Below are 113,496 nucleotides of genomic sequence, written 5' to 3'. Positions count from 1 at the left end.
CCAAGCCTGTAGCGGACTTTCACCGCCGAGTTATCGCCCATGCCGGGCGCACATGCAAAAAAATAAGAGCACCCCGCGGGGCGCTCTTATTTTTGAATTTATCTTACTTACTATTATCGATGATATACATTAATTGTACCAAGCTGCCTTCTACTTTATAGGCAATTACAAACGTGTAGTATCCCTTCTCTTCATTCGTTAAATCAAAGGTGAATTTCTCAGGGGACTTCGACCATTCACTACCATCAAGCACTGTCTCTTGGGACGTTTTATTGTTTCGAATTACTGCTGTAACAGGGATTACTTTATTACCATCTATCCCTGTAACGAGATTATCGACTTTAACAACAGGTCCATTTAATTGGGCTACCTCCATGTATTGAGGATCCAGAGTAAAGTTACTCAGTTTCACCAAGCCGCCAATCGGAGAAAAATCGGTGACTTCATTTCCACTGATATTAAGGGTCTCCAGATTTATAGCATACTCTAATCCTTCAAGAGAACGAACTCGCTCTCTCCCCTTAGGCAAACAGATTAATGAAGTAAGATTATACATATCACCTAGTGTTACTTCCCCGGTAACACCTAACGTTTTCTTAATGGTGTCACTTAAATAACTGTCTTTTACCGTTATGATTTGAGTAAGATCTATCTGATTCAAACCTTTTTTTGCGCTATTTAAAGCTTTTATTGCTGCATCGACTTCATTTTGAGTTACTCCTTGATTAGCGAGGACCTCTTCTGCTTTTGCTAAGCTCGTTGTGAACACCTCGATACTTTCTGAAGTGTATCCTTCTAAAATAACCGCTTTTGCTTCCTCGATTGCTTGTTCAAGCTCATATGTAAACAAGCGATTGGCATTAGCAAAATGCAGCTTCGTATCTCCCCATGTTGCGTGGTCAGATCCATTTCCATTCCCACCATCGGTAACGACTAACTTAAGTTCTTTTGCTCCATTAATGTCCACTTGGGCGAATTTCTGCGGATCTCTTGAATTCATCAGTCCGCTGTCAAATTTCTTCTCTCCATCTACAAACACTTCGAAACTGATGGAACCTACAGAACCATACATCTGACGATCCACCCCAACGAAAGAGGTGAAGTAATCAAAATTCTTATCCGTTAGATCATACACAATAGTGGAATTAGAGTGTGCACCGATCCCTCTTGTGTAGGAAACTTCGCTGCTATTCTCATTCGTCAATCGTAAAGCCTTCGCACTAATAGAGATGTCTTTCAGCGGTGCTGTATAACTATTCTGCGTTGAACTCCAGTCGTAATCGGTTAAATACGTATAATCTTCCATATCCACAACAGCTATGGTTCTTGTCTTTGTGGCCGTATTTCCATCACGATCGGTTACCGTATAAGTAATAGGGTATTCTCCCGCTCTATTAAAATTAACTTGATCTTCACCCGCCACGATGACCTCGGAAGTTAAATCACCATCTTCTGCATCAACAGCCGAATAATAAGTACGAATCATAATTTCTTGACCTACTGTAGTAGATACGGATTTAGGTATGAAAAGCTCAGGTGCACTTGAAGCCGTGGTAAATTTAGCACCAGCCCATACGGTATGATCTTGTGTGTTACCATCACCGGCATCTGTTGTTACAAGTTTCACTTTTTTCGCTCCTGCAACCGGTACTTTTATGAATTCATGCTCAGTGCTTGCTTTCATTACTTCGCTGGAAAATTTCTTCTCACCATCTACATACACCTCAAATATAGCTGATGCCCTTGTTCTATCGGCTGCGTAATCAACGCCGATATAACTTTCAAAGAAGTCATATCCGTTACCCTCAATATTGTATATCACCTCAGAGTTAGCATGTACTCCGATGCCTTTTGCGTATGTCACCGTAAGCCCTTGTCTGAGAAGCGTAATTACATTGCCGCCTGGCGCTGTATCTTTTTTGAACTGACCATAACCTACTCTAGTCGATTCTGCAGTCAGATCAGAAGCATACTCCAAGTTACTCGTTACGATAACATTCGCTGTTTTCGTCACAGTCATTCCTTCGCTCTGAACTTCGTACACCACTTTATAGCTTCCTTTTTTCGTAACATCCACATCGCTTGATGTAACAACGACTTCCCTTGTAATCTCTTTTCCTTGATAATCTGTTGCTTTTACATAATCTACTAGATCAAACGTTTGGTTTAATTTCAGGGTTATCTGCTCTTCTACTGATAATTTAGGCTGAAATGCTTTACATTGGGTCGGGTTTAATGGGTTCAACTTTTTATCATATGCAATGATCTTATAGGTATAATTAATGCTTGTATCTACATTTGTATCCATGAACTGACTCTTACTTGTGAAACCAACGAGGATATCATCTCTATAAATTTCATAACCTAAGATATCGTTCTGATATTCTTTATCTATACTAATGTTCAATGTGTTCGTCTTTGCTGAGGCATTTCCAGCAATATTAACCTCTACTAAATCCGATACATCTTTATTTTCAATTCCTGTTCCTTCATATGTAAGGACCGAATTGTTTAAGTACCAAAGTTTCTTCGGCTCTGGATACTTAGCTGTCTTTACTCTCGTCTCCTCTGTAACCGTGAAACCATGTCTAGCAAAATAACTGCTTAAGTCATAGCCCAATAGCTCAGAAGAAAATTCCACATAATATTGTTGTTTTGAAATATCACCATTGGTAAGGGAAACCTTCCGTTCACGATACATTTTGGATAGATCTCCCCAGTATCCTGGATGTGCAAGCTCTAACTGCCAGTAAGCACCTAAGCGCGCAAACAATCCTTGTGAAGCCATCGTCACTTTATTCTCTTTAATTACATAGTTATAGATCGTTTCAAAAGGAATACGGTCATCAATCGCATTGCTGTTATTCATGCTGTGAGCTTCAACTGACATCAACATGGATACCATGTTGTTCGTAACTTCCCCGTACTCCCGTTCTCCGATCGCAAGACGGTGCCCGATCTCATGGTTAAGTCCCCATCCTGGAGCAACCTTTCTAAAATCAGCTAACATCGTAGCAACCGTATTATTTTGAATTCCCGTATGATCACCGGCTGCGTACATGGCACCATAAGGCTGCATCAGACGGATATTTTCCCGAATCAATCTAGGATCGTTCACCTCACTGGTTCCATCTAGACCATAATTTTCAAAAATCTGATTCATCCATACGTCATAGCCAGTTATTGTATCCACTGGGTTGTTGCCTTTAGTAATAAACTGGTGATAAGCCTCAGAAGCCGTTCCTGTGAAAATGATATGATTGCTGACCATCTCCACAACATCGACTACTTGGCGATCAGCCACATTAGGATATGCTGCTGCATCCTCATCCATTTTCTTTTTATAGGCGATCAGCTCTTGTTTAAACTGTTCGGGATCTGTATCCGAAGTCATCATTGGAATTTTCTCTACCCCCTCAAAACGAAGCACTGGAGCTTTCCCTTGCTCTTCTGATGTATAGGGATTAACAATATAAATGGTTCCGCCCTTAGTAACACTACGGGAATAGGACCCTGTCGCAATTTCGGGTACGGTAATTGTATTTTCCCCTGGCTTAAGCTGAATATTTTTTGCAAAGCTCGACCATGATCCTTCTTGTTGTGTGAAGACTAAGGAAGGGATTTTGTCAGCAGACTCTACCTCTAAATAAACATGAATGAGATCACCAGGTTTAGCTGTAAATCCGGTTGGCTGGTTGTTCGTACCTAAATTCATTCGTAAGTTTTGCTGTGCATGCTTTCTCATATCGCCTCGCTGTTCGGCCTTTAATAGCGTCTCTTGCAAATCTATTTCACCGCTGACCAGCTTTTTAGCTAAATCAATCTGATCTTTATAAGCAGCATATAACGGATGTCCTTTTGCCTCTTGCTCCAGGGTAATCAATTTGTCGATTTGATTATACTCTGGCATCACCGCACTCATCGTTCCATCTGTGAAAAGAGTATTCATAGCATCTCTAACCTTATCTTCTCTATAAAAAGAAAATTCAGCTGCGCTTGCCCAGTTTTGATTTGCCTTTTTGAATACAAACTTAATTCTCTTAAACGTTGTTGGGGCAAATTGAATTTCTACGATGTTCCCTGTGGAACCTATGTATTCTCCTGTAGATACTAATGTAAAATTACTTCCTTCATCTGTAGCCGATCCATATATCTCAAATTCTTGTGCAAACCCTTTACCTTTAGCGCTGTCCTGTCTAGCTGCATACACAATTCGATCTAATGTAGTGATTTCATTTAACCGAAAAACAACCTCATTCGTAAATGTTGTACTATTTGGCTTTCCTGTTTCCCATTGGGTACTCAGATCCCCATCAATTGCTTTACTAATCTGAGAATTAGGGTAATTGCCGCCATTACTTGCGATAGTTGCTATGTTTGCATTTTCCATTTTATAAATACGATTGTATGTAGGTAATACCTCTTGCCCATATAAATCAAAGGGAACTACTGCTGCTTTACTTGCCGAACCAACCTCACTCTGTGCCGCGATTTTTGCTAGTTTAGAATTTTGCACTTCACTTGCCATAACATAACTCGTCTCACTTAACACGCTGAGCAGCATTGCCGCTGATGCAGCGATTACTATCATTTTCTTCATACTCTCTACCTCCTGATGTGATGTGCAGTACTTCTCCAACCCTTACAACTTGCACAAAAAAAGCTACTCTTAAAGAGCAACTTATACGCATCTAAAAAAGCATAAGAAATAAACTCTGCATTCTTATACATTCTTATATCAAAAAGCGAAACACACTCTTTGGCAGCTGGCTGACAATAGTTTATATAAAACCGTAGTCCCTATAGCTTTGCGTCCCTATGTTTCCAAAGGTTTGCCTATTAAGTTTTGGTGGTTCAAAAGACAATATTTACTGTCCTGTTTTATTATCGGAACGTCCCTTATCATTTACAGATAGGTAATTATCATTAAATTTTTTTGAAATATGCAAAGGGTTTGTACTTTATCCCGGTAACTTTTCATTCTTATGGACTATGACGATCAAAAGTTTATATGACTCTAGTTCTGTTTCTTATGCAAGACTGACATTTGCGTGAAATTAGAGAGAAATCAAACAATAGAGTATACTGGATAAGTACAGGTTAGATTAGAGACAAGAATTCTATATGTATGTGAACTGAAATATAGTGCAGAAGAGGTTGAGAATGAGTCAGAAGCAATTTACAGATTATCCTTTAGGTGAAGAAATTATAAGAGCACTTCATAGCTTAGGTTATGAAACGCCAACAGAAGTTCAATCGGAAGTCATTCCTGTTGTACTTCAAAATAAAGATTTGGTAGCCAAATCACAAACAGGCAGCGGTAAAACTGCATCATACGGTATTCCCCTTTGCGAGCAAGTAGAATGGAACGAAAATAAGCCGCAGGCTCTCATTCTGACGCCAACTCGGGAACTTGCCCTCCAGGTAACAGAAGATATCACGAACATTGGCCGCTTCAAACGGATCAAAGCTACCCCGCTTTATGGGAAACATCCGTTTCATATCCAAAAGGCTGAGTTAAAACAACGGACTCACATGGTCGTCGGTACACCTGGACGCGTACTTGATCATATTGAACGAGGAACACTTGCGCTAGAAAGAATCGCTTATCTCGTCATTGATGAAGCCGATGAAATGCTGAACATGGGCTTTATTGAACAAGTTCAATCGATCATTCAGGCACTGCCCAAGGATCGAGTTACGATGTTATTCTCCGCTACTTTTCCAGAAGATGTAGCCAAGCTGTCCCGTAAGTATATGAATAGTCCAACTGAGATTGAAATTAAAGCAACCGGGATCACAACAGCAACGATTGAACATACGCTTATTCAGGTACAAGAGGGAGACAAACTCGCTGTGCTGGAAGATGTACTTATAACTGAAAACCCAGACAGTTGTATTATTTTCTGCCGTACTCAAGAGCATGTCGATTCCTTGTTCAGAGAACTTGCAGAGCTCGAATATCCATGCGATCGGATTCACGGCGGTATGGAACAAGAAGAACGATTTGAAGTGATGAACGCTTTTAGAAGAGGACAATTCCGTTACCTGATTGCTACTGATGTAGCAGCTAGAGGGATTGATATTACAAATATTACACATGTTATTAACTACGACATCCCACTGGAAAAAGAGAGTTATGTTCACCGTACAGGGCGTACGGGACGTGCAGGCAAGACAGGAAAAGCGATTACCTTCGTTACTCCTAGAGACGGCAGTCGATTAGCGGATATTGAGGCCTATATTGGGTTTGAGATCCCTAAGATGAAAGCCCCTTCCGAAGAGGCCGTTGACCTGCGCAGAGAAGAATTTGAACGAAAATTACATGTTCGTACCGAACTTAAGAAGAATAAGCGTGAACTGTTAAACGAACAGATCATGAAGCTCAACTTCAATGGCGGCAAGAAGAAAAAATTCAGAGCGGTAGACTTCGTGGGAACCATTGCAAAACTGGATGGAATCACTGCAGACGATATTGGTATTATTACCATTCATGATCATGTAACGGATGTGGAAATTCTAAATGGCAAAGGACCGCAGGTGCTTGAGATGATGAAGGATACAACCATAAAAGGAAAGCAATTGAAAGTCCGTAAAGGAAACAAATAGAGCCTGAGCCATGTAAAAAAGACGAGAGAAAACGCGCAGCTGTATGCGTTCCTTTCGTCTTTTTCTATTTCTTATTCATTTCAAAAGTCTCTGAGGTTGATGCGGGTATCGTTAATAGAAAGGTAGTTCCCTTCCCCTTCTCACTATGTACCTCAATAGTACCCTTCACCTTATTCAGGGTACTGTAAACCATCAGCATTCCAAGACCGGTTCCTTCTTCTTTCGTCGAATAACTAGGCTCATACAGACGCGTGATTTCTTCATTGGTCATGCCAATTCCCGTATCTTCAATTCGGACAATAATATTCTGCTTCTTCTCCAAAATGTCGATGAAAAGTGTTCCGCCGCCCTTTTCTGTCATGGCTTCGATCCCGTTTTTATATAGATTAATAAGACACTGCGTGATTTGATTCCGGTCATAATAGGCCTTTAACGTGTTATTAAATGTGAGTCTCACATCCACCTTATGTAACAAGGCATATGGCATAATAATTTCGTGGGTGTAATCTACCTCTTCTCTCATATTGGAATAAACCATATTTTCCGATTGTGGTTTAGCAAAAGAGAGATGGTCACTTACAATCTTCTCTGCCCGTTTCAGTTCCAGCAAAGATAGATTAACATATCTTTTTTCTTGCTCTGTCATGGTTTTGGATTTCGCTAATAATTGCAAGAACCCACTGGTCACCGTAAGCGGATTTCTTATTTCATGAGACACGCTAGCCGCCAGCTCACTGACGACATTTAATTTCTCCGAGTAAAGGATTCGGTCACGTCCCTTAATATTCGTAATTATTTTCTCGATAAGAATCATAATGATCAGCATTACTACAATATGTGTTCCGAGTGCATCTACAACAAGCATCCAGAACTGATGATCTAAATCCTTAATAACCCAAGCTAAAGAGATAAGATAGCATCCCATAGTCAAGAAAGAGAAGATAGGTGCAGCTATAATACGGCCTTTAGATTCTAATCTCGTAAACCTCTTACTGTACAACGGAACCAGAATCAGCACACCCGTTGAGAAAAGGAAAGAATGAAGTGTACCTTCTCCCCCCACATAAAACCGAAAAATATTCAGCAAGATATATAAAGGCAAAACATGCCTGTACCCTCCGAATAAAGCAACAATAATAAAAGGAATATATCGCAGATCAAAAATAAACCCAGCTTCTAAGCGAATCGGCATGATCATACAAAGGCACATGGTTACTGCCGAGAAAACCACAAAAACGTAACGAATGTTACAAAAAGGTCTATTTTCAAAAAAGATCAAAAATACGAGGACTGGAAAGAGTAAAAACAAGAAATTAAGCAGCAAGATTTGGAACAAGCGTTACCTCCACTTCTAACTTTTACTACAAAAGAGAGCAGTTGTAATATTTTTGGATTAATTTAGCACATGCACTAATTTATTATTATAAGTAAATTTGAGCTTGCTGACTATAAAATGCACGCTATTTCCTCCATCCAATTTTATACAATTGGAAAAAGCATCCGCGAGGATGCTTCTACTTTAAGATCTTTATAGGAGATTTCGGATATAAGCGGATAACTCTTCAGCGGCTTTTTCATGGGCCGTTGCCCCTGGGTGGCTTCGAGCACCCATTGTTTGTCCTGTCATATTTGGCAGTTGGAATACAGAGACGTTCTGATCTCCTGTTTTCTGCTTAAATGCATCAACCGCTCGGTATATGGCTGGCATCATGGGTATCCCTAACATTCCGTAAGCCCATACGATTTTCGCCTGCTTGTTATACTTTCTTATCTTCATGAGAAAACGAACCAGCGCATTCTCAAAGGATTGTATATCTTCCTCGTGATAGGAACCATCCTCATGTAATCGTTGTTTATAGGTTTCCCCCGTTACTTCATCCTTCCATTCAGGGGAATAGAATGCTCCTCCATCATTTGTCCCGAGATTTACTACTACCACATCCGGTTGCCATGATTCAAAATCATTTTCCTCAAAGGCACCCAAAGCTTCATTTTTCTTTCCCGTGAGAATGCCGCATACTTTCTCATAATAATCGGGCATATTTGCACGCGGATTGTTATCCCAACTTGTAAGGATACCCCATCCACTTTGAGAGAGAATCCGGTAATCCGCTTGTAACTTACTTGCAGTCATCGTGCTGTAATTGTGAATTGCACTGCACCACATCGGGATCCAATCCTCTTCCGTTCTCGCACCAATGGCTCCTTCTCCCGTTGTAATGCTGTCCCCGATGAATTCAATTTTGTAAGGTCTCTCTTCCACAGGCAGAAAATCCCCATCCGTCTTTACGGCATGAATCTGTAGTAAGTTGCCAGGGTCTCCGCTCATTGCCTGCATGTCTTTTACTATGCGCACATTTTTTATAACCTCTTTATTCATCCCTCTAAATACACAAATAAAGCTTCTTCCCGCTATTATCATTTGCCTGCTTACAGGAACCGAGTTGATTAGAATACTAACCCAAGGCTCATATGTATCATAATCCACCTCTATTTCCACCCATAATTCTGATCCTCTGACATTGAATTCAACTGCACTTCCTGTCCAGAATAATGTGAGCGGAGAAAGTCGTCCTGTCGTTCTTCCGTGAACTTTCAAATGTTCAATCTCAGATAAGGGATGCAACTCTAGTTTAGCTAACGTCTCCATGTATATATCCTCCTAAACATTCCTCTTCCTCCTACTACATTTCGCCAGATGTAAAATATACCCTTTTAAATAGCAAAAGACAGATCCAAAAGGACCTGTCTTATAAAAAATCTATTGTTCAAACCCTTGTAATAAGGCTAAAGCTTCTTCGTGATTGGGTTCAAGTTCTAACAGTTTTCTGAGATAATGAAGTGCTTCTTCAATCTTCTCTAACTCAAAGCAACATATCGCCAAACAATAGAAGACGGTAGATACGATCTCTTCCTCATCTTCGCAAAGCTCAATTGATATTTCTAAGTAACGTTTAGACTCTTCATACATCTCCATCTCAAACAATACTAAGCCTGCATCCAGTGCTAAGTCATAGCGCTGTTCCATCACATAGTACGATGACCACATGATTTCTATACCCCTTTTAATATCCAGCAGCTCTTCGTCTCTTGCCTCCGGCAATAGACTGCTAATCTGCTTTGCACTCTGAATGAAGAATTCTGCATCGTATCCGCCGAGACGCCAGAAGCTTAGAATCTGCTGCATCCCCATGCTGTCTATTCTTTGATCGACCCATTCTTTCATACTATAAAATTCATCGGGACCAAACCGCTCAATAAACCGGCGATAAGCTAGTCTTGTATTTGAATATCCCTGTGGCTGATCCAGCTTAAGAATACAGCCGACATTTATATTACGATAGTGGTGCGGAGAGAATAATGCCTCGGCTCCTCTCTGTTCAAAAACTTGCTGAAGTGCATGATAATTAGCTGTTAATGAAAAACTTCCGTGCATAATCAGCTCCGGCGGCTCTGAGAATCTCCAGTAGTCGAGTAAATGCTCTCCTTTATCTGCTGTAATTAATACAAAACCTTCCTGTGACAACTGATTCAAACGTTCTAAACAAGTGAGTCCTGCTGCAGGAAATAAAATATGTGATTCTTCTAATTCTTCTTGATAAACAGCAATGACATCACGATAAGGATATGCCTCCTGCTCATACTCAGGTGCTCTCCTATGTTCATAACGCAAAGATATTTGGTCTAATACTTCTGACGGTTTTAATGTATCCATATGTTCAGGATATTCCACAAAAACATCTGCCTCATATACGTTTCCATCCTGGATATAAAGGAGTTCCTGAGGAATTCCACAGAAGAAGTAGTTAGCCACAACCAGTAAAGGTTGCTTTACATCTCCTTTACTAATGGTGATGCCCTCCATCACTAGGTTCAGTTCCGTGTCCTGAACGGCATCAAATTTTGCAAAATCAAGCACACCATCCGCTGTAAAAGGTTGCAGTGCGGGATGCTCTTTCCAAGCCAGTACATTACTCATAGCAAGATCCGTCATTACATAGCGGAAAGGCGGCAGTGATATCCCCGCATAGTCCCTGAGTTTATACAACTCGAGAAGTACATGGTAAGCAAGACGTCCTGCTCCAGCTCCCAGCTCTACGATTGTAACTGGCTCTGTGGTATGTCCTTGAGTGGCCCGATCTTGGAGAAAGCCAAATATCATCTCTGCATAAGCTGCAGCAATCATGGGATTACTCGTTATATATTGAGGCACCTGATCATTATTCCATGCCTTCATTCCCTTTTCTTCATAATAAGCTCGTGATAAGTCCCATATGGGTGCTTCGCTAAAGCGGTAACGTTGTTTTTTGTTCTCTATCATTTTCATTGTATCCTGCTCTCTACCCGTTATTTATTGCTTTGTATCCTCTATCTTTCTGCTCACTCTATCATACTCTTTTTTTCCTTCTGTCACGAATTCTACAGCAAAACAGGATACATTCCCATCTACATGCGGGTTACATATCCTGTTTCTTTCGATCGATTCATATGATGATTCTTGGTATTTACTGTCAGGTCCCGCAATAGGTTCGGTACGGTACAGCTGATTGCGGTGGAAGTGCAGCAAATTCAGCTTGTTCAGCTGTATAGGCATAAGGGTCTTTAAGCACATCTAGCAGCTGCTCCATAACGCTGTAGTCTGCTTGATCTACTGCTGCCTCTAACGCAGCTTCTACCCGGTGGTTACGAGGAATCACGGCAGGGTTACTGCGGCTCATCAGCTCATAGGCCTCAGCCTTTGTTTCTGGTTGTGTGTCTAGTCTTGCCTGCCACTGCCCAAACCAAGAAGTGAATTCATCACTTCCGTACATTGCCACCTCTTCAGGCTTTTGCAAAGTTAGAGAACGGAATGTGTTTGTGTAATCTGCATCTTGCTTGTACATCATGGTAAGCAGATCTTCGATCAGGGTTTCATCCTCCTGCTCTTCCGTATATAGCCCTAGTTTTGCTCTCATTCCCGCCAGCCAGTGCTGACGATATAACTTAGGAAATTCAGCTAGTACGTCCTGGGCTAGACTCACACCCTGCTCCGTGTCCTCATGCAGCAAAGGTAGTAAGGCTTCTGCTAATCTTGTGAGATTCCATCCCGCTATACTTGGTTGATTTCCATAGGCATACCGCCCCTCCCGATCAATGGAACTAAATACGGTTGCCGTGTCATAATCATCGAGGAATGCACAAGGACCATAATCAATGGTCTCTCCGCTGATCGTCATATTATCGGTATTCATCACCCCATGAATAAAGCCGACTAGCTGCCATTTACTTATAAGAAGGGCCTGTCTTCGAATTACTTCCTGAAGCAGATGGAGGTACGGGTTCTCTGCATCTGCCGAATCTGGAAAATGCCTTTGTAAAGCGAAGTCAGCTAGGGATTTCAAATCCTCTTTCGTGCCCCAACTCGCAGCGTACTGAAATGTTCCTACACGCAGATGGCTTGCTGCTACTCTGGTTAGAATAGCGCCCGGCAGATAGGTTTCACGAATAATCAGCTCACCTGTCTTCACCACGGCCAGACTACGGGTTGTCGGAATTCCAAGACCATGCATTGCTTCACTAATGATATACTCACGCAGCATAGGTCCAAGGGATGCCCGGCCGTCTCCCTGTCTTGAATACGGCGTTCTGCCTGATCCCTTCAGCTGGATATCAAATCTCTCACCCGAAGGTGTAACCTGTTCCCCGATAAGCACAGCTCGTCCATCCCCAAGCATGTTGAAATACCCAAACTGATGACCTGCATAAGCTTGAGCAAGCGGATAAGCTCCTTCTGGGATTTCGTTACCTGCAAGCACGCTTGCACCTTGATCACTATTTAGCACCTGTTCATGTAGTCCAAGGGTCTTCGCTAGTTCATCATTAAATACAACCAAATGTGGTGAACGTACCGGTTCAGGCTCTTGGCGGGTATAGAATAGATCAGGCAGACGAGAGTAGCTGTTGTCATAATTCCAGCCTGCATCTGAGCTTTCCTTTTTATTCATGAGTTCATCTCCCTCTTTTGGCCTGTAGAACACTTCTTGTTTTGTAGTATACCCTTTTCATCCTTTCTTTGCTTACCGCTCAAATAATGATAATAAGAGATGGAGAAAGTGTATAAACAAATTGCCGAGGAGGTGCAAATAGGTGTGTAAACTAGGAGATTGCTGATAAATGCCGATAAATAAAGAAGGTTTTACATATTATCTTTAGTACGAGTGGTTATAAAAAAAGTTGCCGATCCTTCCGATATAGTAAATAAATCACAAATGTGATTACAGAAAAATTTTAAGGGAAGCGCTGTCATCTTATTGTTTTCTGAATTAAGTCTTAGGGGATTGTAAAATACAAGAAAATACAAAGGTTTACAGTTTATTACTGAGGGATATATGAGGTTCTAGCTTTTCTTACTCTTCACTATTTAGCTTCTGGTATAGACTAATTAATTGATCCCGTTCTTGCTCTGTTAACTTTTCGAATAGATTCATACGCAGTTTCTCACCTGCTTGGGTTGCTCTATTCAAAACATCTACACCATCTTCTGTAATTTCCAAATAGATCACACGGCGATCGCTTTCATGCGTCAACCGATTAGCAAACTTCCTCTTTACTAATTTATCTGATAAATAACTGAGCGTGGGAGGAGTAAGTCCGAGTGTTTTTGCAATGTCCGATGGCCGGCTTTTTCCATTCATTTTCAAATGTCCGAGCACAATAATCTGCGAAATACCGAGGTCTTCGTGAAATGTTTTATTCCACTCAATAATTAATTGATTCGTAACCTTATCCATACTATGTATAAGTTCAAAAAAGGGTTGTCTTTCCATAGAATCCTCCTCGGTTATACATGACAGCTCTTAAATAAAGAGGTAAGAGCTGTCACGCTGGTTACTATATATTATTGAGCAGAGAACCCGCCGTCAATTACAATTTCAGAACCTGTAATATAGGAAGAATCATCAGAAGCCAAGAACAGTGCAGCTTGAGCAATATCGCTAGGTTGACCCAAACGTTGCAACGGAGTTGCTTGTACCAAACGATCTAACAAATCTTTTGAAGTACTCAAATTTTTTGTCATTGGTGTTTCAATGATTCCTGGGAACAAAGCGTTTACGCGAATACCTTGACGTCCGAAAGTCGTAGCTGCTGCTTTAGATAAAGCACGTACTGAACCTTTCGATGCAGAGTAATGGTTAAATCCTTGACCGATGATTGCGGTGTAAGAAGAAATATTAATGATCGAACCTTTCTTTTGAGCAGCCATGTAAGGAGTTACATGTTTCATACCTGCAAATGGTCCAAATCCATTAATGGAAAGCATTTTTTGCCAATCTTCTTCCGTGATTTCTGCGAAAGGTTTCTCAGAAGAGATACCTGCATTGTTAACAAGGATATCGATTTTGCCAAAGCGATCGTTTACTTCCTTAGCTAGTTCTTTCCAACTTTCATCAGAAGCAACGTTTAATTTCAATCCGTATACATTTTCTTTTTGGCTTGCTTTTTCTAGTGCTGCCTCATTGATATCTGCCGCAATGACGATAGCACCTTCTTGTACGAATAGATCCACCATGGACTCTCCAATACCGGAAGCCCCACCCGTAATAATCGCTACTTTATTATCTAATTTACCCATTTTAAAAGCCTCCCATAACCTAAATATTTATCTTTATATTCAATATTTAGACGTCTAAATATTAACTATCTAAACTTTAACAGAGAATTTAGAAGAAAGCAATGGGAAATGTAAGGGGATACAACGAAGAATATCACTATAATTAATTAAACTTGTTTATTAATTTTTAATATTTTGCTATAATTCATCCAGACATTAAAATCAAAATTAATAATTTTCTCTCATATAATCGCAGGGATATGGCCTGCAAGTTTCTACCGAACCCCTTAAAGGTTTCGACTATGAGCAGTGATATGTATTGGTGTTTTATACTCTTATGTTTTTATGATAAGAGTCTGATTTTGTGCAGAAACCCAGGAACTATTATCTACTCGCGGAAGAGTATGGTAGTTTCTGGGTTTCTTTGTTTCATTAAACAAATAAGGATAATACCAGGCGTTCATTTCCCCCTTTTATTTTTAGAGAAAAATATTTTAATGTTACACATCATAGATCATCAGAAGGAGCAAAACCAAAATGTATTTATTGATAAACCTTGTTGGAATTTTAGTCTTATTAGGGCTAAGCTATCTTTTGTCATTCAATAAAAGGGAAATCGCGTTGAAACCTATCATCATCTTGTTTGTTCTGCAATTAGCTACAACCTGGTTTATGTTATCAACCGATATTGGCGGACAAGTGATCACCTGGATTTCCGACTTTTTCTTATGGTTAATTGATAGTTCCATGTCTGGGGTGAATTTTGTGTTCGGAGATTTTGCTCCTCTTGACGGCTCTGCCTATACGTTCTTTATGAATGTACTCATGCCAATTATCTTTGTTGTTGTATTTTTTGATATCCTCACTCATTTTGGTATTTTGCCAGCTCTGATTAACGGGGTCGGTTGGGCATTCTCTAAAATAGCAAAAACGCCGCGTTTCGAAAGTTTCTATTCGATTCAAGTTATGTTTCTAGGGAATAATGAGGCATTAGCCGTAACCCGTACTCAGCTCAATAAAATGAGCGACAAACGGCTGCTAACCGTTGCCATGATAAGTATGTCCTGTGTTAGTGCACCGATGCTGAGTTCCTACTTGCAGTTGCTAGACGCTAAATATGTACTGACAGCTATTCCGCTTAATGCCATTGGAGCACTTATCATCACTTCTATCATTAATCCGTATCGTGTTACGGAAGAAGAGGATATTGTTTATACTCCGTCCAAATCGGAAAAGGGTAACTTCTTTGATATGATCTCAAAAAGTATGATGACTGGCGGTAAAATGGCATTAATTATCGCAGTTATGCTGATTGGTTTTGTCTCCCTGATTACTGCAATCAACACGATTTTAGGATTATTTCATGATCAGTTTACGCTTCAGAATATCTTTGGTGTTGTCTTCTCTCCCATCAGCTTCTTAATGGGCGTAGACTTCTCACAAATTTTCACCGTCGGTCAGTTAATGGGTGAGAAAATTGTTCTGAATGAATTTGTTGCCATGACAAGTCTAAGTGAAATTATGTCAGGCTTAACTCCACATACAGAAGCTGTTATTTCTACGTTCCTTGTATCATTCTGTAACTTTACAACGATTGGTATTATCCTTGGCAGTATGCAGGCCTTGTTCGGTGATGTAAGAGCAAAATTTATATCCAAATATACATGGCTGCTGTTAGCAAGCGGTATACTCGTATCCAGTTTAACGGCAATGGTTGTAGGACTGTTTGTTTGGTAAAATGAAAGTAGAACAGATCTTATAGGAGGTTTACAGCGATGCAAAGACAAGACGCACAATATTATGTATCCAAGCTAGGTCTTGAGCCACATCCCGAGGGCGGATATTATAAAAGAACATTCAAATCTCAGGAACAGACCTCAGATCAAGAACTGAGTGTAAATTTTGAAGGAACTAGAAAACTATATACCAGTATCTACTTTCTTCTCGGTTCCAATGATATCTCTCATTTCCATCGTTTGAAATCAGATGAGCTATGGTACTATCATGCAGGAAGTCCGCTTACGATTCATGTCATTGATGAGAATGGTGAATATAAAGTACACAAATTAGGAATCAATTTGGAACAAGGCGAAGTTCCCCAAGTTCTCGTTCCTAAAAACTCGATCTTTGGTTCGTCTGTGATGGACGAAGATACCTTCTCCCTCGTCGGATGCATGGTTTCACCTGGATTTGAATTCCGAGATTTTGAAATGTTTACACAAGATGAGCTCTTGGCTACATATCCTGAGCATAAAGAAGTCATCATGAAGTTAGCTTATGAGGTACTCCCAGAGTAGGCATTCTTTATCGTTGTCTCATAATAAACACCTTGAGTTATAAGATGGGCACCGTGCCGATCGTATAGCAAAAGGTTTTTTTTTTGCTTAACCCGCTACCAAATAAGACCTTACTATATAACAACAGGCATCGTTCTCTGCTTCTTAGCGAGAACGATGCCTGTGCGTTATTTAATCAAAGATTGTAATTCACCATTGTTTAGACCGAGTGTCCGTGCAGTGGAAGTATGAATTTGACGGATGAGATCAGGGTTCTTCATTAAAGACATTCCGTAGGAAGGAATCATTTCTTTTAATTTCGGTTTCCAATTGTCCAAATGCTCAGGGAAACATTTCTCAATCACTTCAAGCATAACAGGAACAGCGGTCGAGGCCCCTGGAGAAGCACCCAGTAAAGCAGCAATTGAGCCATCCGAGGCACTTACCACTTCAGTACCAAATTGCAGGGTTCCTTTACCTCCGGCCTTGGTATCTTTAATAACTTGGACGCGCTGTCCCGATACAAGCAAATCCCAATCTTCGCTTTTGGCATCCGGAATGAATTCTCGCAGCTCTTCCATCCGTTTTTCTTTGGATAACATTACTTGTTGAATGAGGTATTTTGTTAAAGACATATTTTTAGCTCCCGCTGCGAGCATCGTGAGTACATTGTTGGGTTTTACAGAACCGATCAAATCGAACATCGATCCGGTTTTTAAAAATTTTGGTGAGAAGCCGGCAAAAGGTCCAAAAAGTAATGATTTTTTATTATCAATAAATCTTGTATCTAGATGTGGAACTGACATAGGCGGTGCTCCTACTTTTGCTTTGCCATACACTTTAGCATGATGTTTTGCAATAACTTCTGGGTTATTACATACCATGAATAGTCCACTGATTGGAAAGCCGCCAATATGTTTACCTTCAGGGATTCCTGACTTTTGTAGTAACGGAAGACTGCCGCCTCCGCCACCAACAAAAACAAATTTAGCTGTATGACGCTCGACCTGACCGCTGCCATTTCGTACTTTTAATTCCCACGATCCGTTACTGTTTCGTTTTATATCTTCGACACTATGTTTATATTTGATATCCACGTTTTTGTTCTTTAAGTGGCCAAATAACATCCGCGTTAAGGCTCCAAAGTTTACATCCGTACCTGCTTCCATCTTAGTGGCAGCAATAGGCTCATTTGTTTTGCGATCTTTCATAATAAGCGGGATCCATTCCTCTAGTTTCTTCGGATCACTGGAAAATTCCATGCCTTGAAACAGGGGATTGCCGATCATGGTATCATAACGTTTTTTCAAAAATGCTACATCTTTTTCGCCATGTACTAGACTAATATGGGGTAATGGCATAATAAAATCATGCGGATTACGAATCAGATTACTTTTTACTAGATAAGACCAAAACTGCATAGATACTTGAAACTGTTCATTCACATTTACTGCTTTATTGATATCGATTGAGCCGTCTGCTTTTTCAGTTGTGTAGTTAAGCTCACAGAGTGCGGCATGACCCGTTCCTGCATTGTTCCACTCATTAGAGCTTTCCTCACCTGCACTTGCTAATTTTTCAAATACTTTAATGTTCCAGTTCGGTACTAATTCTTTTAGCAATGTCCCTAAAGTCGCACTCATGATTCCAGCACCAATTAAGATTACGTCTGTTTCGGTTTGTCTGTTGCTCATAATTACCGTCCTTATACGCTAGTATTTGAAGAAAAGATGTATGCGCTATCACGCAAGTTATAAATAACCTTTTCGCATACCTTTTCTAGATGAATTGAACCTATACCTAGCATATCACTATTTTATCTACTTTTAAATAATAGAAAACTGTGTAAATTTTGCTGTTTGTTAGGATTATAATTCCATTATGGATATAAAAACACGGCACAGTGGATGTCATCCCTGTACCGCATCTTTACGTACCACGAAGGTAAATGTTCTCCCTCTATTCTTTTACTTCTTTATCATATCCTGAGTCGAATGATGACTCCCTGTCGCTTCTTCAATATCTTGCGAGGCCCAGTGATCCAGTGACACGTCAGACCACGATGAGACAGTGATGCCGGCTAGCGGACCTCTGTTCAGTACTCTATTGATTAGGGTTACCGCCTCTGCTCGGCTGAGATATTGATTCGGCCCAAAACTTCCATCCGGCATTCCTTTCATATAACCTGCCTTTTGCACCAAGGCTATATTTTGTTCTGACCAATGACCTTTGGTATCCATGAATGGTGAAGAAGAATCTCCACTCAAATCCATCCAGCGCACCACAACTGCCGCCATCTCTGCTCTAGTAAGCATCTTATTCGGCTCAAAGGTTCCGTTTCTATATCCTGTCATTAAACCTGCTGAAGTGACCTCATGTATCTCTTTTGCTGCCCAGCCGAGATCATCCGTATAATTTATCGCTTGAGCAGTTACCTCTTGTCCTGCATGAAGCCTCCAAAGAACAGTGGCCATTTCCGCTCTAGTCATCGCTTGATCAGGTTTAAAAGTACCATCCGGATATCCTTTCATATACGGTTGATGGACATTTGGCTGTGAGTCTGCAGGCGGCCCAGGATTCTCAGGCGTTGGAGCTGGACTCTCAGGAGTCTCTGGCTGAGACTGCCCTCCTCCAGGACTCTCCGGCGCTGTCCCTGTACCCGAATCAGGAAGGGATTCCACCCCTTTTACATAGCCCAGATAAAAATCATCAATGGTTCCCCAAGCACCGCCGCCTGCTTTGATATTTGCTCCGATCGTAATAGTTCCATCAGTATCAAGAATGTTCTGAATCTCTGGATTTCTCCACTGCGCCCATCCATCTACTTCTGTAGCCACCTTCACTTCTTTACCGCCGGATACAGCAAAAAGATTCATGTCGGAACTAGACGCATCGCCCCCTTGGATAAACATAGAGAGATGATAATAGCCGTCCTTCAGTCCCGAAATCGTCTGCTCTACTCTAAAGTCCACTGCTTCTGCGGAGTAGAAATGCAGAGAATAGCTTCCTGTTTTTGCATCTGTCACTTTGTCCTGATAATTGGTATGCGGCTCTCTTCCTTCTCCATAAGTGATCTTCCACATACTCCGGTTATCACTCTCAAAGCTTCCATTACTGACGTGATTCTCTTTCTTAATTTCAAGAATAGCCTTTACTGTTCTTCCACCTTCAGCCGTTCCACTAATCACATAACTGCCTGGACCTTTGCTCTCAGCTTGTTCCAGTTCACTTTGATTCCACACAACCGATAACGATCTTGTACTTCCATCATTGTAAGTAACATTTACAACAGTCGGCAAAGTGATTTTCTCTCCTGCTACCGCCGTCACAGCTACATCCTTAATTTCATCAATAGCAACGGGAGCGACAGCGCCTGTATTAACATATTTAAACACATTCAGTGAAGGGAGCGGGTGTCCACTAAAATCAAATAGAGCTTGATTATCAACGGCACTTCCCCCGTACCATTTTCCTGCGTCATCAGGATCATATTCTTTGGAATAGCTGGATGCCCAGCCCGATCCATGCTCTTCCCATTTAACTTTATTCTGCTCCAAGCTTTCTCTCGGACCTATGGGAAGCCATGCAGGTTCCCAGTAGAAAACACCGATTCCTGCCTCACCGACATCGGCCACGGCTTGAATGACGTCTCTAACTGAATTGGCCTGACCTTGTGGAGTAATGGGATAGTTTAATGTTTGACCCGAGCCCGGGGCCGTATTTCCATGTCCGTCACCATCTTCTTTTGTATATGCATAAGAAGTTTCTGCTACCATTACTTTTTTTCCATAGGTATCGGCAACTTGTTTTAACACCGAAGTTAGATTACTCAGTGTGCCGTGCCAGAATGGATAATAGGAACTTGCAAATACGTCATAGTCTACCTCATTTTGCTTCAATTCTTGTGCATAGGAATCATACCGGCCGGCCGTCTCTGGATTCGTAAAATGCAGAGCAACTAGAATATTCTTATCAATCTCTCGAACAGCACGGCTTCCTTCATTAAACAACTCGCTCATCTTTGTCCAATCGGATTCTCCGACAAATTGCCCATTGGTTTCATTCCCGATCTGCACCATGCCAATTTCGATGCCTTCATCGATCATTTCTTGCAAGCTTTCTTTTGTATATTCATACAATTCCGTCTTCTTATCTTCAAAGCTTAGGTTTCCCCATGCCTTAGGCGTATGCTGTTTGGCAGGATCGGCCCAAAAGTCAGAGTAATGGAAGTCCACCAGCAGCTTCATTCCATTTGCTTTAGCTCTTTTACCGATTTCTATCGCGGTTTGCAGATCATTATTACCGCCGCCGTAACCTTTTCCAGCTGAATCAAAAGGATTGTTCCATACACGTACCCGAATATAGTTAACTCCTGCTTCTTTTAACGTTGTAAATATGTCCTGTACCTCGTCGTTCTCACCATAGAACTTTACTCCGCTTTTTTCTAAAGAAATGATGCTGGAGATATCGACACCCTTAATAAAGTCAGGCGAGAGTCCTTCCACCTTTTTCACAAAAATATTTGTATCTACCGGCCGGGTTGTATCGGTACTTACTTGCTTCAGTTCAAAACGATCGATATATCCCCATGCACCTGGAGCCCCGCTTATATTGGCCCCGAAGATAAAATCAGAAGCATCTTGTTCTAAGACGAAATTCAGACTGGCTGTTCCCCAAGTATTATAGCCAGTGGTAGAAACCGCTGTCGTCTTGTCATTTCCTGCAAATAGTTCAACGCTTCCCGCCTCCTTATCAGCCCCGCCCATGGACTTCACTGACAGCTCATAAGTTCCAGCTGGAAGGGACTTAATTGACTGTTTTAACGTGATAAGTTGGGTATTAGTAGCCTTTGTATTATCAATCCAATATTTATATGCATATTTTCCTTCATACGGCTTAGGGTCATCCCCATCAACTTGGGTATACCACTGAATATCCACTTGATCCCATACTTCCGTTTCCACCGTCCATGACTTGTCCGTCCAAAAATCGGATTCAAATCCCCCGTTTTTGATATATGTACTGTTTACATCTTCTGCCTCCGCTGTCCCCATGTGGAACGAAAACGAGCTTAATACCAAGAGCAATACCATGAATAGAGATATCTGTTTTTCTTTTCTTCTCATGTTTAGACCACCCTTCAACCCTTTTTTTCATTAAAAAAGCGTCTTTCTCTTTTTTGTAAGCACTTACATTTAAATATACAAGAGAACATAGGGCAGGTAACGTATGTAAATGAAACATTTTGTAACCTTATGCAAGCATTCGTCTCACTTGGAGTACTCCTGGGTAGACAACAAAAAGCCGTCCCCTTTTTAAAGAGAACGACCCTTCGTAATGAATATATAAGTTCATTTCAATCCAGAGTCTTCGATATTACGATACGCACGGTTGTCCCATTATGATCTGAATGGATGTTTACTCCATACTCGGGGCCGTAATACAACTGAATACGCTCATCTACGTTTTTGATTCCGACACCGCCAAGTTTTGTCGAGTGATTGGCTCGATTCTGTAGCAGTGCATCTTTATCAAATCCATCTCCATTATCGCGAACTGTAAAAATAACATACTCTCCATCCGTTTCCGCACCAACCTCGATTACACCTTGACGATCCAGTCCCCGTATTCCATGATACAGTGCATTTTCAACGATCGGCTGTAAGATAATCTTAGGCATTTGTACTTTTAATAAGGATGGATCACAATCAATGGTATACACAAGTCCATCGCCGTAACGTTCTTTTTGAATAAATAGATACTGCCTTACATGATCGAGTTCATTCTCTACGGTAGTCAGCTCATTTCCTCCACTTAACGATAAACGGAAAAATTGTGCTAATGCTTTCGTCATTTCAATCACTTTCTCACTATCATTAAACTCAGCCATCCACACAATAGTATCAAGCGTATTATAGAGAAAATGGGGATTAATCTGACTATGCAGTGTGCTGATTTCCAAGCGCCGTAAATCCTTTTCTTTGTCCGTAATCTCCTGCATTAATTTTCTGATCTCCATCATCATCCCGTTAAAGTGCCGAGAAAGGCTTTGCGCTTCATAACATCCCCTGCTATCAACCTTTATCTCTGTAAGTCCTTTTTCAATATCTTGCATGGCTCGCTCTAATTTACGAAAAGGTGTCGTAATCCTTCCTGTAAAAAGAACCACACTGACGGTTGCAATGACAAGGAATCCAAAGCCGAAGAGGACGAAAATGTTAAATAGTTTGTTTTTAATTGCTGTCAGTTCATCTTGGGAGGATACACCGGCAAATATCCAGTCTGCATTCCGTAAAGAATACAAATGTGTAAAAGTCCGCCCCACCTGATCATATGCTGCTGGATCTAAAGCAATTTCATACAGTTCCTGCTGTTTGATTTCATTTTGAAAATAAGCAGGATCTTCATGATATACGACCTCATGGTTGGCATTTAAAATAAAGGAAAAACCCGTATGGCCTAAATCTAAATTCTCCAGATAATCTTCAATCACTTTATACTGGACATCAATGAGAAGGACCCCGATATTTCTGCCCTGTTCATTTTTAATTTCACGGCTGAGCGAGATCACCCAGTTATCTTTATCCATACTAAAATCCTGCATGCGTGCCGAAGTGAGAACAGGAACGTCCCCATTATCAATGGCAGATACATACCACGCTTCTTTCATCATATTGCTCGACATGCTCATCGATAAACCCGATTCATTCGAGATAATTTGCCCGTCCTTACTGACCATAACAATCGACTCAATGAACGGGTCGGTAGCTATGGAGGTATCAATTATGCTAAGAATCTTTTCTTTGTCTGCTTGCTGCCGATCTGTACTTGAAAAATAATCGACAAGCTGCGGATTCTCCGCAAGTAACCGCGAGAGAGCTTTTAGCCGGTCAATATACAAATCAATGTACATTCCGCTTTGCTCCACTGCATTCTCCGTATTCGTTGTTGCTTCTTTCTGCACAATGGAGGCAATACTAAAGTATAAAATAATGCCGATAAACAGCAGGGTCAGCACACTTGCAACAATATAGTGGAGGGCGATTTGAACACGCAGTTTCTTAAAAACATAGAAGCGCGACATCCTCATTCCCGTGCCTTTTCTCGGAACTGGTTAGGGGATAGCATAAACTTTCGTTTGAATGAGGCACTTAGATAGTTCGGATCTTCAAAACCAACCGCATCCGCAATTTCATACACCCGCATATGTGTGCTAAGCAGCAGAATCTTGGCACGTTCTAGGCGCATGTTTACCATGTACTCTTGAAAGGTTTGACCATACAAACGTTTAAAAAGACTGCTGAGGTAGGATGTGCTGAGAGCGAGCTGTTTTGCTAGATACGTTAAGGAAAAATCCTTATTCGCAATATTGTCCTCAATCTCTTTTTGTATTTTCACTTTATAACCCGTATCGTCTACTGTATCCGTATTCTTCTTCAAATCTTGTACAAGTCGCGATACCTCTATGTAATTATCCGCTTGTTGTCTTTTTTCAATGAGTTTCTTTAGCATTTGCTCAATATCTTTTTTAGAAACGGGCTTTAATACATAATCATCCACACCTGCTTTTAAAGCAGAAACAGCATAATCAAAATAATCATATCCTGTCACAAGGGCAATTTTTACGTCTGGTTTAAGACTCTTCACAGCAATGGCAAAATCAAGCCCATTCATTCTCGGCATATTAATATCCGCTAAAATAAAATCGGGTTCGTGTTGTTTGAAAATTTCTAACGCAGCTTCCCCGTTTGAGGCTTCAAATACCTCAGAGATGGACAATGCTTCAAAATCAACAAAGGAACGAATTCCTCGAATGATGATGGGTTCATCATCAACTAGAAGTAGTTTATACATTGTCTCCTCCTTCTTAAGGCACGGACCACTGGTCCATCACAAAGAAGATGGCTTTTTCACCATCTCCCTTGTTTACCTTATATATATTGTACAATACTGTATCTATTTTGTAAGATGTTCCAGATATCCATAACCGGCCGCTTCCATATCTGCTTGCGGGATAAAAGTAATAGAGGCACTGTTAATACAATAACGCAGGCCCCCGCGGTCCTTTGGTCCATCTTCAAATACATGACCTAAATGACTGTTCCCGGTGCGGCTTCTTACTTCGGTGCGAATCATGTTATAACTAGTGTCTTCATATTCAAGCACCACTGCTTGATCGATTGGTTTCGTAAAGCTCGGCCATCCGCACATCGAATCATACTTATCTGCAGATGAGAATAAAGGCTCGCCTGTTACTACATCCACGTAAATTCCTGGTTCGTAATTATCCCAATATTCATTGGAGAATGCTCGTTCTGTGCCTTTCCCTTGCGTAACTTCATACTGTTCATCCGTGAGTTTTGCTTTAATCTCTTCCTCACTTGGCTTTGGATAGAGAGCCGGGTCGATCAGAGAAGGAATCTCCTGATTTTCTAATGAATCAAACTCAACATGGCAATATCCGTCTGGATTCTTCTCTAGATAGTCTTGGTGATATTCTTCTGCGAGTGTATATCCGGTCAGCTTCTCAACTTCCGTAACAATGGAATCATCATAACGTTCTTGTTCTGCTGCCATGACTTTATCTATCACTTTTCTATCTTCCTCATTTATATAATAAATACCTGTACGGTATTGCTCTCCGCGATCGTTCCCCTGCTGATTTAGAATGGTTGGGTCGATGATTTTAAAATAATAAGTTAACAGCTTCTCTAAATCAACGCGCTCTGGATCATACGTCACATGAACGGTTTCCGCATATCCTGTATTACCACGAACCACCTGCTCATAAGTGGGATTCTCCGTATGACCATTTGCATAACCAGATGTCACATCATAAACCCCGTACACACGGGCCATATAAGCTTCGACACCCCAGAAGCAGCCGCCAGCCAGCCAAATCTCCTCTAGATTATTCTCATCAAAAGCTAAATTTACATTTGGATTCTCGGGGTACTTTGACTCTGCCTTCAGAGATAAACCCGATCCGCTCGTTGCTTTTACTGTTCCGCATCCTGCGATTACAATAACCAGTCCCAAGAGCAGAAACCATCCCATCTTCTTCATTCGTCTTCACAGCCTTTCCTTTACTTTATTGATGCGAATTTTTCGGTGATTTGTTCGTTACCCGCATGACCAGGCAGGGTTTGAATGAGTTTTCCATCCGAATCAATGTACGCAGACGTTGGATATCCACGAACCCCGAATTCATCGGCTACTTTACCGCCTTCATCAAGCAACACCGTTGTATTCGCTGCTTCTTCCACACCACTAAACCATTTTTTAAAAGCTTCTGTTTCTTTTTCATTTTTATAGCCTGGAGAAACAATCGTTAAAACAACAAAATCTTCATCGCTTTTCGCAAGCGCGTCTACCTCTTCAAGACCTGCTAAGCAGATCGAACACCAGGATGCCCAGAACTTCAAATACACTTTTTTTCCTGCATAGTCGGATAAGCTATGAGCTTTACCGTCAGTGTCAGTTAAAGTGAAATTGGTTGCATCTGCACTTGTAGTCTCACCTGCTTCTGTTGCCTTCGTTCCGGATGAACAAGCAGCAAGCAAAGAGATCATGGTTACGGCCAGCAGAATAAGTATCATCTTTTTCATTGTTTTCACTCCTCTTACTGTGGGATCAGTGTAGTAAACCAGTTTAAATTATTGGTCATAAGGAACAGCCCCATAATAATAATGATGACACCACCAGCAATCTTCATTTTGTTCATATGTTTATTTAATTTTTTTGCCTTACGCAGCAAAACATCGGAAAATAAAGCTAGAATTAAAAAGGGAATAAGTAAGCCAAGTGCATAGATGAACATAAGAAATGCTCCGTATAATGCCTGACCTTCATTTGCAGATAAACCTAGTACAGCTCCTAAGATGGGTCCAATACATGGGGTCCAGCCAATACTAAACGTAAAACCGAGTAGATAAGTACCAACAAGATCCCGTTTTTCACTTCGATTAATCTGTACTTTCTTTTCACGATTTAGAATAGAAACCTGAAACAAACCAACTTGATGTAATCCAAGCAATACCACAAAAGCACCACAGATAACGATAAACCAGCTTGTATTCAGTACAGCGCCTAAGAAGCCCGCTCCAAAGCCGAGTATAATAAAACTTGTCGATAAGCCGGCTACAAAAATAAACGTTTTCAGCAACAAATGAAGGTTAAGCTTTCCCTTTGACAGCGAGCCCCTGCTATTTGTTGTTTGTCCCTGTTCATTCGTAGATAAAATGGAGATATACACAGGAAGTAACGGTAATATACACGGAGAGAAAAAGGACAATAAACCTGCAATGAAGACTGAGCTTAATACCAGCTGTTCAATAGCCAACAGGAACACCTCCTTTATACTTGCTTCATTCATATTACAAGGATTTTCCTGTTTATGACATAGAATGAGATGTTGTAAATCTTGAAAATGATCCTGTATATGTCCCTAAAAAATGAAAAACGCCAGATACGGAGAGACCGTATTCTGACGCTTATTCTTTATACTTTGAATTTTCCTACTAGTTCTTGCAAGTCCTCCGCCATCGTAGACAGTGAAGCAGCAGATGCTGTTATTTCTTCCATGGAAGCTAACTGTTCTTCCGTAGATGCAGCAAGATTCTGTGATTCAGCAGCAACGGTCTTGGAGCCATCTGATATAAGTCCTATGGAATGAACAACCTGCTCTGTACTTACTGATATTTGCTGAGAAGCCGCTGAGATTTCCTGAACTTGATTAGAAACCTCTTCTATATTTTGCTTAATCACCTCAAATAAATCGCCCGTCTTATGAACAACCCCAATTCCATCGCTGACTTCCTTCACGCCTGCTTCTGTTGTTTCCACTACATGATGCGTTCGCTCTTTAATCGTGGTTACGAGCTCGGTTATTTGTCCTGCCGACTGTGATGATTGTTCCGCTAGCTTTCTTACTTCATCAGCAACCACTGCAAAACCTCGTCCATGTTCCCCCGCCCTAGCCGCTTCAATCGCTGCGTTTAAAGCTAACAGATTCGTCTGTGCAGCAATTTCTGATATCACTTCAACGATCAATTCTATTTTTTCTGATTGTTCTTCCATGTCCGTCACCGCATTCACTAAATTGTTCATAGTAAGCTCAATTGACTCCATCTGTGATACGGTCAATTGTATGGACTGGTTACCTTCAATAGCCTTGCTTGCAGTATCCATAGTGAGCGAGGAGGTCATTTGTGCGTTAGAAGCAATTTGCTGAACCCCAGATGACATTTCATGGATTGCCTGGAGACTCTCATCTACACTTCTCGATTGCATTTGTGCATTGCTCGATACTTCTTGGATCGTTATTGTAATTGATTCGGATGCTTGACTGGACTGCTCTGAACTTGCCGTTAACTCTTCAGACGAGGAGGCTACATGCTCTGAACTAGTACTGATTTGGCGTACTAAATCCTGTAGATTATCCCTCATCTGATGGAAGGAGTTCGCCAACATTCTAATCTCATCTTTACTTTTTACTTTGGCATCTTGTACTGTCAGATTTCCGAGCGCGATTTGCTCAGCAACAGAAGTGATCGCCACCACCGGTCTCGATATCGAACGTGAACAGAGGTAACCAATGAGTACAGCTAGAAAAAATGTGAAAGCACTAAGATAAAAGACAGTTGAGACAGCACCCTTAACAAGTGCTGAACTCTCCCTACTTGCCTCATCCATGGAAGTTAATTGATAGGATACCAGATCATCTACAATGGGATCGAGATTCACTCCTAATGGAAATACTTCCTTTGTAAAGTACTCCATAGTTTGATCTGAAAGCCCTTTATCTTTAATCATCTGAGTTAATTGATCATATTTTTGTTTGAACTCACTATTTCCTTTTTGAAGTTTCTGCAATCCTTCTTTATACTCAGGGATATAAGATATACTTTGCGTATCTGCAATTACCCTGGTTGTTGTATCATACTCCTCTGCTAATTTATCTAAAAACTCAGGATCCTTAGTCAACATATAAGCACGGATTAAACTATTTTCTTTCGAAATCCCTACTTGTATTTTTAACGTGTTAGATAATATGACTGCTCTTCTATCTGTTAAATCTGTGTATGTACTATCTACTTTAGTTAAATATATAGTCGCTATCGATCCTGTTATCCCTAATAATAGGGCGACAATCAAAAAAGAGCCGATTAATTTTCTGCCAATTGTCATTTTAAATGTAACTTTGTTTCTCAGTTCTCTTCTAAATCCCATATCATTACACTCCTTTATGAACTCACCTATCTTATTAACAGCAAAAAAAGCCACTCATTTTACATCGGGCGAGATGGTTGAACATGACGTGTTCATTTTCATCTGAATTTATTACCTTTCAAAAATATAAAGCCCTCCCATGTTCTAAACTTTTCATTTTCTCAATATATATTGTATCGGCATCCTATACTCATGTATGAATAGGTGAAATCCAACTGTTCGTTTGTGAAAATGCTTATATTTTCTATCCCTTCTATAAGAAGTACGTGAAAATAAGGAATGTGTATGAGGTAACTTTGATCTGGTGATAATACATTTGTTAAGATACTTACTTACTATACATATAAGTCAGAAAGGAACGATAATGCGACAAAACACAGATCCTAATCGAAATCATAGGTTTTATTCTATTTATGAATTGATGTTGTACATTATATGTGGAGTATCCATTGTCTATTTTGCTATAAATGGATCTTACGATAAGACTTTTCAAGCAGGTCTAATTATGATCGTGCTGCTGCTTTTGAGAGGAATAATGACGTGGACCAAAACGGAGTTACCTCCTGCACTATACTTGTCCGTCCTGATCTTTATCACAATTACGATGATGCTTGCCAATCTCTTCGGTATGTATGGTGTCATTCCTTATCTAGACAAGATTGAACATCTGCTGTCTGGCGTTATTCTATTCTTCGTAGGCCAGTTCATCTTGAATAAGTTAATAAAGCGTAAAGGGATCGATAGCTTACCTTTCAACATTATCGTTTGGTTCTCTTTATTCTTTGCTATTGCCATGGCTGGAATGTGGGAAATCTATGAGTTTTCTGTGGATCATCTATTCAGTCTCCGTTCACAAAATGGCAGTTTGACGGATACGATGTGGGATATCATCTGCGGAACGGTTGGTGCTGGCGCTACTGCCCTCTATGTAATGACTAAACACATAAAGATAGACAAGATGAATTAATATCACACAATAAGCTTGCAAAAAGACCTTATAAAAAAGACCTCTCTTCTACGAATCAGTCATGCACTTCGCTGACTTCATTCAAGTAGAAAAGAGGTCTTGCTATTATATTTTACGTTTTACACCCACCTGTATATCTTAATATCTACCCCGACTTCGGTTGGAAAGCCCTCCGCTACAAATAGTTCATCATTGAAATAAGATAGTGCTTTACTATTCGTGATTAATTTAGGATAGGTTCGAAACAAAGCTTCCTTCTCATTTTTATGAAAGTTTCCATTATTCTCAATATAAATCTGGCAGGTTTCTCCCGTATAATCCTTGCCGTGAAGCATGTATCTAGCAGATAGACTGTGGCTGCCGGACTTACTAATGATCTGAGTATCTACTCCTCCATCTAACACTTTCCCTTGAAACAGTTCCCCTGTAACTTGGCCTGTAAAAGAAATCATGATTACGGTATCTCCATCATTACTCTGAAGCTCGGCTGTATTATTAATCTTAACTTGCACGGTGAATACCTCTTCCCATGTCAGCATATTAGTTCACAGTCCCCTTCTTTTTCAAAGTGTATAGAATATATAACAAAACAAACCATAGAGGAGTTAACAGTAATGCTGGGCGTGTCTCATCCGCAAACAGCATAATGACAAGAATAAATGCAAACAGTGCTAAGACAACATAATTCACAAAAGGGGTGAATGGTGCTTTAAACTTAGATTTTGCATGTAACTCAGGCTGTGTTTTCTTGTATTTGATATGACATATGAGAAGTACACCCCAAACCCAAATGAAACAAATAGCACTAATGGTGGTGACGACTCCAAAAGCCTGTTCAGGAATCAGTTTGCTAAGCAAGGCTCCCGCAGATAGGACAAGCGTTGATACCAATAACCCGTTTCTAGGTACATGATGCTTATTTAGTTTAGAGAAAAAGGAAGGTGCCTGTTTATTGCCCCCTAAACTAAATAAGATCCGGCTGGTTGAGAACATCCCGCTATTACAAGCAGAAGCTGCTGAAGTTAACACGACAAAATTAATCACGCCTGCGGCAATGGGGATCCCAACTAAACTGAATGTTTTAACAAAAGGACTTTCGTTTGCACTGAGTTCCGTCCAAGGACTAATGCATAATAGAGCAATAATCGCACCAACGTAGAAAAACAAAATCCGTAAAGGAATTTTATTAATGGCCGATGGAATATTTTTTTCTGGATCTGATGTTTCCGCAGCAGATACACCAACTAGCTCCACGCCGACAAAGGCAAACACAACCATTTGAAACGAAAGTAAGAATCCCGATATTCCATGAGGGAAGATTCCGCCATGCTCCCAAATATTTTTTACCGTAACTATTCCTGTATCTGTTTTAAAGCCTATTACGAGCAAGATAATGCCAATACCAATTAAAGCAAGAATGGTGACTACCTTAATGAGTGCAAACCAAAATTCAAGTTCCCCAAAGTTCTTCACCGTTAACAGATTGAGCCCCAATAAGATGATTAAGCAGATCATTTCAGGTACCCACTGGGGAATATCAAACCAATACTGCACATACACCCCGACTGCAATCACATCTGCCATAGCGGTCATGATCCAGCAGAACCAATAAGTCCATCCCGTTACAAATGCTGCCCGCGGACCAAGATAATCTTCCGCAATATCCGTAAAAGACTGATAACCGGCTTTAGATAGCAGCAGTTCCCCTAGTGCCCTCATTACAAAAAAAATGGCGATACCTATGATTAGATAAGCAATGATGATCGAGGGGCCTGCCAGTTGTATTGCTTTACCGGACCCCAAAAACAATCCAGTACCAATCGTTCCGCCGATTGCAATGAGCTGTACATGACGATTCTCTAAACCCCTCTGTAACTCTTGTTGTGCCATACGTATCTCTCCCTTATCATACTAAAAATTCTTTACATCCTTCTGAACAGTAAAAAGAAAATAAAAAAAGAGATCGGATATTCTCCAATCTCTCAAGGTCATTTAAGTAATAAATAAGCTGAATATACATAAATAAATATGTATAACAAATCAGTTATTTAGTACTCTTCTGTCCTTTTGCCTGAGATTGTGAACCCTTCGGCGCCATGAACAAGTTCATGGTCTCTCCAGAAGCTGCTCCTGCTATAGTGTGATCCATAGCAATCATAGCCTGCTAGTTATTCAATTTTCCAAGTGTGTTTCCTCTTTTAAATATGTTCACAATATTAATCACAGTAAAATATTTTGTCAATGACATTCACACAACTGTAAAACCCAGATACTGATCATGCCTGTCCGGGTTTGATTCTCCATACGAATCTCAATCCTTGTAAATTAAAAAAGGCGGCAGGAGATTCTCCCTTTGCCGCCTTCTATAAAAACTACACTGCTTTTAAATGCCACACTACGCTTTGGAAGTCGCCTTTCACCTCAACAGGAATAGGTAAGCCAGAATACATTAATTCATCCCCGCCGAATACCGCATCCGAATCATCACCAGCTAGTGCATACTGCTTCGCAGGATCGATTCCTTTTAGTCTTAAGAAGGTGCTAGGTGCAGCTGCCTCATCTAGAACACGGAAATAGAATACAATGGCTTCTGATTTCTCTTTATTTGTGAACAACCAAGACGTAATATTGCCTTCAAAAGGACTTTCCAGTCGATAGAATTCTCCAAATTGAATTAATCCACGGATTTCTTTGTAACTGGAAACTTGCTCTTTGACAATCTCCTTCTCCTCATCCGTCATTTGAGTCAAATCAAGCTCATATCCCAAGTTACCGGACATAGCTACGTCTCCTCGCATTTTCAGAGACGTAACACGATGAACCTGGTGATTTGGAACTGCAGAAACGTGAGATCCCATTGAAATAAGCGGATAAACTAAGCTTGTACCATATTGTATTTTCAGGCGTGATACCGCATCAGTATTATCAGAAGTCCATGTCTGCGGCATATAATACAGAATTCCCGGGTCAAATCTTCCACCGCCGCCGGAGCAGCTTTCAAATAAGATGTTCGGGAAGGAAGACGTGATGGCATCCATTACTTTATATAGACCCAGCATATAACGATGTGCAGTCTCTCTTTGCCGATCTGCCGGAAGAAGAGCCGAACCAATCTCCGTCATGTGCCGGTTCATATCCCATTTCACATACGAAATGGGAGCACTCGCCAGGATGCTACACACCCGTTTCGTAATTTCTTCACACACATCATCTCTCGAAAAATCGAGTACAAGCTGTCTGCGGCTCTCCGAACGGCTGCGATTGGGTACATGAAGGCACCAATCAGGATGATCGCGATACAGGTCACTGTCAACAGAGATCATCTCCGGTTCGAACCACAGCCCAAACTGCATACCTATGCTGTTTACACTCTCTGCAAGATGATCAAGACCCTCAGGAAGCTTATTGCGATCAACAAACCAGTCTCCCAGCGAGGTAGTATCATCATCGCGTTTGCCAAACCAGCCGTCATCAAGAACGAATAATTCAATCCCCAAGTCTTGACCTACTTTAGCAATATCCATAATCTTCTCTGCATTGAAATCAAAATAAGTAGCTTCCCAGTTATTCACTAATATTGGACGTTCTTTGTCCCGGTAAGTTCCCCTAACTAGACGGGTACGATATAACTCATGGAATGTTCGAGACATTCCGCCAAGCCCCTCGGATGAATACACCATAACAACCTCAGGCGTTTGGAAGCTCTCGCCGTTCTCCAGTTTCCAGCTGAAATCAAATGGATTAATCCCCATCGTTACACGCGTATTTCTAAACTGATCCACCTCAGCCTGAGCTAAAAAGTTCCCGCTATAGACAAAGTTAAATCCATATACTTCTCCATGATCTTCTGTCGTATCTTTTCGAAGAAGCGCCATAAACGGATTATGTTGATGACTGCTTGCCCCTCTTGTACTTTCCACAGACTGAATTCCATGACGCAGCGGCTGACGTGCAATATGTCTTTCTTTTACATGGGCACCGTGCAGGTGTAAGAAGTCGAATTCAGCATCTCGAAAATCAACGGATGTGCTTAGTGCACTGAGTAAATTAATAGAATGAGCTCCTTCATTCACAAAACGCACAGACCGAGTAATGACATTGAATTGTTCAAAGACAGTGTAAGTTAAAAACACCTTCAGACCAATCAACGAATCTTCCATGAGGATCTCAAGCGTTTCTGCCTCATCCTCTTTTTCAACATAGGTGGAAGGAAGCCCCTCTAGCGGCATTTTTCCTTTACTAATTTTATGATCAACATACTGTAAGTCTGTAATGGTGGAGCCATTATCCAGTTGAACTTGGTAAGCAGGCTTTCTAAAATCGGTATTCCCATACTGCGGATATTCCTGTGGCAATGTATCGAGAGAAAATGTACGATCATGTCTATGATCATAAGGATTACCCGAGAATCCCCGGTCTACATATTGAATCGCATTAGAATGCCGATAGTTGCTAACACCTCTGCCCCAGTAATAATGTACAAGGTACCCATCACGTAATACACCCATTACATAGCTGGTATCTTTAGCCCTCAAATGGAAGGTCTTATTTTCCGAATTATAATGAATTCCCATTCTAATAAAACAACTCCTATCTCAATTTGATTGCTCCTTTATAACCGTGCCTATAATAGGTCAATTGATCTTTCTAGCAGGTTTTTGCTTTAACACTATCTCGAATGACCAACTCCGCAGGAAGAATCACCTTTAATGGTATAGTTCTACCTTTCAAACGATCATAGAGGAGTTTCACTGCTGTTTTTCCCATTTCATCACCGTACACTTTTACGGTGGATAACGGAGGATTCATATAAGCCGCAGCTTCGATATCGTCATAACTAAATATAGACACATCTTCTGGAACCCTGATATCTGCTTCATGGAGCGCTCGAAGCACTCCCATTGCGGTAGGATCACTTCCGACAACAATCGCACTTGGCAAATCATTCATTTCAATCAGCTGTTTCGTTAATGTATATCCGCTTGCTGTACTCCACTCACCGATCAAGACTTTCTCTGGATTATATAATCCTTTTTCCTTCATCGTTTTTTCAAAAGTACTCTTTCTGGTATCTTCTTTATCGCTCGTCTTAAACTTGCTGACGCCAAAAATTTCTCCTTTTCCGCCGATATAAGCAATATCGGTATGCCCAAGTTCGAGTAAGTAGGAGATGACAAGCTCTGTAGCGCCTTCAAAATCAGAGATAACAACATCCACGTTTGTATCTTTTGGTAAATAGTCAACAGCGATTATATTGTTGTTATGAGCATAGATTTCTTTTAAATCAGCGATATCTACATCTCCGATGACAATTAACCCATCTAACCCACTTAAACTATCAGCTGTGATTTGACTTTTCCCAACAATCATCGTGGAAACGATACGTAAGGGATATTGATTACAGGCATCTTCCGCCCCAAGTCGAATGGACTGAAAATAGGGATCGATCGTTTCATCATTCAACATAATGACGCCAATGTTGTAGGCTTCTTCCTGTTTTTTCACCTTCACGCTTTTTTTTCGAAGCGGTTTATAATCTAACTCATCAACGATAGCCAAAACCCTTTTTCTCGTTTCTTCAGATACGGAAAGGGACGGATCGTTATTCAATATTCTTGAAACGGTAGCAGTAGAAACTTGAGAATGTCTTGCTATATCTTTAATAGTTACCATGGTATCACCTATACTTTTTAAGTTAATTTTACTTAAATATCATACCATGAATAGTAATGTAAGAGACTAGGAAAGACTCACTTCGCCCAGTTTCACTCTCTTCTCTCCAGACAGTGTAAATATAGATACCAGTGTAAAGATGAGTGCAACCGTACCTAGTAACAGGTAAGCGCTTTTGAACCCAACGGTATCATACATGTTACCAGCGATGGTTGATAAGAAGATAGATCCTACTTGTTTTGAAAACTGGAAGCCAATTAGATAAATAGTTGCCGATAATCTCATATCGAAGTTTGCTGATATGTATTTAAATACACCCACAAGTAAAATAGGTACTTCTGCGGCATGCATTAATTTTAATAAACTGATGGCAACAGGGCCGTCTGCAATACTGGAACCCAGTATTCGGAATGACATAATAAATCCAGCATAGATTAGTGCTTGTTTTGCACCAAACTTATTGATGATAAATGGGGCGAGAACCATGACGATCGCTTCAAGGAATACTTGGAGGGTGACAAGGTTTCCAAACACCTCTGTACCCTGACCTTCTGATGAGAAGAACTGGGTAAAGTAGACTGGAAATTGCTGATCATACACATCGTAAATACAGCCAACACCAAGTACATAGATTACAAAAAACCAGAACTTTCTGTTCTTAAACAGAGAAACCGTCGAAACTTTAGGTGCGGAGGGCTGATCCGCGTTATAGAGCGCTTCAGCATTGTTTCCGCTCATTTTTGCAAAGCTTAATACGAGTGCTAATAAAATCGCTGCAATGGAGCAAATCCAAAAAATAATATTTGGATTGGTAGCAAATAAATGACCGGTTACAAAGGTACTAATTGCAGCACCGATATTACCAAACACTCTGACGCGGCCATACTCAAAATTGTTTACATGGCTGACTTTTTCAATGTAAGCTTCGATTACTCCTACCCCGCCATTAAAAACAGCACCAAGGTAAGCGCCTCCAACAATAGCAGCTAGAATGATATTAGTTTTGAGTAAAGCAGGGAATAGATAGACAAAGAAAGGACCAATCAAAACTAGCAATCCTACAAAAACCCATAATAAATTTTTCTTTAATCCCAGTTTATCTGAGATGATCCCAAAAAACGGCTGATAGCATATTGCTGCGATGGAAATTGCAGAAAAGACAATTCCTGTACTTGTAGAGCTTAATCCCCCTACTTGTGACAGCCACAAAGATAAAAACATATTACATGCAGCCCAAACAAAGAAATACAGTAAAAAGAAACAACCAAATAGCCAATAGTTCTTATTAAGCGTCTTCATTTCAATCCTTCTTTCATTTTTTTTCAAGAAAGCAGTAAAACGATTACATAAAGCGATTACATAAATAACTAGTTATATTGACCTTGTTTTAGTAAATTCAGTTTAGCAAAAAAAACTGGAAACTACAATAGTAGACTTTTTTTATTCATAATTTCAAATAAAAAGGGATATTTTATGATTTAAATTATATTATTTTAGTAAAACAATGTTCTTTATCAATCTATTTTACTAAAATAACGTGATAAATAGTCTGTGGTTTATGCTCTTGAATTACAAATAGAGTATGGAAAAGGTCTGTTTGCTCCACACCTCTTTCATTAGGTGCATACAAAAGCCTTCTCATACTCCATCTACCTATCTATTTATTCACAAAATTTTACCGACACAAAAAAACTGTTTTTCGAGATAATAGTCAATGGACATTTGAATATAATCATTATTATTAAAGAAGGTGGTTTTTATTAGCTCTCTTAAATCAAAAATAATTATTCTTTCTGTTGTTTTGACGATATTCCTTATTATTGTACTAGGGAAATGGCTTATAAACAGCGATACTACATCCTATTCAACATGGCTTTGGGATACCTCTGTGATCGAGACAGATATGGAGCATACGGTGGAGTCCATTCTTAACATGAACATTCATTCTGTATATTTACAGTACTCTTCAAAGGTTAGCAACGAAACCTATAGAAACTTTATTTCTTCCTTGCAAAAAGAAGGGGTAGCGGTATATGCATTAGATGGTGCACCTGATTGGGGAATTACAGACCATGAGAGTAAAGATCAGTTTCTAGATTGGTTTCATAATTACCAAGCAGATGTGCCTTCTCGCGAGCAATTTAAAGGTATCCATCTGGATATCGAGCCTTACTTGTTAGAAAACTGGGAAACCAATCAAGAGGAAATCATCTGCCAGTTTCAAACCCTTCTCTTGCAACTAAAGCATTTTACTGAGAATAGAAACACCAGCTTAGGAATAGATATTCCTTTTTGGTTTGATGAGATTACCTTTGATAATAAATATGGACAAGGCTACCTATCGCAGTGGCTGATCCAAAATACAGATGAAACTGTGGTCATGGCCTATCGAAACTTTGCAGAAGGGAAAAACGGGATCATCGACCTCAGCTCACAGGAAGTGGACTGGGCCGAGCAGGAAAACAAAAAAATAACCATTGCTGTTGAAACTGAAAAAACTCCTGAACAGCATGTTTCTTTTTATAGCGAAAATAAACATACCCTTGCTTCCGAGATCAAGCTGGTACAAGAGCATTACAAGGGTCGGATCGCAGGAATTGCGATTCATTCTTTTGAGAGTTTGAAGAAACGATCGCAATAAAAGCCCCAACCTGTCTGAAAATAAAAAAATGGTGTCTAAAGAAAGAACTCCTTCTTAAGACACCATTTTTTTAATACTTATGCCATATAACTCTCAAAAAAGCTCCGAGATAAGCTATATTTACTAACCGATTGTTGCTTAACATCACATCTCCCCAGAATGTCACTAAGCCATCGATATAGAAACTTATTATATTTGACTTCCAATACTTTTGTATCGTAATCAAATAGCGGATACAATACGGTATCTGGATTAAAAAAATCTAAATCAATCTCATTGCTGCGTATTTCAGTATCAAATGTTATTCGAATATCATTAGTAGGGTGTATAAATGCTTTTCTTCGATATTCAATGATAACAACAGGACGATAGTGGTCGATCTTCATAATATTATAAATGGTATTCGCTGCTTTACTATTATATTTTAATAAAACATCGTAATCACATTCCATTAGTCTTTGGGCATCTTCACGATCGATCACTACACTATCCTTTCTTTGTGCAGCACCAAATTTTCGTTTGATTTCTAACTTTACTTTTGGATCATTCACGTCATAGGTTCTTATTCTAATTTTTTTGCGATTTTCTATTCCATCTACACGCTCATAGAAATCCTTATTAAAAGGGGTATCAAAATATAATGAACGAATAAGGTACCCAAAAGCTTTATTGTTCTTATCGGGGATCAGAACATCATTCAACACATTTGATAACTCAGCATATTGAAAAGAATTAATCACATATTTCATTTCTTTTCTTGATACATTCAAAGTCGTTTCACTCATTAGTAAGAAATCCTTTCGTTCCCTTATTCCATTGAAACTCGCTCCATATTCCCCCACTTATGCTTTCCTTTTCTGGTACCTAAAAAAGCACCAATTCGAAATAGAGAACACATCTGTCTATAACCAATACACTCAAATAGAGATACCGCAAGAAGTTTAAATACATCTTTTAGAGACAGAGATTCACTAAATAAATAATTACAGAAAATAATTGAAATCCAGGATATGACGATATTAAATACCATATAAAAAACCAAAAAGAAAATAAGGAACTCCAAATTAATAAAATGAAACAAATACGATAAAGTAATTGTCAATATCCCGAGAATCTCTAATAGAGGGGTTATATACTCAAATAAAACAAAATACGGATAGGAGATCATCCCCACTGTGCCATACCTTGGGCGAAAGAACATAAAGGAGTGAGAGAACAACGCTTGTCCCATACCTATATGCCAACGCTTCCTTTGTGAATTCAGTACTGATATTCTCTCAGGCACTTGGGTCCAACAGATGGCATCGGGTACATATTCAATATGATAGGGAAGATTGTTTTTCCGATAATAACAGTGCAGCTTTACAATCAAATCCATATCTTCGCCCATTACATCTGTCGTATATCCACCGACTTTGATCACCGCTTTTTTGTTATATAGACCGAAGGCACCAGAGATAATTAAGTTTGAATTCAGTCCATTCATTGCTACACGAGACATCAAAAATACACGGAAATATTCGATCATCTGGAACATAACGAGCCATTTCTTAGGTGGATCAATCTTTACGATTCTACCCTCTTTAATCGTGGCCTGATTGGCAACTCTGATATTACCTCCCACTGCAACGACATCATCACTTTCCAGAAACGGTACAACAATTTTCTCCAAAGAATCGTACTGTAAGATCGAATCTGCATCCATACAGAGAAACAGGGGGTACCTGCTTACATTAATACCGGTATTAAGAGCATCGCTTTTCCCCCCATTTTGTTTGTCTACAAGTACAATTCGTTTCCCTTCTATATCACCTTCATAAATACTTTTGATCTCTTTACAGTTTATTTGTTTATGAATAGGACGCTTCACTTCTTTTAACTCAAAGTGATCCAGTACTCTCTGCATAGTGGAGTCTTTGGAACCATCATTCACAATAATAATTTCAACTTTTTGGTAACTTAGGCGCAATAAAGAGGTGATGGAATCTATAATTGTTACCTCTTCATTGTGGGCAGGAACAATTATAGATATAGGGATATAGTTTTCCTTATTATTAAGCTGCGAGTAACCTATATGGCTTTTTTTTATAAAAAAATCATCAAGATGAAAGGAAGCCACCATGGTATTTAAAAAAACATAAGTCGCATATAGAAACATATAGACCAAGAAAAAGAAATTAATGAATAAGATGATTTGTTCTAAACCCATCTCTCTTCTCCTCCTTTTCCACCGTTCTCAATCTGGAAGCTGGCTAATGTAACTTGATCGTTATCAGAGTTGATTAAACCTTTGGAATAGAGGGTGTAAATCATAATATCTCTAGCAAACATGTCCTCTTCACTAAGGACTTTCCCGATGGAACTATCCTTATGAAAAATGTTCTCTTCTTCTAATTGAAAAAGTGTAAAAGCACAATTGTACCGCACGAACCAATTCGTATCTTTTATATATTCGTGGAGTAGTTCAATCGTCTTTTCACATGGATATAAACCAATGGCCCTAGCACATACTGCTCTAATTTCATAGTTTTCACTTTTAAATTGATGAACAATAAACGAATAAGCCTCTTGTTTATGAACCACGCCAAAATATCGAATCCCTGCAATAATGATCTCCATATCTCTAGATGTCTCAATTAATGATAAAATTTCATTTGCATACTTACTTATGTGGCAATTCGTGAAATGTTCAATAATATCGCGCTGTATTTTAGGGCTGAATGTAATTAGATTTCTCGCTAATGCCTTATTTAACTCCTGCATATCACCGCGAAAACTATCCATATAATCCACAATCACTTTATCATTAAAGTACATCTGTCCCTGAGAAATTCTCTGATATGCCTTAATAAGGTTGTCCACTTCTCCTGTATTTCTAAGGACTCGAAGTGCATTATTCCTCACATAGAGCGAGGGATCATGTAAGCTTTCTATCGCAAATTTGGTAACCTCTTCTGAATTCATATAATATTCAGCACACAAATATAGAATATAGCTCTTTCGATATTTATTGCGTACGATGCGGTTGTTATTTAATGTTTGGAAATCAAGGATAAGAGTGACCAGCTGATGAAGTCTCTCCGTTACACCTTCCTGCTTCACTTTGGCAAAATAAATAGAGTTAAATGCCTGCAGCCCTGCCCTAGATTGAACCTTTTTCCGCAGATCTACAATTTCATTATCTGAAATTACAGCTTCACTTTTTGATTCCATATACTTGTCAACAATCGGCTGTATTTCATATTCCAATTGACTGACTCTTCTTTGGTCTATGCCTTGTTTCGCTTTTGAAAAAACAATATACAAAATAACAAGGAGTAAAATAACGAAGAAAAAAATAATAAAGCAATATATCAGATCCATATAAGTCCTTTCTTAAGAGCCGTCTACATTTTCAAAATAGGCTTGAAGCACTTCATACGACTTTTTGGTTCTTTCATCGTAGTGAGTGTTACTTTTCTCTAGACGCAAATAGCTAGGAGACGTAACTTTTGTTATTTGCCCGTCTGTCTCGGCGAGAACCTGTAACCCGATTTGATTTATTTTTTGTTGAGTATTGATTCCTTCCTTATAAAAGTCACCTAATGCGATTCCGTTAATTGGGTCAATCACATTAATTAACAGCCACGGAATTCGAAGCTCGATCACATCTTCCTTCACATAAAAATCGGCAAGTGAATTATACTCGTTAGAATCGTAATCTGAATTACCAAATACAAGGGTACCGGTTTCCATGTATTTAGGCGGTACTTTCTCCATGGCTTCGTCATTTTGAAATACATTTCGAGTCAATAGATAGATTGGATCGAATGTATTTACATTCTCAGCAGGAATCGTTGTCATTTTATCCACTATATTAGAGTAGTACTTATAACGAAAATCAAAGATATTGTACCGAGACTGAACCTGAATATCTGAATCGTTTTTCCCTTGTATTCTTGCAACGAAATCAGCATTCATATCAAACATCCCATTATATCCTTCATAATCTTGTGTTCCCATAGATGGGTTAACATCAATAGCTATTCGCAGATAGTCCCTAGTAAAATGGAATTTATCCTTTTGAATCATCAGATATAAATAGCTGGAGTCATATTTGGCGTACAATTGTCCATTTTCATTATCGTATAGTAAGTCTTCTTCATTCCAATCTGTGGTGAGCCCATCCACTTTAACAGCCTGCTCATTGCTTGGAACAAACTGCATAATCCCAAAATGTTGTTCACTCGATTGCACGTCTAACCAATTTTCTGTATTCTCTATATTTTTTATATGACGTGTATTCCAGGTTCTGCTTCTCTGCCACTCATCCTGCCAGTGATATACAATGGCCCCTGCATAATCATTTTGATAAATATCATCGAGCAGCTCTGTTAAATACACCCCTTGCTCCTCTTCTGTCATTCCTCCACGACTGTAATGATCATATTCATCTTCTTTTGACATAGCTCTAGAAGTAGACAGTCCCATATTCGTAATCACAATCGGTTTTTGATGAATCTTCTTTAGCTGCTGTAAATATCCTTCAAACGATCCTTCCTTCTCTGATGAGAGAGAATGCAAATTCTCTAAGCTGAAGTTCAGAAAATCAGTATCGTTTGGAGATGCTTGATAACTAGCAAAAATCCCAGTATGAACATCATTCGTCATCTTCAATTTTTCAATATTTAACTCCGTATTACGAAACACACTGGATTGTGCGGAATGTATAATCGGATCAAGCTCAATTGTATTTAAGAAGGAAACCAGACGCTGTTGTTTGTATTTTTCTGCTTCATATTGGATGGTATAGTCTAGTGCCTCAGCCATTATATATTCAAACCCATTAAGTGAATCAGCCGTAACATATTTTCCTTCATAGATTGAATGTTCTTGATCCCTTTTATTAATAATCTTTATCAACGTAGGATCCCACGAGTTGCCGATAACATAGCCTAATACATAAGGAGAAACATCATTGTTATACCACTTACTTGTAAAAATATTTTTATCCCACAGCATCTTTCTGCCGTGGACGATATCAATCGTATGTTTGATATTTTTCTCTAAGTGTCTCTGTATTTCTTCGCTCGTTTGCTTATATTCACCATCAATGAAATCTTCATTGATAGGGATATCATGAATAATATATATTGGGTTCTGATTATTCTTATTAAACTCGTAAACTGCTTTATACAAAGCTGGTGACTGAATAGAAGGAATTCGAATCGTGTTAACATTCATCTCACTGATTTGAGCGAGCCAACTACTAATCTTCTTCTCTAGCTGATCTGAACTTAACTGCTCTTTATTAGGCAGACTTTCACTTAAGGATATCCCTTTTATTACAAATGGACTCCAGGTATTCCCATCATACTGTTCAATCTGATCACCGCTGACTCTTACTGCATAATGGACACCATTTTCCTCCCCTACACTTTTGAGATCATCCTTTTTAAAATCAAAACCTCCTAAAAAAAACAAATACATCAATAACATGATGATACATAACATACTAAATACAATTAGCATAAATTTACGCAAGTTACATCAATCCCTTACAAGTCACTCTCGTTCATTCTGTATAAGATAGCTGTATTTTGATCCATCCAACTTGATCGTTTCGCAATATAGTCTTTCATTTGTTGAATCTCTTTCTTATACTCTTCTGCTTGCGAAGCAGCACTATACCATTTGGCATGATTTCGCTGTACAGCATCTCCAAGTTGTTCAACCGCTTGATCTATCAAATTATATAAGTATGTTTCTGATAATACGTTTTTTCGAAGGTACTGATATCTTTCTATATACGTATCAACAAAATAAGGATCCTTAAAAAGCTGATCAAACCAAGTCGTGTTGAACATTCTATATCCTTCTGCACTAGAATATGGAGAATTATCAGGTGAACCGAGTATCAGATCAAAATCCCATACAGGTCCCGCATGCAGGCGACCACCTATATCTTTGTAGAAATATGTACTTACATCACCACCATCGACATTATTAAAAAAGTCGTTAATGATGGCATAATCTACAAAGGAGTCCACATCAATGTATTTTCGATATCCGCTTCTCTTATTCGTAAAATCACGAGAATACAAGGTCAATTCAAAATCATTAATATAATTAACTATCATTTGTTTTTGATTGTCCGTTATCCGTGTCTTGCCAGGATACACATACGTAAGTCGACTTCTTTTTTTCACGGTACCATCTGCGCTTACAATTTGGTCTGTTAAGACACTACTCCACAAGCTGTCTAAAACAGGCTCACCTTCTTTAATCTTGTCCCTCGCAATGATAAAGCTCGTATCTGTATAACCCTCATCGGTTTTGTTTATATTGACCCGATCCGAACTACGTGTGATCTTTTCCATAAGCATATACACGCCGCGATAACTTACATCGTTGACCTCATTTGCTTGGTCATCAAGGATATACACTTCTACAAACTGCGTCTCAGGCGCAAATGCCATGATCTCACCCGAAACTTGATAAGCTATATGATTTCGAATCAGAGAGCTATCAGCAGAAATCCCGTTTAGTACCCACTCACTATCTTTGGGCATATTTAATGGGGATACGTCTTTCTCTTCCCCATTCTCATTAATAAATTTTAGAGAGAACTGTTTTTTTGGATGAACGCGTGAAGATTGCCCTCTTATACCAATTTCCACCCTTTCTTTGATTGCTGGTTTTGATTCTGAATCTACACAGACGCGTCCATCAGAATTAACGTCATACAAGGAAAAATCCACATGATAACGAGCTGTATTTTCATCAATTAAAGAGTCGGATATGGTTTCAATATTTTGACCATTGGTATGAATCACAACAACGGGCAAGGTATGATCTTCTTCACATGAATGCATATCAGGAATTGAGTTTACCTCTTTCTCGTAATCTCCCTTTTCATAGTTAGAGGAGTAGGTGAATCGAGGAATTGCAACAATACAACCAGCAATCAATAGGACGATCATAATGAACAACAACGTTCTTCTTCCATTATTTCTCTTGTTCATATGTCTTACACCTATTCTAGTGTTTCTCCATTTTGAGAAACTACGTTAATTGAAATAACACCTTTTATTTTTTTCATATTTTCATATTCTGTTGTTGATGCATTGCCTTTCAATTTAATTTGATAAACAAGTTCAACAAACTGATCATTTACCGTCTCTGAACGCAATTTATAACCTCTGCACACTTTAAACATATGCTTTCTTATATTTTCTAAAGATTCGTCTATGTTTTCAGAGCGGATAATAATTAAGTAGCGTTCATCACTTCCAATACCATAGTTGAAAATAAAGCATACTAAAGAAATGATAACGGTGCCGATAATCGTGATCGCTAAACTGCCTGAACCTGCTCCTAACCCGATAGCAATCGTCCAGAATATGTACGCTGTATCTCTTGGGTCTTTAACCGCAGTACGGAAGCGAACAATAGAAAGAGCCCCGACCATCCCTAATGACAGTGCAATATTCCCGCCAATAATGCTCATAATAACCGTAGTTATTAGTGTTAACATGACTAAGGAAACGTTGAATTTCTTACTATACAAAATGCTTCCATAGGTGAATCGATATGTAATAAACACAATTAAACTTAGGACTAGAGCTACTAACGTATTCCCTAATAGCTGTGTAGTCGTAACATCCGCTGTACTGCCATACAACAGTTCATATAAAGCATCTTTCATAAATCACAACTCCAAATCATTTTTATAATTCATTCATATCAGAATAGGTGTAAAGTACCATTCCTTTATGACTAGTAGATAAGATAGCATCATCAATAAATGACGTCAAGAATTGGAGGTGGAAATAAAAAATGATGCAAAAATCCATATCAAATATATACAAAAATACTGCTAACATCGCTATGTCAGCAGTATTTTTGTATATATTCAATGATTTGGAATAGTCTTAAAAATTTTCATTTCTTCTTCCAGATCCACCCTTTTTACATATGGATTGTTCAGAGTCAAGCTGCAATTGAGAGTTTCACTATGCGTTTCTATTTATGATTCTGTATCGATGTTCTTTATTACTTTTGCCGGTACTCCTGCGACTACTGTGTTATTAGGTACATCTTTAGTGACAACAGCACCCGCGGCGACCACAGCATGATCCCCAATCGTTACCCCGGGAAGTATCGTTGCACTCGAACCAACCCATACATTTTGTCCAATAACAACGGGTGAGGGATAGGTTACATTTCTTGTTTCTACGGATAATCCATGATTTAAAGTTGCAATGGTGACATTCATACCAATCAGTGAACCATCTCCAATTCTAATCCCGCCTCGATCTTGAAAGGAACATCCGGTGTTAAAGAACACGTTTTTTCCAACCGTAATATTTTTACCGAAGTCTGTATAAAACGGAGGGAAACACATAAAAGATGGATCCACTTCAGTACCTGTCAGTTCACGAAAAATCTCTACAATTTCTTCTTTTGAGTGGTACGATGTATTCAGCTTCATAGTTATCCTTTGCGCTTCGTAGCTGCACTCTGTCAGCAGACCATGTAATTCTATATCGTTTCCTGAAATGGGGTTACCTTCTTTACAAAATTCAATGAATGCTTTCCTATCCATCACTGAACCCCCTGCCCTTTATTATACTTCTTGTTTAGTTGGACGAATAATCATATCACTAACCGATACTCTCTCCGGTGTATCAATTACATAAGCGACTGCTTGGGCAATATCCTCGGCAGACAGGCCCCATTCCTTTTGCACTTTATGTAACTCTTCTCCCACTTTTTTATCGCTTATTGTCTTGTAAAGCTCTGTCTCGACGGCTCCTGGTGAAATAATGGTCGATTTGATATTGTTTTCCCTTTGTTCTTGTCTTAGTCCTTCCATAATTGCTCTTACCGCAAATTTCGTACCACAATATACGGCAGAATCCGGATAGACAACATGGCCAGCTACTGAATCCGTTGAGATAATATGTCCTGATCCTTGTCCAACCATTTGAGGAAGAACAGCTGCAATCCCATTCAGTACGCCCATTACATTGATACCTAGCATCTCTTTCCACTCATCACGTTTTGCCTCAATTAGTGGTGCTGTCGGCATGATCCCCGCGTTATTAAAAAGTACATCAATTCTGCCAAATTCGGTAAGAGCTAAATCAATAACCTGCTGTACATCCTCATAACTTGAGACATCTGCCTTCTTATAGACGATGGATGCATCAGGAAGGGACTCTCTGATTCTCTTTAGATTTTCCTCTCTACGTGCTGCTAATACTAATTTAGCACCTTTATTCGCCAGTATTTTTGCCGTTGCTTCTCCAATCCCGCTAGATGCCCCCATAATAATGATCACTTTGTCCTGTATAGCCATCTCTAATTCCTCCCTTACTCATTCTCTGTTATCAATTAAAGCTTAGAATGATTCAGGCTAAATATCCAATACCTATATAAAATACACTCATATGCTTTTTGGGCATACCATAACTATTTTCATTTGAACACTAGCACCATACAAACACTATAGGATACTTGTAGATATAAATGAAAATGAGCCCGGTATCATTACCGAACTCATTTCATCAAACGATCTGATTCATATTTAATTTATCTATTTAAAGACGCTTCACAGATGAAAACAGCCTCTTAATGCTTTAAGGCTTTAAGGCTTTGACACTGATACAAGGAGTTCGTTATCACCGGAAATCACTGTCACTTCCGGCGGTAGAACCAGGTCTTTCACGAAGAGCGTTTCTCCAATTTCCATCGCGCTGATGTCCAGCTCAACTATAGACGGCAGGTCTTTCGGTAGTGCCTCCACTTCCACATATGGGTCTTGGATTTGCACAACTCCTCCCCACTTCGCTCCGGCAGGAACACCTACGATCTTGACCCCTAGCTTCGTCCGAATGATCTCATCGGTTTGAACAAGCTGAAAATCGACATGCAAAGGTTGGCGGGTTACTGGGTTCCGTTGAAGATCTTCTAACAGAACGATAAACGAATAATCATCTTCGATCTTCAGTTCAATAAAGCCAGAAGCCCCCTTCTTTATCCACTTTTCAAATTGTTTGGTGCAAATATGAATAATTTGATTGTCTGCGTTTTTCCCGAATACAACCCCTGGCAAACGCCCCTCCTGACGTAAATTTCGAAGTCCAGAAGGATTGAGTTGCGAACGTCTTTCGGTATGAATATATGTAGCCATGCTCTACCTCTCCTTTTCAATGAGTGATCTTAGCGCGCATTAGTAGCAGCCGTCGAACCGCCCCTGAGCGGGGACCAATAGAGAAACACAGCATCACAACCTCCATCCTTTTTCGGGTAGATAGTAATACATTAATGTAAAAAACCCATAAATATAGACGAAAGCACTCCGCTCTAGTGAGTGGAATGCCTATGGGTTTCACCAACCATACCATATGTTCTCATTTATGTCGATGAATTACTTAGTTAGATTATTGAACCTCTCTAAACGTATTAGCAGCATTAATGAACATGTCGCGTTTTTCATCCATCCGATTTTGAAGAGTCCAGAATAACAATTGAGTAAAGTTACCGTCGGTTTCTACAAGTGTGATCAGGTAACTAATTTTGATTTTGTCAATTTCACCACTTAGCTCGTATTGTACAGCTGGCTGTCCATTGACCTCCATTTCCTTGGGGTCTGTTAATGTGGCATTCAATAATATTTGTGACATGGAGTCAGTAACCGCTGTAGAATAATCAGTCAATGTGAAGTTATCGACAAAAGTATCCTTACTCTCACGGAGAACTATCATATATTCCTCTTGCTGCATACGTGAGGCTTGAATGTCAGCATCAGGAGACAACTCAAGTTCGTATGACATAGAAGCAGGAACCGTAATCTCTGCCTTCTTGTCATCAGTCGTCATTGTGGTCACTCCTGTATTCTTATCATCTTTGTTGTTAGGATCTGTAGATTTGGGGGGCGAAGTAGATGTAGACGCTGGAGTTGTTGGTGTTTCCTTTAATACCTTAAATGATTCAATCGCCTGTAAAAGCTCTTCTTTGTTAGCTTCAAATTTAGATTGTGTAGACCATGTAATAATTTGATAAAAGGAGCCGCCCTTTTCTATTAAAGCCACTAAATAATGCACTTTCACCTTCTGCGCCTCACCGGTAATCTCAAATAACTGAGCTTCAGAAGAATCCACATTTATTGTTTTATTGTTAGATTCCTCCGCATTAGTTATAGACAAGTCTATATTACTCATAAATACAGCTTTGAAATCGTCTAATGTAGCATCGTCCGCCATATTCGACTTTAGAAGAGCATTTACTATTGCATACTTTTCGTTTTTTCTTTCGGAAACTGCCAAAATGGCCTGTTCATTAAGAGCAGGGTCCTCTACCCAACCCTTATTCACAGTTAACTCGACCTGCCCGTCTTTAGAAGTAAATGTTTTCTCCTCTTTGTCACCACCAGATGTGTTATTACCGTTGTTACTTGAACTACAGGCCGAAATAAAAAGAACAGATAACAGCAAAATAATCAGTACCTTGCCGGTACTACGTTTACTTTGTTTTCTCAATTTGTTCTCTCCTCTTCCTTATGTATAATAAGTTACTCTTAAACCCCTTATTGATTGTCGAATCACAAATATGGTTTTTTAGTAAAAAATATGTAACTTCCTGACTTTAATGCATATCTGCCATCTGTCTGAAAGCCGAGTATAATTTCGACAACAATACAGCAAAATCCAGTCCAGGTTATTGTAATTGCAGGTAATGGGTTCGACTAGACCATTATATTAACTGCAACACGCATTTATACAGAATAAATTTTTGGTTTACTTAGATGCGGTTCACCGCGGCGTAACCGACTTGCGATGGCAATCAGCATCTGCAGTCAGCTCTGGGTGTCCCAGCAGGACCTTTTATCCTGAGCCGTACGGATCTTCCGGTACTCCTCGACGTCAGTAGAGTTTGTTGTTTTGTTACTTCTAAGTAGAAATTCCAATCGATGTGTTTTCATATTCTGCATTATTTAATGCTTTCAGAATAAAATGTGCAACGTCAGCACGCGGTATGGACCTTGCGTTTTTGGGTACACTTGTCGTAGATTCTCTGTACTTCCCTGAAAGGGGACGATTAGTTAAGCCCAAAGGTCTAACAATGGTGTAGTTCAGTCCATGTGCCACAATATCATCCGTAGCAGCCCTGTGATCTACTAGAGTATTCTTAAGCATTCTCATGATCAGTTTTCCGCTGATCCCTGGTAGCTCGTTATGTATCCCAGCAGATGCGGTATAGACGATTCGTTTGACATCATGCTCCTGCATGCCAGCAACAATATTTTTCGTCATCTCCTGGAGATCGGTTGATTTTTTCATTCCTTGATTAGAGCCTAAGCATGACACGACCGCATCATGACCAACAATTGCTGCTACGACTTCTGCTTGGTTGAAAGCATCTCCTTTTATAATTTTTAAATTATCGTGTGTAACTTCCAGCTTTGTTGGTGTCCGTACAAATGCGGTTACCTCAAAACCATTCTCTACTGCCTGCTTCACGACAGACTGACCTACACCGCCCGTTGCTCCAAAAACAATAATTTTCATAGCTCCTCACCTTTCTTTCCGATCGATTTTTTATACTTATTGGTAATATCCTATTAATAATAAATTAATACAGCTGCTTCGAAACCAAATACCATGAACGGTCATCTTCACTATAGCGGTATGAATGTTGTAGTTGTAACTCGAAACCTAAACATTGATAAATACGTAACATCCTCTGCTCAATCTCGTTTAATTTCACGTTACTACCTATCGTATAACCAAACCTCTCCTCCTTATAGTAGTTGTACCCTTTCATTTTCGCAAATGGTGGAAGCTCTTTCAAAACTTGCTTCATCATTACTTCCCCATCCACTTCTTTATAATCAAACGTTAAATAAATACCTCGGTCATATGCATTCATAGTCACATCATGATAAACCATTTCGAAAAATTCCCCGTTATAGCCGCTAAACCGCAACTTCGTTTTACCAAGCAATGTAGTATTCATAATAGTCATATACTGCTTGACGATGCGTGAAAAATAGTCGATATATGTATGTTGCTTTGCCATCTCTACGTTAATCATGCAATCCTCTTGAATCGACTGACGTAGAACTGAATTTTTAATTTTCGTCCGATCTCCTACCCAATAAAATGAGCGATTTTTGTAATCAAAACCCGCTTGATTAGGAATGGAAAATTCATATTTTATGTATATAGTATAAATGCTGTTTTGTATTGCTATTTTTTTTAACGTTTCTGCAATTACATTTGCAATTGAGGGTGTTAAATTGGTACTTCCAAGATAGTTATAAGCTATTTCTAACACATGTTCACTATCCACTAAAAAGTCGAACGTAGAAGTAATGGAGTTAATACTAAAAATAACTCCATTATTTTCCCCGTTTTTTGGTTTTACATTGATTGCTTCATTATTATGCAACTGATTTGGTACATGTTTAACTACAACCCAATCTGAATTCGAAAATTGCTTAAAAAAAGCTAATTCGATATCATTTAACGTTTTGTTCATTGTTGAATCTACCTCTTTTTATTATTGTTTATTATTAGATTTATCCCTATTTATGATACGGCTCCCCCCGGTTAATCTTCACCGCACGGTAAATCTGCTCCACGAGCACGAGACGCATCAGCTGATGCGGCAAAGTCATTCGCCCAAAGCTCAGACGCTGCTGTGCACGCCGAAGTACTGTATTCGATAACCCATTGCTGCCGCCAATTACAAAGACAATATGGCTTGTTCCATAAGTAGCAAGCTTATCAATCTCGGCAGCTAGATCTTCCGAACTCCACAGCTGACCATCCAGTGCTAACGCAATCACATGGGCATCACCTTTAATATGACCAAGGATCTTCTCCCCCTCACGGTCCTTCACATTCTGAATCTCGGCATCACTCATGTTCTCAGGAGCTTTTTCGTCCGGTACTTCAATCACCTGAAACTTGATATAAGGCGCAAGACGTTTTGCATACTCCTGAATGCCCTGTACTAAATATTTCTCTTTTAATTTTCCTACACTAATAATTTGAATAAACATCTTATTCCTACCTCCTATATAAAACGGCTTTTACCGCTATGTACGGACAATGCCTGCTGCTTTCCTCTTTATGCTCCGCTCATCTTCTTAATCCAATTACAAATTACCATCTACGTTATATATACAAGCAAAAAGAGCGCAAACTTCACGCTCTCCCCATGTTTACTATTCGACTATATCCGTGCGAAGCATGAACCTCTTAGACCACTAGGAACTCCGCGTTGTTATCACATTCTGAGCACTTTACCGGCGGGTCCCAGTCGGAGAATTCGGTTTCTTTCAAATCTACAATATCGGGTGCATCCTCGAATTCATCAACAAACTGGTCAATGGCATGCTCCACATGATCTTTACATACGGTGTACATTCACTCAAGCATCCTTTCTGTCTTTACCCTTCTTACGGCTGTGTCCTTATGCTTCAAGGCAAACGCCCTCACATATGGACATGCTCCTTCTCTTGTTCTACCACACCTGCGCTTGAAAAGAAACCCTTTATCCTTTTTCTCCCCTACAATGGGGTAGAATAGGACTTTTCATCGTGACCTTTGCTTCTGCCTGTGTGTAGCCTTCCCAGATTGAGTAACCTGCCATGCATGCTCAGAAAATAAAGAGCAAAAAATAAAAACGGCTTCCACCTGCCCGGGGAAAACCGTTTTCGCTCTGATGCTATTCATCTGGTTTATCTGTAAGCTTAGCGGAAACTTCCGTCAGCTCCCCATCACGATAAAACTTTATTTTGAGTTCCTCGCCAATTTTCTTCTTCTCATACAGGTGCTTACGCAGATCGAGCGTTGATTTAATTTTCTTTCCATCGAACTCCACAATGACGTCATTCATCTTAAGCCCCGCTTCGTCCGCTGGACCGGATGATTCAAGCACGATCACGCCCTCTTCAACGGAGTCAGGCAGCTTCATCTCTTCCCGCTGTTCTTTATCAAGCGGAGCATAAGGACTGGCTAGATCTACGGTGTATACACCAAGATAAGGACGAGAGACTTTTCCATCCCCCATCAGATCATCGACAATCGTCATCACATCATGCGTTGGAATCGCAAACCCTAGCCCTTCCACGCCCGTATCTGCAATCTTCATCGTGTTGATCCCAACCAAATTGCCCTCTAAATCAACCAAGGCACCGCCGCTGTTTCCTTCATTAATAGCAGCATCCGTCTGAATGACCGACTGTTCCCAGTCATATATTCCGTCCTGATTAATCGAGACCGGGATCTGACGATCAATGTAGCTTACAATCCCTCTTGTCATCGTACCGCCAAGTCCTAATGGGTTCCCAATGGCAAGTACAGTCTGACCTCGGCGCAGTTTGGTAGAATCTCCGAGCTCCACTGCTGTATTAATCCCGCTGCTATCAATGGACAGCACAGCAATATCACTGATTCGGTCTTTACCGATCAGTTCTGCTTCTTTGGATACCCCATCTACGGTTACAGCTTCTAGGTTCTCTCCACGATCGACAACATGATGATTGGTCATGATATATGCTTTTTTACCTTCAATTTTAAAAATAACGCCCGACCCTAAAGCCGAATCCGAAATTTTAGAACCCTCAACGTCTTTATGGCTCACAATACTTACTACAGCTGGACGCACCTTATCTCCCGCTTGCATAATTTGTGTCTCATAAGAGTCAGTCCCTCCGCTTGCATAAGAACTTTGTCCAGCAAAAGCCATTTGTGTATTCCCTGGATATACAATCCACGCAAATAAAGTCACAGATACAATGGCACTAATCACCGAGCTGATTACAGCAACCTGAATCGTTGAAAAAGTGGAAGATTCCGTATTCTTTACTGTCTTCGGCCACCATCTTTTGCGGCTGACTCTAATTCGATTTGGAAGATTTCCGGTCCGTTTTGATACTTTGGTGGAATAAAACTCGTCGTCAAACAATCCCATTGGATTCTCTCCCCTCGTATCACTTGCATCAAGACCGTTAACTGCCTTAATACGTGCTTATTTCTCTGTTCACATGAATAATGATTTATAAATTGCTACAAGTTTCATATCTTCTCTACTATAGTTAACCCATCTAAAACGAAAAAGTTTCGAAAAAAAGGGGAAGTAATCATTCTCTATAACATATATCACCATCATTTTACCGCTTTAAGCGCGGCAACGTAAATGGATTATAGACCTCATTTTTTATCCGAACCAACCGAAATAACAAGGTCTTTATTCCCATTTTTATACCAAGCTAAAATCCTAAAAAAGCTTCCTTAGCATAGCATGACCCTTCCTTCTCAAGAAACAAGAAAAAACAGGAATGTTTTTGCCCCTGTCTGACTACAATACAATTAAGAGCTTACTAGACTGGCTGAAAGTTTCATATAATTGGCTACTCAAATTAGAAGGAGGTATCACTATGAATCGTGTATACACAGCTATGGAAGAGGTAGGTCTTGTCGCCAAATTAGCAGATCTCAAAGAAGAACATTACCGCAACACGCTTGCGTTAAGCACCATCATTGAGTTGCTCATTGAAAAAAACATCCTTACCCGAGAAGAGGTAGAAAAAAAAGCTGCCGATCTCGACAGCTTTATGGAGAACTCACCTTATCCCACGGTGTAGGCCGGTCATAATACGTTTCACAAAGTTGGAATTCGCTATCCTTATAGAAGCATCCTCGTTCTTCCATTGCATTTCGTACCGTAAGTTTGGCGAGTTCCATCATATTATGATCACGGCTCAGATGAGCCAAATATACACGTTTTGTAATTCCATTCATCAGTTCGCTAAGGGCAGCACCTGCTGCTTCATTCGATAGGTGACCAAGGTCGCCCATAATCCGTCTCTTGGTATTCCATGGGTAACGTCCCATTCGCAGCATATCAATATCATGATTGGCTTCTAGTACCATGACATCTGCATCTGAGATCGCATCGCGTACTTTATCACTCATATAGCCAAGATCGGTTGCCACACTTAGTTTCTCTTTACCATCATAGAAAGAGTAGCCTACAGGCTCTGCTGCATCATGTGAAATACCAAATGACTCCACGCGAAGTGATTTAAACTCTGTTACCTCTCCGCTCTCCAAAAACCGAATGTTTTCCTCAGCGATTTTACCAATCGATTTTTGCATTGCTTTCCATGTGTTTGTGTTCGCATAGATCGGCAAATTATATTTTCGTGCTACTGCACCAAGACCCCGAATATGGTCTGAATGTTCATGTGTAACTAAAATTCCGTCCAGTTGTGAACCCAGCATGTCCCGCTCTAGCATGAGTTCATCGATTCGCTTCGCACTGAGCCCTGCATCTATTAATAAAGCCGTATCATCATTACGAACGACTGTCGCATTCCCTGTCGAACCACTCGACAACACGGTAAAACGTATCCCCATAACTCATTACTCCTCCGGTTTTTCTGTCTTCGGACTAATCACCTCTCCGCTGATGCCCTGAACATAATAGGTCTGCCCACCTTCGAGCACAAATCTCCACGCAGGGGCTGCCACTTGGCTGTCCGAGTTAAACTCCTCACCATAATATCCAAGCGTGATATCCTGTACGACCGCTTCATTTGGTAAAAAAAGCTCCACCAGCGTACCAAGCGCCTTGGAAGCCGGAAGCACTTGTTGTTCCTCTTCAAATGTTGACATCTCAATCGGTGATTGCCGGTAAGCTGTTATTTTCTGATTTGAATAATATAATTCTAGATTCACATGAAAAAGAGGCCATTTTTGCTCCGCAAGCGGATGTAAAATAAATCGGTCTGAAGCATCCAGATTCGCAAGCGGGTCCAGTTTATACTGATTAATATCTGGAATTGTCTTTTTCAGCGCAGCCGCCATTTCTTTTTCAGTAAACACTAGTTTACTATCAATAGGCTGATCAAGCTGTACTATTCCTGCTGCCTTGTCTCCATTAAGATATCGATAGGTCAGCTTTGGCATAACAGGTGTGTCGCTTGGAATGGGCGCAAGAATCTGAATCCCCTTCTCTTCCATCAGTCGCTGTGTACTGTCACCAAGAGAAGCATAGTCAAGACTTGAGCCGGCCGATTCCCGTGCATCCACCCACAACTGATAACCGAGAACCAGGTTCAGCAGCAGAAAAGCATATATTAATACATTCTTGGCACGGCCAAAGTCCATCTTTTCACCTCATTTCATTATAGACCACCTGCAGAGGCCAGTCCAAGGGGTAACCACTTTTTACTTTGTATCGAGCGTCCTTACTTCCCCTGTACTCAGTTTAACAGTCCACACAGGGATGAGTTTCATTCCTGCCTCTGTCGGCAGTGGACGATAAGCGGGGTATACACTAACCACATCTGTATCTCCAGCGACTTCTTCAATCTGCTGTTCCAGTTGTTCCCCGTAAGGAAGCTGTACCATCTGCTTATCGACTTCTTCTCCCTCTCTTAAATAGAGCAGGGAACGTTCGTAAGTAGCAACAGACTCTTTCTGCACATCAAGATACATATGCTCAAATCCATACTGCGGCAGATCTAGGATCTGATAGCTGTCATAATAGGGAAATAAATTAATTTCCGTACTCTGATTCTCCGTATTCATGGTAAGCTGGTAAGTCCCGTTAAAACCGCCATATCGATTCACAAAATCAACCGCTGCAAGCACGTCTTTCGTCCGGTCTACTTCACTTGTCAGCACAGCTGCCGGGTCATTATAACTAATCCAGCGCTGGTTATATTTCACCTGCAAACTTCGCTTGCTGTCTGTATAGATTTCCGATCCATCTTTCTCCTGAATATTTCGCGTCATACTCGGGTCGAAGAATAGACTGCGCTGCATTTGTTCTACCGTATACTGACCTGTTGGAACCTCTACCTGGAGTACTTCGAGTGGTTCCTCTGGAATATAGTATCCGGCCTCAGTTAGCTGATAAGGAGTCCAGCCCGTCCCGAAATCCACATGCTGCAGTACATCCTGAACCGTTAAATCGACATCTGAGGCCTCATAGACAACATCCCCCCGAGCGCTGAAGAACAGAGCATGTACCTTGGGGTCTTTATCGGTAGTATAGATCCATATCTTATGAATCGTTTCTCCCTGAAAAAGAGGATCTGGATCAAGCTGCATAACCCGCTGCAGCAGCGATACAGGAATACCCCCATCAAACGATAGCTCCATGCCCCGATGCTTCTTCTTCAGTTCCTCCCAATCTGCAGAATCTACGCTCTGCCTCTCAAAATCACCAAAATTCCGGCCTTGGAGCCGTGAATAGATGAGCTGATAAAAGGTGGATTCCGGATAAAAAATCGTATGCTTATCCTTTCCCATATGAATGATCATCTGATCAGGAAATAATAGATTCTCTACTCGCTGTTCCTGACCCATATTCTCGGTCTTGATGTAGTTAGATTCACTATTCACTATGGAGTAACTTCCCGGCAGACGGTAAATAAGAAAATAACTCTGAACAAGACTGGCTGTGATCAGCAGTACTAATACCGTGCTTTTCAGACCTTCCTTCATGAATAGCCCCTCTCTTCCTGTACAAGAGGCAGAATGAACGTAACTCTTGTTCCTTGTCCAAACTCAGAGTCAAGTTCAATGTCGCCGCCATGTGCTTTGACGATTTCCCGGGCAATCGACAAACCAAGCCCCGTACCGCCCATACTGCGAGCTCTTCCTTTTTCCACACGATAGAATCTTTCGAAGATGCGTTCAATATCCTTTTTAGGAATGCCGATCCCGGTATCCTCAACCGATATGGCCACCCCTTTTTCTACAAGGGAAGCAGCCAAGGTGACACTCCCTCCCTCATTCGAATACTTGAGCGCATTAGATACCAGATTATCGAGAAGCTGATCGATCTGATCCCGATCCATAGGTACTTCCGGAACTCCCCGCTCTACAATGACCGCAATACTCATGTGTTTCTGCTGCATCTGGAATGAGAAGCGATCAGCCACCTCTTCCAGTACATCGATGATTGGAGTAAGCTGCTTACGAAGCGGGGCTTCACTAGAGTCAAGCCGTGACAGATGAAGGAGATCGGTAACCAGTCTGATCATCCGCTCCGTTTCATTTTGGATCACCCCAACAAAACGTCCTCCTAGTTCAGGATCTTCAATTGCTCCATCATCGAGTGCTTCTGCATAGCTTTTAATCGTTGTCAGCGGAGTTCTCAGCTCATGGGACACATTAGCCACAAACTCACGCCGTGATGCCTCAAGCTCCTCCTGTTCCGTCACATCCTGTAGCACGATAATAGTACCTGTTCCGCCATGCCCTCGCCGATGAACAGGGGTAAACGTAACCCGAATCACGAGTGATCCATCCTGACCTTGGGGGTGAATTTGTAAAAGCGTAGAAGCAGTAATGCCGCTCAGCATCGTCTCCGCTTCCTCCACATCAAGTCCGAGCAGGACAGCAAAATGCCTTCCGGTCATTGCAGATTCGTCGGCACCCAACATGAGACTGGCACGTTTATTCACGAGAATAATACGTCCAAGTTCGTCCGTAGCGACGACGCCATCACTCATATTAGCAAGGATCGAGGACAGCTTTTCTTTTTCCTCTTCATTCTCAGATAGTGCCGTTCGTAAACGGCTTGTCATATAATTAAAAGCTTTGCTGAGCTGCCCGATCTCATCGGTCCCATGCACCGGCATTTTAGTGCGAAAATCTCCTTCCGCAACGGCATTTGCCTTTCGTGTTAGTTCCTTAATCGGGGCTGTAATGGTATGTGATAGAATGACACCGAGCACAGCAGTCAGACCAAGCGCGATCATAACTCCGGATATAAAAATATTATTGATCCGCTCCATTGTTGTGTATAATTCGTTCATCGATGCCGCAATATAGACAGCACCGACGATTTTCCCTCCGGAGGAGACCGGCTTGGCTACTACTTTTTTACGTACATTATCTTCATCTATCACATTTTCTTCATTATCTCGAATTCCTTGCAGTGCACGACTAACCACGGTTTGTGTGTTTTTACGGCCTATGTAATTGTTGTGCGAGCTAAGGGTTGTTGTCAGCACACGACCGCTTGCATCAAGCACCTGAATCTCTGCACCGCTAATATTAAAAAGATTATTTACCAGTGTCCCTAGACTCTCGGTTCGTTCTTCACCAGCATCACCGTCTCCGGTTACAAGGGTTTCCGCTACAAGTACAGACAGCATTTCAGCACGTGCGTGTAAGTCTTCTGTAAAGTTGCTGGTCAGCGACGTTTTCATCGCACTAACAAAGTAGACACCAATCAGCTGCATTGCTACCAGAATGAGAAGTACATATACAATAATCAGTTTGGCTTGGACAGTACGAAAAAAAGAAGTCCACTTCATCTACAAAACTCCGCTCTTGGAACCTCGAATCAAATAACCAAGTCCTCTGCGTGTCACAATTGTTTCCGGTTTGCTTGGATTTTCTTCAATCTTCTCTCTCAGACGCCGAATCGTCACATCCACCGTCCGCACATCACCAAAATATTCAAACCCCCATACTGCCTGCAGCAAATGTTCTCTTGTCATCACTTTGCCTGCATTCTTGGCCATATAATAGAGCAGTTCATATTCGCGGTGGGTCAGATCAAGCGTTGCTCCGCCTTTGTATGCCGTATACATATCGGTATCAAAATAAAGGTCATGTAATTTCAGCCCCTGCTGTTCTTCTGCCGAAGAGGAAGTATCCACTTGAATCTGTGGTTTTTGTTGTCTGCGCATTTGCGCTTTTACCCGGGCCAGCAGCTCTCTTGTGCTAAATGGTTTCGTGACATAATCGTCCGCTCCAAGTTCCAATCCTAACACCTTATCAATCTCCGAATCTTTAGCCGTCAGCATAATAATACGGGTCTCAAGCTGTGCTCTTACCTCCCGGCAGACATCCATTCCGTCCTTACCTGGGAGCATTAAATCCAGCAAAATTAGATCCGGTTGTTCAGACAATGCAAGTTCCACGGCCTGTATGCCGTCAAAGGCACAAGTAACCTGATATCCCTCTTTCTCCAGGTTAAATTTAAGGATATCTGCGATTGGTTGTTCATCATCTACTACGAGAATCTTTCCTTGCATACAATCGCTCCGCTCCAACGTTTATTTTGTGAAAAAGACCTCGGTCTCATTTATCTGCTTAATACGATCTATTTTAACACACCTAAACCGGCAGATTCACTAGGTGAAAAGGTCTCCTTTCTCACACAAAAAAGCATGATCTGTCTCTATACAGACCATGCTTTCCTATTTTACGGCAGATATTTCATTGGATTCTGCGCAACACTGTCTTTTTTAATCTCAAAATGAAGGTGTGTGCCTGTCGAGCGACCGGTATTACCCATCACACCGATGGCTTCACCTTTCTCAACAATCTGTCCTACCTTCACATCGATGCTGTTTAAGTGTCCATACACGGTTTCGTAGCCATTACGGTGATTAATAATAATGACGTTGCCATACCCGCTTTGCTGCCCGGCAAAAGTAACGACTCCTTCGTCTGATGCTTTAATCGAACGTTCTCCGACAAGGTCAATTCCTTTGTGCTGTCTGCCCCATCGCTGTCCAAAACTACTGCTGATCACAGCATTCGATACAGGCCAGGTAAACACGCCGCTGCCTTCCCCGGTTACTTTCGTACCCTGTATTACAATCTCAGTTACCGAAGCTTCCAATACTTCTTGTCCAAGCCATTCTTCCTTAACGACTTCACCGTTCTCTTTGGTAATCCGATAGCTCATTTGTTTTCGTCCTGTTTTCCCTTCACGAACCACTTTGGTTACTCCTGATTTAAGCTCGTCGCTTTTACGAACTTCTACCTGCGGCTCAGTAATGACTTCTTCAACCACATGTTCTACCGTTGTTACCGTAAGTGCTGGTTTCAGTGCAAGAACAGTAATCTGCTGTCCGACCTTAATGAAGTCATTTCTAATGTCTGGATTGAGGGAACGAATTTCAGCTAGTTTCATTTGATGAGCCTTAGCTATAGAGGATAAGGTGTCTCCTTCTTTAACCTGATAAGGAAACTCTTCTTCCATTCCTTCGGTTAGAAGCTTTATCGCTTCCTCGTCTGTTAACACTTTATTTGGGTCAGCTGCCACTTCTCTTACTGCTACTTCTTCCTTAAGCTGTATAGAAGCGAGAGTAACCTGTTCTTCTTTGGCCTCCGCCGTATCTTCTTCTGATGAAGTAAAAGCAGCGACCGATCTCACTTTTAACCCAACATCTGAAGAATCAGCCTTTGCCTCGGCCGGAATATACATCTCTTTTACGCGCTCCAGAATCTGATCTGCTGTTTCTTGATCTTTTACAATTGCAATCACTTTGTCTCCTACTTTAAGTTCAGCGCCTTCCGCATAAGCCGTAATCATTCCATCCAGCTTAGCTAGCGTTTCTTCAGTAGTGATGCTTACCGGTTTACTCGTACGGATCTTCTTGAGCGAGATCGCCTCTGTATTCAGCTTCATAGTAACATCCGGGTATTTCTTCTCATATTCCTGTTTCTTCTGGTCGTATAGCGAGAGCAGCTCTTCTTCACTGGATAAGGTACCAATCAACTCATCCTTCACATATACGTTGTAATATGGAGTCGTGAGTAACTGATGACCGGCAAATCCTACAGATAGCATCATAAAGAAACCTGCTGCAGTAAGCAAAAACCATTTGCGCGGTTTCATAAAAAGCTTTTTAGTTAGGGAAACCGATGTATTCGTGTTGTCTTTCGAACTGCTCATGATTCTCTCCTTTATGGTTACACGCCTTAGGTATATTGTTATTGTCACCGGTGTATTATTTGTTATTAATGACATACTTATGAGTCATTTCATTCAATTTCATAGCTAAACTTCATATTTGTGTAAAAGTGTCAAAATTTTAACCTTTTGTCCACTTGTATACTCTATCATAGGTTTTCCTTCTCTAGCAACACGGGAAAACATGCCAAAAAACCCGCGACAAGCGCGGGTTTCCTGAACTTTCCTCTATTGTTCTGGTGTCAATATGGCCATAAGCTGCTTATACTCTTCTTCCGTTAGGTACTTCGCTATTACCTGCTCCATATCTTGCAGTTCTTGTTCTGTAATTCCATTTTCCATGTTGCTTGCTATGAGCTGCATCTCATCCGTTGGTATTTTATTCATCAATAAATCAAAAACTTCGGTCTTCTCTTCATTCGGAATGGTGTCCTTATATTTAGCCACATCATCGGGTGACATAACCACAGGATCCTTTGTTTCTTCTGGATTGTCAGTACCTTCATCAGGAACTTCCGCTAAATCAGGGGCTGAATCCTTGCCGCCACTCGAACTTTCAGGTGAGTTACTGCTCTGCTTATTCGCTGCACGATCCGGTGTCTTTTTCTGTTCCTCTGTACTTTTTTCACTCGTATTTTCATTCGTATTGCTAGAGTTCATTCCTAACGCACCTTGAAAAATAGAAGTTAGGCCTGTCGGCTGTCCCTCCCATGCAATATTAAAACTAGATAGCAGAGACTCTACATAAGATTGCACAATAAGACCTGTTGTCAGCAATGTAAGTGTACTTACCAGCATGACCGTTATTACTATTTTTCCGCACCATTTCAGCCATCTCATGATTTTATATGCCTCCTACTGATTAAATCACTCTCCGCCCTGCCCCTCTTTAGAGAAGTAGGAATTATAGAAGTGTATAAAATCAGTATTGACGCATGAGGCTCTATTCTATCCTTATTTCCTACCTCAATTTTTATGAAATTAATTCTTTTACTAGAAATAAAAAATAATCCTGCTTTTTAACGAAAAAAGCTCTCCACTTCAACTCCCTAATGAAAGGTAGTTAAAAGTAGAAAGCTTCTATTTAAATATTTAGATGATAAGCTCTGTCCTACTAGAGACTAAGCTCATGTTCTATTTTATATTATTCATAAATCGGCAGAATCTGATTCGTTTGCTCACGGTTGCGACCTACAGAGAAAATAGCAATCGGAATTCCTGTCAGCTCAGACACACGCGTTACATAATTACGTGTATTCTCAGGAAGGTCTTCTAATTTCTTAGCTGCTGTAATATCTTCGCTCCAGCCTGGCATCTCTTCATATACGGCTTCACATTCAGCCAGCATTTTCAGGCTAGCCGGATAATGGGTAATGAATTCACCGCGATATTTATACCCTACGCAGATTTTTACCGTATCAAGACCTGTAAGTACATCTAAAGAGTTCAAGGATAAGCCCGTAATTCCGCTGACACGGCGCGCATGACGTACAACAACACTATCAAACCAGCCCACACGACGTGCACGGCCTGTTACTGTGCCATACTCATGACCTTTTTCACGAATATAATCACCGACTTCGTTATTAAGTTCGGTTGGGAAAGGTCCATCGCCAACACGAGTCGTATACGACTTAGCTACACCAATAACCTCTTTAATCTTAGAGGGTCCAACGCCTGAACCAATACATACACCGCCTGCTGACGGGTTAGAAGAGGTTACGTATGGATAGGTACCTTGGTCGATATCGAGCATTACCCCTTGTGCACCTTCAAACAATACTCGTTTATTCTCATCAATCGCATTGTTAAGAACAACGGATGTATCGGTCACATAAGGACGAATGAATTCAGCGTACTCGAGGTATTGCTTCAGAATCTCTTCTACATCAAGCGGCTCGACACCGTACACTTGCTGAATGACTTGGTTTTTTTCTTTGACCATATGACGGAGTCTCAGTTCAAATTCCTCTGCATCCATGAGGTCTGCAATTCGGATCCCGTTACGAGCAGCTTTGTCCATATAAGCTGGGCCGATCCCTTTACGCGTCGTACCAATTTTATTTGGACCTTTGCGCTCTTCTTCCAGTTCATCGAGAACCATATGATATGGCAAGATGACATGAGCACGATCACTAATCACTAAGTTCTTCGTAGAGAATCCATTATCATGTATATACGTAATTTCTTTAATAAGTGCCTCTGGGTTTACAACCATCCCATTTCCTATGACACATGTCTTATCTTCATAAAAAACACCGGATGGAATTAAGCTGAGCTTAAATTTCTTATCGTCAATCAGGATTGTATGACCTGCATTATTACCTCCTTGGTAGCGAGCTACAACTTCCGCACTTTCTGCCAAATAATCGGTAATTTTGCCTTTACCTTCGTCTCCCCATTGTGTCCCCACAACGACTACTGTTGACATATTCATTCCCCCGTAAATGTAAATTACAAACTTTGTTTATTATATTCACTTGGCATTGTTGTCTTCATTCATAGTATTCGTAGCTGTCCATGGACAATTCATAAAACGTCAGAGTAGTAAAAAACCTGCATTCCTTCATTCTTAACGTTACAGATCATTAAATCTGTACGCTTGCTGCTAAAAGCAGCAATTCAAGTTTACCAGTCACCCAAAGCAAAGTCAAACATAAAAACGAACGATTATACACAACTTAAATATATTGTTCGTGATTAGATGTGGTTGTCCAAAAAAAATCCACTGTCCAGTGTAAAATAACACTAGTCAGTGGATCTCTTGTCCATCTATCTTACAATCCAAATGGATTACCCAGCAAAGGCATCCGCATGAACTCGCTCATAGTTTACGAACTTATTAAAGTTTTTCAAGAATACGAGTTCAACGGTTCCGACCGGACCATTACGCTGTTTAGCAATAATGATCTCGATAATATTTTTCTTCTCTGTATCCTGATTATAGTAATCATCCCGATACAAAAAGGCAACAATATCAGCATCTTGCTCGATGGAACCTGATTCACGAAGGTCACTCATCATCGGACGTTTATCCTGCCGTTGCTCAACACCACGACTAAGCTGCGAGAGCGCAATAACAGGAACGTCTAGTTCACGGGCAATTTGCTTTAGGGTACGAGAGATTTCAGATACTTCCTGCTGACGGTTCTCGCCGCTCTTGCCGCGTCCCTGAATCAGCTGGAGGTAATCGATCACAATCATACCGAGGCCCTTTTCCTTTTTAAGACGGCGACATTTAGCCCGAATATCCGCAACGGTGATTCCTGGAGTATCATCAATGTAAATCTCTGCTTCCGATAAAGCAGCAATCCCCATTGTCAGCTTGGACCAATCGTCGTCACCTTTAAACTCCCCGTTACGCATGACATTCGCATCGAGGTTAGCTTCTGCACAGATCATCCGCTGTACCAGCTGAGCGGCTGACATCTCGAGACTAAAGATAGCTACCGTCTCATTTGCTCTTACCGCTACGTTCTGTGCGATGTTGAGGGCAAATGCCGTCTTCCCTACAGAAGGACGTGCCGCAACGATAATGAGGTCATTTCGCTGAAAACCACTCGTCATTTTGTCCAAATCCACAAAGCCGGAAGGAATCCCTGTTGTATTCCCCTTGTTCTGATAAAGGGTTTCTACTTTATCAAACACTTCCATGAGCACATCTCTAATGGCAATAAAGCCGCTGCTGGATCGGCGATTAGAAATCTCAAGGATTTTCCGCTCGGCATCACTAAGCATTCCTGACACATCTTCTCCGCCAGCATACCCTTCACTTACAATGGTAGTTGCTGTTCGAATCAATCTGCGGAGCATCGATTTTTCTTCAATAATCTGCGCATAATAATCCACATTAGCCGCTGTTGGGACAGCTTGTGCCAATTTTGCAAGGTAACTTACCCCACCGATATCCTCAAGCTGCCCTTTATCCTGCATAAGCGAGGTGAGCGTGATAAGGTCAATTGGCTGGTTATCTTCACTAAGCTGAATCATGGATTCATAGATTAACTGATGAGACTTGTCGTAGAAATCTTCAGTCGATACCCGCTCCATAGCGGTAATCAAAGCCTCTGCTTGTAAAAGAATAGCACCTAGAACGGCCTGCTCTGCTTCAAGGTTTTGCGGTGGAACCCGGTCGAAATAAATCTCGCCGCCCATCTTATTCCTCCGTCACTTGGACCTTGAGCGTGGCTTTGACATCCGGATGGAGTTTAACACTCATCTGTGTAACCCCAAGGGTACGAATCGGTTCATCCAGCTCGATTTTCCGTTTATCAATCTTATAACCTTGTTTACCCAGTGCTTCAGCGATCTGTTTGCTTGTAATAGCACCAAACAATTTACCGCCTTCACCCGCTTTAGCTTTCAGTTCCACCGTTACAGTTTCCAACTTTTCACCAAGTGCTACAGCTTCTTCTTTTTCTTGCTGTTTACGTTTCTGTTCCGCAGCATTTTGGTTTTCTAGAACTTTTACGTTACCATCTGTTGCCGGACGCGCAAGTCCTCTTGGCAGCAAGAAGTTTGATGCGTAACCTTCAGACACCTCTTTAACTTGACCTTTTTTCCCTTGACCTTTTACATCTTTTATAAAAATGACTTTCATTCGAACAACCCCTCTTCCTTCTCGATTTCAGAAAGTACATCTAACAAACGTGATTCTGCCTCTCTAATCGGCATGTCTAGCTGAACAGCCGCATTCGTTAAATGACCGCCGCCTCCAAGTCGTTCCATAACAACTTGAACATTCATTTTACCAAGAGAACGGGCACTGATGCCAATTAATCCATCTGGACGTTCACTAACAACGAAAGAAGCAACGACATCGGTCATATTAAGTAATGAGTCTGCCACCTGTGCAATGAGCAACTGTGAAATTATCTGTCCTTCTTCGGTAACAGCTACTGCAATATGCCCATGAATCATTTTAGCATGTTTTATGATTTCTGCTTTCGCAATATATTCCTGGAGATCCTCTTTGAGCAAACGTTGCACCAGAATGGAATCCGCACCAGATCGTCTTAAGTAACCTGCCGCTTCAAACGTTCTTGAACCCGTATGAATTGCAAAATGTTTCGTATCCACCGTAATCCCTGCCAGCAGTGCCGTGGCTTCCAGTGGTCTGAGCTGTAATTTATCATGAATGTACTGTAGCAGCTCTGTGACGAGTTCAGCAGCTGAGGAGGCATATGGCTCCAAATAGATCAGCACTGCATCGTTTATAAATTCTTCTCCTCTACGGTGATGGTCGACCACCACTACACGAGAAGCCTCTTGTACAAGTCTAGGTTCGATCGTCATGGATGCTTTGTGTGTATCGACGACGACAAGCAAGCTGTGCTCTGTGATCATCTGCTGTGCTTCTTCCGGTGTAATAAACGAAGCCCCGACCTGCTCGTCTTTATACACCTGCTCCATCAATCGTTCAATCGATGGATTCGATTCATCGAGCACAATGTAGGCATCCACATGATATAGATTAGCAGCTTTCCATATCCCAATGGAAGCCCCTATCGCATCCATATCTGGGATTTTGTGCCCCATAATAAAGACTTGGTCGCTCTCTTGCATGAGATCACGCAGAGCATGCGCAATAACCCTTGCTCTTACCCGAGTTCTTTTTTCCACGGCATTGGTTTTACCGCCATAAAAAGAAAGTCGCTGACCCGCTTTTACTGCAGCCTGATCCCCGCCCCGCCCAAGCGCCATATCGAGACTGGACTGAGCAAGCTCCCCAAGCTCACGAATGCTGTCTGAACCGTAGGCAAGACCAATACTGAGCGTCATAGGAACCTTCAAATCGGCTGTCATCTCCCGAATATCATCGAGGATAATAAAGCGACTCATCTCAAGATCCTGCAAGGAATTATGATTAAGAATCATTAGATAACGTTCTGAAGACAAACGTCTTAGATAGATATTGAAGTCCTTAGCCCAGGAAGTAATCTCACTTGCTGCACGAGCAGTTAGGGCAGTGCGCTGCTGGTCATCCATGCCTTGGGATGCTTCATCCAGATTATCCAGCATGATAATACCAAGCGCTATTTTTTCTTTCTCATATTTATCCCGAAGTGTTGCAAGCTCAGTTGTCTCATAAATGTAGATCAGCCGCTCTTCTGGATAATGTCTTAGATCATATACTTGTTCATTCATCCGATATTCAAATTGGATATCATGAGGATGATCCTTATGATGATCCTTTTTGTCTTTGTCTTTTACCTTAAAGGGCAGCTGTGGAAAAAGGGTCGCCAGATCACTGCCAATCAGTGTTTTCTCACCAAACATACGAGAGACAAAGCGATTGTTCCACTCGATAGAATGGTCCTCGCTGTATAGAACAATCCCAAGCGGCAAGTTGCTGACGACTTGTCCTTCTACCCTTTTAATACGTAGATTTAGACCGCCTATATACTGATTCAGCTCTCTTCTAAAATCAAGTTCAGCTTTGACCATTACGAAACCAAGAATGGCCACAAGGACAAGACAGACAAGACCAAGCGGCCAATTATAGGCAACAAGAAATGCATCCAGAATGAGTAAAAGAGCAAACGCCCAGACGGTCTGGTATCCGTGCCAGCGTTTTAAAAGAAATTTAGGCATTAAAAATTCATCCTATCGTTTTGGTCTGGAAATGGCTTCACGGAGTGGAAAAGCAAGATCAATAATCCCGATAATCCGCATGGGTCCAATCAGAACCGTCGCTGCTGCAAGCAAGAAGGGCAGTATAGGATGCCATTTTTTTGTATGAGCAACATAGAAGAAGAAGCCGACGGCTTGAATCATAAAACAGAAATTAATCAGCGGAACGAAATTAAGAGCAATTATCGTCATAAAGCTAGATCCCGAGCCATCTGCAACAAGTTGTAGAATAATACCTATAAAATAATACCAAATTAAAGCTTTTGGTAATCTCCACTCTCGTGCAGGCTTTAGTCTTGGTACATGAACGCCAAGTCGACTAAGCACCGGACGAGCAATAGAGTGTGTTATGGATGCCATAATAAAGGAAGTGACAATCAGAGCGAACGGAATCATCTGTACCGTTGTTGTTTTAATACGCTCTGCCATTTCTTCATCTATCACGAGTCCATTGGTGAGTGCATTGTTACCACCGGCTTCGGTCACCGGAGTGAGTGTGAGTGTAACAACATCCTTCATATATCCTTGAAAATCAAACTGAAAAATAGTGGTGCTAATCAGCAGCAACAACAAAAATTCAGCAAGGATCGTACCCGTACCTGCCATAAGTGTATTCAGTGCCGGCTTTTTCTTTTTGTAGAAATGTCCCATAACAATAGCTGGTATCAAAAAGAAAATCGATAACAGCAAATAAAAAGGCTCTACAATGAAAGCAATCAGAGCCACAGGGATAATATGCAGGCAGAAGGCTTTCAAGCTCAGTGAGCCGTACAGAATCACCCCAGGCAGAATAATTAAAAATACACTAATAGCTGTCAGCGGCGGAGTCAGTAGTGATAACAAAAGCACAAGATAAACTATACTCCATATAGCTGTTGACCAGCGAAATTTCAAATGTTTTCACCTCTTACGCATATGATCTTCGAGAGCAGAAATATCTTTATACCAGTCTTCAAGCTGGTGACCTTCCTGTTTGTGTTTTTTCAGCTTATCGATGAGCAGATCATCCATATCTTTAAAAGAAATCCCAAGCCTTCTCCCCAGGATATAACTGCTCATGATGAGACTTGCAAGACTATCGCTGATTCGCGCTGTGCTTCCTTCCCAAAGCGCTTTAAACAAACGTGACACTTGATCCAGCATTTCCGTTTTAAGCCATTCAATCACTTTCGCGCGTTTCGCTACATCCAGTTCTTTTGGCATGCTCATGATCGTCACACTCCCGTGAAAAGCTTTATTCTCCATTATAGCATAAAAGGGAATATCCATAAAAAGGACTGCTCGGAATCTCTTGTATTAAAAATGAGACCTTTTCCTCTATTTTAACCTGAATTCGTATTAAGGGATTCTTTCTCCACCATATTTTCGCAATATTCAATAATTTGACTACGACGTACAATCCCAATAAACCGATCCATATCATCGACGACCGGCACAAAATTTTGTGCTTTTGCGAGATTAATTAAATCCCCCATGTTGGCATTAATGGAAACAGGTTTAATATTTACTCGCAGGGGTACATCCTTAAGATAAAATTTTGAAGCGTTTTCAAATGTAATCTCCCCCTTAGAATTCTTCATATGCCATAGAAGATCTCCCTCTGTTACTGTCCCTTTGTATTTTCCGTCTTTAGTCAAAATAGGAACTGCAGTAAAGCGGTGATATTCCATCCGTTCAAGAGTCTGTCTCAGCGTTGCATCCGAGGTAACTGTTGCTACCTCCTGTTTGGGCAGCAAGAAAAAAGCAATATTCATAACTAAACACTTCCTCCTTATGTTAAGGCAATAGTAAAGTATTTGTATCTTTTACATATCGCGGGGTTACTTCTTACTTACTACCATTATATTCTCATAAGACAACAAAATCAGCACCAGACTTAAAGAAATAATCGTCCAGTGCTGATCTTACGTCCACCTATTCTGTATCTTTACTCTTTATATCGTCCGTGTTCGGTTTCATTAATGTCTCTGCCGTCGTATTTGGATCGAGCCAGTTACTAATCAGCTCTTTAGCATATGCCAGATAATCTTCATCTACGTCATCATAGAAGATCCCATTCTTTCTTACCCCTTCACCCATAATAGTGAAACTAGAAATTTCAGGGTTGCTCTGAGTAAGCACTTGTTTAGCTAGGTTGATAATAAAAGAAGGCTGCATATTGGTTTGGAAGTTATCTCCCATAATATCAAACAGTTTCGGTATATTCGAAATTTGGCTAAGACTCAGCATTTTGTTGGCAACTGCATTTAAAAAGATCTGCTGACGCTTTGTCCGGTTGAAGTCACTGTCTTCGCGATAACGAATGTAATAAAGTGCTTCCTCTCCACTATACAGCGGCTTACCACCTTCAATCGTAAACTGTACGTGATTTGGATTTTTGTTGACGATATCTTCTTCAATCGGAAGTTCAATACCGCCAATCGCGTCGACAACTTCCTGAATGGCTGTAAAGTTTACCGTTGCATAGTAATCAATTTCCTTCTCCAGGAAATTTTCTACGGTGTTAATTGACATCTCCTCTTCCCCAAATGCAAAAGCATGAGTGAGTTTATCATAATCATCTTCACCGTCTTTATTTGAATCGTGTCCTATGATTTGTACATACGTATCACGGGGAATCGAGACAAGCAGGACTTTTGATTCTTTAGGACGAACCACCGAATAAATAACGGTATCGGAACGACCTCGCGTTTTCTCATACGGTCTTGCATCCGTTCCTAGTAACAGAACAGAAAATGGCTTTTCTTGATATACGATAGGCTCGGCATTAGCTTCACCTCTATATGATTTCTCGAGCTGATTTTTTATAGTATCGGATAAGAACAAATCAAATGCTGCAAGAGCAATTTTTTGTCTAAAAGGATAGGCTACCGCGACTAATACAACAAGGGTTACAAGCGTGATCAGTAAACCCTTTTTTTTATTGCGTTGCTTTCTTCTTGATCTAGATCTCATTGGTTCATTCCTTCTCTTAGTATGGGGGCTGCAGTCCTATTTTCTATTTTAGTAGGCACTAGAGGTCACAGGAGACAAATCACTCGTAATCATTCTTTCTATACGGAACTGCCTCACTCTATAATGTCCTATTATTTTTTATCGTGCAACTTGTACATTTTGCTATATTACCATATTAATCTGTAAGACTGCACCATGCAAATTGTCATATTTCTCCGTGTTTTGTAACCTTTTTGGTTTATTTCTAGGAAATAGAGAAGGGTTTCCCTAACATTTTGAATTAAAAAGAGGGTCTTTGAATAACTTGAAGCCACGTTGAAGCCCAGTTTTGGGTCCACTCTTTTGCACTATAGGAGTGAGCAAATCCATAGTCAAACAATTGCTTGGCTTCTTCAAAACGCTGTTCTTTAGTTTCTGCTCCCATGATAATAGCAATCAATCGTTGCCCGTTCTTTTTCACCGTACTTGATAAGCAATAACCTGCATCTTCTGTATAGCCCGTTTTAAGACCGTCTGCCCCGCTGTAAGCATATGGACCCTTTACATTGTCCAGCATCCAGTTAGTATTGCTCATATATAATCCTTTGTTTCTTAATTCAACTTGAGTCTGGCTTGAAAGTTTTAAAATTTGAGGATGTTGTTTAATAAGGTGAGCAGAGAGTTTAGCAACATCTTTTGCCGTCATATAGTTCTCAGAGGGTCCACCAGATAAAGACGAAGAACCTGTCGCATTATTATATTTTGTATGTACAGACAGTCCTATAGACTTCGCTCTTCTATTCATTTCTTCTACAAAACGTTCTTCAGAGCCAAATGCATGCTCTGCTAGAGCAATCGTTGCATCATTTGCGGAATAAACAGAGATGACCTTAAGTAGTTCGTTGACTGTGAATTGATCATTTTCATTTAGAGATACATTAATACCAGCTGATGTCGCAGCATGTTTGCTGATCGTTACAATGTCACTTCTAGAAATATGTCCGGCATTCATTTCGTCCAGGATAATAAGCTGTGTCATTAATTTGGATAAGCTTGCTGCAGGCAAAGGGTGATCCCCATTAGAACTAACGATAACCTCACCTGAAGAAGCGTCCATGAGCAGGGCAGCACTAGATTGAATAGATGGTTTTCCTACTAAGCTTTCTGGCCTTATACCTATAAATATGACAGCGATGAGAACAACCAGTATACTGCTTCGCAAGATCCATTTCTTCATCTCTACTCCCCCATTCATTTTATTTTTCAAAAAAATTCGATTTTACTAGCAGAATATCCTTATCTATGTAACCAATCTATCGTTCTAATCTTTATTAAACCAATCTATATAAGTATAGACGTAGAAAGTAAGGTTTTTGTCTGCATTTTTCTATATTTTTTAAAAAAATAATGAAAGGGAGTTTATTTTTATTTCTTTGTAACCAAAACACAGCTTTTCTACACTTTTATAGTGTAAAAAAGCTGTGTTTGTGGTACGGCGCCTGAGCACTGCCAATAATCAGTGCAGTAAATGATTTCTATTTTAGAATTCAATATATTTATGCATAGTGACATGCCACATAGTGATCTGAACCTACATTACGGTACTCCGGAACCTCTTGCTTACAACGATCCGAAGCAATAGGACAACGAGTATGAAATTTACAACCTGAAGGTGGATTTGCTGGACTCGGGATATCCCCCCTAAGCACAATGCGTTCTCTTTTCAGTGTCGGATCTGGAATGGGCACCGCGGATAGTAGAGCTTTTGTATAGGGATGAAGCGGATTGCGGAACAATTCATCCTTACTAGCCATCTCTACCATGGAACCAAGATACATAACACCAATTCTTGTGCAGAGATGCTCTACTACACTGAGATCATGAGATATAAACAGATATGTCAGCTGTTTCTCTGCTTGCAAATCACTAAGCAAATTAATGATCTGAGCCTGAATCGATACATCCAGTGCAGAAACCGGCTCATCTGCCACAATAAAGTCTGGGTTTAGAATGAGTGCACGCGCAATTCCAATCCGCTGACGCTGCCCGCCTGAGAACTCATGCGGAAAGCGATCATAATGATATGCAGAGAGACCGCAGATACGCAAAGTTTCTTCTACGGTAGCTCGTATCATCTTTCTAGGAATTAATTTATGGTCCAGCAGTGCTTCGCCAATTGCATCGCCTACCTTGATCCGGGGATTCAGTGAACTGAAAGGATCTTGGAATACGATCTGCATTTCCGGCCGAATGGATCGCAGTTTCTCCTTAGATAAGGTATGAAGATCCTGTCCTTTAAAAATAACCTTACCCGACGTTTTATCATTCAGTCTAAGAATGGTTCGGCCAATGGTACTCTTACCACAGCCAGACTCTCCTACGAGTCCGAATGACTCTCCTTTATAGATAGTAAACGATACATCGTCTACTGCTTTTACATCACCCACACGACGCTGAAACACGCCGCCCGTAATCGGAAAGTATTTCTTTAGATTCTGTACTTCAATCAGCGCTTCTGTCATCGTACCATTGCCTCCTCCTCATAGAGCCAACATGCGACTTTATGTCCTTCTTCATCTCTACGCAGTGGAGGCTCTTTCTCGCGGCATATGTTCATGCAAGACTCACAGCGATCGTGGAAATGACAATTCTGCCCGAGTTCAACTGGGTTTGGCACTTGGCCTGGAATAGAATATAGACGTTCCTGTCTTTGATTAATAATCGGCTTAGCCTTAAGGAGTCCTTTGGTATATGGATGTTTTGGTGCTTTAAATAGTTCAAATACCGAAGCTTCCTCAATTACTTTGCCTGCATACATAACGACCACATAATCAGCCATTTCCGCAACAACACCTAGGTCATGGGTAATGAGCATGATGGAGGTATTAAATTTCTCTTTGATATCACGCATCAGATCAAGAATTTGTGCTTGAATGGTTACATCAAGTGCAGTCGTCGGTTCATCAGCAATGAGCAGCTTTGGATTACAGCTTAGTGCAATGGCAATCATGATCCGCTGACGCATACCGCCGCTCAGTTCATGTGGAAAAGAGTCTACAATTTTCTCAGGGCGAGAAATCCCAACTAGACTAATCAGTTCAATCGCTCTCTTGCGAGCTTTCTTCTTATCCAGCAGCAAATGAATCATTAGCGGTTCACTGATCTGCTCCCCGATCGTAAGTACAGGGTTTAAGGAAGACATCGGTTCTTGGAAAATTATCGAGATATCATTACCGCGAATTCGGCCCATATCTCTTTTATTGAGCTTAAGAAGATCTTTACCTTCAAATAAAATCTGTCCCCCAGCCGGTTCTACCTCTAATAAACGCATCAGTGACATTGCCGTTACGCTTTTTCCACATCCGGATTCACCAACGACGCATACAGTTTCGCCTTCGCGAATCGTAAAGCTTACATCATCAACCGCTTTCACGATCCCTGCGGATGTATGAAAATGCGTTTTTAAGTTACGGAATTCTACTAAGTCTTTTGCCATCTTCGCATCTCCTACTTTTTCATTTTAGGATCGAGCGCATCGCGTAGCCCGTCACCAATCAAGTTAATCGATACTACGGTAATCAGAATACACATGCCTGGCGGAATCCAGATCCAAGGTCTTTTTCGGAATTCAATCAGTCCATTCGCTTCAGAGATCATATTGCCCCAAGATGGGGTTGGAGGAACAACACCAAGCCCTAGATAACTAAGGGTAGACTCAGATATAATGGCACCTGCGACTCCAAGCGTTGCTGACACGATAATAATGGGAACGGTATTAGGCAGTAAATGTCTAAAAATTTTGCGACGGTCACGAAGACCGAGTGCTTCAGTAGCCTGCATAAATTCCTGTTCTCGCAGCGTCAGAATCTGACCACGAACCAAGCGAGCCAGATACGGCCATGCGAGAATCCCCATAATAAGCATTAGATAATAAATTCGATCCTTAGGATCAACTTTCATATCAGAAAGAACTGCCCCTAAAATAATAAGAAGCGGCAAAGACGGTAAAGACATAAAAATCTCACAAATACGCATAATAACCGTATCCACAAAGTTTCTATAAAAACCAGCCAACGCGCCCATGATAGAACCTAAAATTACAGTGATTGCAGTAGCAATGATACCTACCATAATAGATACACGACCTGCTAACATTACACGAAGCAGAATGTCTCTTCCGAGCTTGTCAGTCCCTAACCAGTGCTCCGCATACGGAGCTTTATTTTTGTCAATTACCTTGTAATCATTTAAATTATATGGTGAAATCATGGGACCAAATATACAAATAATGATCATTAGTACTAGAATAAAAAGTCCACCTACAGCAAGCCGATTACGGGTAAAACGACGTACTGCTACACGCCATGGGGAATCTGGCTGCTTAACTGGAGCTTGAACATTCGTATTTAATGGTGCAGCCTCTATTGACAATGAAATCTCCTCCTACTTTAAACGTATTCTAGGATCAGCAACCCCATAGAGAACATCGGATAGCAAAGTTCCGAGTAATGTAAGAACCGCTAAGAATATAGTGAATCCAAGCATAAATGGATAATCTCTCATCGTAATCGATTCCAGATAAACTTGTCCTACACCAGGCCAAACAAAAATCTTCTCTAATATGATTGCTCCTCCAAATAATCCTGGAAGTTCTAGACCCATTAACGTAATCGCAGGAAGCATTGCATTTCGAAGTGCGTGTTTGAAAATTACCGTTCTTTCCTTCAGACCTTTTGCACGGGCTGTACGAATATAATCCTGACGTATCACCTCCAGCATACTCGTTCTGAAATAACGCGTTAGTGATCCTGTACTGAGCATGGTGAGCACAAGAACAGGCATAAACATATGATTAGCTACATCTAAAATATAATCCCATGTAGAACCAGGTTGGCCTGCTGTTGTCATTCCTCCTACAGGGAATAGTTTTAAATCAACAGCTAGGAATTTAATTAAAACGAGTCCTAAGAAAAAAGAGGGTAGTGACATACATAAGAATACAAAGAGTGTAACAATCTTATCGAAGAATGAGTATTGAAATTTGGCTGATAAAACTCCTGTAAGAATAGCTATAATCCAACTAAACATAAGACTAAAAAATGCAATGATAAATGAATTCCATACATAATCTCCAATTACATCAGTAACGGGTCTTTTATGTTGAAGTGAGTCCCCCATATTACCGGTAATCATATGTCCTACCCATGTGAAGTACCTATCAACGACACCTTTATCGAGACCATATATCTCTCGTAATTGCTGAGCCTTTTCCGCAGTCATATTCGGATTTTGCTGAGCTGTAATATAGTCTCCTGGAATGAGTGCTGTAATTGCAAAAACAATTATGCTGATTCCGATCATCGTCGGAATCATCTGCAGCAGCCTCCGGATAATGTACTGCTTCATAATATTCCTCCCGGATTATAATTGGATAAGCTCAGCTCTTTAATGAGCTGAGCTTATCATAATCATGCAGTTAAATTATTGTGCGAGTTCGGCTTGATAAAGAGAATATGTGAAGTCTTTATAAGGAGTAATCTCAAGTCCAGTTACACGACCATTAACAGCCCAAGCATCTCTTCTTTGGTACATCAGAATATCAGGGATATCTTTGTTCAGCTCTTGGTAAGCCTGTGCATAGATTTCTTTACGTTTGTCTGGATCAAGTTCTTTTTTACCTTGTTTCATCAACGCATCATAAGCTTCGTTAGAGTATTTCACGCGGTTTTGTGCTCCGCCCGTTGTGTATACTGTTCCATCTGGATCTGGAGTAAGTCCCCATGCCATGAAGAACATATCGAAATCGCCCTTATCTGTTTTATCAAGGATTGCATTAAAATCAAGTTTTTCTGCATTGAGCTTAATTCCAAGATCTTGATAGTTAGCAGTCATTATCGGCAAGATAGCATCAACTACTGGGTTATCAGCAGTACCAGAGAAATCGATAGTCAGTTTCTCACCGTCTTTTTCACGAGTACCGTCTGCACCTACTGTCCATCCAGCTTCATCTAGCAATGATTTTGCTTTTTCTGTGTCGAATGCATAAGCTTCAATTCCTTCGTCTGTATAAGCCCAAGATTGTTTAGATTGTGGAATGTTAATTACGTCTGCAAATTTACCGTAAACGGCTTCCACAATTTCAGCACGATTCAAACCATATACCAATGCTTGACGAACTTTAGCGTCTTTAAATTTCTCTTTTTCATGGTTGATACCTACATATCCATAACCATTGGTAGGGAAGACATTAATGTTCAAGAAACCATAGGATTGAAGTTCCTCAATGTTATCTTCATTTACAGTTACCATATCCATATCGATCTCGCCTGTGTTAAGCATAGCAAGTTTAGTTTCATCTGTAGTTGATTTGTAAATTACATTTTTGATTTTCGGTGCACCAGCGAAGTAGTTTTCATTTGCTTCAAGTATAACTTGTTGTCCTGGTTGGAAAGATTTCATAATATACTGACCAGAACCTAGTGGCTTGTCGTTCAATGCTTTTACAGGTTCAACGTTACCTTGTTTGTAGTCTTTACCGTAATAAGCTTCTGGAAGGAAAGTTATTCCACCTAGGAAGTCTTTAGTAAGAGCTGTAACTTCAGTAACTTCTACTTCTACAGTATTCTCATCTACGATCGTCACGCCCGAGATTTCGCTAGCTTTACCATCGTAATAATCTTGTCCGCCCTTAATCATGTAAGACAATGCATCAGAAGGTCCATCATAACTCTTGTCATGAAGAACTTTTAGAGAGAAATAGAAATCATTAACCGTCACTGGTGTTCCATCTGTATAAGTCACACCCGGTTTTAGTTTGAAAGTATATTTCAAACCATTTTCACTAACATCAATGCTGTCTGCCAAATGAAGAGAATATGTTCCATCACCATTTATGGTTTGAAAACCATCAAATAGGATAACGTTAACCATATCATCATACGCAGAATCTTGGAAAAGTGGGTTAAATACGCCCTTAGGAGAAGTTACCCCTACAATCAAAGTATCCTTACGTTCTGTGGCAGTTGGTGGATTTTGTGACATGTCTGTTGCTTCAAACAACCCATCATTCTGTGTAGCATCTTCAGCAGGTGCTTCTGGCGTCTCTGGTGCTGGTGTTTCTGTGTTTGGTGTTTCCCCCGGAGTTGGTTCTGCCGTTTGTCCGCCAGCGCATGCTGCAAGTACCGTTACCAGCATAAGCATGATCACTAGCAATAACGAAAATCTTTTTCTCATGAAAATCCTCCTCGTAAATTTCTATAAATGCTTATAAATTATCAGGATAAAATATATGAAAATTATCCATGAATAATTACAGAGTTACTAAATTTGTGAAGTATTATCATGTTGCTAGAGAAACAAAGTAGGGCAGGAATGATGAATAAATAAGTGGTGAATACGAACTAATAAATGGATTGCATTTATACGAATCTAAATATGTAGAGTATCCTTGGTGTGAGGTTATAATGAATAATAAAAAAAGCGGAAATCTAGTGCTAGAGATGCATACTTTTAGACCATCGGTCAATAAATGTAATATCATCCTATTAATTGGTATTAAATAATTTATTTAATGATACGTGTAAATTTTACTAACGTCAATGTTTTTTTACATTCCATTGATATTTAACGTTTATTTCTGTTTATAAGGGGTAAGAGTTTAATTATTTCAAAGACGTACTGATTAATAGATGACAGTATATTGTTATGCTTAATAAAAGGATTGTCTATATATAACATATACATTACACATAAAATGGTAAATAAATATTAGTGTGAGTAAACATAACGCCTATTAAATCAAGATTGGATGGTTCTAGCGTTATCGTTCAGTAGAGGATGAAGTAAAGATATTTTAACGAATCGTGGTTACATGATTACTTTTATTAGAACTTTTTCCCTATTATACAATTCTACTTATTTATTTCAACTATCCTATATGCTGAATTGTAAACATCCTGTGAAAACTTTCATGAAAATAAAAAAGGTCCTACATAAGCAGGACCCTATAATATCAATTTAAATCCAGTTCATAACTCATTGAAACGTAAACCTCTGTAACTATATAGACAAAAAACCACTTGATCAATATATAGTCTCATTAAAGCAACTAAAAGTATTATAAAAGTGGTTGGTTTGTCAACCCTTCTTACTTTAACCACTCTAACAACTTCTTCTACATCTTCTACTTCTGCTCATTCATTCTTCGCTTGCTTCTAAATCTTCAGAGTCTAGTATATATCCGGGTGGTCTTTTACCGCGCTGCAGATCAGCTATACTGTAACCAAAATCATACTGAAGATGAGGGTAATCTGGGAAACTAGCCCAATCGCCTCCCCATTCAAAACCGAGTTCTTTAGCGATCGCTACAATCTCCATCCAATCTGATTTCCCATTTCCATTCCCATCATAGTCCATATCCCATATCACTTTATCTGCCGATACCCTAATCGCAAAATCAATAGCTAGTCCATAATTATGATAAGATTCCCCGCCTCTAGCAGAAGTTACAATTTGCCCTGCGGTGGATCGTCCTTGTTCAAAGAGTTCATCTTGCCTCTCTTCACTCCGGTATCCTTCTGTAATAATGATCTTTATACCGCTCTTTCTTCCTCGTTCTACTAACTGATTTTGCTTTTCAGCAACAACGGGGTGTAATCCCGTTACTTCAAACTGTTCTTCTTTAACCTCTCCAAAAAAAGGAAGGCTCCAATGAATACGGAAAGTGTCCGACTGCGAAATATAATATACAAGTCCCAAGAGCAACAGCATTAACAATAAACGTCCTGAAGTCCCGCGTCTTTGATGTGTTTGCCTTCTCATAACCACTCCTATATTCTATCTATCCTATCATTATTTTTTGTCTAATAGGAAAATCACAACGTTGTTCCAACATCTCCATAGTTAATAGCCACTTTATATCAATAGATTAGAGAATCGAATCAATTTCATAACTCATTAAAACAATAAATTTGTAACTATATATAGACAAATAGAACCATTTTGATCTATATATACTCCTGATTTAAGCAACTAAAGGTATTATGAAATTGATTCAAACGTATGTAATTATTAAAACAAAAAAAACAACCTGCTGTAAACAGCAAGTTGTTTTCGATCACTGAACCTGAAACTATTCAGTTGTGTACGGAAGCAATGCGATTTGACGGGAGCGTTTGATTGCAATCGTCAGCATGCGTTGGTATTTTGCACTCGTGCCAGTAACACGACGTGGCAAAATTTTTCCGCGTTCACTGATAAATTTACGAAGCAGGTCCGTATCTTTATAGTCAATGTGAGTAATTTTGTTTACAGTGAAGAAACAAACTTTACGACGTTTATTACGGCCACCACGGCGTGCTGGTCTTTTATCGTCTCCGCCTTCTCTTTGTTTGAAGCCCATGCTATTCAGTCCTTCCTAATTAAAATGGCAAATCATCATCCGAAATATCAATCGGTTTACCGTCATCCGAAAAAGGATCCTGATTGTTCCGTGAGAAATTGTTGTTCCCTCGGTTACCGTTGCCGTTGCCTCCGAATGAAGGCTCTTCACGCACAGTTCCACCGCTATTTGTGTTACCACCATCACGGCTAGATTCCAAGAAACGAACGTTATCAGCGATAACTTCAGTAACGTATACACGTTTACCTTCGTTATTCTCATAATTACGTACTTGAATGCGTCCCTCGACTGCTGTTAGACGGCCTTTACGCAAATAATTTGCACAAGTTTCCGCTAGCTGTCTCCAGGTAACGACCGGTATAAAATCAGCTTCCCGTTCTCCACCTTGACTTGTAAACGGACGGTCTACAGCAAGTGTGAATTGAGTCACGGCTACTCCAGCAGGAGTATAACGTAATTCAGGGTCACGGGTTAACCGGCCAATCAGAATGACTCGGTTCAACAATCTAATCCCCTCCTTCTGAGCGTAATTATTACAAAATATGTTTTACGGATTAAGCAACATCGTTTGTGATGAGATAACGAATTACTTCGTCAGAAATTTTCATGAGACGTTCCAACTCGGAAACGACAGCTGGTTCAGCGTTGAAGTTAACCAACACATAGTGACCATCACGGAATTTCTTAATCTCATACGCAAGACGGCGTTTACCCAAAACATCATGTTTTGTAATTTCCCCGCCATTGGAGATGATGCCTTGGAATTTTTCGACTGCAGCTTGAACAGCTTCTTGTTCAATATCAGGACGAATAATGTACATCACTTCGTATTTGCGCATAACTATACACCTCCTTATGGACATAAGGCCCTCTAGCTTAGCTGAGAGCAAGGAACGAGAATAAACTCGCACCACTTCAATATAACATTTTCATGGTATGAGTGCAAGCACATGTTCTCTTTTACCATTAGATAACCCAACATGATTGGAATGGAATCTGTGCACAATAAGGAAGCAATACAATATAAGGAGGGATACCAATGGGTGAAAGAACAGAATTCGAACCAGGAGATAAAGCACCAAATGACGGCGAATATACTGAGGTTGGGGAGGCCAGTTTTCACACAGAAATCAACAATCCCAAACGAGTGAAGCTGAAAAAAGGCGATCCGTTCCCAGAAACAACGAATAAAGATCGTAAATGGAAGAAGCTTACCAAAGCCCGGGTTCATTAATCATTAACGGCTAAATAAAATTATTTGTAACTCACGTTTATTTTTCTCATTACCGGACATAATACAGTTAAGGCAGTGCTCAAGGAGAGTTGTGGTTCCGTTGGATGTATTGAAAACCGAGCCGGACATTCGCTTAGAGGAGGGTCTTGATCGTGGCAAATAGAAGCGGAAGGTAATGTGCCGAAGATGAAATAATTGGATTCAGATGCACTAGTATTGCTTTGCAGTACACCGAGTTTCTTACGAATTGTTACGTAAAGATGTTTTCTTTACCATAACGCACTGCCTTCCGGGAGGGACCCTTTTAGGGTCCTTTTTTGGTTTCTTTACAATAAGCATCTTCTAAACAAAAACATTTGTAATGAACAATAGCAACAACAGCAAAAGTCTCCATATACGAAAAAACCTCTTACGTTGAAAACGTAAGAGGTGCGTCCGTATTTTAGGTTAGGTTCAATCATCTAGTTAAATGGCGGAAAGAGAGGGATTCGAACCCTCGCACGCCGCAAGGCGCCTAACTGATTTCGAGTCAGTCCCCTTATAACCTCTTGGGTACCTTTCCGCAGCAAGATTCATTATATCAAAAAAGTCTTCTAATAGCAAGAAAGGATTGCCCCAGTCTGCTTCTTATTCTGACTGAGGCTCTTTAGATGAGCGAAGTACTTTTTTGAAGTTTTTTTCAAATTTTGCTCTAGGAACTAGCACACTATGCTTACATCCAACACACTTAATACGGATATCCATTCCCATACGTATGATCTCCATCTCATTGCTTCCGCAAGGGTGTGGTTTCTTCATCTGTACGATGTCTCCAAGATCATAAATTTTACGCTCCACCTGATCCATCTCCTGTCTCATCATCTTCCCTTGATGCGGCACTCTCTAACTCAGCCATACGAACTGTTTCTTGATATTCAAGTGCTTGCCTCACATCCATCTGGATGTCACGCTGCACTGCATTATTCATATTCGGCAGACACTCGGCTACCACACGGATCACATACTCCGATGTTGTCATAGACTGAATCCCCATAACCTCAGGAACAGTCAGTACATTGGTATTACGTTCTGGCAGGTTGCGTACAGCCTCTTTTACAAGCCGCATTGCTTCACCCAGTCGTTCTTCACCTTTCATCGGAATATCTACAACTGCTCTTGAGTTAGCCATTGAAAAGTTAGTAACTGTGGTGATTCCCCCGTTAGGAATAATATGAACCTCTCCAGTAAAACTAATAATCTTCGTTGTTCTTAAACCGATCATTTCCACCGTGCCTTTTAAGGTGCCGGTTTGAATGACATCCCCAACAGCGAATTGGTCTTCAAATATAATGAAAAAACCGGTTATCACGTCTTTAACTAAACTTTGTGCACCAAATCCAATGGCGAGTCCAAGTACACCAGCACTAGCTAACACGGGTGCTAGATCTACACCTAGTTGACTAAGAATAAGGAGCACCAGAATGAAGTTACATGCCATGGACACTACATTTTTCAGAAGTTCTCCAACTGTATTCACTCTGCGCGTATTAAGTCGTATTCTTCTTTCCGAATCATTATTGAGTAAAGATTTATCAATAATTCCATGCAGTAATTTAATAACAATCCGTGTTAGAACAAATACAATAAGAATCTGTAATAGTGTACCTGCGTAGCCGATCCACATGTCGGCATCTGTGAACCAATTCCATAAACCATCTGTAATTTTTTGAACCCAGCCCACGGCTTCCTCAACCGTTTCTTCAACTTTTCCATTACCTGGTTCTTCCGTTGCATTGGTTGTGCCAGTCAATAACATTAGCGGCCAATCCACTCTTTACTCACCTCTTTAGTAAACGATCTCTATATGATTTCTATATACCCGGTCCCTTCTTTTCGAAAGATACCGCGTACTTCAACTTTCTCTGTCATGATAACATACTTTACTTTGTCCAGAAATTGCTCAGGGAACTGAATTGATAAAGCACAGCCTGCAGTTATCTCTTTCGGGGTAGGACAGGTATCGATCTCAACCTCCGCGTACTCTAGCAGCATTTCTGCATAGATCGCTTGCTGTGTTGAGTCAAAAGCTATCGTAAGCCACGTATCCATTCGCGAATACTCCTTATCTATGATGGTCTAGTGAATTGAAGTATAAAAACCAGCATTCTTCCATATACTAATACTACTATTCCAAGCACGAAAGGAAGATAGTGCGACTATGAATCGTAATCCTAAAGCTTTATCTTCACAGGACATGCCTGGCCTGAAAATACCTCATACGGATCCAGGTATTGCTTCAGCCATTGTCCACCGTTTACTATTCCATCTATTTCAGGCACCTGCCCATAAAGAAATTGTCATTGTTTGTATCGGAACGGATCGCTCAACAGGCGATTGTCTTGGTCCTCTCGTGGGTACTTCTCTATCCAAGCTAAAGAGCAGTTCCATTTACCATCTATACGGTACACTAGAAGAACCCGTTCATGCAATGAATTTACAAGATACACTTGATGTAATTTATTCCACACATGCTGACCCTTATGTTATTGGTATCGATGCTTGTCTTGGACAATCTTCTAGTGTAGGCTGCATTCAAGTATCCGCCGGACCTCTTCGCCCAGGAGCAGGTGTAAATAAAGAATTACCGCCGGTTGGCGATATCCATTTGACAGGTATCGTTAACGTCGGCGGCTTTATGGAGTATTTTGTGCTTCAGAATACTCGGCTTAGTCTGGTCGTTCGCATGGCAGAAGTGATCTCCCACAGTTTATATGATGCACTTACCGAATGGCATAAGCGTGTTACGCTTCTTGCTGTGCAAGAACAATAGCTTCTTTTTCCTCGTTTGATAGAGAATAGGTTGACTCTCCCCCTTTTAGGGGCTTTGCATATACATAAGAACCATCCCGATTATATAACCCTGTTAACACGAGACCATCGCTCTGTTCATTCAGCATGGCAACAGAAAAACTCAGATCTGTCCCCCGCTCTCCATATGCATTATAACGTTTTACTCCTATTTTCCCTTGGACTTGCTTCAACTTCACAAGTGCCTTTTGGATATCATCTTTATTCTCAGCCTGCATATCCTCGATAGCATCCATTTGAACTTTAAGTTGAAAAAGTAAGGACTCTAAATCTTCTACTCCTGTACTAGACATTAAGTTGTCATAGTTTTTACGAAGTTTACGCATCTTTACAGCTTGGACAATCATCATGATTAAAAGAACAAGAACAATTAACAGAGTACCAAAAATTATAATAGGCAATTGTTCCAGGATCAGTTCATTTATATCTGTCATTTATTGTTCCTACTCCTCTATTAATTAAGATCTACTGGCAAGATCGTGGACAGCTGCGAGCAGCGCCGACACTTCCGCCTCTGTTGAGTTTACACCAAAACTAGCTCTTACTGCTCCTTGATTTAAAGTTCCTGCACTTTCATGTGCTAGTGGGGTACAGTGATATCCAGAGCGCACTGCGATACCATATTCTCGGTCAAGCCGGAAAGCTAATTCGGCAGAATCTATGTTTTCTATATTAAAAGATACAAGTCCGCTTCTTGAGCATCCTTTTCTTGGGCCCAAAATATGTGCTCCTGGCACCTTTTCTAATCCCTCTATTAAATACTGAGATAACGACCACTCATGTTCATAGATATGATCGATCGATAAGGATAATACTTGCTCTATTCCTGCCGTTAAACCAGCATACCCCACCACGTTGGGTGTACCTGATTCATAACGGTCAGGTCTAATCGTCGGTTGCCCTATTGCTTCTGATTGGCTGCCTGTCCCTCCGTAAATCAGCGGCTTCACATCGAGATCAGGATGAATGTAAAGGCCACCTGTTCCCTGCGGCCCGAGCAAACCTTTATGGCCGGGAAAAGCCAACAGATCAATCCCCATCTTTTCTACATCAATATGCAGGACTCCCGCACTCTGAGCGGCATCGACGAGCAAAGGGATTCCGTATTTTCGAGTAACCGCACTAATCTCTTTCAATGGAAGAATACTTCCGAGCAGATTAGAACTATGCGTTACTGCTACTAATTTGGTGTGAGGACGGATTCGGCTCTCGAGCATATTCATAGATATTTGGCCTTCATCCGTTAGCGGAAGATAATCCACCTCAATCTGCCCGAGTGATTTTAAATATTCTAAAGGTCTTCTTACCGAATTATGTTCCATCATTGTAGTAATTACATGATCGCCTGGTCCCAAAATTCCTTTTATCGCTAAATTTAAACTCATTGTAGTGTTAGAAGTAAGTACGACATCATTTGGATTATGAATCCTGAACAGCCTTGCAATAGCACGGCGAGTATGAAATAATACCCGACTTGCGTTGACAGACATTTGATGACTTCCTCTGCCCGGGTTTGCACCTGCTGTTTCCATTGCTTGAAGCATCGCTTCTTTTACTGTTTCCGGCTTCGGCCATGAGGTAGCAGCGTGATCCAAATATATGATTTCTTTCATTTCCCTACTCCTCTACAAAAGAAAATGACATATCTTTTCTTCCTACCTGAGGTAAGAGGACGATATGTCATTACACTAAAGACTTACTTACCCATTACCCTCATATTTATGTGTATTGATGATAGGTTAGACATGTAGATCATTCGAGAAGTCCATTTATTGAAGTAATTCTAATAGTCTCTCTAAATCTTGTTTGCTGTAATAATTCAGTTCAATCTTTCCTTTTTCCTTGTTAGCCTTAATCTTTACCGTAGTCTTGAAACGATCACGCAGACTTTCCTCAACCGTTTCAATGTAAGGGTCTCTTCTCTTCTGCTTAGACTTAGATTTACTTTCGTTTCCCTTACGATCCAATTGTTGAACAGCTTCTTCAAGTTCTCTAACGCTCCATTGCTTCTGGATACATTCCTCAGCCAGTTCCTTTACTACCTTTTGATCCTTAAGACCAACAATAGCTCTTGCATGCCCCATGGATAATGTTCCACGTGAAACATAATCCTTTACTTCCTCAGGTAAGGTTAACAACCGTAGAAAGTTAGCAATATGAGATCTTGATTTACCAACTTTCATAGACAGCTCTTCTTGAGTTAGAGAGAACTGTTCCATAAGACCTTGATATGCTACAGCCACTTCCATAGCATTTAGGTTTTCACGTTGCAGATTTTCAATAAGTGCAATTTCCATGACTTGCTGTTCAGAAAAGTTACGAACTACGGCTGGTACTGTAGATTTACCGCAATACTCAGATGCGCGAAAACGCCTCTCACCCGCTATAATTTCATATCCTTTAAGCACACTGCGAACAATAATCGGTTGAATAACTCCGTGCTGGCGAATAGATTCAGCGAGTTCTTTTATGGACTCTTCATCAAATGTTTTTCTAGGCTGATAAGGATTTGCGCGAAGCTGGCTGAGTGGTATCTCCACAACTTTGTCATCATCGTTGATCGAAAGCGAAGGTAGAAGTGCATCCAAGCCTTTACCTAAACGCTTACTCATATGAAATCACTTCCTTTGCCAACTCTAAATAAACCTCCGCTCCTCTTGAGCGAGGATCATACGTAATAATAGACTGTCCATGTGATGGTGCTTCACTAAGTCTAATATTGCGCGGAATAATCGTTCTATATACTTTTTGTTGAAAATACTTTTTGACTTCTTCTATAACTTGGATCCCAAGATTCGTGCGAGCATCAAACATGGTAAGCAGTACACCTTCAATTTGAAGAGAAGTATTCAGATGTTTTTGTACAAGCCTAACTGTATTTAGGAGCTGACTCAAACCTTCGAGGGCGTAATATTCACACTGAATTGGAATAATAACAGAATCGGATGCAGTCAGTGAGTTAATGGTAAGCATTCCAAGTGAAGGAGGACAATCAATCAAAATATAGTCATACTCATGTTTGATCATCTGCAGAGATTTCTTCAGACGAACTTCACGAGAAATGGTAGATACAAGTTCTATTTCCGCTCCAGCGAGCTGAATTGTTGCGGGAATCAGATGGAGTCCCGGGATATTCGTTTCGACAATTGCTTCTTTAGGATGGATCTCTTCAATGAGCACATCGTAGATACAATAAGCAACATCTGCTTTATTAACACCCACCCCACTAGTTGTGTTGCCTTGGGGATCTATATCTACAAGAAGCACACGCTTGCCAAGTGAAGCTAGTCCGGCACCTAGATTAACAGAGGACGTGGTTTTACCTACTCCGCCCTTCTGGTTTGCTACGGCAATAATCTTTGACACTTTTTTCACCTCAGTATAGGAGTCATTCCTTAGGGGTACGAGATAATAGATATCGGCGCAATAGCTAGAATGAAGTAGATAGAAAAAGCGGCACCTGAGCCGCTGTATGTTCATTATTTACGTTTCGGAATTTGTATTACTATTTCATAATGATCTTCATGATCAGATTCTTTTGTTTTGATGTCGAGGCCTGAATCTGACACCATATCAATGGATTGTCTAATTGTGTTCAAAGCGAGTCTAACGTCTTTTGTAAAAGAAAACCGTTTTGACTTCTTAATCTTGGAAGACTCTTTGTAGAAAGCAATCCTTGCTTCCGTTTGTTTTACATTGAGTTCTTTAGTGATGATTTCTTCGAGAATTTTTAATTGGATCTCCAAACGATCTAGGGAAAGTAGTGCTCTCGCATGTCGCTCTGATATTTTCCGTTCCATAAGAGCCATCTTCACTTCTTCAGGTAAATGCAGCAAGCGAATTTTGTTTGCTATTGTGGATTGGCTTTTTCCAAGGCGCTGTGCCAGACTTTCTTGTGTTAACTGGTGCAAGTCGATCAGCTTTTGATATGCCACAGCTTCTTCAATTGCTGTCAGCCCTTCACGCTGTAAGTTTTCAATAAGTGCTATTGAAGCTGCTTGAGAATCATTAAATTCACGTACAATAGCAGGGATATGTTCCATGCCAAGTTTCCTTACGGCACGCCAGCGTCTCTCCCCAGCAATAATTTCATATTGTCCGTTCCGAACGCGAACCACAATGGGCTGAATGACACCATGAGTTTTAATCGTTTGGCATAATTCTTCAATCTTCTCGTCATCAAAAATCGTACGGGGCTGATACGGGCTGCTCACAATTTCATCGATCGGAATTTGTTTTACTTCTTCCCCGTTACTGCGTTCCGTCAAACCAAACAACTTAGAAAATTGTTCTTTCATTCCGTAGATTACCACCTAAATTCAAAATAGTGCCGCTTTAGGCACTTCATTGACTGTTCTCTCTTCGATTCCATGTTGCAACTAGGCTAAGCCGTCTTCTTTATGTATAGTATTATGTTCTATGACGTTTAGACTCTATCTGTACGAAGAAACTACTCCCTCTATTCTATCACTTTTTCTTCCATAATCCTATTGTTTGGCAGTGAATTTTATCTCATTTTAAGGAAAATTGACTTCTAGTATTTTCATCGTGTTTGTTGATTTTGAGCCTTGTTTTTATATCGTTTTTGAGGCTTGTTTTTATGCAGATAAAATATAGTATTATTTCTTATTTTGAGAAGTTAGATTACTTAAAAGAACAAAAAAAAGGGAATGTTTCACGTGAAACATTCCCTTCTTATTATTTAACAAGTGGTGTCTTAAGTGGTGTTCCTGGTTTTCTAGGATACATCTTTGGCGTGTTTGCTATCTTACGGATTAAAATCATATGCCTTGCTGACTCTTCCACAGGTAGTTGGAAAGCATGTGTCTCAATGAGTTTACCCTTTAACTCTTTTAAACTGTATGCCGCTTCTGTCAATTCTGCAGTAGGATCGCTACCCTTCATTGCTGCGAACATTCCGTCTTTACGGACAAAAGGTAAACAAAATTCATTAAGTACCGCAAGCCTCGCAACAGCACGCGCAGTAACTAAATCATAATGATCTCGGTAACCTGCTTTTCTTCCGACCTCTTCTGCCCGACCATGAATAAGTTCCACGTCTTCAAGTCCAAGAGCATCACAAAGATGTTGTAAAAAAGTAATCCGTTTATTCAGAGAATCAATAATCGTCAGCTTCAAATGAGGAAAACAAATCTTAAGCGGAATACCCGGGAAACCTGCCCCAGAACCTATATCCGCAATTGTATTCACTTCGTCCATTCCTACATAGAAAGCAAGTGACACAGAATCATAAAAGTGTTTTGTATATACTTGCTCTCTTTCAGTGATACCGGTTAGATTCATTTTCTCATTCCAAGATACGAGCTCTTTATAATAAATCTCAAATTGATCTAACTGCTTCTCGCTAAGCTCAATCTGATGTTCTGCTAAGCGTTCTTGCAATTCCTTCTGTATATGATCCATTGTTACCCCCTAGATGCAGTAACCCGATTATAATGTTCTAGATAAACGAGCAATATTGAAATATCTGCCGGTGTTACACCCGAGATCCGGGAAGCTTGACCGATAGAGATTGGACGAATTTTTTCTAGCTTTTGTTTCGCTTCCATTGCCAAACCATGAATCTCATTGTAATTAATGGTATCTGGAATTTTCTTTTTCTCCATTTTCAGCAGACGTTCTACATGAGTGAGTTGCTTCTCAATATAACCCGCATACTTAATTTGGATTTCAACTTGTTCCTTCATCTCTTCATTTAGATCATAAGGAGAAGGTGAGATTTTCTCGATAAAAGAATAATTCACTTCAGGACGTCTCATCAAGGTAAGAAGAGAAATTCCATCTTGCAAAGGCGTTGACTCTATACTTGCAAGAAGTTCATTCACTTCTGAAGGACGAGTACGAGTGGTACGCAAACGTTCGATTTCCTGTTCTACTTTTTCCTTTTTATTAAGGAATTTAGCATAACGTTCATCCGTCACAAGTCCAATCTCATGTCCAAGTGGAGTAAGTCTCATGTCGGCATTGTCATGACGCAAAAGCAGTCGATACTCAGCACGCGAAGTAAGCAGACGGTAGGGCTCATTCGTACCTTTTGTCACCAGATCATCAATAAGAACACCGATGTACCCTTGCGAACGATCTAGAACAACCGCTTCTTTTCCTTGTGCTTTACGGGCTGCATTGATTCCAGCCATAATCCCTTGACCAGCTGCCTCTTCATAACCAGAAGTTCCGTTAATTTGTCCTGCAGTAAACAACCCTGGAAGACGCTTAGTCTCAAGCGAAGGAAGAAGTTGCGTCGGCACCATAGCGTCATATTCGATGGCATAGCCGTTACGCATCATCTGTACATTCTCAAGTCCTGGAACAGAACGCAATACTTCTAATTGCACATCTTCAGGTAAGCTGGTAGACAAACCTTGAACATAATATTCTTTGGTGTTTTTACCTTCGGGTTCTAGGAAAATTTGGTGTTTTGGTTTATCACTAAAACGAACAATCTTGTCTTCAATGGAAGGACAATAACGTGGTCCCGTACCTTCAATTACACCTGAGAACATGGGGGCACGATGCAGATTATCTGTAATAATCTGATGTGTTTCAGCTGAGGTGTACGTTAACCAGCATGGCAATTGTTCATTGTCTGAGCTTTCCGTCTCATAGGAGAAAAACTTAGGAATATCGTCTCCTGGTTGGATTTCTGTTTTACTGAAATCGATGGTATCCTTATGCACCCGAGGTGGAGTCCCTGTCTTGAAACGTACAAGTTCAAAACCAAGCTCTTTAAGATGATCAGATAACTTAATCGAAGGCTGCTGATTGTTTGGTCCGCTCTCATACATCAGTTCACCCATAATTACTTTACCGCGTAAGTAGGTTCCTGTTGTAAGTACAACTGATTTAGCACGGTATTCTGATCCTGTCTGTGTAACGACACCGACACACTCTCCGTTTTCCACGATTAAACGCTCTACCATGCCTTGGCGCATCGTAAGATTCGGTTCCATTTCTAACGTTTCTTTCATGGTGTGCTGGTAAGAAAATTTATCTGCCTGGGCTCGAAGCGCATGTACTGCTGGACCTTTACCTGTATTCAGCATTCTCATTTGAATAAATGTTCGGTCTGTATTGCGGCCCATTTCTCCACCTAAAGCATCAATTTCACGGACTACATGACCTTTTGCTGGTCCACCAATCGATGGATTACATGGCATAAATGCGACCATATCCAGATTAATAGTGACCATCAGCGTTTTGCAGCCCATACGAGCTGCAGCGAGAGCTGATTCAACACCAGCATGACCTGCACCAACGACAATAACATCGAATGTACCGCCATCAAATCCCATCGTGCCTTCCTCCTTGTTTCAGGGATTTCTCCCTGTAATTTATATTGCTGTATTGAAACGAAATCAGAACCTCACTGTTCTAGACTTCTTATCAAGTTCATTTCTAGGCGCTTATACAAAGCACTAAATTCCATTATATCAAAAAACATGGGAATTCCATAAGACTTGATTCGATTGATTTAGATCATTCCAAATGATAAATCTATAATGAATCCCGTGGATCTAATAATTATATCTTCTTTATTTCCCTAAACAGAACTGGGAGAAAATCTGATCAATTAGAGCATCATGCGCAGTATCTCCAACAATCTCACCGAGTTGCTCCCAAGCTAATCTTACATCAATTTGAATCATATCAATCGGGATGAACTGTTCAGCAGCGTCATAAGCATCCTGTAAAGACTGCTTTGCTTTTTTCAGAAGAGAGATGTGCCGTACATTACTAACATAAGTGAGATCTGCTGATTCTAATTGCCCGCTAAAGAATAGTTTTGATATTGCTTCTTCAAGCAGGTCAATACCTTCTTCTGCTTTTACAGACATCGGTACGATTAATTCGGGATCAATATAGCGTTCTAATATGTCCCGGTCAATCTTGGTTGGGAGATCCATTTTATTTAAAATAACAATAGCCTGTCTGCCTTTAATTTGCTCCAAAAGTTCGAGCTCATCCTCATGCAGCGGTTCTCCCGCATTTACTACCATGAGAATCAGGTCTGCTTCTGTAAAAGCAGTGCGAGATCGTTCCACACCAATCTTCTCAACAACATCCATTGTTTCCCGAATACCCGCCGTATCGAGCAATTTTAAAGGAATATTATTAATGGTTACAAACTCTTCTATGACATCGCGAGTTGTTCCTGGAATATCTGTGACGATCGCACGGTTATCTTGAGCCAGTGTATTAAGCAAAGAAGATTTACCTACATTAGGTCTTCCAACGATGGCTGTAGTAATTCCTTCTCTTAATATTTTCCCTTGTTCTGCTGTTTTTAACAGCTTATCAATTTCGTTCATAACATGAGACGATTTTTCTTTGATAAATTCAGAAGTGAGTGATTCTACGTCATGCTCTGGATAATCAATATTCACTTCAATATGTGCCATTGTTTCTACAAGGGTATAACGAAGATCACGTATTTTTGCAGAGAGAGCTCCCCCTACTTGTTTTAAAGCAACGGAAAAAGCACGATCTGACTTAGAACGAATGAGATCCATAACACCTTCGGCTTGAGACAAGTCAATTCTTCCATTCAAAAAGGCCCTTTTGGTAAACTCGCCTGGTTCTGCTACTCGGATATCCAGCATAAGCAGTAGATCCATAATTCGTTTAACGGAAATAACACCACCGTGCGAGCTAATCTCTACCACATCTTCTGTGGTGAATGAACGTGGAGCTCTCATCACTGTGACAAGTACCTCTTCCACTTTTTCTTGTGTCTGTGGGTTGATAATATGTCCATAATGAACGGTGTGAGATTCCGCTTGTTCGAGTGGTGTTTTACTTTTTACAATCTTACCTACTTCTTTGATTGCATCTGGACCACTGACCCTAATGACAGCAATCCCTGCTTCACCTACAGCTGTAGAAATAGCTGCTATTGTATCACTAATCATCTATTTCACCTTCCCGTATCCATGGTTACGATCTATATTCAAGTTATAAGACTGTTATTTTCATTATTAACTGAATCAATTTCATAATACCTTGGTTGATTTAATCAGGTCTACATATAGATCAAAATGATTTTATTGTCTATATGCGTACCCTGATTACGAAAAAAGCAATGGCTTCTGCACGGGGCAGGAAGCCATTGCGTAATCGCATGAAATCACATTAAGCTTATTTAAGTGTAATAACCACTCTACGGTTAGGCTCTTCGCCCTTGCTGATTGTATTCACCTGACGATGATTCTGAAGTTTAGCATGAATCACCTTGCGCTCCTGGGAAGGCATGGGTTCAAGGACTACTTCTTTTCCCGTCCGAATCACCTGTGAAGCCAGTCGATCTGCAAGTTCTTCGAGTGTCTTACGACGTCTTAATCGAAAATTCTCCGCATCAAGAATAATTCGTACGAAACTGCTTGAGTGTTTGTTTGCCACAATATTCGTTAAATATTGCAAAGCATCTAAAGTCTGGCCTCTACGTCCAATAATAAGACCAAGATCTTCTCCGGTAATGTTGAATATCTTACCATCCCTGCTTTTTTTGATCTCAATTTCAACATCGAGACCCATACCCGCAGCTGCTTCTTTCACAAAATTGCTCGCTTCAACATATGGATCTACATCATTAGATATATTAGTATCTAGCTCCGTTGATCTTGAAGATGTAAGCTCAGAAGTACGGATCAGAGCAGAATCGGGCTCGTTTTGAAAAGATTCTTCTGCCTGTTTTGGCTTAAGTGTCAATTCTACTTTGGCTGGCTTAACACCAATGAGACCTAAAAAACCTCTGGATGGCTGTTCTAAGACGTTTAACGTAACCAGATCTCGACTGACACCAAGCTTAGCCAGTCCTTGATCTACAGCATCTTCTATCGTTTTACCTGTCACAATGACGGTGGTCATATGGATCGCCGTGCCTCCTTTGCCACTTCCTGATCTGATAAACCGGACAATCAATGATTTATATTATTTTTTCTTCTTTTTCTTTTTCTTCTTCGCTTGAGAACCTGCACCGTTCGTAGTTGCCATTCCAGCTTGTCTCTTTTTAGAGGAAACCTTTGTTCCTTCAACATTTGCAGCAGCTACATGCTTGTCGTTATTGCGATAGAGGAAGAAGTTTTGAATAATGGTATAGATGTTCGAGTAGAACCAGTAGAGCGGCAATGCCGAAGCAAACTGGTAGGACATAATAAACATCAGGATTGGATATACCCAAAGCATAAACTGCATAGGTCCTTGCTGCTGTGATGGATTTTGTTTCATCATGTACCATGTTTGGAAGAACATAGATCCAGCAACGAGCACAGGAAGTATAAACAATTTATCTGGGGAACCAAGTTCCATCCATAAGAAAGTGTGCTGATTAATATTTGAGTTATAGAGAATCGAGTTATAAAGAGCGATATAGATAGGCATCTGGATAATCAGAGGCAAACAACCCGCCATTGGATTGACTTTATGCTCTTGGAATAGCTTCATCGTTTCCGCTTGAATTTTTTCAGGGGTATCCTTATATTTCGTTTGGATTTCCTTGATAAGCGGTTGAATCTTTTGCATGTTTCTTGAACTTTTAACTTGTTTAATAGTAAGTGGAAGGATTAACGTACGAACGATAATTACCAGTACGAGAATTGCCAATCCATATTCTCCACCAAACAGCTTAGCTAATGTGTCTAAAGATAATGAGAACCAATAAACAACGTTACTTTTCCAAAAGGATCCACTGTTTTTGAGGTCTTCTGTGGTAACATGAGTTGTATTAGCAGATGTACAACCCGATAGTACAGCAACTAAAGCAATTACAGCGATCAGGAGAATCCACTTTTTCCCCTTCATTGACTTGAGTCGTGACACTTGATAACCCCTCTCTTAACCTATCCATTCCACCGTAAATAATACCATAAGTAGAAGAACAAAGAAACGCTATTTCGAGCGCCTTTCTGCCTTGAGCAGCGAAGCTTTACGCAAGACATGAAGTAGACTTTTCTCCATCTCTTTGTAGCTCATCGAAACTGCTCCCTTTCTTACGATAAATATGAGATCCATATTCTCAACAATTTCGGCTTCATGATGTCGAATAATTTCTTTAATCATTCTTCGCATGCGATTGCGGACAACCGCATTTCCTATTTTTTTGCTGCAAGATACGCCGACACGAAACTGCTCGACATCCTTGCGACGCAATCCATATACCACAAACTGATAGTTTGCTTGAGACTTACCATAACGGTATACGCGACTAAAGTCGGCACGGTTTCGTAAACGTAATCTTTTATGCAATAATCTCTTCTCCTTGCTAAGACGCGTCTCTATATAATGAACGCATTGTTTCACCCTAAAAATAAGTATGGACGATCGTAGGAAGCTATAAACGCTCCCCTATTTAAAATAGAATTTCTTGTTTAAGAAAAAAAGACCACCGTAGTGGTCTTCATGCACGCATTACGCACTGAGTACTTTTCTGCCTTTAAGACGGCGGGCTGCCAGAACTTTACGGCCGTTTTTCGTGCTCATTCTTTTCCGGAAACCATGGTTCTTCTTACGTTTGCTAACATTCGGTCTAAATGTTGGTCTCATGTATTGCACCCCCTTAAAAGGAATCCTGTACAGATTGAACTACCTAGTAGTACATATAAACTGTTTATTTGCATAGCGCAATCTATAACGATATCTTAATTTAATCATTTTCATCAACACAGAAAATGCCTTTATATATTTAACCACGTACAAGTCAAAAAGTCAACTGAACTACATTATATCCCAATTCCATATCTTTAGATCCTCTTGTCCACATTTTTTATCAGTTATTGTATCTTCTTGTAAGTTATACACATGTGGATAGATGGACTGAGTTTATTTTAATAATTTTTCTTCTACTATATGTCTGCGATATAGCTTAATTTGAACACCCCGTAATCTCGCCGGGCAAATCTCCATATGGAGTATTTCTGTATTAAAGTGATTCAATTCACTCCTTATGTTTATATGTATAAAATATATGCCTTCTATATAAATCCATCCCTCTAATTAACCGTTTACAAATTATTCACTGTTGAGGTAGGATAGTGGTATCAATAACTTGTATACAAGTATACATGGATGAAGTTTTCTCATTTATTGCCGACTAACACTAATGTTCGTTATCATGAAGATAAAAGAAGTCTAGTGTAATGAATAGGAGAGTTATATGATGCGTTATCCTTCTGCTTGGCTACAAGGCAATTCTTTAGGAGAATTAATTGTAAGCGATTTACGTTTGCAAATTATTGATGGCACGATCGCAAGGGGAGAATTATTGTCCGAGAATAAAATTGCGGCTCAGTTTAAAAGCAGTCGTTCCCCTGTAAGAGAAGCGTTTAAAACGCTTTCAAACGAGGGATTGATTAGATTAGAGCGGATGGGTGCCGTAGTTCTTGGACTAAGCTCAAGAGATAAGGACGAGCTATATGATGTAAGGTACCTAATTGAAAGTTTTGTTCAAGCGAATTTAGCGAAGCAATTGCCTTGTGATCTGTTAACAAAACTACAACAAATCATCGATAAAATGGAACTTGCCATGAGACATTCCGATTTTATTGAATTTGCTTATCTTGATTTCCAGTTCCATGAGACGATTATTATTGAAGCAAATCATACGCGAATTCTCCATCTTTGGAAAAGTATTCGGCAGATTATTATGACGTTGCTTTTACTTACAACCGAAGAGATTTTCTCCCATGGCGAAGAACGGATCAAAGCTGTCATTCAAAAACACCATCAATTAATGAAAGGGCTTGCTTCCAAAGACCCTGAGATTGTAGCAAACGAAGTCAGGATTTACTTTACAGATTCACGACAAACACTGCATAAAACTTTTTAGAGATGTTTTTAGTAGCAATCAGTTTCATAATATCTTTAGTTACTTCAGCAAGACGATCTATTGGTAAAAGTCGTTCTCAATTATAAAGCTCAATTTATCGTTTTTATGAGTTATGAAATGAATTACCCATACTGCTTATATTCAAGGAGATTGGTGCAAAATATGTGCTTTCTCTCTACTAAAAGTTGTCGACAAGTATACAAATTGGCGATATGCCGAATGACAGAGATTTTTGTAAGCGCACTTATTTCTAAATAGAGGATCCCTCCTCTACTATAATTCCCATCAAAAAGGAGAACATTCATCATGGAAAGTATCTTTGGCCTTAGTCATACAGCAACAATGCTGGTATGGACTCTTCTCACTATCGTATTTTTAGTTATACTTATTTCCAAGTACAAATGGAATCCGTTTGTATCACTTTTGATTGCTGCATTGATTTTGGGCCTTCTCACCGGCATGAATACACAAGATGTTGTAACATCGATTACAAGCGGAGTTGGTGGAACCCTCGGTACGATTGCCATTGTGATCGGGCTGGGTACAATGCTAGGCAAAATGATGGCAGAGTCCGGCGGGGCAGAACGAATCGCCACTACTCTTGTTGATCGTTTTGGATTAAAACGGGTCCACTGGGCCATGATGATTGTTGGTTTTATTGTGGGTATTCCTGTATTTTTTGAAGTGGGTCTGATTCTTCTTATTCCGATTGTATTCACAGTAGCAAGAAAAACAGGTTTATCCATTCTGAAGATCGGGATCCCCATTTTGGCGGGTCTTTCTACTGTACATGGACTTGTACCTCCTCACCCTGCGCCTATGATTGCTATTGAGGCATTTGGTGCTAACTTAGGTCAAACCATTATGTATTCTCTTATAGTGGGACTGCCGACTGCAGCTATTGCTGGTCCTGTATTCGCTAACTTTATTAGCAAGAGAGTCCATGTAGCTCCGCCAACCGAACTTGCAGAACAATTTTCATTAAAAAGTGAACGTGAACTTCCCGGTTTCGGTATTACATTGTTCACAATTTTACTGCCTGTTATCCTGATGCTGGCTGGATCGATCGCACTGATTGTTGATCCGGAAGGTGTTCATGGTTTCTCTCATTTTCTTGAGTTTATTGGTAATGAGGTTATTGCCCTTCTTATTTCAGTGGTCTTTGCTCTCTTTTCTCTTGGTTTTGCCCGGGGATTCAACAAAAATGAAATTTCTAAGTTTACAAGTGAATGTCTTGCACCGACAGCAAGCATAATTCTGATTATCGGTGCAGGTGGTGCTTTTAAACAAGTACTTATTAATAGTGGTGTCGGTGCAGCTATTGCAGAACTCGCTACGAGTATGAATATCAATATCATATTATTTGCTTGGCTTGTTGCCGCTCTAATTCGTGTAGCAACAGGATCAGCTACTGTCGCGATGACAACTGCTGCTGGTATTGTTGCTCCTGTTCTCGCACTTTCCCCAGAGGCTAGTGTAGAACTTGTGGTTCTTGCAACGGGAGCAGGATCTGTTTTCCTATCCCATGTGAATGACGCAGGTTTCTGGATGATTAAAGAATTCTTCAATATGACGGTACCTCAAACCCTTAAAACATGGTCTGTCATGGAAAGTTTACTTTCTGTCGTTGCACTTGTCCTGATTTTATTGCTAAATCTCGTTATTTAACTGCCACTCTTACCTCTATTATTGGTTGGTAATAGCTTATAGAAAGAAGGCTCTAAATATGAACTCATATATGATCGGCATTGATATTGGAACGACAAGTACAAAAGCAGTGCTTTTTGAGAAAAATGGAATGGTGATAGCAAAGGCAAGTGAGGAGTACCCTCTTCTCACGCCTGTTCCAGACTCAGCTGTACAGAATCCAGATGAAATCATGGCTGCTGTAATCCATACGGTCAAAGCAGTAATGTCAGAAAGCGGAATCTTACCAGAGCAGGTTTTATTCGCCTCTTTTAGCTCTGCTATGCACAGCCTAATCGCTATGGATGCAAGTGGACTTCCCCTCACACCATGTATTACTTGGGCCGATAATCGAAGCAATGTATGGGCACGGAAATTAAAAGAAGAGCTGAATGGGCATGAAATATATCGTAGAACAGGAACACCGATTCATCCTATGTCCCCTTTATCTAAGCTGATCTGGCTAAGAAATGACCAAAAAAGTATTTTTGATCAAGCAGCCAAGTTCATATCTATTCGAGAATACGTTACCTTAAGACTGTTCAATCAATATGTGGTAGACCATTCTATTGCTTCCGCTACCGGAATGTTTAATTTGCAGCAGCTGGATTGGGACCAAGAAGCACTTGAAATAGCCGGTATCACCCCTGAACATTTATCTCAGCTGGTTCCTACTACATATGTGCTGACAGGTCTTGATCCTTATTATGCAAAAGAAATGGGACTAAGCCCTTCTACTCCATTTGTTGTAGGAGCAAGTGATGGAGTACTCTCCAATCTTGGTGTAGGAGCCATCCACCCAGGAGAGGTCGCTGCTACGATTGGTACAAGCGGTGCAATTCGCACCGTTGTAGATAAGCCGGTCACGGATGTAAAGGGCCGTACTTTCTGTTATGCCTTAACTGAGAATCACTGGGTGGTCGGAGGACCTGTGAATAACGGGGGCATGATCTTCCGTTGGGTACGTGATGAAATGGCCGCATCAGAAGTAGAGACGGCAAAAAGACTTGGAATCAGCTCCTATGATGTACTCACTCGTATTGCTGAGCGAGTAGCTCCTGGTGCAGACGGACTCCTATTTCACCCCTACTTATCAGGTGAAAGAGCTCCACTGTGGAATCCAAATGCAAAAGGATCATTCTTCGGTCTTACGTTGCAGCATAAGAAGGAACACATGATCCGCGCTGTATTAGAAGGTGTTATTTTTAATCTTTATACCGTTCTGCTTGCCATGAAAGAACAAATGGGGCAGCCAAGCCGAATTTTAGCCACTGGCGGATTTGCTCGTTCTCCGCTATGGCGGCAGATGATGGCTGATATTTTCGATCAGGAAGTTGTTGTGCCAGAGAGCTTTGAAAGCTCTTGTCTGGGAGCGGTAGTCCTTGGACTATACGCAACAGGTCATGCCGATTCCCTAGAAGTCGTTACAAGCATGGTTGGAACAACACATGCACACTCTCCTAATCAAGATCAGGTCGATATCTATCAAGAGCTGCTTCCGATTTTTATCCGTATTTCTCGTAAGCTTACAGAAGAGTATGAGGACCTGGCCAAGTTTCAGCGTAAATATATCTCTGCTACCAACTAAGTTCACCTTTATTTATATCAAAATCAAAGAGCCGGTCATTTTGATCGGCTCTTTTTTGTTTGTTCTTAAATAAAACTTCTCCACATGTAGTGTTTCTGATTAGGGTCAAATCCCCCCATTTACAATTACTTTTATTACGTTTTTCAGTTATCCACAGAGAAAAGAAGCCTCAAGTGACTCTTAATCTTCCCTCTTATCCAACATCAACTGATAATTTATAAGCACAACCTGTGAATAAATGATTTCAGATTTTTAATGATCTTGTCGAAAACTAAACAATTTATAAACAATATGTAGTGTTGTGATTAAAAATTATACACAAGTTATTGAATTTGTGGATAAAATCCTGAGATACGTTGAAATATAAGACTTCTTTTGCTATGATTATATTGCTTTTGGATGTGAATAGATGTTTCAATCCATAATATTATCAACACCCTGTGGATAAAGTTGTGAACAATTTTCCGTTGTTCCTTCTTTTTTTGTTTAGCGTCCTATGGACATTGGGGATAAATTCTACAATATAAATTTTTTTTCGACATTCCACTCATGGCACTGGGCCACATTTGGAAGATTAAAAGGAGTGACAGTCTGTGGACAGCCATACTTCCGAATTATGGCAGCAAATACTATCGATTATACAAACAAAGCTAAGCAAGCCTAGCTACGACACTTGGTTTAAGGCAACGAAGGCGACAAAACTGACTGATCAAACTATTGTGATCTCAGCGCCAACTACCTTTGCTGTAGAATGGCTGGAAAGCCGCTATACAAAACTTGTCGGTTCGACTGTATACGAACTGCTCGGAAAGCAAGTGGACGTGAAATTTGTTATAGAAGAAGACAAGACGGCTGAGCCGGATCCGCAGCAAGTATTCACTCCTCCTCCAGTAACTCAAGAGGAAGCTGTGTCTCACATGCTTAATCCGAAGTACACTTTTGACACGTTTGTCATCGGCCCTGGCAATAGGTTTGCACATGCAGCCTCCCTTGCCGTAGCAGAAGCACCGGCCAAAGCGTACAATCCTCTCTTCCTGTACGGTGGAGTTGGACTCGGCAAGACACACCTCATGCATGCCATTGGGCACTACATTTTGGAGCACAACCCCAGTAGTAAGGTTGTTTACCTCTCCTCGGAGAAATTCACGAATGAATTCATTAATTCCATCCGGGACAACCGTGGTGAGAATTTTCGGAATAAATACCGTAACGTAGACATATTGCTGATCGATGATATTCAGTTTTTAGCTGGGAAAGAATCAACACAAGAAGAGTTTTTCCATACGTTCAATGCACTTCATGAAGAACGTAAGCAAATCATTATTTCAAGTGACCGGCCTCCAAAAGAGATCCCAACACTCGAAGAACGATTGCGTTCAAGATTTGAATGGGGACTTATTACGGATATTCAGCCTCCGGATTTAGAGACAAGAATCGCCATTTTACGCAAAAAGGCGAGAGCAGAGAATTTGGATATTCCAAACGAAGCCATGATGTATATTGCGAATCAAATCGATACAAACATCAGAGAACTTGAAGGAGCACTAATACGTGTGGTAGCCTACTCTTCTCTGACGAACCAAGATGTCACAACTCATTTAGCTGCAGAAGCTCTGAAGGACATCATTCCGTCAAGTCGACCTAAAATTATTACGATTCAAGATATTCAGCAAAAAGTTGGAGAATACTACAACTTGAAGATGGAGGATTTTAAGGCCCGAAAACGGACAAAGGCCGTTGCTTTTCCAAGGCAGATTGCCATGTACCTTTCAAGAGAACTGACAGATTATTCTTTACCGAAGATCGGAGAGGCATTTGGGGGAAGAGACCATACCACGGTCATCCATGCTCACGAGAAGATATCACAGCTCATTAAAACGGACCAAGAGCTCTTTAAAGTTATCAACAGTATTATCGAAAAAGTTAAAAACCCAACTTGAATAAGTACAAAGCCTATGCACAATCTGTACACATGTGGATAGGCTTAATTTTATGTCATTTAAGGCACTTATCCACATATTCAGTGCCCCTATTACTATTACTACTCTTTTTTAAAGATTACTACACCAAATAAACTAAGCTTTCAGCTCAACCAATTGAACTGCAAAAAAGCTTAGTTTCAAGGTCTCTATTTTAAAAAAAACCGATGAATTAATTTATGCGGGTATAGCTTTTTTTATAATCAAATTTTTAAGTTTGAATCATTTAACCGCAAGTTCCAGTTCTTCAAACCTCTCTTCAAAAAAGAATTCATTTTTCCAAGGAGTGTAACTATGAAAATCAGCATAATGAAAAGTTATCTGAATGATGCCATTCAGCAAGTATCTAAAGCCATTTCCAGCAGAACAACAATTCCGATCCTAAGCGGTATTAAGTTTGACGTTAACTATCAAGGCGTTACACTTACGGCAAGTGATACTGATATTTCAATTCAGTCTTTTATCCCTCTTGAAGAGGATGGAAAAAGTGTAGTTACTGTCGAACAAGCAGGAAGTGTTGTTTTGCCTGCTAAGTTTTTTGTCGAAATTATTAAGAAGCTTCCTTCACAAGATGTCAAAATGGAAGTGAAAGAGAACTTCAACACCTACATCTCCGCTGGAGCAACAGAAATTCAGCTTGTCGGCCTTGATCCCGAGGAATTCCCTGTGCTGCCAAGCATTGAAGAGAACCAAACGGTCTCTATCCCTGGAGATTTGCTTAAAAATATGATTAAACAAACGGTGTTCTCTATTTCTACACACGAAACGACACCTATTTTGACAGGGGTCCTTTGGAGTCTTGCTGATAATGAGTTCAAATTTGTGGCAACAGACCGTCACCGTCTTGCTACACGCTCCGCTCACATTGAAGGAGCAGATGAGATTAAATTCCACAACGTGGTCATCTCCGGCAAAACGCTGAATGAACTCAGTAAAATCGTACCTGATCAAAATACACTTGTTGATATTGTCGTTGCTGATAATCAAGTGTTATTCAAAATTGACCGTGTATTGTTCTACACTCGTATTCTGGATGGAACTTATCCCGATACTTCTAGAATTATTCCAACCACGTTTAAAACAGAACTGGTTTTGAATACAAAAAAACTAAGCGAGTCGATTGACCGGGCTTATTTGCTGTCTCGTGAGGAAAAAACGAATATTGTTCGCATGCAAACACTTGAAAGCGGAGATATTGAAATATCGTCCAGTTCATCTGAACTTGGTAAGGTACGTGAGGAACTCGAGCTCAAAGAATTTAAAGGGGAACCTCTGAAAATTTCTTTCAATTCCAAATATATGCTGGATGTTCTTAAAGTCGTTGAAAGTGAAGAACTGATGATTTCCTTTACAGGAGTTATGAGTCCGATTATTCTGAAACCTATAGACAACAGCAATAGTCTTTATGTTATTTTGCCTTACCGTACAACCAATTAAGGCAAAAGTTATGCACATGAGAGGAAGTTTACCGTGAAAAAAATAGTTATCCACAGTGAATATATTAAGCTCGACCAGTTTCTTAAGCTGTCCGAATGTGTACCCACAGGAGGTATGGCTAAAGCACTTCTTCAAGATCAAGCGATCAAAGTGAATGGTGAAATTGAAGAACGTCGAGGTCGTAAGCTTTACCCTGGAGATCAGATCGAAGTTGAAGGGGCAGGCTCATTCGAGGTAGAAGCAAAGGCATAGGCAGCAGTAGGATGTGAACACCCGCTGCTTCCTCAAAGGGGCGAGGGGCAAGGGAGGATATAGAGCGTGTTTGTGACTGATATCGAACTAAAACAATTCCGCAACTATGAGTACTTGAAACTGGACTCTTTTGGTCCAGTCAATCTCATCATTGGACAAAACGCGCAAGGGAAGACAAATCTTGTTGAAGCCATATATGCACTGGCTCTTACGAAAAGCCACCGTACATCAAAAGATAAGGAATTAATTCGCTTTGAGTCTGGCAGTGCAAACATCCGTGCACATGTGGATAGAAAATATGGCAAGATTCAGCTTGAACTTGCTCTTTCCCAACAAGGTAAGAAAGCAAAGATTAACGGACTAGAACAGCGAAAGTTAAGTGACTTTGTTGGAAGTTTGAATGTAGTTATGTTTGCACCAGAAGATCTCGAGATTGTAAAAGGGACACCGGGGGTTCGCCGCCGGTTCCTTGACATGGAGATCGGTCAGGTTGCACCGGGATACATTTATCATCTTCAGCAGTATCAGAAAATTCTTGTACAACGTAATAATTTGCTCAAGCAATTATATGGTGCTGGCGAGTCCCAGCAAGTGATGCTGACCGTATGGAATGACCAGCTTGCAGAACATGGTGTTAAAATCGTAAAAAAAAGGAAACAATTCATAAAGAAGCTGCAAAAGTGGGCGGAAACGATTCACGAGGGGATCACAGGGGGGAAGGAAAAGCTTGAACTTGCCTATGTACCTTCCTTTGCAGACCCTTTGGAAGAAGATGAAGCTGTCTTATTAGATCGGTTTATGATAAAATTATCACAAACGAAGGATCAGGAGATTCGGCGAGGGATGTCCCTTACCGGACCACACCGGGATGATTTATCCTTCTTCATCAACGGACGTGAAGTACAAACCTATGGCTCACAGGGGCAACAGCGAACAACTGCATTATCCCTGAAGCTTGCAGAGATTGAACTGATCCGGGAAGAAATTGGGGAATATCCTGTTTTGCTTCTGGATGATGTGCTTTCTGAACTGGATCCGTATCGTCAGACCCAGCTCATCGAAACATTTCAGAGCAAGGTGCAGACCTTTATTACCGCAACAGGCATAGAGACACTCAATACCAGCAAACTGAAGGATGCATACATCTATCAAGTTGACGCTGGTCATGTGGAACGTTAAGGAGAGGATCGGACAATGTATATTCACCTGGGCGGTGACAAAATTATCCGCTCTTCTGAACTCGTAGCCATTTTTGATATCTCTATTGAGAAATCTTCAAAGATTTCCAAACAGTATGTTACGTACGCGAAACAGGAGAAGAATATCGAACAGATTGGCGAAGAGGAAGCCAAATCGATTGTTGTAACGAAAAGTACAGTTTACTATTCTCCAATATCCTCAGCTACACTCAAAAAAAGAGCGAATATTTTATCTGAAATATAAAAGTTATTCCCGAGTATCGTCACCTTGCTAACCGTTAGTAAGGAGGCGGTACTTTTATATCGCAGTCAGTTTTTTTATTTTATACACTCATATCAGCATCACTTGGATACACTCTAATCTTGAGAAGTAGGTGAAAGGCATGTCTATGAATCAACCGGCATATGATGCAGATGAGATTCAGGTCCTTGAAGGACTTGAAGCTGTCAGAAAACGTCCAGGGATGTATATCGGCTCTACCAGCGCAAGAGGCTTGCATCACCTCGTGTGGGAAGTCGTGGACAATAGTATCGACGAAGCACTAGCGGGTTTTTGCGATCAGATTGATGTTACTATTCATGAAGATAACAGCATTACCGTTGTTGATAATGGGCGAGGAATTCCCGTAAGCGAACAGGCCAAGATGAAAAAGTCAGCGCTAGAGGTCGTAATGACCGTACTTCATGCTGGCGGTAAATTTGGCGGCGGAGGATACAAAGTATCGGGCGGGCTTCACGGGGTAGGTATTTCTGTCGTGAATGCATTGTCGAGTAAAGTCGTGGTTACCGTAAAAAGAGACGGACACGTCTACAGACAAGAATATCAACGTGGTGTTCCTCAGTATGACGTGAAAGTAATCGGAGATACAGAAGAAACAGGAACAACGACTACCTTCTATCCCGACAGTGAAATTTTTACAGAAACCACTGAATATGATTACAACACGTTGCTCACTCGGATTCGTGAACTTGCATTTCTTAACAAAGGAATTGGGCTTCGAATTACCGATGAACGTACAGGTGTTTCTAACTCTTTTCATTACGAAGGCGGAATTAAGGAGTATGTTCAATATCTAAATAATAAAAGAGAAGTACTCCATGAACAGCCGATCTATGTAGAAGGACAGAGAGAAAGTATTCAGGTAGAAGTAGCATTGCAGTACAACGACAGCTATGCCGAGAATATCTATTCTTTTGCTAATAACATTAATACACATGAAGGCGGTACTCATGAGTCTGGATTTAAGAGTGCCTTGACACGCGTAATCAATGATTATGCGCGGAAGACAGGTATTATTAAGGACAATAACAGCAATCTTACTGGTGATGATGTACGTGAGGGACTTACAGCGATCATCTCGGTTAAGATTCCTGAGCCTCAGTTTGAAGGACAGACCAAAACGAAACTTGGCAATAGTGAAGTTCGGGGCGTCGTGGAATCCTTGTTCGCAGAAAAACTGCAGGAGTTCCTGATCGAGAATCCTTCCACTGCCCGCCGTATTTTAGATAAAGCGCTGCAAGCATCCCGAGCACGTGAAGCGGCCCGGAAAGCAAGAGAGATGACTCGCCGTAAAAGCGTACTAGAAGTAAGCTCTCTGCCAGGTAAACTGGCTGACTGCTCTTCTAAAGATGCTTCCATCAGCGAACTGTATATTGTAGAGGGTGACTCTGCGGGGGGATCTGCCAAGCAAGGACGGGATCGTCACTTCCAGGCGATTTTGCCGCTACGTGGTAAGATTCTAAACGTAGAGAAAGCAAGACTTGATCGTATCTTGTCTAATGCGGAGATTCGCGCTATCATCACTGCTCTTGGAACATCGATTGGCGACGATTTTGATATTGAAAAAGCACGTTATCACAAAGTCATTATTATGACAGATGCTGATGTCGATGGTGCTCATATTCGTACACTCCTGCTAACTTTCTTTTATCGCTATATGCGTAAAATTATTGAAGCAGGATACGTATATATTGCTCAGCCGCCGCTTTTCAAAGTAGAGCGTAATAAAACGATCCGTTATGCAGGTTCAGAAGCAGAGCGTGATGCGATTATTCGTGAGTTCGGCGAAAATGCAAAAGTTAACGTGCAGCGTTATAAAGGTCTTGGAGAGATGAATGCAACACAGCTTTGGGAAACGACAATGGATCCAGAAAGCCGTACGATGCTTCAGGTTTCCATAGGCGATGCTATGTTGGCTGATACCATGTTTGATACCCTTATGGGTGATAACGTTGAACCGCGTCGTGACTTTATCCAAGAAAATGCTAGATACGTTAAGAACCTTGACGTTTAGTATCTAATAAAAAGAGAAGAGGCCAGTTTGGCCTCTTTTTTATATCTATTTTGTTGATTTCGATTTGGGTGCTGGCTTAAGTCTGCCATAGGCAATGGCGTATTTTTTAATTTTACGATAGATGCTTTTATCTGGCAGATAACCAAACACATATAGACCTGGAGAAGTATTCACTTCAAGAATCCATGGTTTAATTTGGCCATCAAGAGCAATATCTAGTCCTATTTCTTTAATGCGAGGGTAGGTCTTTTCCATACATTTTGCTGTTCGTACCCCTAGCACAAAAAGTTCTTTTTTTAATTTTGCCGTCTGTGCTTTGGTGAGATAGGGCATCATTAATTGCTCAAAAGATACGATGCGTCCCCCACCATTGATATTGGTTATAATTTTTCCTTTTGCTGCTACTTTACCTATTATTCCTGTAGCTTCCCAATTTCCGCTCAAATTTCGCTGGACCATTACTCGTAAGTCAAAAGGACGCTGCTGATATTTCAGGAGAGGGATTCCCCTTTGGACAAGATAAGATTTTCCCCTGGTTCGTTTAAGAATTGCTTTATGCAGGTCAGCGATAGAGTAATATAGCTCTTTCTTTTTTACATAATGAAGTTTATACAGTGCATTAGGCACATCTTTACTGCTTGGCTCATCTGTGTGGTCTGTAGCTTCAGAAGTACGTTCAATTCTCATAATCCCTTTTCCATGGGTGCCCTGTTCTGGCTTAACATAAACGGTTCGGTAGATTTGGCACATTTGTTCTAATGCAGTAAGACTATATTTTCTAGTTTCAGGATTGTAGGGGGCTATATATTTATCTTTCAAAAGGATCTTCATCTTTTTCCACTTACTCGAAACTTTTTGTATACTCACAAAAACCCTCCTCTACTGTGAACACTTCATTCATTTCCACTTCCACATAAAATTGATTTGCACGTTAGAGTACTGAGGTAAATCCATAGGACAAGGACTAAAAACAGTGGTATAATAGAGGAATATGGCGATTCCTGTGGACTCAGGTGAAATCCTGTAGGAAATGGTGGCATCTGCATTAATACAATGTATTCCTTAGCTGTGAAAGAGGAAGGGCACTTCCCTAGGAACGGCATGGATATATAGAAATAGAGCAGGTTTAATAATGCTCTTTTGGTAAAGGCTTATGTAATAGGATAGATGTCAATTTAGGAGTACTACAGTCGTGTTAGGCTATAGTTATATAAAGATTAAACGTAAGGCAGCTTAACAATGTGGTTTTGATAGACTAGAAGGAGGTCCAGCATGGCGGATCAAAATAACTCGCAAATTAAAGACCGTGATATAGGCGTGGAGATGCGTGAGTCCTTTATGGACTATGCGATGAGTATCATCGTCAGCCGTGCTTTGCCTGACGTTAGGGACGGGCTTAAGCCGGTTCACAGACGTATTTTGTATGCAATGTCAGAGCTCGGCATGGCACCGGATAAACCTTATAAGAAATCTGCAAGGATCGTCGGTGAGGTTATCGGTAAGTATCACCCTCATGGTGACTCTGCTGTATATGAAACAATGGTGCGGATGGCTCAAGACTTCTCGCTGCGTTATATGCTCATTGATGGACACGGTAACTTCGGTTCCATTGATGGAGATATGGCGGCAGCTATGCGTTATACAGAAGCACGTCTTTCTAAGATCGCAATGGAGATGCTTCGTGATATCAATAAAGATACCATTGATTTTCAGCCAAACTATGACGGTGAGGAACATGAACCTATCGTTCTTCCAGCCAGATATCCGAATCTTCTGGTAAATGGGGTAGGTGGTATAGCCGTAGGTATGGCTACCAATATTCCTCCGCATAATTTGGGCGAGGTCATTGATGGGGTACAAGCAATGATTAAGAATCCAGAGATTACATCTCTGGAACTGATGGATTATATTCATGGACCAGACTTCCCAACGGCAGGATATATCTTGGGTAGATCAGGTATCAGACAGGCTTATCAGACAGGCCGCGGTTCTGTCACAATGCGAGCTAAAACAACGATTGAAGAAGTGAATAATAAAGCACGAATTATTGTGCATGAAATTCCTTATCAAGTTAATAAAGCACGGCTTGTAGAAAAAATTGCAGAACTCGTTCGTGATAAAAGAATCGAAGGTATTACAGATCTTCGAGATGAATCAGATCGCAGCGGCATGCGGATTGTCATTGAACTTCGCCGTGATGTAAATCCGAATGTAGTACTGAACAATTTATACAAGCATACTTCCATGCAGTCTAATTTCGGTATCAACATGCTGGCGATCGTAAATAACGAGCCGAAAATACTGAATTTGCGCGAAGTGTTGTATCACTACTTGCAGCATCAGATTGTTGTTATTCGCCGCCGTACAGAGTTTGATTTGCGTAAAGCAGAGGCTCGTGCGCATATTCTCGAAGGTCTACGGATCGCTCTTGATCATATCGACGAGATTATTGCACTTATTCGTGCTTCGGCAACGACGGAGGCAGCAAGAGAAAGCTTGATTAATCGTTTTGAATTAAGCCATGATCAAGCACAGGCAATTCTCGATATGCGTCTGCAACGACTCACTGGACTGGAACGCGAGAAGATCGAGAATGAATATAATGAGCTTCTAGCTAAGATCACGGAGTTTAAAGAGATTTTGGCGAATGAGCATCTTGTTCTTCAAATCATCAGTGACGAGCTGCAAGAGATTAAGGATCGGTTCGCTGATGAGCGTCGTACCGAAATTACGGTTGGTGAGGAGAGCATTCTTGATGAGGACCTCATTCCTCGTGAAGATGTGATCGTTACAATTACCCATACAGGGTACATCAAACGATTGCCGGTATCGACTTACCGATCTCAGAGACGGGGAGGACGCGGTGTTGTTGGTATGGATACGAAGGATCAGGATTTTGTTGAACATCTTTTCGTATCAAACACCCATAACTATCTCATGTTCTTTACAGACAAGGGGAAAGTGTACCGCCTCAAAGCTTATGAGATTCCTGAATTAGGACGTACAGCAAGAGGAACTCCAATTATTAACCTGATTCAGATCGAACAGGGAGAAACGGTGAATGCCGTTATTGAGGTTGAAGAGTTCGAGAGCGATAAATACCTGTTCTTTGCTACGAAGCAAGGGGTAGTGAAAAAGACACCGCTTGAGGATTATATAAACATACGTAAGGGTGGCCTTATTGCTATTCATCTTCGTGAAGATGATTCGCTTATTGAGGTGAGACTGACGGATGGAAAACAAGAAATGATTATGGGTACAGCACAAGGGATGTCCATTCATTTCTCTGAAAATGATGTTCGCTCCATGGGCAGAAGTGCTACTGGGGTGAAGGGTATTACTCTTGATCCTGACGACATGGTTATTGGTATGGATATCATTGATCCAGATCAGGAAGTGCTGATTGTTACGGCTAATGGTTACGGTAAGCGTACACCAGTTGCTGACTATCGTATTCAGACCCGCGGCGGTAAAGGGATCAAGACGATCAATGTTACGGAGAAAAATGGTCCTGTTGTGAGCCTCAAAGTTGTAAAAGCAGAAGAGGATCTCATGATTATTACAACCAGCGGTACTTTGATTCGTATGAGTATGGAAGGTGTCTCTACAATGGGACGTTATACTCAAGGGGTTAAGCTGATTCATACTCGTGATCATGATTCTGTTGCGACAGTTTGTCGTACAGATAAATCTGAAGAGAATGATGAAGAAGACGGTGAATTCGACAACGAGGCTAACATGGCTGGAGCAGGTGAAATATCTGATACAGATACGGATGCAGAAGAGAATGTAACGGATCAAACGGATATGGATACGAGCAGTGAAGAATCGGAAGAAGAATCCGAATAAGAATAATTGGAAAAGAGTCTCCTGTTATGGGAGGCTCTTTTTTTCATTTATAGCAAGGTGAGAGCGATAACCATCTTTGCATTACCAATATACACACCAATAGGAAAGGTATATAATGTAAAAATATTATAATTTTAAAGTAATAAGAACGGAGCGGTAGTAAAAATGGCGTTGATGTCGATCATCGATTTAAAACCAGGAGCTAAATTAGTTAAAGATGTTTATACACCTTTAGGGGGATTGCTGCTTCCCAAAGGAAAAGTAATACTTCCGCGTGATCTAGATATATTGCGTGCTTTTCTCATTCAGACGGTAGATATCGATAGTAATCAGACTAAACAAAACAAACCTTCACCACCCCAAAACAGTAAGAAACAAGAGATGGAACAGAAGAGGGAAGAAGACGCTCAGTTCGAACAAATTGTACGATCAGCTGAACTCACATCATTTGATGAAGAATACGATAAAATGATTACACTAATTAAGAAATCTTTTAATGAAGCAGGAGCATTCGATATTCCGATATTCGAGCTTCGTACCCAACTAGAAATTTTAATTTTACATATTAAGAAATACCAAGTTCTTTATTTTGTACCTTCTTCTATTAAGAAAGAAGAGTATATGTTTCACAATGGAGTACTCACCGCTTTAACATCCTACTTATTAGCTCAGTGGTGTAAATTGCCCTCAAAAGATTGGGTACAAGTAGCCCTTGCGGGTCTTTTGCACAACATAGGTAATAGTAAAATTGATCAATCACTAATAATAAGTCCTAATCTCTTATCTGATTTAGAGGAAGAAGAGGTACGTAAACACACAACATACGGATACAATATCCTTAAGCAAGTAAAAGCAATTAATGATGGGGTAAGACTAACTGCACTGCAACATCATGAGAAGATAGACGGATCTGGCTATCCACTTAAACTGGTTGGTGAACAAATTCATATTTATGCCAGAATTGTAGCTGTAGCTGATATCTTTCATGCTATGACTTTGGACAAGCCATATAAAGAATCTCAGTCACCTTATTTGGTATTAGAACAGATCTTGCTTGAGTCATTTGGAAAACTTGATCCCAAAATCGTACAAATTTTTATTCGGAGAGTAACACAGTTCCATCATGGAACAATCGTGCGACTAAGTGATGAAAGAATAGGCGAGATCATTTTTACAGATCGAGATCATCCAACTCGTCCTATGGTGTCTGTAGAAGGGACGATTGTTAATCTAGTAGCGCAAAGGCAGCTATACATTAAAGAGTTAATACAAACATAGATCAGATAGAAAAACCCTGCATTTCGGTTGTATAAAAGCAGGGTTTTCTAATCTAATAAGAAGTCTAAATAGAAATAAAAGTTTTCGTCAAAAAAGACTTGCATTATTTCTACCAGCATGGTATATTCTAATTCCGGCCAAGAAGTTAGCCAGTAAGCACCACGCTGAATAACAAGCTTCATAAATGAAGTTGAAAAGCTTCTAAAAAAAGCTTGACACTCTGAACCGGACATGATATGATATAAAAGTTGACAGCGAAAGTTGTTGATGAGATTGATCTTTGAAAACTGAACAACGAGGAGTTTTACGCAAGTGAAACTCATG

96 protein-coding genes, 1 tRNA gene and 3 riboswitches are annotated in these 113,496 nt (G+C 40.5%); of the genes, 19 read left to right on the top strand and 78 right to left on the bottom strand.

The genetic code is table 11. The features are described from left to right. Positions 1 to 103 precede the first annotated feature (103 nt). Positions 104 to 4,600 carry an NPCBM/NEW2 domain-containing protein gene (locus tag GQY27_RS14585; RefSeq protein WP_160035649.1) on the bottom strand — a complete coding sequence of 1,499 codons (4,497 nt, stop codon included), beginning with the start codon at positions 4,598 to 4,600 and terminating at the stop codon, positions 104 to 106. Between the two features lie 158 nt (positions 4,601 to 4,758). Then, positions 4,759 to 4,847: riboswitch (cyclic di-GMP riboswitch) on the bottom strand. Between the two features lie 316 nt (positions 4,848 to 5,163). On the opposite strand from GQY27_RS14585, the gene GQY27_RS14580 reads away from it, so the two are divergent. Beyond that, the gene (locus GQY27_RS14580; protein ID WP_160035647.1) at positions 5,164 to 6,609 is read left to right on the top strand and encodes a DEAD/DEAH box helicase; all 1,446 of its coding nucleotides are present in this window, start codon (positions 5,164 to 5,166) and stop codon (positions 6,607 to 6,609) included. A 64-nt stretch (positions 6,610 to 6,673) separates the two neighbouring features. Here the strand turns inward: GQY27_RS14580 and GQY27_RS14575 are convergent, their stop codons facing one another. From GQY27_RS14575 to GQY27_RS14550, 6 genes are all read right to left on the bottom strand, one after another. Beyond that, positions 6,674 to 7,888 (bottom strand): ATP-binding protein, encoded by a 1,215-nt coding sequence (locus GQY27_RS14575; RefSeq protein ID WP_328803005.1) that lies wholly within the window; start codon positions 7,886 to 7,888, stop codon positions 6,674 to 6,676. A 249-nt stretch (positions 7,889 to 8,137) separates the two neighbouring features. Continuing rightward, the gene (locus tag GQY27_RS14570; protein ID WP_160035643.1) at positions 8,138 to 9,259 is read right to left on the bottom strand and encodes an SGNH/GDSL hydrolase family protein; all 1,122 of its coding nucleotides are present in this window, start codon (positions 9,257 to 9,259) and stop codon (positions 8,138 to 8,140) included. 111 nt (positions 9,260 to 9,370) lie between these two features. Continuing rightward, positions 9,371 to 10,930, bottom strand: a complete 1,560-nt coding sequence (locus GQY27_RS14565; RefSeq protein ID WP_160035641.1) for a tetratricopeptide repeat protein — start codon at positions 10,928 to 10,930, stop codon at positions 9,371 to 9,373. A 190-nt stretch (positions 10,931 to 11,120) separates the two neighbouring features. After that, entirely contained in the window at positions 11,121 to 12,593 is a 1,473-nt protein-coding gene (locus tag GQY27_RS14560) for a protein adenylyltransferase SelO (protein ID WP_160035639.1), read from the bottom strand. A gap of 402 nt (positions 12,594 to 12,995) precedes the next feature. Continuing rightward, a complete protein-coding gene (locus GQY27_RS14555) occupies positions 12,996 to 13,415 on the bottom strand; it encodes a MarR family winged helix-turn-helix transcriptional regulator (RefSeq protein ID WP_160035637.1) in 420 nt (139 codons plus the stop codon). A 71-nt stretch (positions 13,416 to 13,486) separates the two neighbouring features. Next, entirely contained in the window at positions 13,487 to 14,221 is a 735-nt protein-coding gene (locus GQY27_RS14550) for an SDR family NAD(P)-dependent oxidoreductase (protein ID WP_160035635.1), read from the bottom strand. A 201-nt stretch (positions 14,222 to 14,422) separates the two neighbouring features. After that, positions 14,423 to 14,523: riboswitch (purine riboswitch) on the top strand. Between the two features lie 214 nt (positions 14,524 to 14,737). On the opposite strand from GQY27_RS14550, the gene GQY27_RS14545 reads away from it, so the two are divergent. Next, positions 14,738 to 15,937 carry a NupC/NupG family nucleoside CNT transporter gene (locus tag GQY27_RS14545; RefSeq protein WP_160035633.1) on the top strand — a complete coding sequence of 400 codons (1,200 nt, stop codon included), beginning with the start codon at positions 14,738 to 14,740 and terminating at the stop codon, positions 15,935 to 15,937. 38 nt (positions 15,938 to 15,975) lie between these two features. Further along, positions 15,976 to 16,497: a cupin domain-containing protein gene (locus tag GQY27_RS14540; RefSeq protein WP_160035632.1), complete on the top strand. Its 522-nt coding sequence runs from the start codon at positions 15,976 to 15,978 to the stop codon at positions 16,495 to 16,497. Between the two features lie 167 nt (positions 16,498 to 16,664). Here GQY27_RS14540 and GQY27_RS14535 read toward each other — a convergent pair whose 3' ends face one another. The 8 genes from GQY27_RS14535 to GQY27_RS14500 form a co-directional block, all read right to left on the bottom strand. Continuing rightward, entirely contained in the window at positions 16,665 to 18,170 is a 1,506-nt protein-coding gene (locus GQY27_RS14535; RefSeq protein ID WP_160035630.1) for a malate:quinone oxidoreductase, read from the bottom strand. Positions 18,171 to 18,443: 273 nt separating this feature from the next. After that, on the bottom strand, positions 18,444 to 21,602 hold the full coding sequence (locus tag GQY27_RS14530) for a glycosyl hydrolase 53 family protein (protein WP_160035628.1): 3,159 nt from the start codon (positions 21,600 to 21,602) through the stop codon (positions 18,444 to 18,446). A 230-nt stretch (positions 21,603 to 21,832) separates the two neighbouring features. Then, positions 21,833 to 23,566, bottom strand: a complete 1,734-nt coding sequence (locus GQY27_RS14525; RefSeq protein ID WP_160035626.1) for a sensor histidine kinase — start codon at positions 23,564 to 23,566, stop codon at positions 21,833 to 21,835. After that, positions 23,563 to 24,330, bottom strand: a complete 768-nt coding sequence (locus tag GQY27_RS14520; RefSeq protein ID WP_160035624.1) for a response regulator transcription factor — start codon at positions 24,328 to 24,330, stop codon at positions 23,563 to 23,565. Before GQY27_RS14520 ends, GQY27_RS14525 begins: the two co-directional genes overlap by 4 nt. 102 nt (positions 24,331 to 24,432) lie before the next feature. Then, entirely contained in the window at positions 24,433 to 25,542 is a 1,110-nt protein-coding gene (gene msrB, locus GQY27_RS14515) for a peptide-methionine (R)-S-oxide reductase MsrB (protein WP_160035622.1), read from the bottom strand. A 20-nt stretch (positions 25,543 to 25,562) separates the two neighbouring features. Further along, the gene (locus tag GQY27_RS14510) at positions 25,563 to 26,084 is read right to left on the bottom strand and encodes a redoxin family protein (protein ID WP_160035620.1); all 522 of its coding nucleotides are present in this window, start codon (positions 26,082 to 26,084) and stop codon (positions 25,563 to 25,565) included. A gap of 14 nt (positions 26,085 to 26,098) precedes the next feature. Then, positions 26,099 to 26,818: a cytochrome c biogenesis CcdA family protein gene (locus tag GQY27_RS14505; protein WP_236570609.1), complete on the bottom strand. Its 720-nt coding sequence runs from the start codon at positions 26,816 to 26,818 to the stop codon at positions 26,099 to 26,101. 158 nt (positions 26,819 to 26,976) lie between these two features. Beyond that, complete coding sequence (locus GQY27_RS14500) at positions 26,977 to 28,707, bottom strand: methyl-accepting chemotaxis protein (protein WP_160035618.1); 1,731 nt, start codon at positions 28,705 to 28,707, stop codon at positions 26,977 to 26,979. A gap of 364 nt (positions 28,708 to 29,071) precedes the next feature. Between GQY27_RS14500 and GQY27_RS14495 the strand changes: the two genes are divergently transcribed. Further along, positions 29,072 to 29,674: a DUF2238 domain-containing protein gene (locus tag GQY27_RS14495; protein WP_160035616.1), complete on the top strand. Its 603-nt coding sequence runs from the start codon at positions 29,072 to 29,074 to the stop codon at positions 29,672 to 29,674. A gap of 119 nt (positions 29,675 to 29,793) precedes the next feature. Here the strand turns inward: GQY27_RS14495 and GQY27_RS14490 are convergent, their stop codons facing one another. From GQY27_RS14490 to GQY27_RS14470, 5 genes are all read right to left on the bottom strand, one after another. After that, entirely contained in the window at positions 29,794 to 30,213 is a 420-nt protein-coding gene (locus tag GQY27_RS14490) for a DUF3237 family protein (RefSeq protein ID WP_236570608.1), read from the bottom strand. 1 nt (position 30,214) lies between these two features. Beyond that, positions 30,215 to 31,564, bottom strand: a complete 1,350-nt coding sequence (locus GQY27_RS14485; RefSeq protein ID WP_160035614.1) for an amino acid permease — start codon at positions 31,562 to 31,564, stop codon at positions 30,215 to 30,217. 159 nt (positions 31,565 to 31,723) lie between these two features. Next, a riboswitch (glycine riboswitch) is annotated at positions 31,724 to 31,805 on the bottom strand. Positions 31,806 to 32,046: 241 nt separating this feature from the next. Continuing rightward, on the bottom strand, positions 32,047 to 34,248 hold the full coding sequence (locus GQY27_RS14480) for an alpha-galactosidase (protein ID WP_160035612.1): 2,202 nt from the start codon (positions 34,246 to 34,248) through the stop codon (positions 32,047 to 32,049). 73 nt (positions 34,249 to 34,321) lie between these two features. Then, positions 34,322 to 35,347, bottom strand: coding sequence for a LacI family DNA-binding transcriptional regulator (locus GQY27_RS14475; protein ID WP_160035611.1), 1,026 nt, complete (start codon positions 35,345 to 35,347; stop codon positions 34,322 to 34,324). A 66-nt stretch (positions 35,348 to 35,413) separates the two neighbouring features. Continuing rightward, positions 35,414 to 36,646, bottom strand: a complete 1,233-nt coding sequence (locus GQY27_RS14470; RefSeq protein WP_160035609.1) for an MFS transporter — start codon at positions 36,644 to 36,646, stop codon at positions 35,414 to 35,416. Between the two features lie 634 nt (positions 36,647 to 37,280). Here GQY27_RS14470 and GQY27_RS14465 point away from each other — a divergent pair. Then, positions 37,281 to 37,988, top strand: a complete 708-nt coding sequence (locus tag GQY27_RS14465) for a hypothetical protein (RefSeq protein WP_160035607.1) — start codon at positions 37,281 to 37,283, stop codon at positions 37,986 to 37,988. Between the two features lie 77 nt (positions 37,989 to 38,065). Here the strand turns inward: GQY27_RS14465 and GQY27_RS14460 are convergent, their stop codons facing one another. From GQY27_RS14460 to GQY27_RS14390, 15 genes are all read right to left on the bottom strand, one after another. Beyond that, positions 38,066 to 38,773 (bottom strand): polyphosphate polymerase domain-containing protein, encoded by a 708-nt coding sequence (locus GQY27_RS14460; protein WP_201450732.1) that lies wholly within the window; start codon positions 38,771 to 38,773, stop codon positions 38,066 to 38,068. 23 nt (positions 38,774 to 38,796) lie between these two features. Beyond that, positions 38,797 to 40,197 (bottom strand): glycosyltransferase family 2 protein, encoded by a 1,401-nt coding sequence (locus GQY27_RS14455; RefSeq protein ID WP_160035605.1) that lies wholly within the window; start codon positions 40,195 to 40,197, stop codon positions 38,797 to 38,799. Continuing rightward, positions 40,188 to 41,237, bottom strand: coding sequence for a HEAT repeat domain-containing protein (locus GQY27_RS14450; protein WP_160035603.1), 1,050 nt, complete (start codon positions 41,235 to 41,237; stop codon positions 40,188 to 40,190). Before GQY27_RS14450 ends, GQY27_RS14455 begins: the two co-directional genes overlap by 10 nt. Positions 41,238 to 41,363: 126 nt before the next feature. After that, positions 41,364 to 43,511 carry a hypothetical protein gene (locus GQY27_RS14445; protein WP_160035601.1) on the bottom strand — a complete coding sequence of 716 codons (2,148 nt, stop codon included), beginning with the start codon at positions 43,509 to 43,511 and terminating at the stop codon, positions 41,364 to 41,366. A gap of 14 nt (positions 43,512 to 43,525) precedes the next feature. After that, positions 43,526 to 44,992 (bottom strand): CotH kinase family protein, encoded by a 1,467-nt coding sequence (locus tag GQY27_RS14440; protein WP_160035599.1) that lies wholly within the window; start codon positions 44,990 to 44,992, stop codon positions 43,526 to 43,528. 11 nt (positions 44,993 to 45,003) lie between these two features. After that, on the bottom strand, positions 45,004 to 45,675 hold the full coding sequence (locus GQY27_RS14435) for a DUF4956 domain-containing protein (RefSeq protein ID WP_160035597.1): 672 nt from the start codon (positions 45,673 to 45,675) through the stop codon (positions 45,004 to 45,006). 321 nt (positions 45,676 to 45,996) lie between these two features. Further along, positions 45,997 to 46,575 (bottom strand): DapH/DapD/GlmU-related protein, encoded by a 579-nt coding sequence (locus tag GQY27_RS14430; protein WP_160035595.1) that lies wholly within the window; start codon positions 46,573 to 46,575, stop codon positions 45,997 to 45,999. A gap of 21 nt (positions 46,576 to 46,596) precedes the next feature. Beyond that, the gene (locus GQY27_RS14425; protein ID WP_160035593.1) at positions 46,597 to 47,331 is read right to left on the bottom strand and encodes an SDR family oxidoreductase; all 735 of its coding nucleotides are present in this window, start codon (positions 47,329 to 47,331) and stop codon (positions 46,597 to 46,599) included. A gap of 288 nt (positions 47,332 to 47,619) precedes the next feature. Next, positions 47,620 to 48,165, bottom strand: coding sequence for a 50S ribosomal protein L25 (locus GQY27_RS14420; protein WP_160035591.1), 546 nt, complete (start codon positions 48,163 to 48,165; stop codon positions 47,620 to 47,622). A 250-nt stretch (positions 48,166 to 48,415) separates the two neighbouring features. Next, positions 48,416 to 49,513, bottom strand: coding sequence for a hypothetical protein (locus GQY27_RS14415; protein ID WP_160035589.1), 1,098 nt, complete (start codon positions 49,511 to 49,513; stop codon positions 48,416 to 48,418). Positions 49,514 to 49,924: 411 nt separating this feature from the next. Further along, a complete protein-coding gene (locus GQY27_RS14410; RefSeq protein WP_160035587.1) occupies positions 49,925 to 50,542 on the bottom strand; it encodes an NAD(P)-dependent oxidoreductase in 618 nt (205 codons plus the stop codon). 64 nt (positions 50,543 to 50,606) lie between these two features. Continuing rightward, the gene (locus GQY27_RS14405) at positions 50,607 to 51,515 is read right to left on the bottom strand and encodes a hypothetical protein (protein WP_160035585.1); all 909 of its coding nucleotides are present in this window, start codon (positions 51,513 to 51,515) and stop codon (positions 50,607 to 50,609) included. 46 nt (positions 51,516 to 51,561) lie between these two features. Next, positions 51,562 to 52,041, bottom strand: coding sequence for a 23S rRNA (pseudouridine(1915)-N(3))-methyltransferase RlmH (gene rlmH / locus GQY27_RS14400; RefSeq protein ID WP_160035583.1), 480 nt, complete (start codon positions 52,039 to 52,041; stop codon positions 51,562 to 51,564). Between the two features lie 199 nt (positions 52,042 to 52,240). After that, positions 52,241 to 52,408, bottom strand: coding sequence for a CxxH/CxxC protein (locus tag GQY27_RS14395; protein WP_160035581.1), 168 nt, complete (start codon positions 52,406 to 52,408; stop codon positions 52,241 to 52,243). Positions 52,409 to 52,709: 301 nt separating this feature from the next. Next, a complete protein-coding gene (locus GQY27_RS14390; protein WP_160035579.1) occupies positions 52,710 to 53,957 on the bottom strand; it encodes a S1C family serine protease in 1,248 nt (415 codons plus the stop codon). A gap of 466 nt (positions 53,958 to 54,423) precedes the next feature. Here GQY27_RS14390 and GQY27_RS14385 point away from each other — a divergent pair, with 466 nt between their 5' ends. Beyond that, on the top strand, positions 54,424 to 54,630 hold the full coding sequence (locus tag GQY27_RS14385) for a hypothetical protein (RefSeq protein WP_160035577.1): 207 nt from the start codon (positions 54,424 to 54,426) through the stop codon (positions 54,628 to 54,630). On the opposite strand, the gene GQY27_RS14380 is transcribed toward GQY27_RS14385, so the two are convergent. The 25 genes from GQY27_RS14380 to rpsF form a co-directional block, all read right to left on the bottom strand. Then, on the bottom strand, positions 54,599 to 55,405 hold the full coding sequence (locus tag GQY27_RS14380) for an MBL fold metallo-hydrolase (protein ID WP_160035575.1): 807 nt from the start codon (positions 55,403 to 55,405) through the stop codon (positions 54,599 to 54,601). The genes GQY27_RS14385 and GQY27_RS14380 overlap by 32 nt on opposite strands. Positions 55,406 to 55,411: 6 nt before the next feature. After that, positions 55,412 to 56,158, bottom strand: coding sequence for a two-component system regulatory protein YycI (gene yycI, locus GQY27_RS14375; protein WP_160035573.1), 747 nt, complete (start codon positions 56,156 to 56,158; stop codon positions 55,412 to 55,414). Between the two features lie 60 nt (positions 56,159 to 56,218). Beyond that, positions 56,219 to 57,502, bottom strand: a complete 1,284-nt coding sequence (locus tag GQY27_RS14370) for a YycH family regulatory protein (RefSeq protein WP_160035571.1) — start codon at positions 57,500 to 57,502, stop codon at positions 56,219 to 56,221. After that, positions 57,499 to 59,325 carry a cell wall metabolism sensor histidine kinase WalK gene (gene walK / locus GQY27_RS14365; RefSeq protein ID WP_160035569.1) on the bottom strand — a complete coding sequence of 609 codons (1,827 nt, stop codon included), beginning with the start codon at positions 59,323 to 59,325 and terminating at the stop codon, positions 57,499 to 57,501. The genes GQY27_RS14370 and walK overlap by 4 nt, the downstream gene beginning before the upstream one ends. Beyond that, on the bottom strand, positions 59,326 to 60,051 hold the full coding sequence (gene vicR, locus GQY27_RS14360; RefSeq protein WP_160035567.1) for a cell wall metabolism response regulator VicR: 726 nt from the start codon (positions 60,049 to 60,051) through the stop codon (positions 59,326 to 59,328). A gap of 170 nt (positions 60,052 to 60,221) precedes the next feature. After that, a complete protein-coding gene (locus tag GQY27_RS14355; protein ID WP_160035565.1) occupies positions 60,222 to 61,703 on the bottom strand; it encodes a M23 family metallopeptidase in 1,482 nt (493 codons plus the stop codon). 246 nt (positions 61,704 to 61,949) lie between these two features. Next, entirely contained in the window at positions 61,950 to 62,561 is a 612-nt protein-coding gene (locus tag GQY27_RS14350; RefSeq protein WP_160035563.1) for a hypothetical protein, read from the bottom strand. A gap of 304 nt (positions 62,562 to 62,865) precedes the next feature. Next, complete coding sequence (locus tag GQY27_RS14345; RefSeq protein ID WP_160035561.1) at positions 62,866 to 64,152, bottom strand: adenylosuccinate synthase; 1,287 nt, start codon at positions 64,150 to 64,152, stop codon at positions 62,866 to 62,868. A 362-nt stretch (positions 64,153 to 64,514) separates the two neighbouring features. Then, positions 64,515 to 65,876 carry a replicative DNA helicase gene (gene dnaB, locus GQY27_RS14340; protein WP_160035559.1) on the bottom strand — a complete coding sequence of 454 codons (1,362 nt, stop codon included), beginning with the start codon at positions 65,874 to 65,876 and terminating at the stop codon, positions 64,515 to 64,517. A gap of 1 nt (position 65,877) precedes the next feature. Then, positions 65,878 to 66,321, bottom strand: a complete 444-nt coding sequence (rplI, locus tag GQY27_RS14335; protein ID WP_160035557.1) for a 50S ribosomal protein L9 — start codon at positions 66,319 to 66,321, stop codon at positions 65,878 to 65,880. After that, positions 66,318 to 68,315 carry a DHH family phosphoesterase gene (locus GQY27_RS14330; RefSeq protein WP_160035555.1) on the bottom strand — a complete coding sequence of 666 codons (1,998 nt, stop codon included), beginning with the start codon at positions 68,313 to 68,315 and terminating at the stop codon, positions 66,318 to 66,320. Before GQY27_RS14330 ends, rplI begins: the two co-directional genes overlap by 4 nt. A gap of 12 nt (positions 68,316 to 68,327) precedes the next feature. Continuing rightward, positions 68,328 to 69,248: a DUF2232 domain-containing protein gene (locus tag GQY27_RS14325; RefSeq protein WP_160035553.1), complete on the bottom strand. Its 921-nt coding sequence runs from the start codon at positions 69,246 to 69,248 to the stop codon at positions 68,328 to 68,330. Between the two features lie 6 nt (positions 69,249 to 69,254). Then, the gene (locus tag GQY27_RS14320) at positions 69,255 to 69,557 is read right to left on the bottom strand and encodes a MazG-like family protein (protein WP_160035657.1); all 303 of its coding nucleotides are present in this window, start codon (positions 69,555 to 69,557) and stop codon (positions 69,255 to 69,257) included. A 119-nt stretch (positions 69,558 to 69,676) separates the two neighbouring features. Next, positions 69,677 to 70,108 (bottom strand): CBS domain-containing protein, encoded by a 432-nt coding sequence (locus tag GQY27_RS14315; RefSeq protein ID WP_160035551.1) that lies wholly within the window; start codon positions 70,106 to 70,108, stop codon positions 69,677 to 69,679. A gap of 160 nt (positions 70,109 to 70,268) precedes the next feature. Next, complete coding sequence (locus tag GQY27_RS14310) at positions 70,269 to 71,309, bottom strand: LCP family protein (protein ID WP_160035549.1); 1,041 nt, start codon at positions 71,307 to 71,309, stop codon at positions 70,269 to 70,271. Positions 71,310 to 71,589: 280 nt separating this feature from the next. Next, positions 71,590 to 72,525, bottom strand: coding sequence for a D-alanyl-D-alanine carboxypeptidase family protein (locus GQY27_RS14305; protein ID WP_160035547.1), 936 nt, complete (start codon positions 72,523 to 72,525; stop codon positions 71,590 to 71,592). Between the two features lie 319 nt (positions 72,526 to 72,844). Further along, entirely contained in the window at positions 72,845 to 73,810 is a 966-nt protein-coding gene (locus GQY27_RS14300; RefSeq protein ID WP_160035545.1) for an ABC transporter ATP-binding protein, read from the bottom strand. Beyond that, a complete protein-coding gene (locus tag GQY27_RS14295) occupies positions 73,807 to 74,784 on the bottom strand; it encodes an ABC transporter ATP-binding protein (protein ID WP_160035543.1) in 978 nt (325 codons plus the stop codon). The genes GQY27_RS14300 and GQY27_RS14295 overlap by 4 nt, the downstream gene beginning before the upstream one ends. An 11-nt stretch (positions 74,785 to 74,795) precedes the next feature. After that, on the bottom strand, positions 74,796 to 75,719 hold the full coding sequence (gene opp4C / locus GQY27_RS14290) for an oligopeptide ABC transporter permease (RefSeq protein ID WP_160035541.1): 924 nt from the start codon (positions 75,717 to 75,719) through the stop codon (positions 74,796 to 74,798). Between the two features lie 12 nt (positions 75,720 to 75,731). After that, the gene (locus tag GQY27_RS14285) at positions 75,732 to 76,694 is read right to left on the bottom strand and encodes an ABC transporter permease (RefSeq protein ID WP_160035539.1); all 963 of its coding nucleotides are present in this window, start codon (positions 76,692 to 76,694) and stop codon (positions 75,732 to 75,734) included. Between the two features lie 75 nt (positions 76,695 to 76,769). Beyond that, complete coding sequence (locus GQY27_RS14280) at positions 76,770 to 78,521, bottom strand: ABC transporter substrate-binding protein (RefSeq protein ID WP_160035537.1); 1,752 nt, start codon at positions 78,519 to 78,521, stop codon at positions 76,770 to 76,772. Between the two features lie 963 nt (positions 78,522 to 79,484). Then, a complete protein-coding gene (locus GQY27_RS14275; protein ID WP_328803004.1) occupies positions 79,485 to 80,108 on the bottom strand; it encodes a M15 family metallopeptidase in 624 nt (207 codons plus the stop codon). A 310-nt stretch (positions 80,109 to 80,418) separates the two neighbouring features. Further along, positions 80,419 to 80,688, bottom strand: a complete 270-nt coding sequence (rpsR, locus tag GQY27_RS14270; protein WP_160035535.1) for a 30S ribosomal protein S18 — start codon at positions 80,686 to 80,688, stop codon at positions 80,419 to 80,421. A gap of 19 nt (positions 80,689 to 80,707) precedes the next feature. Further along, positions 80,708 to 81,193, bottom strand: a complete 486-nt coding sequence (locus GQY27_RS14265; RefSeq protein ID WP_160035533.1) for a single-stranded DNA-binding protein — start codon at positions 81,191 to 81,193, stop codon at positions 80,708 to 80,710. 49 nt (positions 81,194 to 81,242) lie between these two features. Further along, on the bottom strand, positions 81,243 to 81,527 hold the full coding sequence (gene rpsF, locus GQY27_RS14260) for a 30S ribosomal protein S6 (RefSeq protein WP_160035531.1): 285 nt from the start codon (positions 81,525 to 81,527) through the stop codon (positions 81,243 to 81,245). A gap of 200 nt (positions 81,528 to 81,727) precedes the next feature. On the opposite strand from rpsF, the gene GQY27_RS14255 reads away from it, so the two are divergent. Beyond that, a complete protein-coding gene (locus GQY27_RS14255) occupies positions 81,728 to 81,922 on the top strand; it encodes a YjzC family protein (protein ID WP_160035529.1) in 195 nt (64 codons plus the stop codon). Positions 81,923 to 82,392: 470 nt separating this feature from the next. Here the strand turns inward: GQY27_RS14255 and GQY27_RS14250 are convergent. The 4 genes from GQY27_RS14250 to GQY27_RS14235 all read right to left on the bottom strand — a co-directional run bounded on the left by GQY27_RS14250 (position 82,393) and on the right by GQY27_RS14235 (position 84,010). After that, positions 82,393 to 82,484: transfer RNA gene (locus GQY27_RS14250), tRNA-Ser, on the bottom strand. A gap of 65 nt (positions 82,485 to 82,549) precedes the next feature. Then, on the bottom strand, positions 82,550 to 82,759 hold the full coding sequence (locus GQY27_RS14245; protein ID WP_160035527.1) for a DUF951 domain-containing protein: 210 nt from the start codon (positions 82,757 to 82,759) through the stop codon (positions 82,550 to 82,552). Then, the gene (locus GQY27_RS14240; RefSeq protein ID WP_160035653.1) at positions 82,749 to 83,717 is read right to left on the bottom strand and encodes a mechanosensitive ion channel family protein; all 969 of its coding nucleotides are present in this window, start codon (positions 83,715 to 83,717) and stop codon (positions 82,749 to 82,751) included. Before GQY27_RS14240 ends, GQY27_RS14245 begins: the two co-directional genes overlap by 11 nt. A gap of 44 nt (positions 83,718 to 83,761) precedes the next feature. After that, on the bottom strand, positions 83,762 to 84,010 hold the full coding sequence (locus GQY27_RS14235) for a putative Se/S carrier protein (protein WP_160035525.1): 249 nt from the start codon (positions 84,008 to 84,010) through the stop codon (positions 83,762 to 83,764). A 109-nt stretch (positions 84,011 to 84,119) separates the two neighbouring features. On the opposite strand from GQY27_RS14235, the gene yyaC reads away from it, so the two are divergent. Continuing rightward, positions 84,120 to 84,731, top strand: a complete 612-nt coding sequence (gene yyaC, locus GQY27_RS14230; RefSeq protein WP_160035523.1) for a spore protease YyaC — start codon at positions 84,120 to 84,122, stop codon at positions 84,729 to 84,731. On the opposite strand, the gene GQY27_RS14225 is transcribed toward yyaC, so the two are convergent. From GQY27_RS14225 to rpmH, 12 genes are all read right to left on the bottom strand, one after another. Further along, positions 84,703 to 85,203, bottom strand: coding sequence for a DUF4446 family protein (locus GQY27_RS14225; protein ID WP_160035521.1), 501 nt, complete (start codon positions 85,201 to 85,203; stop codon positions 84,703 to 84,705). The genes yyaC and GQY27_RS14225 overlap by 29 nt on opposite strands. A 24-nt stretch (positions 85,204 to 85,227) precedes the next feature. Continuing rightward, positions 85,228 to 86,382 carry an aminotransferase class V-fold PLP-dependent enzyme gene (locus tag GQY27_RS14220; protein ID WP_160035519.1) on the bottom strand — a complete coding sequence of 385 codons (1,155 nt, stop codon included), beginning with the start codon at positions 86,380 to 86,382 and terminating at the stop codon, positions 85,228 to 85,230. A gap of 156 nt (positions 86,383 to 86,538) precedes the next feature. Then, the gene (locus GQY27_RS14215) at positions 86,539 to 87,381 is read right to left on the bottom strand and encodes a ParB/RepB/Spo0J family partition protein (protein ID WP_160035517.1); all 843 of its coding nucleotides are present in this window, start codon (positions 87,379 to 87,381) and stop codon (positions 86,539 to 86,541) included. Further along, complete coding sequence (locus GQY27_RS14210) at positions 87,374 to 88,135, bottom strand: ParA family protein (protein ID WP_160035515.1); 762 nt, start codon at positions 88,133 to 88,135, stop codon at positions 87,374 to 87,376. Before GQY27_RS14210 ends, GQY27_RS14215 begins: the two co-directional genes overlap by 8 nt. Positions 88,136 to 88,248: 113 nt before the next feature. Next, positions 88,249 to 89,067, bottom strand: a complete 819-nt coding sequence (gene noc / locus GQY27_RS14205) for a nucleoid occlusion protein (protein ID WP_160035513.1) — start codon at positions 89,065 to 89,067, stop codon at positions 88,249 to 88,251. A gap of 400 nt (positions 89,068 to 89,467) precedes the next feature. After that, a complete protein-coding gene (gene rsmG, locus GQY27_RS14200; protein ID WP_160035511.1) occupies positions 89,468 to 90,193 on the bottom strand; it encodes a 16S rRNA (guanine(527)-N(7))-methyltransferase RsmG in 726 nt (241 codons plus the stop codon). 2 nt (positions 90,194 to 90,195) lie between these two features. Beyond that, the gene (mnmG, locus tag GQY27_RS14195) at positions 90,196 to 92,082 is read right to left on the bottom strand and encodes a tRNA uridine-5-carboxymethylaminomethyl(34) synthesis enzyme MnmG (protein ID WP_160035509.1); all 1,887 of its coding nucleotides are present in this window, start codon (positions 92,080 to 92,082) and stop codon (positions 90,196 to 90,198) included. Between the two features lie 240 nt (positions 92,083 to 92,322). Further along, entirely contained in the window at positions 92,323 to 93,699 is a 1,377-nt protein-coding gene (mnmE, locus tag GQY27_RS14190; protein WP_160035507.1) for a tRNA uridine-5-carboxymethylaminomethyl(34) synthesis GTPase MnmE, read from the bottom strand. Positions 93,700 to 93,925: 226 nt separating this feature from the next. Further along, a complete protein-coding gene (gene jag, locus GQY27_RS14185; RefSeq protein WP_160035505.1) occupies positions 93,926 to 94,654 on the bottom strand; it encodes an RNA-binding cell elongation regulator Jag/EloR in 729 nt (242 codons plus the stop codon). Between the two features lie 63 nt (positions 94,655 to 94,717). Next, on the bottom strand, positions 94,718 to 95,605 hold the full coding sequence (locus GQY27_RS14180; RefSeq protein ID WP_160035503.1) for a YidC/Oxa1 family membrane protein insertase: 888 nt from the start codon (positions 95,603 to 95,605) through the stop codon (positions 94,718 to 94,720). Positions 95,606 to 95,674: 69 nt separating this feature from the next. Beyond that, on the bottom strand, positions 95,675 to 96,031 hold the full coding sequence (gene rnpA / locus GQY27_RS14175) for a ribonuclease P protein component (protein WP_160035501.1): 357 nt from the start codon (positions 96,029 to 96,031) through the stop codon (positions 95,675 to 95,677). A 162-nt stretch (positions 96,032 to 96,193) separates the two neighbouring features. Continuing rightward, complete coding sequence (gene rpmH / locus GQY27_RS14170; protein WP_091159838.1) at positions 96,194 to 96,328, bottom strand: 50S ribosomal protein L34; 135 nt, start codon at positions 96,326 to 96,328, stop codon at positions 96,194 to 96,196. Positions 96,329 to 96,941: 613 nt separating this feature from the next. On the opposite strand from rpmH, the gene GQY27_RS14165 reads away from it, so the two are divergent. The 9 genes from GQY27_RS14165 to gyrB all read left to right on the top strand — a co-directional run bounded on the left by GQY27_RS14165 (position 96,942) and on the right by gyrB (position 108,045). Continuing rightward, entirely contained in the window at positions 96,942 to 97,610 is a 669-nt protein-coding gene (locus GQY27_RS14165) for a GntR family transcriptional regulator (RefSeq protein WP_160035651.1), read from the top strand. A 306-nt stretch (positions 97,611 to 97,916) separates the two neighbouring features. Next, positions 97,917 to 99,278, top strand: a complete 1,362-nt coding sequence (locus GQY27_RS14160; protein ID WP_160035499.1) for a GntP family permease — start codon at positions 97,917 to 97,919, stop codon at positions 99,276 to 99,278. Positions 99,279 to 99,336: 58 nt separating this feature from the next. Beyond that, a complete protein-coding gene (gntK, locus tag GQY27_RS14155) occupies positions 99,337 to 100,884 on the top strand; it encodes a gluconokinase (protein WP_160035497.1) in 1,548 nt (515 codons plus the stop codon). A gap of 593 nt (positions 100,885 to 101,477) precedes the next feature. Then, positions 101,478 to 102,824, top strand: coding sequence for a chromosomal replication initiator protein DnaA (dnaA, locus tag GQY27_RS14150; RefSeq protein WP_160035495.1), 1,347 nt, complete (start codon positions 101,478 to 101,480; stop codon positions 102,822 to 102,824). A gap of 333 nt (positions 102,825 to 103,157) precedes the next feature. Continuing rightward, positions 103,158 to 104,300: a DNA polymerase III subunit beta gene (gene dnaN / locus GQY27_RS14145; protein ID WP_160035493.1), complete on the top strand. Its 1,143-nt coding sequence runs from the start codon at positions 103,158 to 103,160 to the stop codon at positions 104,298 to 104,300. Positions 104,301 to 104,333: 33 nt separating this feature from the next. Then, positions 104,334 to 104,552, top strand: a complete 219-nt coding sequence (gene yaaA, locus GQY27_RS14140) for a S4 domain-containing protein YaaA (protein ID WP_160035491.1) — start codon at positions 104,334 to 104,336, stop codon at positions 104,550 to 104,552. Between the two features lie 66 nt (positions 104,553 to 104,618). Then, positions 104,619 to 105,731: a DNA replication/repair protein RecF gene (gene recF / locus GQY27_RS14135; protein ID WP_160035489.1), complete on the top strand. Its 1,113-nt coding sequence runs from the start codon at positions 104,619 to 104,621 to the stop codon at positions 105,729 to 105,731. 15 nt (positions 105,732 to 105,746) lie between these two features. Continuing rightward, complete coding sequence (gene remB, locus GQY27_RS14130) at positions 105,747 to 105,995, top strand: extracellular matrix regulator RemB (protein ID WP_160035487.1); 249 nt, start codon at positions 105,747 to 105,749, stop codon at positions 105,993 to 105,995. Between the two features lie 139 nt (positions 105,996 to 106,134). Continuing rightward, positions 106,135 to 108,045, top strand: coding sequence for a DNA topoisomerase (ATP-hydrolyzing) subunit B (gyrB, locus tag GQY27_RS14125; RefSeq protein ID WP_160035485.1), 1,911 nt, complete (start codon positions 106,135 to 106,137; stop codon positions 108,043 to 108,045). A 45-nt stretch (positions 108,046 to 108,090) separates the two neighbouring features. Here the strand turns inward: gyrB and GQY27_RS14120 are convergent, their stop codons facing one another. Beyond that, complete coding sequence (locus tag GQY27_RS14120) at positions 108,091 to 108,912, bottom strand: YheC/YheD family protein (protein WP_160035483.1); 822 nt, start codon at positions 108,910 to 108,912, stop codon at positions 108,091 to 108,093. 405 nt (positions 108,913 to 109,317) lie between these two features. On the opposite strand from GQY27_RS14120, the gene gyrA reads away from it, so the two are divergent. Together gyrA and GQY27_RS14110 are read left to right on the top strand one after the other, a co-directional pair. After that, complete coding sequence (gene gyrA / locus GQY27_RS14115) at positions 109,318 to 111,894, top strand: DNA gyrase subunit A (protein ID WP_160035481.1); 2,577 nt, start codon at positions 109,318 to 109,320, stop codon at positions 111,892 to 111,894. 165 nt (positions 111,895 to 112,059) lie between these two features. Then, complete coding sequence (locus tag GQY27_RS14110) at positions 112,060 to 113,172, top strand: HD-GYP domain-containing protein (protein ID WP_160035479.1); 1,113 nt, start codon at positions 112,060 to 112,062, stop codon at positions 113,170 to 113,172. A 47-nt stretch (positions 113,173 to 113,219) separates the two neighbouring features. On the opposite strand, the gene GQY27_RS21765 is transcribed toward GQY27_RS14110, so the two are convergent. After that, the coding region (locus GQY27_RS21765; protein WP_236570606.1) for a hypothetical protein at positions 113,220 to 113,496 on the bottom strand (277 nt) is incomplete at its 5' end.

Source organism: Paenibacillus sp. An7, from assembly GCF_009870785.1.
GTDB lineage: Bacteria > Bacillota > Bacilli > Paenibacillales > Paenibacillaceae > Paenibacillus.
This window is presented reverse-complemented; position numbering and strand designations above follow the sequence as displayed.

What these genes read in the sequence shown, in the direction of transcription:
- GQY27_RS14585 (WP_160035649.1), bottom strand. Translation starts at nt 4,600, where the DNA reads ATGAAGAAAATGATAGTAATCGCTGCATCAGCGGCAATGCTGCTCAGC.
- GQY27_RS14580 (WP_160035647.1), top strand. Translation starts at nt 5,164, where the DNA reads ATGAGTCAGAAGCAATTTACAGATTATCCTTTAGGTGAAGAAATTATA.
- GQY27_RS14570 (WP_160035643.1), bottom strand. Translation starts at nt 9,259, where the DNA reads ATGGAGACGTTAGCTAAACTAGAGTTGCATCCCTTATCTGAGATTGAA.
- GQY27_RS14565 (WP_160035641.1), bottom strand. Translation starts at nt 10,930, where the DNA reads ATGATAGAGAACAAAAAACAACGTTACCGCTTTAGCGAAGCACCCATA.
- GQY27_RS14560 (WP_160035639.1), bottom strand. Translation starts at nt 12,593, where the DNA reads ATGAATAAAAAGGAAAGCTCAGATGCAGGCTGGAATTATGACAACAGC.
- GQY27_RS14555 (WP_160035637.1), bottom strand. Translation starts at nt 13,415, where the DNA reads ATGGAAAGACAACCCTTTTTTGAACTTATACATAGTATGGATAAGGTT.
- GQY27_RS14550 (WP_160035635.1), bottom strand. Translation starts at nt 14,221, where the DNA reads ATGGGTAAATTAGATAATAAAGTAGCGATTATTACGGGTGGGGCTTCC.
- GQY27_RS14545 (WP_160035633.1), top strand. Translation starts at nt 14,738, where the DNA reads ATGTATTTATTGATAAACCTTGTTGGAATTTTAGTCTTATTAGGGCTA.
- GQY27_RS14540 (WP_160035632.1), top strand. Translation starts at nt 15,976, where the DNA reads ATGCAAAGACAAGACGCACAATATTATGTATCCAAGCTAGGTCTTGAG.
- GQY27_RS14535 (WP_160035630.1), bottom strand. Translation starts at nt 18,170, where the DNA reads ATGAGCAACAGACAAACCGAAACAGACGTAATCTTAATTGGTGCTGGA.
- GQY27_RS14530 (WP_160035628.1), bottom strand. Translation starts at nt 21,602, where the DNA reads ATGAGAAGAAAAGAAAAACAGATATCTCTATTCATGGTATTGCTCTTG.
- GQY27_RS14525 (WP_160035626.1), bottom strand. Translation starts at nt 23,566, where the DNA reads ATGAGGATGTCGCGCTTCTATGTTTTTAAGAAACTGCGTGTTCAAATC.
- GQY27_RS14520 (WP_160035624.1), bottom strand. Translation starts at nt 24,330, where the DNA reads ATGTATAAACTACTTCTAGTTGATGATGAACCCATCATCATTCGAGGA.
- msrB (WP_160035622.1), bottom strand. Translation starts at nt 25,542, where the DNA reads ATGAAGAAGATGGGATGGTTTCTGCTCTTGGGACTGGTTATTGTAATC.
- GQY27_RS14510 (WP_160035620.1), bottom strand. Translation starts at nt 26,084, where the DNA reads ATGAAAAAGATGATACTTATTCTGCTGGCCGTAACCATGATCTCTTTG.
- GQY27_RS14500 (WP_160035618.1), bottom strand. Translation starts at nt 28,707, where the DNA reads ATGGGATTTAGAAGAGAACTGAGAAACAAAGTTACATTTAAAATGACA.
- GQY27_RS14495 (WP_160035616.1), top strand. Translation starts at nt 29,072, where the DNA reads ATGCGACAAAACACAGATCCTAATCGAAATCATAGGTTTTATTCTATT.
- GQY27_RS14490 (WP_236570608.1), bottom strand. Translation starts at nt 30,213, where the DNA reads ATGCTGACATGGGAAGAGGTATTCACCGTGCAAGTTAAGATTAATAAT.
- GQY27_RS14485 (WP_160035614.1), bottom strand. Translation starts at nt 31,564, where the DNA reads ATGGCACAACAAGAGTTACAGAGGGGTTTAGAGAATCGTCATGTACAG.
- GQY27_RS14480 (WP_160035612.1), bottom strand. Translation starts at nt 34,248, where the DNA reads ATGGGAATTCATTATAATTCGGAAAATAAGACCTTCCATTTGAGGGCT.
- GQY27_RS14475 (WP_160035611.1), bottom strand. Translation starts at nt 35,347, where the DNA reads ATGGTAACTATTAAAGATATAGCAAGACATTCTCAAGTTTCTACTGCT.
- GQY27_RS14470 (WP_160035609.1), bottom strand. Translation starts at nt 36,646, where the DNA reads ATGAAGACGCTTAATAAGAACTATTGGCTATTTGGTTGTTTCTTTTTA.
- GQY27_RS14465 (WP_160035607.1), top strand. Translation starts at nt 37,281, where the DNA reads ATGAACATTCATTCTGTATATTTACAGTACTCTTCAAAGGTTAGCAAC.
- GQY27_RS14460 (WP_201450732.1), bottom strand. Translation starts at nt 38,773, where the DNA reads ATGAGTGAAACGACTTTGAATGTATCAAGAAAAGAAATGAAATATGTG.
- GQY27_RS14455 (WP_160035605.1), bottom strand. Translation starts at nt 40,197, where the DNA reads ATGGGTTTAGAACAAATCATCTTATTCATTAATTTCTTTTTCTTGGTC.
- GQY27_RS14440 (WP_160035599.1), bottom strand. Translation starts at nt 44,992, where the DNA reads ATGAACAAGAGAAATAATGGAAGAAGAACGTTGTTGTTCATTATGATC.
- GQY27_RS14435 (WP_160035597.1), bottom strand. Translation starts at nt 45,675, where the DNA reads ATGAAAGATGCTTTATATGAACTGTTGTATGGCAGTACAGCGGATGTT.
- GQY27_RS14430 (WP_160035595.1), bottom strand. Translation starts at nt 46,575, where the DNA reads ATGGATAGGAAAGCATTCATTGAATTTTGTAAAGAAGGTAACCCCATT.
- GQY27_RS14425 (WP_160035593.1), bottom strand. Translation starts at nt 47,331, where the DNA reads ATGGCTATACAGGACAAAGTGATCATTATTATGGGGGCATCTAGCGGG.
- GQY27_RS14420 (WP_160035591.1), bottom strand. Translation starts at nt 48,165, where the DNA reads ATGGCTACATATATTCATACCGAAAGACGTTCGCAACTCAATCCTTCT.
- GQY27_RS14410 (WP_160035587.1), bottom strand. Translation starts at nt 50,542, where the DNA reads ATGAAAATTATTGTTTTTGGAGCAACGGGCGGTGTAGGTCAGTCTGTC.
- GQY27_RS14405 (WP_160035585.1), bottom strand. Translation starts at nt 51,515, where the DNA reads ATGAACAAAACGTTAAATGATATCGAATTAGCTTTTTTTAAGCAATTT.
- rlmH (WP_160035583.1), bottom strand. Translation starts at nt 52,041, where the DNA reads ATGTTTATTCAAATTATTAGTGTAGGAAAATTAAAAGAGAAATATTTA.
- GQY27_RS14395 (WP_160035581.1), bottom strand. Translation starts at nt 52,408, where the DNA reads ATGTACACCGTATGTAAAGATCATGTGGAGCATGCCATTGACCAGTTT.
- GQY27_RS14390 (WP_160035579.1), bottom strand. Translation starts at nt 53,957, where the DNA reads ATGGGATTGTTTGACGACGAGTTTTATTCCACCAAAGTATCAAAACGG.
- GQY27_RS14385 (WP_160035577.1), top strand. Translation starts at nt 54,424, where the DNA reads ATGAATCGTGTATACACAGCTATGGAAGAGGTAGGTCTTGTCGCCAAA.
- GQY27_RS14380 (WP_160035575.1), bottom strand. Translation starts at nt 55,405, where the DNA reads ATGGGGATACGTTTTACCGTGTTGTCGAGTGGTTCGACAGGGAATGCG.
- yycI (WP_160035573.1), bottom strand. Translation starts at nt 56,158, where the DNA reads ATGGACTTTGGCCGTGCCAAGAATGTATTAATATATGCTTTTCTGCTG.
- GQY27_RS14370 (WP_160035571.1), bottom strand. Translation starts at nt 57,502, where the DNA reads ATGAAGGAAGGTCTGAAAAGCACGGTATTAGTACTGCTGATCACAGCC.
- walK (WP_160035569.1), bottom strand. Translation starts at nt 59,325, where the DNA reads ATGAAGTGGACTTCTTTTTTTCGTACTGTCCAAGCCAAACTGATTATT.
- vicR (WP_160035567.1), bottom strand. Translation starts at nt 60,051, where the DNA reads ATGCAAGGAAAGATTCTCGTAGTAGATGATGAACAACCAATCGCAGAT.
- GQY27_RS14355 (WP_160035565.1), bottom strand. Translation starts at nt 61,703, where the DNA reads ATGAGCAGTTCGAAAGACAACACGAATACATCGGTTTCCCTAACTAAA.
- GQY27_RS14350 (WP_160035563.1), bottom strand. Translation starts at nt 62,561, where the DNA reads ATGAGATGGCTGAAATGGTGCGGAAAAATAGTAATAACGGTCATGCTG.
- GQY27_RS14345 (WP_160035561.1), bottom strand. Translation starts at nt 64,152, where the DNA reads ATGTCAACAGTAGTCGTTGTGGGGACACAATGGGGAGACGAAGGTAAA.
- dnaB (WP_160035559.1), bottom strand. Translation starts at nt 65,876, where the DNA reads ATGGGCGGCGAGATTTATTTCGACCGGGTTCCACCGCAAAACCTTGAA.
- rplI (WP_160035557.1), bottom strand. Translation starts at nt 66,321, where the DNA reads ATGAAAGTCATTTTTATAAAAGATGTAAAAGGTCAAGGGAAAAAAGGT.
- GQY27_RS14330 (WP_160035555.1), bottom strand. Translation starts at nt 68,315, where the DNA reads ATGCCTAAATTTCTTTTAAAACGCTGGCACGGATACCAGACCGTCTGG.
- GQY27_RS14320 (WP_160035657.1), bottom strand. Translation starts at nt 69,557, where the DNA reads ATGCCAAAAGAACTGGATGTAGCGAAACGCGCGAAAGTGATTGAATGG.
- GQY27_RS14315 (WP_160035551.1), bottom strand. Translation starts at nt 70,108, where the DNA reads ATGAATATTGCTTTTTTCTTGCTGCCCAAACAGGAGGTAGCAACAGTT.
- GQY27_RS14310 (WP_160035549.1), bottom strand. Translation starts at nt 71,309, where the DNA reads ATGAGATCTAGATCAAGAAGAAAGCAACGCAATAAAAAAAAGGGTTTA.
- GQY27_RS14305 (WP_160035547.1), bottom strand. Translation starts at nt 72,525, where the DNA reads ATGAAGAAATGGATCTTGCGAAGCAGTATACTGGTTGTTCTCATCGCT.
- GQY27_RS14300 (WP_160035545.1), bottom strand. Translation starts at nt 73,810, where the DNA reads ATGACAGAAGCGCTGATTGAAGTACAGAATCTAAAGAAATACTTTCCG.
- GQY27_RS14295 (WP_160035543.1), bottom strand. Translation starts at nt 74,784, where the DNA reads ATGGCAAAAGACTTAGTAGAATTCCGTAACTTAAAAACGCATTTTCAT.
- GQY27_RS14285 (WP_160035539.1), bottom strand. Translation starts at nt 76,694, where the DNA reads ATGAAGCAGTACATTATCCGGAGGCTGCTGCAGATGATTCCGACGATG.
- GQY27_RS14280 (WP_160035537.1), bottom strand. Translation starts at nt 78,521, where the DNA reads ATGAGAAAAAGATTTTCGTTATTGCTAGTGATCATGCTTATGCTGGTA.
- GQY27_RS14275 (WP_328803004.1), bottom strand. Translation starts at nt 80,108, where the DNA reads ATGAGAAGGCAAACACATCAAAGACGCGGGACTTCAGGACGTTTATTG.
- rpsR (WP_160035535.1), bottom strand. Translation starts at nt 80,688, where the DNA reads ATGGGCTTCAAACAAAGAGAAGGCGGAGACGATAAAAGACCAGCACGC.
- rpsF (WP_160035531.1), bottom strand. Translation starts at nt 81,527, where the DNA reads ATGCGCAAATACGAAGTGATGTACATTATTCGTCCTGATATTGAACAA.
- GQY27_RS14255 (WP_160035529.1), top strand. Translation starts at nt 81,728, where the DNA reads ATGGGTGAAAGAACAGAATTCGAACCAGGAGATAAAGCACCAAATGAC.
- GQY27_RS14240 (WP_160035653.1), bottom strand. Translation starts at nt 83,717, where the DNA reads ATGTTATTGACTGGCACAACCAATGCAACGGAAGAACCAGGTAATGGA.
- GQY27_RS14235 (WP_160035525.1), bottom strand. Translation starts at nt 84,010, where the DNA reads ATGGATACGTGGCTTACGATAGCTTTTGACTCAACACAGCAAGCGATC.
- yyaC (WP_160035523.1), top strand. Translation starts at nt 84,120, where the DNA reads ATGAATCGTAATCCTAAAGCTTTATCTTCACAGGACATGCCTGGCCTG.
- GQY27_RS14225 (WP_160035521.1), bottom strand. Translation starts at nt 85,203, where the DNA reads ATGACAGATATAAATGAACTGATCCTGGAACAATTGCCTATTATAATT.
- GQY27_RS14220 (WP_160035519.1), bottom strand. Translation starts at nt 86,382, where the DNA reads ATGAAAGAAATCATATATTTGGATCACGCTGCTACCTCATGGCCGAAG.
- GQY27_RS14215 (WP_160035517.1), bottom strand. Translation starts at nt 87,381, where the DNA reads ATGAGTAAGCGTTTAGGTAAAGGCTTGGATGCACTTCTACCTTCGCTT.
- noc (WP_160035513.1), bottom strand. Translation starts at nt 89,067, where the DNA reads ATGAAAGAACAATTTTCTAAGTTGTTTGGTTTGACGGAACGCAGTAAC.
- rsmG (WP_160035511.1), bottom strand. Translation starts at nt 90,193, where the DNA reads ATGGATCATATACAGAAGGAATTGCAAGAACGCTTAGCAGAACATCAG.
- mnmG (WP_160035509.1), bottom strand. Translation starts at nt 92,082, where the DNA reads ATGGGATTTGATGGCGGTACATTCGATGTTATTGTCGTTGGTGCAGGT.
- mnmE (WP_160035507.1), bottom strand. Translation starts at nt 93,699, where the DNA reads ATGATTAGTGATACAATAGCAGCTATTTCTACAGCTGTAGGTGAAGCA.
- jag (WP_160035505.1), bottom strand. Translation starts at nt 94,654, where the DNA reads ATGACCACCGTCATTGTGACAGGTAAAACGATAGAAGATGCTGTAGAT.
- rpmH (WP_091159838.1), bottom strand. Translation starts at nt 96,328, where the DNA reads ATGAGACCAACATTTAGACCGAATGTTAGCAAACGTAAGAAGAACCAT.
- GQY27_RS14165 (WP_160035651.1), top strand. Translation starts at nt 96,942, where the DNA reads ATGCGTTATCCTTCTGCTTGGCTACAAGGCAATTCTTTAGGAGAATTA.
- GQY27_RS14160 (WP_160035499.1), top strand. Translation starts at nt 97,917, where the DNA reads ATGGAAAGTATCTTTGGCCTTAGTCATACAGCAACAATGCTGGTATGG.
- gntK (WP_160035497.1), top strand. Translation starts at nt 99,337, where the DNA reads ATGAACTCATATATGATCGGCATTGATATTGGAACGACAAGTACAAAA.
- dnaN (WP_160035493.1), top strand. Translation starts at nt 103,158, where the DNA reads ATGAAAATCAGCATAATGAAAAGTTATCTGAATGATGCCATTCAGCAA.
- remB (WP_160035487.1), top strand. Translation starts at nt 105,747, where the DNA reads ATGTATATTCACCTGGGCGGTGACAAAATTATCCGCTCTTCTGAACTC.
- gyrB (WP_160035485.1), top strand. Translation starts at nt 106,135, where the DNA reads ATGTCTATGAATCAACCGGCATATGATGCAGATGAGATTCAGGTCCTT.
- gyrA (WP_160035481.1), top strand. Translation starts at nt 109,318, where the DNA reads ATGGCGGATCAAAATAACTCGCAAATTAAAGACCGTGATATAGGCGTG.
- GQY27_RS14110 (WP_160035479.1), top strand. Translation starts at nt 112,060, where the DNA reads ATGGCGTTGATGTCGATCATCGATTTAAAACCAGGAGCTAAATTAGTT.